Annotated in this window: 112 protein-coding genes and 2 tRNA genes; 46 read left to right on the top strand and 68 right to left on the bottom strand. The window is 58.8% G+C overall.

The genetic code is table 11. The features are described 5' to 3' along the window. The first annotated feature begins 696 nt into the window (after positions 1-696). On the top strand, positions 697-2181 hold the full coding sequence (locus VC35_RS16620) for a site-specific integrase (RefSeq protein WP_046041570.1): 1485 nt from the start codon (positions 697-699) through the stop codon (positions 2179-2181). A gap of 35 nt (positions 2182-2216) precedes the next feature. Here VC35_RS16620 and VC35_RS16615 read toward each other — a convergent pair whose 3' ends face one another. Then, positions 2217-2930 (bottom strand): hypothetical protein, encoded by a 714-nt coding sequence (locus tag VC35_RS16615; RefSeq protein ID WP_046041569.1) that lies wholly within the window; start codon positions 2928-2930, stop codon positions 2217-2219. A 734-nt stretch (positions 2931-3664) separates the two neighbouring features. Between VC35_RS16615 and VC35_RS16610 the strand changes: the two genes are divergently transcribed. Continuing rightward, entirely contained in the window at positions 3665-4228 is a 564-nt protein-coding gene (locus VC35_RS16610; RefSeq protein ID WP_046041568.1) for a hypothetical protein, read from the top strand. 729 nt (positions 4229-4957) lie between these two features. Here the strand turns inward: VC35_RS16610 and VC35_RS28410 are convergent. Next, entirely contained in the window at positions 4958-5260 is a 303-nt protein-coding gene (locus VC35_RS28410; RefSeq protein ID WP_185754802.1) for a hypothetical protein, read from the bottom strand. Positions 5261-5304: 44 nt separating this feature from the next. Continuing rightward, a complete protein-coding gene (locus VC35_RS29555) occupies positions 5305-6297 on the bottom strand; it encodes an HNH endonuclease (protein WP_185754801.1) in 993 nt (330 codons plus the stop codon). Between the two features lie 180 nt (positions 6298-6477). On the opposite strand from VC35_RS29555, the gene VC35_RS16595 reads away from it, so the two are divergent. After that, a complete protein-coding gene (locus VC35_RS16595) occupies positions 6478-7050 on the top strand; it encodes a recombinase family protein (protein WP_046041566.1) in 573 nt (190 codons plus the stop codon). Between the two features lie 225 nt (positions 7051-7275). Here VC35_RS16595 and VC35_RS16590 read toward each other — a convergent pair whose 3' ends face one another. The 3 genes from VC35_RS16590 to VC35_RS16580 form a co-directional block, all read right to left on the bottom strand. Further along, complete coding sequence (locus tag VC35_RS16590) at positions 7276-7476, bottom strand: hypothetical protein (protein ID WP_046041565.1); 201 nt, start codon at positions 7474-7476, stop codon at positions 7276-7278. Positions 7477-7613: 137 nt separating this feature from the next. Beyond that, positions 7614-7910 carry a Rap1a/Tai family immunity protein gene (locus tag VC35_RS30340; RefSeq protein WP_404942360.1) on the bottom strand — a complete coding sequence of 99 codons (297 nt, stop codon included), beginning with the start codon at positions 7908-7910 and terminating at the stop codon, positions 7614-7616. A 147-nt stretch (positions 7911-8057) separates the two neighbouring features. Continuing rightward, positions 8058-8429: a Rap1a/Tai family immunity protein gene (locus VC35_RS16580; RefSeq protein WP_046041563.1), complete on the bottom strand. Its 372-nt coding sequence runs from the start codon at positions 8427-8429 to the stop codon at positions 8058-8060. A gap of 132 nt (positions 8430-8561) precedes the next feature. Between VC35_RS16580 and VC35_RS16575 the strand changes: the two genes are divergently transcribed. From VC35_RS16575 to VC35_RS16565, 3 genes are all read left to right on the top strand, one after another. Continuing rightward, complete coding sequence (locus tag VC35_RS16575; RefSeq protein WP_046041562.1) at positions 8562-9254, top strand: hypothetical protein; 693 nt, start codon at positions 8562-8564, stop codon at positions 9252-9254. Positions 9255-9281: 27 nt separating this feature from the next. Further along, positions 9282-9953: a hypothetical protein gene (locus tag VC35_RS16570; RefSeq protein WP_046041561.1), complete on the top strand. Its 672-nt coding sequence runs from the start codon at positions 9282-9284 to the stop codon at positions 9951-9953. Between the two features lie 68 nt (positions 9954-10021). Further along, positions 10022-10732 carry a hypothetical protein gene (locus tag VC35_RS16565; protein ID WP_046041560.1) on the top strand — a complete coding sequence of 237 codons (711 nt, stop codon included), beginning with the start codon at positions 10022-10024 and terminating at the stop codon, positions 10730-10732. Between the two features lie 147 nt (positions 10733-10879). Here the strand turns inward: VC35_RS16565 and VC35_RS16560 are convergent. From VC35_RS16560 to dapA, 5 genes are all read right to left on the bottom strand, one after another. Then, a tRNA-Ser gene (locus tag VC35_RS16560) sits at positions 10880-10969 on the bottom strand. 83 nt (positions 10970-11052) lie between these two features. Beyond that, positions 11053-11766: a phosphoribosylaminoimidazolesuccinocarboxamide synthase gene (gene purC, locus VC35_RS16555; protein ID WP_007944067.1), complete on the bottom strand. Its 714-nt coding sequence runs from the start codon at positions 11764-11766 to the stop codon at positions 11053-11055. A 28-nt stretch (positions 11767-11794) separates the two neighbouring features. Continuing rightward, positions 11795-12553 (bottom strand): MBL fold metallo-hydrolase, encoded by a 759-nt coding sequence (locus tag VC35_RS16550; protein ID WP_046041559.1) that lies wholly within the window; start codon positions 12551-12553, stop codon positions 11795-11797. 4 nt (positions 12554-12557) lie between these two features. Next, positions 12558-13673 carry an outer membrane protein assembly factor BamC gene (gene bamC, locus VC35_RS16545; RefSeq protein WP_046041558.1) on the bottom strand — a complete coding sequence of 372 codons (1116 nt, stop codon included), beginning with the start codon at positions 13671-13673 and terminating at the stop codon, positions 12558-12560. 17 nt (positions 13674-13690) lie between these two features. Then, positions 13691-14569 carry a 4-hydroxy-tetrahydrodipicolinate synthase gene (gene dapA, locus VC35_RS16540; RefSeq protein WP_046041557.1) on the bottom strand — a complete coding sequence of 293 codons (879 nt, stop codon included), beginning with the start codon at positions 14567-14569 and terminating at the stop codon, positions 13691-13693. 329 nt (positions 14570-14898) lie between these two features. On the opposite strand from dapA, the gene VC35_RS16535 reads away from it, so the two are divergent. Together VC35_RS16535 and VC35_RS16530 are read left to right on the top strand one after the other, a co-directional pair. Beyond that, positions 14899-15459: a glycine cleavage system transcriptional repressor gene (locus VC35_RS16535; protein WP_007979776.1), complete on the top strand. Its 561-nt coding sequence runs from the start codon at positions 14899-14901 to the stop codon at positions 15457-15459. A 10-nt stretch (positions 15460-15469) separates the two neighbouring features. Continuing rightward, a complete protein-coding gene (locus tag VC35_RS16530) occupies positions 15470-15943 on the top strand; it encodes a peroxiredoxin (RefSeq protein ID WP_046041556.1) in 474 nt (157 codons plus the stop codon). A gap of 52 nt (positions 15944-15995) precedes the next feature. Here VC35_RS16530 and VC35_RS16525 read toward each other — a convergent pair whose 3' ends face one another. Beyond that, positions 15996-17066, bottom strand: coding sequence for an AI-2E family transporter (locus VC35_RS16525; RefSeq protein ID WP_046041555.1), 1071 nt, complete (start codon positions 17064-17066; stop codon positions 15996-15998). A gap of 31 nt (positions 17067-17097) precedes the next feature. Then, positions 17098-17337, bottom strand: a complete 240-nt coding sequence (locus VC35_RS16520; RefSeq protein ID WP_046041554.1) for a sulfurtransferase TusA family protein — start codon at positions 17335-17337, stop codon at positions 17098-17100. A 98-nt stretch (positions 17338-17435) separates the two neighbouring features. On the opposite strand from VC35_RS16520, the gene VC35_RS16515 reads away from it, so the two are divergent. Beyond that, positions 17436-18869 carry a M48 family metalloprotease gene (locus VC35_RS16515; protein WP_046041553.1) on the top strand — a complete coding sequence of 478 codons (1434 nt, stop codon included), beginning with the start codon at positions 17436-17438 and terminating at the stop codon, positions 18867-18869. A 76-nt stretch (positions 18870-18945) separates the two neighbouring features. On the opposite strand, the gene VC35_RS16510 is transcribed toward VC35_RS16515, so the two are convergent. From VC35_RS16510 to rpoE, 4 genes are all read right to left on the bottom strand, one after another. Then, complete coding sequence (locus tag VC35_RS16510; protein ID WP_046041552.1) at positions 18946-20370, bottom strand: DegQ family serine endoprotease; 1425 nt, start codon at positions 20368-20370, stop codon at positions 18946-18948. 178 nt (positions 20371-20548) lie between these two features. After that, entirely contained in the window at positions 20549-21508 is a 960-nt protein-coding gene (locus VC35_RS16505; RefSeq protein ID WP_046041551.1) for a MucB/RseB C-terminal domain-containing protein, read from the bottom strand. An 8-nt stretch (positions 21509-21516) separates the two neighbouring features. Continuing rightward, positions 21517-22104 carry a sigma-E factor negative regulatory protein gene (locus tag VC35_RS16500; RefSeq protein WP_046041550.1) on the bottom strand — a complete coding sequence of 196 codons (588 nt, stop codon included), beginning with the start codon at positions 22102-22104 and terminating at the stop codon, positions 21517-21519. Positions 22105-22135: 31 nt separating this feature from the next. Further along, positions 22136-22717, bottom strand: a complete 582-nt coding sequence (gene rpoE, locus VC35_RS16495; protein ID WP_003172477.1) for an RNA polymerase sigma factor RpoE/AlgU — start codon at positions 22715-22717, stop codon at positions 22136-22138. A 552-nt stretch (positions 22718-23269) separates the two neighbouring features. Between rpoE and nadB the strand changes: the two genes are divergently transcribed. Further along, a complete protein-coding gene (gene nadB, locus VC35_RS16490; protein ID WP_046041549.1) occupies positions 23270-24886 on the top strand; it encodes an L-aspartate oxidase in 1617 nt (538 codons plus the stop codon). Here the strand turns inward: nadB and VC35_RS16485 are convergent. Together VC35_RS16485 and VC35_RS16480 are read right to left on the bottom strand one after the other, a co-directional pair. Beyond that, positions 24855-25307: a protein YgfX gene (locus VC35_RS16485; RefSeq protein WP_046041548.1), complete on the bottom strand. Its 453-nt coding sequence runs from the start codon at positions 25305-25307 to the stop codon at positions 24855-24857. The genes nadB and VC35_RS16485 overlap by 32 nt on opposite strands. Further along, complete coding sequence (locus VC35_RS16480) at positions 25291-25545, bottom strand: FAD assembly factor SdhE (RefSeq protein WP_046041547.1); 255 nt, start codon at positions 25543-25545, stop codon at positions 25291-25293. Before VC35_RS16480 ends, VC35_RS16485 begins: the two co-directional genes overlap by 17 nt. Positions 25546-25693: 148 nt before the next feature. Between VC35_RS16480 and ygfZ the strand changes: the two genes are divergently transcribed. Both ygfZ and VC35_RS16470 read left to right on the top strand, forming a co-directional pair. After that, positions 25694-26635 (top strand): CAF17-like 4Fe-4S cluster assembly/insertion protein YgfZ, encoded by a 942-nt coding sequence (ygfZ, locus tag VC35_RS16475; RefSeq protein ID WP_046041546.1) that lies wholly within the window; start codon positions 25694-25696, stop codon positions 26633-26635. A 34-nt stretch (positions 26636-26669) separates the two neighbouring features. Next, complete coding sequence (locus VC35_RS16470; RefSeq protein ID WP_046041545.1) at positions 26670-27491, top strand: HDOD domain-containing protein; 822 nt, start codon at positions 26670-26672, stop codon at positions 27489-27491. Between the two features lie 146 nt (positions 27492-27637). On the opposite strand, the gene VC35_RS16465 is transcribed toward VC35_RS16470, so the two are convergent. Both VC35_RS16465 and VC35_RS16460 read right to left on the bottom strand, forming a co-directional pair. Next, positions 27638-29026 (bottom strand): sensor histidine kinase, encoded by a 1389-nt coding sequence (locus tag VC35_RS16465; RefSeq protein WP_046041544.1) that lies wholly within the window; start codon positions 29024-29026, stop codon positions 27638-27640. Continuing rightward, on the bottom strand, positions 29019-29690 hold the full coding sequence (locus VC35_RS16460) for a response regulator (RefSeq protein WP_007979804.1): 672 nt from the start codon (positions 29688-29690) through the stop codon (positions 29019-29021). The genes VC35_RS16465 and VC35_RS16460 overlap by 8 nt, the downstream gene beginning before the upstream one ends. A 237-nt stretch (positions 29691-29927) precedes the next feature. On the opposite strand from VC35_RS16460, the gene VC35_RS16455 reads away from it, so the two are divergent. The 5 genes from VC35_RS16455 to VC35_RS16435 are packed head-to-tail and all read left to right on the top strand — an operon-like array spanning position 29928 to position 35300. Further along, positions 29928-31217 carry an OprD family porin gene (locus VC35_RS16455; protein WP_046041543.1) on the top strand — a complete coding sequence of 430 codons (1290 nt, stop codon included), beginning with the start codon at positions 29928-29930 and terminating at the stop codon, positions 31215-31217. A 39-nt stretch (positions 31218-31256) separates the two neighbouring features. Next, positions 31257-32234 carry a Bug family tripartite tricarboxylate transporter substrate binding protein gene (locus VC35_RS16450; protein ID WP_046041542.1) on the top strand — a complete coding sequence of 326 codons (978 nt, stop codon included), beginning with the start codon at positions 31257-31259 and terminating at the stop codon, positions 32232-32234. Positions 32235-32292: 58 nt separating this feature from the next. After that, positions 32293-32751: a tripartite tricarboxylate transporter TctB family protein gene (locus VC35_RS16445; RefSeq protein WP_046041541.1), complete on the top strand. Its 459-nt coding sequence runs from the start codon at positions 32293-32295 to the stop codon at positions 32749-32751. A gap of 1 nt (position 32752) precedes the next feature. Beyond that, a complete protein-coding gene (locus VC35_RS16440) occupies positions 32753-34267 on the top strand; it encodes a tripartite tricarboxylate transporter permease (protein WP_046041540.1) in 1515 nt (504 codons plus the stop codon). Then, on the top strand, positions 34260-35300 hold the full coding sequence (locus VC35_RS16435; RefSeq protein WP_046041539.1) for an AbrB family transcriptional regulator: 1041 nt from the start codon (positions 34260-34262) through the stop codon (positions 35298-35300). The genes VC35_RS16440 and VC35_RS16435 overlap by 8 nt, the downstream gene beginning before the upstream one ends. A 158-nt stretch (positions 35301-35458) precedes the next feature. Here VC35_RS16435 and ung read toward each other — a convergent pair whose 3' ends face one another. Further along, positions 35459-36151 carry a uracil-DNA glycosylase gene (gene ung, locus VC35_RS16430; RefSeq protein ID WP_046041538.1) on the bottom strand — a complete coding sequence of 231 codons (693 nt, stop codon included), beginning with the start codon at positions 36149-36151 and terminating at the stop codon, positions 35459-35461. 132 nt (positions 36152-36283) lie between these two features. Here ung and VC35_RS16425 point away from each other — a divergent pair, with 132 nt between their 5' ends. Continuing rightward, entirely contained in the window at positions 36284-37396 is a 1113-nt protein-coding gene (locus VC35_RS16425; protein ID WP_046041537.1) for an enoyl-CoA hydratase/isomerase family protein, read from the top strand. Between the two features lie 144 nt (positions 37397-37540). Here the strand turns inward: VC35_RS16425 and VC35_RS16420 are convergent, their stop codons facing one another. Continuing rightward, positions 37541-37960: a hypothetical protein gene (locus VC35_RS16420; protein WP_046041536.1), complete on the bottom strand. Its 420-nt coding sequence runs from the start codon at positions 37958-37960 to the stop codon at positions 37541-37543. Positions 37961-38127: 167 nt separating this feature from the next. After that, positions 38128-38382 carry a hypothetical protein gene (locus tag VC35_RS16415; protein WP_080925326.1) on the bottom strand — a complete coding sequence of 85 codons (255 nt, stop codon included), beginning with the start codon at positions 38380-38382 and terminating at the stop codon, positions 38128-38130. A 273-nt stretch (positions 38383-38655) separates the two neighbouring features. On the opposite strand from VC35_RS16415, the gene VC35_RS16410 reads away from it, so the two are divergent. From VC35_RS16410 to VC35_RS16380, 6 genes are all read left to right on the top strand, one after another. Further along, positions 38656-40149 carry a sensor domain-containing diguanylate cyclase gene (locus tag VC35_RS16410; RefSeq protein ID WP_046041534.1) on the top strand — a complete coding sequence of 498 codons (1494 nt, stop codon included), beginning with the start codon at positions 38656-38658 and terminating at the stop codon, positions 40147-40149. Next, positions 40136-40354, top strand: a complete 219-nt coding sequence (locus VC35_RS16405) for a cysteine-rich CWC family protein (RefSeq protein WP_046041533.1) — start codon at positions 40136-40138, stop codon at positions 40352-40354. The genes VC35_RS16410 and VC35_RS16405 overlap by 14 nt, the downstream gene beginning before the upstream one ends. A gap of 34 nt (positions 40355-40388) precedes the next feature. Further along, the gene (locus VC35_RS16400; protein WP_046041532.1) at positions 40389-41081 is read left to right on the top strand and encodes a pseudouridine synthase; all 693 of its coding nucleotides are present in this window, start codon (positions 40389-40391) and stop codon (positions 41079-41081) included. 312 nt (positions 41082-41393) lie between these two features. Further along, the gene (locus VC35_RS16395; RefSeq protein ID WP_046041531.1) at positions 41394-42278 is read left to right on the top strand and encodes an alpha/beta fold hydrolase; all 885 of its coding nucleotides are present in this window, start codon (positions 41394-41396) and stop codon (positions 42276-42278) included. A gap of 181 nt (positions 42279-42459) precedes the next feature. Continuing rightward, a tRNA-Gly gene (locus tag VC35_RS16390) sits at positions 42460-42533 on the top strand. Between the two features lie 330 nt (positions 42534-42863). Next, complete coding sequence (locus VC35_RS16380; RefSeq protein WP_046041529.1) at positions 42864-44408, top strand: Fic family protein; 1545 nt, start codon at positions 42864-42866, stop codon at positions 44406-44408. 422 nt (positions 44409-44830) lie between these two features. Here the strand turns inward: VC35_RS16380 and tam are convergent, their stop codons facing one another. The 7 genes from tam to fos all read right to left on the bottom strand — a co-directional run bounded on the left by tam (position 44831) and on the right by fos (position 50781). Continuing rightward, positions 44831-45601, bottom strand: coding sequence for a trans-aconitate 2-methyltransferase (gene tam, locus VC35_RS16370; RefSeq protein WP_046041527.1), 771 nt, complete (start codon positions 45599-45601; stop codon positions 44831-44833). A gap of 261 nt (positions 45602-45862) precedes the next feature. Then, positions 45863-46948: a type I restriction endonuclease gene (locus VC35_RS16365; protein WP_046041526.1), complete on the bottom strand. Its 1086-nt coding sequence runs from the start codon at positions 46946-46948 to the stop codon at positions 45863-45865. Positions 46949-47382: 434 nt separating this feature from the next. Further along, a complete protein-coding gene (locus VC35_RS16355) occupies positions 47383-47886 on the bottom strand; it encodes a DUF4142 domain-containing protein (RefSeq protein ID WP_046041524.1) in 504 nt (167 codons plus the stop codon). A 72-nt stretch (positions 47887-47958) separates the two neighbouring features. Next, on the bottom strand, positions 47959-48117 hold the full coding sequence (locus VC35_RS28985) for a KGG domain-containing protein (RefSeq protein ID WP_007982976.1): 159 nt from the start codon (positions 48115-48117) through the stop codon (positions 47959-47961). 118 nt (positions 48118-48235) lie between these two features. Next, entirely contained in the window at positions 48236-49582 is a 1347-nt protein-coding gene (locus tag VC35_RS16350; protein WP_046041523.1) for a sensor domain-containing protein, read from the bottom strand. Between the two features lie 79 nt (positions 49583-49661). Then, complete coding sequence (locus VC35_RS16345; protein ID WP_046041522.1) at positions 49662-50300, bottom strand: LysE family translocator; 639 nt, start codon at positions 50298-50300, stop codon at positions 49662-49664. A 64-nt stretch (positions 50301-50364) separates the two neighbouring features. Beyond that, positions 50365-50781 carry a fosfomycin resistance glutathione transferase gene (gene fos, locus VC35_RS16340; protein WP_046041520.1) on the bottom strand — a complete coding sequence of 139 codons (417 nt, stop codon included), beginning with the start codon at positions 50779-50781 and terminating at the stop codon, positions 50365-50367. Between the two features lie 205 nt (positions 50782-50986). Between fos and VC35_RS16335 the strand changes: the two genes are divergently transcribed. Further along, the gene (locus VC35_RS16335) at positions 50987-51226 is read left to right on the top strand and encodes a CopG family ribbon-helix-helix protein (protein ID WP_046041519.1); all 240 of its coding nucleotides are present in this window, start codon (positions 50987-50989) and stop codon (positions 51224-51226) included. Continuing rightward, complete coding sequence (locus VC35_RS28980; protein ID WP_080925325.1) at positions 51216-51500, top strand: type II toxin-antitoxin system RelE/ParE family toxin; 285 nt, start codon at positions 51216-51218, stop codon at positions 51498-51500. Before VC35_RS16335 ends, VC35_RS28980 begins: the two co-directional genes overlap by 11 nt. Positions 51501-51520: 20 nt before the next feature. On the opposite strand, the gene VC35_RS16330 is transcribed toward VC35_RS28980, so the two are convergent. After that, the gene (locus VC35_RS16330) at positions 51521-52429 is read right to left on the bottom strand and encodes a LysR family transcriptional regulator (RefSeq protein ID WP_080925324.1); all 909 of its coding nucleotides are present in this window, start codon (positions 52427-52429) and stop codon (positions 51521-51523) included. 77 nt (positions 52430-52506) lie between these two features. Here VC35_RS16330 and VC35_RS16325 point away from each other — a divergent pair, with 77 nt between their 5' ends. After that, entirely contained in the window at positions 52507-52995 is a 489-nt protein-coding gene (locus tag VC35_RS16325) for a DMT family transporter (RefSeq protein ID WP_046041517.1), read from the top strand. Between the two features lie 78 nt (positions 52996-53073). On the opposite strand, the gene VC35_RS16320 is transcribed toward VC35_RS16325, so the two are convergent. The 4 genes from VC35_RS16320 to VC35_RS16305 all read right to left on the bottom strand — a co-directional run bounded on the left by VC35_RS16320 (position 53074) and on the right by VC35_RS16305 (position 57743). Then, complete coding sequence (locus tag VC35_RS16320) at positions 53074-54405, bottom strand: MFS transporter (protein WP_046041516.1); 1332 nt, start codon at positions 54403-54405, stop codon at positions 53074-53076. A gap of 87 nt (positions 54406-54492) precedes the next feature. Beyond that, the gene (locus VC35_RS16315) at positions 54493-55419 is read right to left on the bottom strand and encodes a hydroxymethylglutaryl-CoA lyase (RefSeq protein ID WP_046041514.1); all 927 of its coding nucleotides are present in this window, start codon (positions 55417-55419) and stop codon (positions 54493-54495) included. Next, positions 55416-56609, bottom strand: coding sequence for a CaiB/BaiF CoA transferase family protein (locus tag VC35_RS16310; RefSeq protein WP_046041512.1), 1194 nt, complete (start codon positions 56607-56609; stop codon positions 55416-55418). Before VC35_RS16310 ends, VC35_RS16315 begins: the two co-directional genes overlap by 4 nt. Before the next feature lie 225 nt (positions 56610-56834). Continuing rightward, on the bottom strand, positions 56835-57743 hold the full coding sequence (locus VC35_RS16305) for a LysR family transcriptional regulator (protein ID WP_046041510.1): 909 nt from the start codon (positions 57741-57743) through the stop codon (positions 56835-56837). Positions 57744-57874: 131 nt separating this feature from the next. On the opposite strand from VC35_RS16305, the gene VC35_RS16300 reads away from it, so the two are divergent. Then, positions 57875-58894 (top strand): DUF4917 family protein, encoded by a 1020-nt coding sequence (locus tag VC35_RS16300; RefSeq protein WP_046041508.1) that lies wholly within the window; start codon positions 57875-57877, stop codon positions 58892-58894. Between the two features lie 167 nt (positions 58895-59061). On the opposite strand, the gene VC35_RS16295 is transcribed toward VC35_RS16300, so the two are convergent. After that, positions 59062-59604: a helix-turn-helix domain-containing protein gene (locus VC35_RS16295; RefSeq protein WP_046041506.1), complete on the bottom strand. Its 543-nt coding sequence runs from the start codon at positions 59602-59604 to the stop codon at positions 59062-59064. 159 nt (positions 59605-59763) lie between these two features. On the opposite strand from VC35_RS16295, the gene VC35_RS16290 reads away from it, so the two are divergent. Both VC35_RS16290 and VC35_RS16285 read left to right on the top strand, forming a co-directional pair. Continuing rightward, positions 59764-60546 carry an aldolase gene (locus VC35_RS16290; protein ID WP_046041505.1) on the top strand — a complete coding sequence of 261 codons (783 nt, stop codon included), beginning with the start codon at positions 59764-59766 and terminating at the stop codon, positions 60544-60546. A 26-nt stretch (positions 60547-60572) separates the two neighbouring features. After that, positions 60573-61460: a dihydrodipicolinate synthase family protein gene (locus VC35_RS16285; protein WP_046041503.1), complete on the top strand. Its 888-nt coding sequence runs from the start codon at positions 60573-60575 to the stop codon at positions 61458-61460. A gap of 155 nt (positions 61461-61615) precedes the next feature. Here the strand turns inward: VC35_RS16285 and VC35_RS16280 are convergent, their stop codons facing one another. From VC35_RS16280 to VC35_RS16270, 3 genes are all read right to left on the bottom strand, one after another. Continuing rightward, the gene (locus tag VC35_RS16280; protein WP_046041501.1) at positions 61616-61960 is read right to left on the bottom strand and encodes a YegP family protein; all 345 of its coding nucleotides are present in this window, start codon (positions 61958-61960) and stop codon (positions 61616-61618) included. 164 nt (positions 61961-62124) lie between these two features. Continuing rightward, the gene (locus VC35_RS16275) at positions 62125-62430 is read right to left on the bottom strand and encodes a ribbon-helix-helix domain-containing protein (protein WP_008051823.1); all 306 of its coding nucleotides are present in this window, start codon (positions 62428-62430) and stop codon (positions 62125-62127) included. A 14-nt stretch (positions 62431-62444) separates the two neighbouring features. Continuing rightward, positions 62445-63026: a DJ-1/PfpI family protein gene (locus VC35_RS16270; RefSeq protein WP_046041499.1), complete on the bottom strand. Its 582-nt coding sequence runs from the start codon at positions 63024-63026 to the stop codon at positions 62445-62447. Between the two features lie 193 nt (positions 63027-63219). Here VC35_RS16270 and VC35_RS16265 point away from each other — a divergent pair, with 193 nt between their 5' ends. Further along, positions 63220-64134, top strand: coding sequence for a DMT family transporter (locus VC35_RS16265; RefSeq protein ID WP_046041497.1), 915 nt, complete (start codon positions 63220-63222; stop codon positions 64132-64134). Here VC35_RS16265 and VC35_RS16260 read toward each other — a convergent pair. The 3 genes from VC35_RS16260 to VC35_RS16250 all read right to left on the bottom strand — a co-directional run bounded on the left by VC35_RS16260 (position 64124) and on the right by VC35_RS16250 (position 66126). Beyond that, positions 64124-65350: a class I SAM-dependent methyltransferase gene (locus VC35_RS16260; protein ID WP_046041495.1), complete on the bottom strand. Its 1227-nt coding sequence runs from the start codon at positions 65348-65350 to the stop codon at positions 64124-64126. The two genes, VC35_RS16265 and VC35_RS16260, sit on opposite strands and share 11 nt — an antisense overlap. Positions 65351-65482: 132 nt before the next feature. Next, positions 65483-65845 carry a hypothetical protein gene (locus VC35_RS16255; RefSeq protein ID WP_046041493.1) on the bottom strand — a complete coding sequence of 121 codons (363 nt, stop codon included), beginning with the start codon at positions 65843-65845 and terminating at the stop codon, positions 65483-65485. A gap of 2 nt (positions 65846-65847) precedes the next feature. Then, positions 65848-66126, bottom strand: coding sequence for an Ogr/Delta-like zinc finger protein (locus VC35_RS16250; protein WP_046041491.1), 279 nt, complete (start codon positions 66124-66126; stop codon positions 65848-65850). 300 nt (positions 66127-66426) lie between these two features. On the opposite strand from VC35_RS16250, the gene VC35_RS16245 reads away from it, so the two are divergent. Further along, positions 66427-66855 (top strand): helix-turn-helix domain-containing protein, encoded by a 429-nt coding sequence (locus tag VC35_RS16245; protein ID WP_052960565.1) that lies wholly within the window; start codon positions 66427-66429, stop codon positions 66853-66855. A 16-nt stretch (positions 66856-66871) separates the two neighbouring features. Here the strand turns inward: VC35_RS16245 and VC35_RS16240 are convergent, their stop codons facing one another. From VC35_RS16240 to VC35_RS16215, 6 genes are all read right to left on the bottom strand, one after another. Beyond that, positions 66872-67153: a phage holin family protein gene (locus VC35_RS16240; RefSeq protein WP_046041490.1), complete on the bottom strand. Its 282-nt coding sequence runs from the start codon at positions 67151-67153 to the stop codon at positions 66872-66874. Beyond that, positions 67150-67509 (bottom strand): putative holin, encoded by a 360-nt coding sequence (locus VC35_RS16235; RefSeq protein ID WP_046041489.1) that lies wholly within the window; start codon positions 67507-67509, stop codon positions 67150-67152. The genes VC35_RS16240 and VC35_RS16235 overlap by 4 nt, the downstream gene beginning before the upstream one ends. Further along, positions 67496-67798: a helix-turn-helix transcriptional regulator gene (locus VC35_RS16230; protein ID WP_052960567.1), complete on the bottom strand. Its 303-nt coding sequence runs from the start codon at positions 67796-67798 to the stop codon at positions 67496-67498. The genes VC35_RS16235 and VC35_RS16230 overlap by 14 nt, the downstream gene beginning before the upstream one ends. A gap of 131 nt (positions 67799-67929) precedes the next feature. Further along, positions 67930-68547, bottom strand: coding sequence for a TPM domain-containing protein (locus tag VC35_RS16225; protein ID WP_046041488.1), 618 nt, complete (start codon positions 68545-68547; stop codon positions 67930-67932). 28 nt (positions 68548-68575) lie between these two features. Then, entirely contained in the window at positions 68576-69331 is a 756-nt protein-coding gene (locus tag VC35_RS16220) for a TPM domain-containing protein (RefSeq protein ID WP_046041487.1), read from the bottom strand. Positions 69332-69368: 37 nt separating this feature from the next. Continuing rightward, positions 69369-69974, bottom strand: a complete 606-nt coding sequence (locus VC35_RS16215) for a LemA family protein (protein ID WP_046041485.1) — start codon at positions 69972-69974, stop codon at positions 69369-69371. Between the two features lie 263 nt (positions 69975-70237). Here VC35_RS16215 and bglX point away from each other — a divergent pair, with 263 nt between their 5' ends. Beyond that, positions 70238-72529: a beta-glucosidase BglX gene (bglX, locus tag VC35_RS16210; RefSeq protein ID WP_046041484.1), complete on the top strand. Its 2292-nt coding sequence runs from the start codon at positions 70238-70240 to the stop codon at positions 72527-72529. Between the two features lie 140 nt (positions 72530-72669). Here bglX and VC35_RS16205 read toward each other — a convergent pair whose 3' ends face one another. The 5 genes from VC35_RS16205 to VC35_RS16185 all read right to left on the bottom strand — a co-directional run bounded on the left by VC35_RS16205 (position 72670) and on the right by VC35_RS16185 (position 77142). Then, the gene (locus VC35_RS16205; protein ID WP_046041482.1) at positions 72670-73827 is read right to left on the bottom strand and encodes a phospholipase D-like domain-containing protein; all 1158 of its coding nucleotides are present in this window, start codon (positions 73825-73827) and stop codon (positions 72670-72672) included. Position 73828: 1 nt separating this feature from the next. Continuing rightward, on the bottom strand, positions 73829-74419 hold the full coding sequence (locus VC35_RS16200) for a YceI family protein (protein ID WP_046041480.1): 591 nt from the start codon (positions 74417-74419) through the stop codon (positions 73829-73831). A gap of 255 nt (positions 74420-74674) precedes the next feature. Further along, a complete protein-coding gene (locus VC35_RS16195) occupies positions 74675-74998 on the bottom strand; it encodes a hypothetical protein (protein ID WP_046041478.1) in 324 nt (107 codons plus the stop codon). Continuing rightward, positions 74995-76089, bottom strand: coding sequence for a serine hydrolase domain-containing protein (locus VC35_RS16190; protein ID WP_046041477.1), 1095 nt, complete (start codon positions 76087-76089; stop codon positions 74995-74997). Before VC35_RS16190 ends, VC35_RS16195 begins: the two co-directional genes overlap by 4 nt. Before the next feature lie 165 nt (positions 76090-76254). Beyond that, positions 76255-77142, bottom strand: a complete 888-nt coding sequence (locus tag VC35_RS16185) for an acyl-CoA dehydrogenase middle domain-containing protein (RefSeq protein ID WP_046041476.1) — start codon at positions 77140-77142, stop codon at positions 76255-76257. A 155-nt stretch (positions 77143-77297) separates the two neighbouring features. On the opposite strand from VC35_RS16185, the gene olsB reads away from it, so the two are divergent. Continuing rightward, complete coding sequence (gene olsB, locus VC35_RS16180) at positions 77298-78053, top strand: L-ornithine N(alpha)-acyltransferase (protein WP_046041475.1); 756 nt, start codon at positions 77298-77300, stop codon at positions 78051-78053. Beyond that, on the top strand, positions 78053-78844 hold the full coding sequence (locus tag VC35_RS16175) for a lysophospholipid acyltransferase family protein (RefSeq protein WP_046041474.1): 792 nt from the start codon (positions 78053-78055) through the stop codon (positions 78842-78844). Before olsB ends, VC35_RS16175 begins: the two co-directional genes overlap by 1 nt. 59 nt (positions 78845-78903) lie before the next feature. Here the strand turns inward: VC35_RS16175 and VC35_RS16170 are convergent, their stop codons facing one another. Continuing rightward, positions 78904-79482, bottom strand: a complete 579-nt coding sequence (locus VC35_RS16170; RefSeq protein ID WP_046041472.1) for an acyl carrier protein phosphodiesterase — start codon at positions 79480-79482, stop codon at positions 78904-78906. A 170-nt stretch (positions 79483-79652) separates the two neighbouring features. Between VC35_RS16170 and VC35_RS16165 the strand changes: the two genes are divergently transcribed. From VC35_RS16165 to VC35_RS29550, 5 genes are all read left to right on the top strand, one after another. Continuing rightward, entirely contained in the window at positions 79653-79955 is a 303-nt protein-coding gene (locus VC35_RS16165; protein ID WP_007983055.1) for an ArsR/SmtB family transcription factor, read from the top strand. A 94-nt stretch (positions 79956-80049) separates the two neighbouring features. Then, entirely contained in the window at positions 80050-81216 is a 1167-nt protein-coding gene (locus VC35_RS16160) for an MFS transporter (protein ID WP_046041469.1), read from the top strand. Between the two features lie 30 nt (positions 81217-81246). Continuing rightward, positions 81247-82296 (top strand): alkene reductase, encoded by a 1050-nt coding sequence (locus VC35_RS16155; protein ID WP_046041467.1) that lies wholly within the window; start codon positions 81247-81249, stop codon positions 82294-82296. Positions 82297-82543: 247 nt separating this feature from the next. Further along, complete coding sequence (locus VC35_RS16150) at positions 82544-83080, top strand: hypothetical protein (RefSeq protein ID WP_046041465.1); 537 nt, start codon at positions 82544-82546, stop codon at positions 83078-83080. Positions 83081-83175: 95 nt separating this feature from the next. Next, the gene (locus tag VC35_RS29550) at positions 83176-83613 is read left to right on the top strand and encodes a hypothetical protein (RefSeq protein WP_221174490.1); all 438 of its coding nucleotides are present in this window, start codon (positions 83176-83178) and stop codon (positions 83611-83613) included. Between the two features lie 287 nt (positions 83614-83900). On the opposite strand, the gene emhR is transcribed toward VC35_RS29550, so the two are convergent. After that, positions 83901-84533 carry an efflux system transcriptional repressor EmhR gene (gene emhR, locus VC35_RS16145; protein WP_046041463.1) on the bottom strand — a complete coding sequence of 211 codons (633 nt, stop codon included), beginning with the start codon at positions 84531-84533 and terminating at the stop codon, positions 83901-83903. Between the two features lie 265 nt (positions 84534-84798). Here emhR and VC35_RS16140 point away from each other — a divergent pair, with 265 nt between their 5' ends. The 3 genes from VC35_RS16140 to emhC are packed head-to-tail and all read left to right on the top strand — an operon-like array spanning position 84799 to position 90581. Further along, positions 84799-85956 carry an efflux RND transporter periplasmic adaptor subunit gene (locus VC35_RS16140; protein WP_046041461.1) on the top strand — a complete coding sequence of 386 codons (1158 nt, stop codon included), beginning with the start codon at positions 84799-84801 and terminating at the stop codon, positions 85954-85956. A 3-nt stretch (positions 85957-85959) separates the two neighbouring features. Continuing rightward, the gene (emhB, locus tag VC35_RS16135) at positions 85960-89121 is read left to right on the top strand and encodes an efflux RND transporter permease subunit EmhB (protein WP_046041460.1); all 3162 of its coding nucleotides are present in this window, start codon (positions 85960-85962) and stop codon (positions 89119-89121) included. Beyond that, positions 89121-90581 carry an efflux RND transporter outer membrane subunit EmhC gene (gene emhC / locus VC35_RS16130; RefSeq protein ID WP_046041458.1) on the top strand — a complete coding sequence of 487 codons (1461 nt, stop codon included), beginning with the start codon at positions 89121-89123 and terminating at the stop codon, positions 90579-90581. Before emhB ends, emhC begins: the two co-directional genes overlap by 1 nt. Before the next feature lie 94 nt (positions 90582-90675). Here emhC and VC35_RS16125 read toward each other — a convergent pair whose 3' ends face one another. Continuing rightward, the gene (locus VC35_RS16125) at positions 90676-91182 is read right to left on the bottom strand and encodes a hypothetical protein (protein WP_046041456.1); all 507 of its coding nucleotides are present in this window, start codon (positions 91180-91182) and stop codon (positions 90676-90678) included. Between the two features lie 492 nt (positions 91183-91674). Between VC35_RS16125 and VC35_RS16115 the strand changes: the two genes are divergently transcribed. Then, entirely contained in the window at positions 91675-92934 is a 1260-nt protein-coding gene (locus VC35_RS16115; protein ID WP_046041453.1) for an OprD family porin, read from the top strand. Between the two features lie 123 nt (positions 92935-93057). Here VC35_RS16115 and pcaC read toward each other — a convergent pair whose 3' ends face one another. The 11 genes from pcaC to pcaR all read right to left on the bottom strand — a co-directional run bounded on the left by pcaC (position 93058) and on the right by pcaR (position 103945). Next, complete coding sequence (gene pcaC, locus VC35_RS16110) at positions 93058-93450, bottom strand: 4-carboxymuconolactone decarboxylase (protein WP_046041451.1); 393 nt, start codon at positions 93448-93450, stop codon at positions 93058-93060. A gap of 10 nt (positions 93451-93460) precedes the next feature. After that, a complete protein-coding gene (gene pcaD, locus VC35_RS16105) occupies positions 93461-94252 on the bottom strand; it encodes a 3-oxoadipate enol-lactonase (protein ID WP_046041449.1) in 792 nt (263 codons plus the stop codon). Between the two features lie 12 nt (positions 94253-94264). Next, complete coding sequence (locus VC35_RS16100) at positions 94265-95629, bottom strand: 3-carboxy-cis,cis-muconate cycloisomerase (protein WP_046041447.1); 1365 nt, start codon at positions 95627-95629, stop codon at positions 94265-94267. Positions 95630-95674: 45 nt separating this feature from the next. Then, entirely contained in the window at positions 95675-96979 is a 1305-nt protein-coding gene (locus VC35_RS16095; RefSeq protein ID WP_046041446.1) for an MFS family transporter, read from the bottom strand. Positions 96980-97219: 240 nt separating this feature from the next. Continuing rightward, positions 97220-97786 (bottom strand): protocatechuate 3,4-dioxygenase subunit alpha, encoded by a 567-nt coding sequence (pcaG, locus tag VC35_RS16090; protein ID WP_046041444.1) that lies wholly within the window; start codon positions 97784-97786, stop codon positions 97220-97222. Position 97787: 1 nt separating this feature from the next. Then, positions 97788-98492 (bottom strand): protocatechuate 3,4-dioxygenase subunit beta, encoded by a 705-nt coding sequence (gene pcaH / locus VC35_RS16085; protein WP_046041442.1) that lies wholly within the window; start codon positions 98490-98492, stop codon positions 97788-97790. Between the two features lie 37 nt (positions 98493-98529). Further along, entirely contained in the window at positions 98530-99735 is a 1206-nt protein-coding gene (gene pcaF / locus VC35_RS16080) for a 3-oxoadipyl-CoA thiolase (protein ID WP_185754799.1), read from the bottom strand. After that, positions 99732-100511: a CoA-transferase subunit beta gene (locus tag VC35_RS16075; RefSeq protein WP_008054172.1), complete on the bottom strand. Its 780-nt coding sequence runs from the start codon at positions 100509-100511 to the stop codon at positions 99732-99734. The genes pcaF and VC35_RS16075 overlap by 4 nt, the downstream gene beginning before the upstream one ends. Next, positions 100511-101368: a CoA transferase subunit A gene (locus VC35_RS16070; protein ID WP_008054173.1), complete on the bottom strand. Its 858-nt coding sequence runs from the start codon at positions 101366-101368 to the stop codon at positions 100511-100513. The genes VC35_RS16075 and VC35_RS16070 overlap by 1 nt, the downstream gene beginning before the upstream one ends. Before the next feature lie 264 nt (positions 101369-101632). Beyond that, positions 101633-102979, bottom strand: a complete 1347-nt coding sequence (gene pcaK, locus VC35_RS16065; RefSeq protein WP_046041439.1) for a 4-hydroxybenzoate transporter PcaK — start codon at positions 102977-102979, stop codon at positions 101633-101635. A 123-nt stretch (positions 102980-103102) separates the two neighbouring features. Continuing rightward, the gene (pcaR, locus tag VC35_RS16060; protein ID WP_008054175.1) at positions 103103-103945 is read right to left on the bottom strand and encodes a pca regulon transcriptional regulator PcaR; all 843 of its coding nucleotides are present in this window, start codon (positions 103943-103945) and stop codon (positions 103103-103105) included. A gap of 692 nt (positions 103946-104637) precedes the next feature. Here pcaR and VC35_RS16055 point away from each other — a divergent pair. Then, the gene (locus VC35_RS16055; protein ID WP_008054177.1) at positions 104638-104838 is read left to right on the top strand and encodes a hypothetical protein; all 201 of its coding nucleotides are present in this window, start codon (positions 104638-104640) and stop codon (positions 104836-104838) included. Between the two features lie 376 nt (positions 104839-105214). After that, positions 105215-106690 (top strand): inorganic phosphate transporter, encoded by a 1476-nt coding sequence (locus VC35_RS16050; protein ID WP_046041436.1) that lies wholly within the window; start codon positions 105215-105217, stop codon positions 106688-106690. The last annotated feature ends 62 nt before the right edge of the window (positions 106691-106752 follow it).

The following is a 106752-nucleotide window of genomic DNA, read 5'->3' as shown; positions in this document are numbered from 1 at the left end:
TCTGTTGACTAGCAGTCTGACCCCACAAGTACCCACACGAATTGCTTGATTCAGTTGTTAAAGAGCGGTTGGTTAAGATCTTTCGTCTCAACCGAGGTGCGCATCTTACAGCGCATCTTTTCAATTTGCAACCTTAAAAGTTTCTGATTTTTCAACAAAATCAACTACTTAAACCAAGAGCAACTTCAAACTGCTCGTTAGCGGGAGGCGAATAGTACAGTATTAAAATACGTGGTCAACCCCCCCACCTGAAAATTCTTCTTCCTTACCAAAGCGCCCGGGTTGCCACCATGAAAACCTCCAGCACCTATATAAAGCATCGGGACAGCGCAGAACCCAAATCACACCGCCTGGACATGCAGGCACAACGACGGCGAGAAAACACTACGGCATATGGATACCCAGGAATCCCGAGAGCATGACGGGTATCTCGCGGAAAACGCCGGAGAACTGGAACGGACTAGCGCGGCATGCAGGACACCAAATGCCCCGATCGATACGACAGAAACGAAAAAGCCCCTGAAATGTTTAACCATTTCAGGGGCTTAGTCTTATTCAATAATGGCGGAGAGATATGGACTCACCATAAAGAATATTTTCGACCAACAAGCCCAGCAATAATGGGCTATCAGCGTGTATAGTAGTACAAATGAGTAGTACAATCCGCTGTACCCCTACCCTCCACACGGCGCTCCAATGGCACACAACCTCATTCAGAAGAAAGGTGAATCCACATGGTATGTGAAGCTGGCAATCCCTTCTGACGTCCGACAAGCCTTCGGCGGAAAGGCCGCGTTTATCCAGTCTCTGAAAACCGGTCTTCGATCCGAAGCAATGGACCGACGACTCTCTGTTCTTGCTGGATGGAAAACCCAAATCAAGGCTGCACGTGACAAGCGAAGCAACCGTGGTGATGGATGGAAGGAACGTATTGCGGGGGATGCTCACGACTTCAGTCAGATCATCCGCCAACTCAAGATCGACACAGCCCTTGGCGAATCAAAACCTTCGTTGCTCGACATTGATCCAGCAGACCTAGAAGAGTTTCGGCAAGCCGTTTTCGGCGATACCGAAAGTGGACAACGTCGCCAAGCAGAAGCAGAAGCCGTGTACGCCATGCAGGGGAAGGATGGTGAACTCGCTGCCCACGACTTCGTCCATAAAATGGTGCTCGAAATGTGGGGCGGGTTGATTGCCCAACAAAACGACTTTTCGGCAACAGAAGCCGAAGAGATGCAAGTCATCCTGAAGGACCCTTCTGCCTATAAGGTCAAGTCACCGATCACCAAGCAGCGTATCGCTACGTTCCGCCAGTATCGTGAAACGCGGAATGTCGCCACCAAAACGATAGATCAGCAGCAGTCGAAGCTAGAGAAGCTTTCCGCGTACCTGACTAAAGAAGGTAAGCCGCTCGACTTCGATGCTGTTTCAGCGTGGCTCGACTCCCTCAAGCTAGCAAGCAAGACCCTCACCCAATACCTGTTAGCAGGTAATGTCTTCTGGAAATGGGCGATAAAGCACGACACTCGCTGGCGTGAAGATTTCAAGGACAAGGCCAACCCGTTTGAGAACCATGAGCTACCGCAAACCCGTGGTAAGGAACGTGCAGACCGTCAGCGAAAGGACTTCCAGCCGAGAGAAATTACGGAGCTTCATGCTGCTGCCCTAGCTGCTGACCACACGACACTGGCTGATTTGATCCTCTTGGGAGCTTATTCAGGCGCTCGCATCGAAGAGCTTTGCCAATTGAGAGTCGAGCACGTGATTAAGCCGGACGGCATTGAAAGCTTCGATATTGTTGATTCGAAAACCGCAGCGGGTATCCGGGTCGTGCCTGTACACCCCGCCCTCACCCGAATTGTCGAGCGCCTGAAGAACGACTCCAAGGATGGCTACCTGATCCCATCTGACAGCAAGAACAAGTACGGCATACGGTCTGACGCGCTCTCAAAGGCATTTGGCAGACTCAAAGAAGCGCATGGTTACGGCGCCCAACACGTGTTCCATTCGATCCGCAAGACGGTTATCACTCTACTTCACAGGGCTGGCGTGCAAGGGCCACTGATTGCTGAACTGGTAGGTCATGAAACTGGAACCGTGACCTTCGATGTTTACTCACAAGGTGCGAGTACGGCACAGAAGCTGGCAGCAATCTCCAAGCTCCCTTCCCTCACCGCTTGAACAACTGAATCAGCACTACCAGTAGGACACAGCTGTTATGGCAAAAACGACATGTCGAATTCAGGATGTAGAACGTATTCACGACCGTTTGGAGACAAAGAAACACCCCTGCCACCATTGGTATAGAACTCGTCGACAAGCTTACGTTTCACCAATACATCAACTGCACCCTCAGTCTGAACCATCGTGAACTTGATCCGTTGGCTGAGTTTTTTCAAATAGCACTCCTCGTCGGAATTGTCGTAATACGCGATAGCAGCAAGGACTCTACGTTGATGCTCGTTTAGCGGTTGTATCTTGGGAGTCTCTAGGTCAGCAATTTTCGTGTGGGCAGTCTTCAACTCCGACTTAACGGCTTCTAGCGCCAGCTTCGCAGTTTTCAGTTCCTTCGTGGTCGCGTTTAGCGTGGCATCTACAGCATTCAACTTCGCCATAGCCTCTCTCGCTTTCGCAAATGCCTTCTCCAGCTCGGCCTTCGCAAAACCCTCTCCGAGACGCTTTTCCGAAAGCGCCCATACCCCGAACACGATCGCCAGTATTGAACCGATCCCCGCAACCCAAAACAACCACAGGTGAATCGGAATCGTCTGGCCCAGCCATGCCACCGCCGCCGCGAACATTGAGGTAAAAAACGAAACGTCGAAGTAGCTCTCGACCATCTTTGTCACAGGCACAGCCGCGATAGTTGCGACCGTCCACCCTACAATTTTCTTCAATCCTGAGCCCTGCTTTGCATTGTCCGTATCCATCTCTTCACCTGTACCTGTACCTGTACCTGCCCAATGTCGCGGATGTTAACTGAGTCGTTCGTCTGAAAGCCAACCAGAGCGGCGCATCCAGGGAACACAACTATTTGAGCGTGACGAGTGCCCATATCCCCCCCCCGGAGACAAAAACCTCACCTAAGCAAGGTCTATCGTTCGTCGGGCACTATAACTTTTGATGTCTACGGTTCAGGAGTGCCCGTTGAGACCATCGCGGAGATGCTTCGGGAATTGTTCGTTTGCGGGGGCAGTGACTGTGTTGTTGGGGCTATTGGCGACACCGAAAACTCGTTAGAAACCATTGATAAACCCAAGCATAACCTGCACTGAATTCGTCATGTTCTGAGGAACAACAGTCGTTCAGCCCAGTGTTTAGGGGCTTACATGGCTGTCTGGACTAAGCGGGGCGCTTTCCCTCCCACCGGAAACCAGTTTTAACAGCGTTGCTCTCACATAAAAGGTGGAATGCACAGAAGTACTCAAACAACAATTTATAGATCAATAGTTTCGCACCACGTCAACAGCCGACTTGACAGAAACAGTATAAAAGTGCATTATGCTCGCCTGTCTCGACTGACAGACCGACAACTCGAATAGCCTCACACGAACACTGTTACGACAGGGTTTTAGATGAGGCTTTTTTGTGGGCGTCGAATAACTAAATGGCCAACCCGAGGGCTTGCCTACTGAAATGAACTAACCACACAGGAGAATTCCCCATGAAGACGCTCGTCTCGCAATTAACCCCCGATACATCCGATACCCTCGCACTACTTGCCACTCAGGCCAAGGCCAAGCGTGGCCCCAAGCCAAAGGTGACGTGCAATTCCCTTGCTCCTTTGATCCGTATGGCAGTTGCCGACAATATGTCCTTCGTCGATGACGCGGTGATGGCCGGCCTTTACATCGCGGTAGGTGACAGCAACGGGAAGTTGAACGTACGTCCACGCCATCTTCGAGAGGTGATTTGTCTGGACATCATTTCTACGGCTGAAATTCTGCCTCGATTCTTGAGCAGTAATGCTGAGCCCATCTCAGAGCGTACAGCCCAATATTTGGCAGCGGGAGCGCGGGTTGCCCTTGGTGGTATCGAACGTTACTTTCACCAACACCCACTCTTGAAAACTCGTCTACAGGCTCAGTGGGACACGCAACAACGTGACCATGGCGAATGTGACCATAGAGACTGGGATTTCGCCTTGGATAGCAGCTTCGTTAGCAGCTTACTAACTGACTGGGACGATTCGTACTGGGAGGAAGGAGAGGAAGGGGACGCTGCTTGAATTACCGCAGGATATAGATTAGGAGCTGGCTCACGCCACCTCCTGAATTACCGCAGGATATTAGGTAGGGTGATCGCACTCTCAAAGGTCACTCTCAGACCGACAGGTCTAAGCTTGATACGCCTCGACCGTAGGTCAAAGCCACTGACCTCCAAGGGTTACTGGGGAATATAATTGATGAAAATCAATCCCCAGAAAATGAAAGGAATCACCCTGTGTCGATGCGACACGGAGCCATCCCTTCAACTCCGTTGATTCTCTCTGCACCGAACCAACAAGAGCGGCAAGCTCATCTGGATTGGTTCTATTAGTTTCTGTTGATCTGGGTATCAATCTGTACTGCCGTACAGCATGCGCAACTTACAGCTTTTGACCTTGATGATGCGGAGCATGGCTGGTACTTCGTGTAAGCGTCGCTTACAGATTGACTCCACTGAAACGAAAGGGGATGAATGATATACAATATCATCCCAAAATTCTCAAGGCTGGCCACCTTTTTGTGGTGCAATCAGAGCCAAGCGACGCTTGCACGGAACACCACGTTAGCTGTCGCTAACCTCTTTGCACCAATAGTCAAGATCAAAGGCAAAAGCTGGATTTGTGATGATTTGTTATTGGTGCTCTGTTCGACCGTCAGGTCAGCGGTGATGCGCCCTTACACCATGAACTACTGAAAGCTTACCGCTTTCGATGCGAACGACCCATTGGAGCTCGGATGGTATTGGGTCTTTATGGCTTGTTACCAGAAATCACATCCAGCCACCCCGGAGTCTTTTCTTCTGGTGCGAGATTTGGTGCTTTTCGAACAGAAGAGTGATGACCACTGGCTGCGTCTGCAATGATCGTGAGCTTGTCGTGCATAGACACCAGTAGGAACCAAATGCCCGAACCGAAGCAGCCAACGAGAAAACCCAGTATTGCACCGATGACTTGGTGGCCTGTTCCAGAGCCTACGATGGCACCTCCAATGACACTGAAGAGAATACCTATCCAAGCAAAAAAGCTTACAACCTTAATGATCAAATGCTTCATCCCTACCCCTTGCCTCCCAGCTTCCAATGTCATATTGCCATATTCTACAGCAGCTTGTGAGTGCTAGTCGCAGGGCTTCGAGCGGCAACGATCTCTAAGCAGCGCACTCGTAGCTCGACCCAACCAACACCGAAATGGGCTTGACGATGAGCATCCGCAGTTAGAGCGATGACATTCTCAACCGTATCAAGGCCACCCTCTGAAAGAGGAATGATGTGATGCGTTTCAAGATAGATTCCGCCGTTGCTCATAGAGAAGCCGGGAACCCCTGTTAGCTCGCAGACACCTCCTGAACGCTCCAACACCCGACGACGAACGCTTGGATCGCGATACCGTTGCACACCATTATAGGTATACGTAGCAGGCCGCTCATCAGTAGTGAATTGATCTACTACCGAAGCATCTTTCACCACTACATCTTCCAACTGCATGGGAGCTTCATCAACTCCAGCCGTTTCAGCAACAACACCCAGTGGAGCAGAATTACCACGAACCAGCGAGAACGCCCCTGTCTCCTCTTCGAACGACTCTACGAACCACGGCTGATCATCCAGTTGGCGCCCAGTCGCTCGATCATGCTTTGCTCGTTCATCTTCCGTCTCACGCTCACGAACAGGTCCTGTCACGATTACTACCCGAACAGGAGTGGTGTTCATGTAGGCTAGCTGGACTGTCGTGCTGAAATGCTGCGCACGATTGATCCGTGGGTCTTTGATCGTTCGATTTCGATTCTTGGGGTCTTTTTCAAGCTGCTGGATCAAGGTATCGGCATATGCTCTCAGATTTTCTGAAAAGCAAATACGCCCTTCACTGTCGACATGCAATCCTTCCCACCAAACACACAACAGCAGGATGTTTCTGTCGGCGCTTCGAAAAGACCATTCATAACAGTAGCCACCATTTGATTGAGGCAGGGTTACTGGTCGGCCATCCGTCTTCCTGAAGCTCCATTCATTAACGTCTATCCCTGCACTCTGAACACAGTCAATGATCATCCACTTGCCAGTTGGTCGAAGCGTTTCAAGACCAATGCCCATTCCCTACTCCCTGTACGCCAATGCCTTTTCATGACGATGATAACAGCGAGTCATCAAACGGTCGTTAAACGATACGCTCCAGACAGGCGGTATCAGGCATCATAAAATTAGCCTTGTCTAATTATTGATACGCCAATACACTGATACCACGTTAAATGATACGCTTTGGAGCCACCCGCCATGTCTCGCACCTTCCTTTATGCACGAGTATCCACCTGCAACCAGTTCACAGAGAACCAGTTGCAGGAAGTGAAATCTGCCGGATTCGATGTACAGGCGGGCCGCGTAGTGGAGGAAACCATTTCAGGCAGCATTGCAGCCAAGGAACGCCCCGGCTTTCAAAAACTGCTTGATCGTATGGAGTCTGGAGACGTGTTGATCGTTACCAAGCTTGACCGGCTGGGACGTAACGCCATGGATGTACGCGCTACAGTTGAGCATCTGGACTCAAGCGGTATCCGTGTTCACTGCCTGGCCCTTGGTGGCGTAGACCTCACCAGTGCAGCAGGTAAGATGACAATGCAAGTATTGGGCGCTGTAGCAGAGTTTGAACGAGATTTGCTGATCGAGCGTACCCAAGCTGGGCTGGCACGTGCCAAGTCAGAGGGTAAGAAGCTGGGGCGTCCTGAAGCTCTCGACACAACAGCCGATGTGCAACGCCTCAAGGCAAAGGACATGACACAAGCCGAAGTAGCAGCAGACCTCAAGATCGGTATTGCTACAGTCAAACGTCATTGGAACAAGGTTGTCTGAGCCTCTAGGGGCTCTCAAGGGGGCTCAGGGTTACTTTGAAAAAGCCCAGCTTTCTGATTCGCATGGTCGCACAGCGTCAAGCACCTCCCACACAAAACCTGCTTTTCCAATTCCCTCTCCAACTTATATTTCCCAGCCAGAAATCAAGACAACATCAAAGTTGGTCACTTCTGGCGGCGGGCGGGCTGGTTTTCGTGGAGAAAAAGGGTCTTCTCCACTGCCACCTTAACTCCAGCGACGAGAAAGGATGTAAATGATGCCAATGGGAAAGAAGATGATCAGCCAGAGCAATGCCCCAATCGCACTACCACGTGGTTTAAGCTTCTTACGGCCACGATCAAGCGCCTCTCCGCAGTGCATACACTTGATAGCAGCAGCTTTGATTGTCTCTGCACAGAACGGACAAACCTTCGACACAGCACCCATCGCTACCCTCCTTGATTGCCCCGGCGAAATGCCGTGAAGCAAAACGCCATCATCATTACAGAACGATCAGACGTTGAAAAGGGTGGAGCCTTGGGGGGCCAAGCGGGGGATGGGTTTTCGTGCAGAAACGGCCTTGATCACTTACAAGGGTAGGCGTGCTGCATTGCCATTAAGGTGAGTGTTACGCCACTCCGATGTAACACTTCTGGATTCTCCTGCATGTACTTGACAGTAATCTTCGCAGCTTGCCCGTTTGTTACCTGTGTTGGTACGCAGAGCCTCACCCCCGCAGGGAGTACGTCATTCAGCCCCAGCATCAGCTCGCGAACAGTTTGCATGGTGCCTAAACAAAACCCATTTGTGAACGAGCCTTGATAGCTGGGATTGTCGACATTCTTGCACCACTCAAGAAGCTCGTTCCCGCTTGCTGCCATCGTCCCGCTACTTACCAGCAACCCAGCCAGCCCAACCGCTGCCACTATCCCTGATACCTTCATGATGATTCTCTTGGTGTGTGGTGTCACTACGTTGAATGAGCCCGTCTAGAGTGGGATTTGGAACTCTGTGGGAAACGGTCTTGATCACTTACAGGGGTACGCTTGCTTGAACGCCACGATTGTCAAAAATGTCTCGTTCTGATCCAGCATAGCCGGGTTGTCGTGCAGGAATTTTTCGAGAATCCGTGTTGCTTGCCCATTGTCTATGCCTTGTTTCGGGAAGCACACTTTCATATTGTCTGGAAGTGCGCTTTTGTAGATCACCATTGTGTTTCTCACCCCCTCGACTATCCCCAAGCACCGTCCAACACCGAGCAAGTCAATAGACGAACTTGGAATGTTATCCATTGCCCTGACAGCTTGCTGACACTGCTCCAGAAGCTTGTTCCCATCTGCCAAAGCTGTGCCACTTGCCATCATTCCAACCAATGCAACCGCTACTATAGATGCCTTCATGACCGCCATCCTTGTGTGATGAGCTGAGGGTATCTGGCGCCATTGCAGAAAGCCATCACGTACGCCGATATCATTACAGGACTGAAGACCGGCATTCCCGGTCACGATACTACGACAGTCAAAGGAGCAACCATGTCAAGGAAATGGGATTTAGCGAAGCTGAAGGAACACATTCGCACTATCCAGCCGAGTAAGGAATGGCTGCTGAGCACGGTGGATTCCGTGAGCCATTCACTGCTTATCTATCAGTATCACAAGAGTCTGGCTCGTGATGCATTTGCCGCCTATCACGTTGAGCACGACCCTGAAGGTATAAAAATGTTTGTTGGGGCAATGATGCTGGGAACCGAAGATGAGTTTGAGGATGCGAAGCTCGCCAGCGAAGCGAACCTAATCGCTGCAATTAATATCACCCGTAATACATTTGATATCTTTGCTCAAATTGTGAATGCCCTCGCCCTCCCCAATCCCTTAGGCATTGAACATTGCACCATTAGTAAGGTGAGGGATGGGCTTCCTAAGGGAGTTCTGAAAATGGAGATAACACGAATCACCAAGCTACCTTGGTTTCGGTATCTCTCAGGTTTCAGCAACACCATCAAACACCGCCAACTCGTGTCTCACAAACCATCACAGAAGCACAAAAAGGAAACCGGCGAGTACCTAGGGGGCGGAGCTGAGGTCGCGGCCTTCGAGCACCAAGGAAGAAAGTTCAAGGGCTACTGGGTACAGGAGGTGTTAGAAGGTACGGTCGAAATGCACAACGAAATCGTCGGGCTAGGCATAGCTCTCAATGAATGGTGCCTGTGCCCGAATCACCACTGATAGCCCAAAGGATAGGTGACAGGCTGAATGAACAGAAAATTTTTACTAATTGTTGTTGCCGGAGCTATTGCCGTAATCGTCGCTATCGTCGGCATGTATATCAATATGTTTGGAGGGATTCGCTCTGATCAAGCTGTCTGGGGTACCTTCGGGGACTACTTCGGCGGCATCCTGAACCCGGTTTTCGCACTCCTTGCATTCCTCGGCGTACTCTGGTCACTCGATCTGCAAATGAGGCAGATTAGGCAGCTTGAGCTGGATAAAAAGGCAGACGAAATTCTTCAGGTAGTAAAAGACATTGATGCTCGTCTTACTGAACTACTGCAAACACTTGTTGGAGCAGATTCCGGACATGACGTCCTTGTTATACACATGGTTGCGGAGGCAAATCGGCTATGTAAACAGGAAGGGGGCTCCCACACGAAGTTCTTGGCTGCCGTGGACATTTACATGGACTTTTTGAAAGCATCGAAAAGTTCGGACAGCCTAATCGGTATGGCAGTAAGAGAAATGGCTGATCAGGTTACAACCATGTGCGAGTTCCTTAAACGCTATCCGCAGCAGCAAGGTGGCGGATACGCCCCCATAATCGAATATTACACCGACAAAACCTCTCGCCTGATACCGATGTTGGTAGACGCGGAAAGCTTGTCCGGGTCCACGCAAGCATTTTTTAAGGCAGAAATCAGGAGTTCATAACCAGCCGACTCAAGAATAGAGCGAAGCAATCTGTGTCGCGACCCACAAGTCCATAAAGGAAACCAGTCATGCTTTACATGATGCTACCGCTCGATAGACATTTTGATTCAGGATTTGGCGCAGTCGCAGACTCGTTCAGGGATGCCGCTGACGCACTTGAAGACTCTCGAGAGAACACCCCAACCCTAAATGCCCACCTGCCGGTAAGCTTTCTATACCGGCACGCTGTGGAGCTTTACCTGAAGTCAGCGATCATCATTTTTCACCGGAAGCTCAACATCCCATACGGCGGTATTCCAGCAAGCGGCGAACCTCAAATCCTCGACGGGGCAAAGTGGAAGCCTATGTATAACGTCCACGGTCTGCTGCCGCTCTATCGACACTTTTGCTCACTTTTTGAAGACCACGCCGAATACCTCTCCAATCATACAAACACAGATTGGAGCTTCCCCGCCGATCTAGGTCAATGGATCAGTGAGATCGAGGCAACGGACTCATCAAGTACGTTCTTCCGCTATCCAGTTACGAAGGACAAGGCAAAAGACAAAGAGAAATCCGTCATCCGGGAAGACAGTTACGATGCTCTGCTTTCAAGGATGGGGCAGCACCAAAAGCCAACCAAAACGCTACTTATGCTTGATCAAGATGACAACGTGGTTGAAACCTTCTCACACGACGACACACGAGCCAAAGAGATCATCGGTACGCTGAAGCAGGTTGCAGAGCTGTTTTCCAATTGCCACGCGGCATTAGTAGGCGAACTAACTGCTGGAGCTTGAAGCCGTGTCGGTTATCAGCTGATTGGAAATCGAGTGCGTAGCGAAGGATTTAGTGTGCGGCAAGGGGATTTGAGTAGTACAACCGAGTAGTACAATCCAGAAACGAGAAAGCCCCACAGACCTTGATCTGTGGGGCTCTACGAATAATGGCGGAGAGATAGGGATTCGAACCCTAGGTACCGGTGAAGGTACAACGGATTTCGAATCCGTCCCATTCGGCCACTCTGGCATCTCTCCAACGGCGCGCATCATAACAACACTTTCGCAGGAAGCGAACCCCCTAAGCGAAATATTTCTGTGCTTTCAGATGCTTGCGTCGGTTAAAGCGGTACACCCAGACGATTGGCGACTTCTTCATAGGCTTCGATGACGTCACCGAGGCCCTGACGGAAGCGGTCCTTGTCCATTTTCTTGCCGGTGGCCTTGTCCCACAGACGGCAGCCGTCCGGGCTGAATTCGTCGCCCAGCACGATGGAGCCATCGTGGAACACGCCGAATTCCAGCTTGAAGTCGACCAGCAGCAGGCCGGCGTCGTCGAACAGCTTGCTCAGGACTTCATTGACCTTGAGCGACAGCTCTTTCATGCGAACCAGTTGCTCGGCGGTGCCCCAACCAAAGGCAACGACGTGGGATTCGTTGATGAACGGGTCGCCCTTGGCGTCGTCCTTCAGGAACAGCTCGAAGGTGTAAGGGTTGAGCTTCATACCCTCTTCGACACCCAGACGCTTGACCAGGCTGCCGGCGGCGTAGTTACGCACGACGCACTCGACCGGGATCATGTCGAGCTTCTTCACCAGGCATTCATTGTCGCCCAGCAATTTATCGAATTGGGTCGGCACGCCAGCAGCTTCGAGCTTCTGCATGATGAAGGCATTGAACTTGTTGTTCACCATGCCTTTGCGGTCGAGCTGTTCGATACGCTTGCCATCGAACGCCGAGGTGTCGTTGCGAAACAGCAGGATCAAACGGTTAGCGTCGTCGGTCTTGTAAACCGACTTCGCTTTGCCGCGGTAGAGTTCTTCACGTTTTTCCATGATGGGCTCCGCTTGCTAAGTAGATGGGCTAGGCGATGTGACGCCAGTCGAGCCCTGAATCTTGATCGGCCAGTTGCAGCCAGTCCGGGTCGCACCCGAGGGTGTCGACAAAACATTGCCGGGCCAGCCGCGGCAGGTTGTTCTTGCTGCTCAGATGGGCCAGGACCAGGTGTTGCAGGTCTTTCCAGCCCAGCTCAGCCACCAGGAATGCCGCCTGGTGGTTATTCAAATGCCCCAGCTCACCGCCCACCCGCTGCTTGAGAAAGTACGGGTAATGACCGCGAGCCAGCATGTCACGACAGTGATTGGACTCGATCATCAACGCATCGAGGTCCCGATAGCCGTCCAGCACCTTGTCACAATACGACCCCAGGTCGGTCAACAGGCCGAAGCGCCGTATACCGTCACTGAAAACATATTGCGTCGGCTCTTGTGCATCGTGGGCCACGGCAATGACACCGATGCTCAAGTCGCCGATTTGCAGCTGCTCGCCGCCGGCCAGAAAGCCTGCGGGTTCCATCGGTTTGCGCATCCCGCGCAAGGTCCCGCGACTGAGGTAGACAGGCAGATTGTAGCGCCGAGACAGCAAACCCACGCCATGCACGTGGTCGGCATGTTCGTGGGTCACGAGTATCGCGCTCAGCTGCGCAGGGTTCACACCCAGGCGCAGCAGGCGTTTTTCGGTTTCCCGCAGGGAAAAACCACAATCCACCAATACGTACGTATCAGCACTGGCTATCAGCGTGCCGTTCCCTTGACTACCGCTGCCGAGAACGGCAAAACGCATAGGATCAGCCCAGGTTGTCCTGAATCTTGCTCAACACTTTACGCGCCACATCTGCCGGCGCCACGGTGTTGATGTTTTTCTCGACGGTGACCTGGACGTTCTCGCCAACCTTGCTCAGGCGAACCTGATAACGCTCGGCGCGAGCCTCAAGCTCTTCCTTGCTCGGCGCACTGCCGAACAGGCTGCTGAAGAAGCCTGGCTTGTCGTCTTTGCTCTCGGCTTTTTCGGCCAGGTTGATGTAGTACAGGCCCAGGCTGCGGTTGATGTCTTCAACACGCCATTCGCCTTGCTCCAGCGCACGACCGACGCTCGACCAGGCGCGATCCAGGTCGGTGCCGACGTTCAGCACAGGGTTGCCGCTGCCGTCCTCACTCAGACTGACACGACTTGGCGCGTCGAAATCACGCGAAGCCAGCATGGAAACCGAACCGCCCTTCTCGGAGATACGGCTCATGCTCGCGAGCATGTCGTCGACCAGTGCCGCGTCCAGGCCAGTATTGACCGAACGGTTGGTGAAGGCCACGTCGGCGGTGCTGCCGGCAGGACGCTCGGCGCTGACCACGTAGACTTCACTGGTGTTGCGCTGCACGCCCGGCTCAATGCGCACCCGCACGCGGGTTTCGCTGTCCGTGCTGACACCGGCCGCGCTCAGGCGCTTGGCCATGGCCGCGGACAGTTCATCGGAATGCTGCCAGGTCGTGGTGAATTCGCCGGTTTGCGGACGCTGTTCATCCAGACGGAAACCGTTGTCCTGGAAGAACTGAACGGCCACGGGCCAGACTTCAGCCGGCGGATTCTGCGCCAGGATGGAGCTGGAGCCGCCGCTCTTCTGCAGGGAGTAGGCACTGGCGTCGGCACCCGCGGTCAGCGGCTGCGGCCGAGGAACGATGTATTCGCCCTTGGCGGTGTCATCGGCCACGTTGCGCGGGATCGGCAACAGCGGATCCAGACGCTTGGCGGTACGGACATCCTGCGGTATTTGCATCGGTGCAGTCTGTTGCGCTTCCAGGTAATCGCTACCACGGTCACGGAAATAACCTTCCGGGCCCCAGACCCATCCACAGCCACTGGTGCTGGAGATAATCAAGGCAAGTGCGGAAAGTCCGGCCATTCGCTTCATGCGTTGTACTTCCTCAATTAAACCAGGACGCCGCACTGGCGCAGGGCCGTGCGCAGCGTTTCGTGACAAGGTGTGCTCAGCCAGGTCAACGGCAGGCGAATGCCTTCGTGCATCAGTCCCATTTCAACCAAAGCCCACTTCACCGGAATCGGGTTGGCTTCGATGAACAGGTCCTTGTGCAGCGGCATCAGTTTTTCGTTGATTGCCCGTGCAGTCTCGGCATCCCCCTTGAGGGCAGCCTCGCACAGATCGGCCATTTCACGCGGCGCGACGTTGGCGGTCACGGAGATGTTGCCCTTGCCGCCCATCAGGATCAGCTCGACCGCGGTCGGATCATCGCCGGAAAGGACGATGAAGTCCTTGCTTACACCGTCGAGGATGGCCTTGGCGCGCTTGAGGTCGCCGGTCGCTTCCTTGATACCGATGATGTTCGGCACGGTGGACAGGCGGATCACGGTTTCGGCCTGCATGTCGCAGGAGGTGCGGCCGGGAACGTTATAGAGAATCTGCGGGATGTCGACCGATTCGGCGATGTGCTTGAAGTGCAGGTACAGGCCTTCCTGGGTCGGCTTGTTGTAGTACGGCACGACCAGCAGGCAGGCATCGGCGCCGGCTTCCTTGGCATTTCGGGTCAATTCGACGGCTTCGCGGGTCGAATTGGCGCCGGTACCGGCGATCACCGGAATACGACCGTTGACCTGCTTGACCACGGCACGGATGACTTCGATATGCTCGTTGACGTCGAGGGTTGCCGATTCGCCGGTGGTACCGACGGCGACAATGGCATGGGTGCCGTTTTCAAGGTGGAAGTCCACGAGTTTGCTGAGGCTGTCCCAGTCAAGACGCCCCTGTGCATCCATGGGTGTGACCAGTGCCACCATACTGCCCGCAATCATGAAACCGCTCCTGCCGGAAAAAGAGAGCCGTAATGGTACTGGCGCCAAGATGCTTGCACAAGCGAAGTACTGTGCTGCCGCCATTCCCCTTGGCGCCGGTTTTCGCTACCCTTCAGACTTTGATCGGTACAGACAAGCTCGTGCGTCGGGTTTCAGCCTCCATTTTCGGCATCACAAGCCCTGATCCAGCGTTGCCGCCTCTCGCTCCCGCCCTGCCGGAGCACCGTCGCAACCTGTCGTTTGGGGTTTTCTGAATTCGCATCCGCAGGCTCGCTCCCGACAAAACGCCCTCTGGACGTACCGACCGCTCATCGCTTTAGGAATGCTGCATGTCCACCCCCACAGTTCGCGAACAATTCCTTGTTATCAGTGCCCTCGGCGCCAACCCCATGGAGCTGACCAACGTCCTGTGCCGCGCCAGCCATGAAAACCGCTGCGCCGTTGTCACCTCTCGCCTGACCCGCCACGGCGAATGCAGTGCCCTGGTGCTGGAAATCTCCGGTAGCTGGGATGCCTTGGCACGCCTGGAAGGCAGCCTGCCTGTATTGGCCAAGCGGCATGCGTTCACGGTCAACGTGGTGCGCAGCGCGGCCCTGGAAAACCGCCCCCAGGCCCTGCCGTACGTCGCTTATGTCAGCTCGGCCTACCGCTCGGACATCATCAACGAACTGTGCCAGTTCTTCATGGACCACAATGTCGAGCTGGAAAACCTGACCTGCGACACCTATCAGGCTCCGCAGACCGGCGGCACCATGCTCAACGCCACGTTTACCGTGACCTTGCCGGCCGGCGTGCAAATTAGCTGGCTGCGCGATCAGTTCCTGGATTTTGCCGACGCGCTGAACCTCGATGCCCTGATCGAACCCTGGCGCCCACAGAACCCAATGTAAGGAAGCTTTCATGGCCGTTGCCATCGACCAACCGGTTGCCGATTTCGAAGCCCCCGCCACCAGCGGGCAGACCGTCAACCTCGCGGGCCTGAAGGGCAAGCAAGTGGTGATCTACTTCTACCCCAAGGACAGCACCCCTGGCTGCACGACCGAAGGACAGGGTTTTCGTGATCAGTACGCTGCGTTCAAGGCCGCCAACACCGAAGTGTTCGGTGTGTCTCGCGACAGCCTGAAATCCCACGAGAACTTCAAGTGCAAACAGGAATTCCCCTTTGAGCTGATCAGCGACAAGGATGAAGCCATCTGCCAGCTGTTCGACGTGATCAAGCTGAAAAAGCTCTACGGCAAGGAATACATGGGCGTGGATCGCAGCACGTTCCTGATCGACGCCAACGGCGTACTGCGCCAGGAATGGCGCGGCGTGAAGGTGCCGGGGCATGTTGATGCCGTTTTGGCGGCTGCTCAGGCACTGAACAAGGCCTGAATACCTCAAAAAAAATCGCAGCCATGAGCTGCGATTTTTTATCTCCACCGACTTATAGCAGCGGTGATACCTCCGGCTCTTTGCGCGGCCAAGCGTCCAGCACGGCCTTGAACAGCGTCGCCAGGGGAATCGCGAAGAACACCCCCCAGAATCCCCACAACCCACCAAACAACAGCACTGCGCAGATGATCGCCACCGGGTGCAGGTTGACCGCCTCCGAGAACAGCAATGGCACCAGCACGTTGCCATCCAGCGTCTGAATGACCCCGTAGACTGCCATCAAGTAAATGAATTGATCGCTCCAGCCCCACTGGAACAGCGCAATCAGAAACACGGGCACGGTTACCACCACGGCGCCGACATAAGGCACAACCACCGAAATCCCCACCAGCAATGCCAGCAGCGCAGCGTAGTTGAGTTCAAGAACAACGAAGGCGATATAGGTCACGCCACCGCAAATGAAGATTTCGATAACTTTGCCGCGAATGTAGTTGGCGATCTGCCGGTTCATTTCATGGGCGACCCGGGTGATCAACGCCCGCTCACGGGGCAGGTAACCGCGCACCCACTGGCCGATCATGGCCCGGTCCTTGAGAAAGAAGAACACCAGGATCGGTACCAGCACCAGGTAGATCATGATGTTCACCAGCAACGGCAGGCTCGACAGCGAGAACGTCAGTGCCCACTGACCAAACTTGCCGATTTCGCCCCGCGCCACTTCGATGGCCCGCAGCACCTGCTCGTCGGATACCAGGTGCGGATAGCGCTCGGGCAGCAGCAGCAACAGTGACTGCCACTTGGCGAGCATGCCGGGCAACTCGTTGAACAATGTGATCAGTTGATGCCACAACAACGGCACGACCACCACGATAAACACCAGCAACAGCCCCATGAACAACGCAAAGACCAGCCCCACCGCGACCCCACCTGGCACCCGCAGGCGCTCGAGGGTCACCACCAGCCCCTGCATCAGGTACGCCAGCACCATGCCGGCGAGCACCGGCGCCAGCATACCGCCCAGGGTCAGCACGGCGGTGAACGCAAGAATCAGCAGGACAGCCAGCACCACCGCTTCTTCATCGGAAAAATAGCGCTGGATCCAGTCGCGTAACACTTTGAACATCAATAATCCTTAGGAGCAAACACAGCCGATTTCAGGCTTTTTTCAACCAGTAGCGGTAAACACCCGCGTCATCTTCTTCACGAAGCAGGGTATGACCGGCCAATCGGGCAAAGGTGCGAAAGTCGCGCTGCGAACCCGCATCGGTGGCGATGACCTTGAGTACCGCACCACTGGCCAGCCGGTTGAGCTCCATCTTGGCCTTGAGCAACGGCAACGGGCAATTCAGGCCACTGGCGTCCAGTTCAACGTCATGCTCTAAAGCGTCGGTCATTGCATCACTCCGGGTCAGGTGGTTGAGTTGCCTAGAATATCTGGTCGCAACGTCGGTGTCCGGCTACAGTAAGGTCTTTGTCGACTAAGGCTTTGTGCATGACATTTTTGCGCCCTACCCTGCTGACGCTCGCTTGCCTGCTCGCCTCACCGGGCTTCGCCGACGACCTGCCGTCACTCGGCGACGCCAGTTCTGCCATTGTCTCACCGCAACAGGAATACCAGCTCGGCCGCGCCTGGCTGGCCATGTTGCGCAGTCAGGTTTCGCAGCTCAACGATCCGCAGCTCAAGGATTATGTGGAATCCAGCGTTTACCGACTGGTCGAGACCAGCCAGGTCACTGACCGGCGCCTGGAATTCATCCTGATCAACAGCCCGCAGCTCAACGCCTTTGCGGCGCCGGGCGGGATCGTCGGGGTGAACGGAGGTTTGTTCCTCAACGCCCAGACCGAAGGCGAATACGCTTCGGTACTGGCGCACGAATTGGCTCACTTGTCGCAGCGCCACTTTGCCCGGGGCATCGAAGCGCAACAACGCATGCAAGTACCCATGATGGCCGCATTGCTGGCCGGCATCGTGATCGCAGCCGCGGGCGCCGGTGACGCCGGGATCGCTGCCATTGCCGGTACACAGGCAGCGGCCATTCAGGAACAACGGCGGTTCTCCCGCCAGAACGAACAGGAAGCCGACCGCATCGGCATTCTCAATCTGGAAAAGGCCGGTTATGACCCCCGGTCGATGCCCACCATGTTCGAGCGCCTGGGGCGGCAGTACCGCTACGATGCCAAGCCACCGGAATTCCTGCTGACGCACCCGGTGACCGAATCGCGTATCGCCGACACCCGCAACCGCGCCGAACTGGCACCACAGGGCGGTATCGAAGACAGCATGCGTTATCAACTGATCCGCGCGCGCGTCCAGTTGATCTATGAAGAAACCCCGGGGCTCGGTGCCAAGCGCTTCCGTGCCCTGCTCGACGAAAACCCGAAAAACGACGTGGCGCGCTACGGCCTGGCAATTGCCCAGATCAAGGGCGGTCAACTGAACGAAGCACGGGAAAACCTCAAGCTGTTGCTGGCCAAGTCACCCAACGAAATCATCTACAACCTGGCTCAGGTTGACCTGGACATCACCAACAATCGCCTGGCGGACGCCCAGTCCCGGGTTGACCGGTTGATGGCCCAGTATCCTGGCAACTATCCGCTGAACCAGGTGCGCGTCGACCTGCTGCTGAAGCAGAACCGTACTGCGGATGCGGAGAAAGCCCTCGAAGGCCTGCTCAAGTCGCGCCCGGATGATCCGGACGTGTGGTATCAGGTTGCCGAGACGCGCGGCCTGTCGGGCAATATCATCGGCCTGCATCAGGCTCGCGCCGAATACTTTGCGCTGGTCGGGGACTACAAACAGGCCATTCAGCAACTGGACTTCGCCAAACGCAAGGCTGGCAGCAACTTCCCGCTGTCTTCGCGGATCGATGCACGGCAACGCGAGCTGATGGAACAGGAGCGCATGATCAAGGACATGATGGGCTGACGCCCTGGAGGCAAGAAGTCCGGACACAAAAAAACCGCCTCTTTCGAGGCGGTTTTTTATTCAACCAACAACCGGGTTATTCAGCCAGCTTGAAGGTGATGAAGCTCGCACGACCCTGACGCAGTACCCGCATCGACACCGAGCGGTTCTTTGGCAGCGCCTTGGCGATGTCCGCGAACTCCTTGGTGGAACCGATGGCCTGGTTGTTCAGGTGGGTGATCACATCACCCGGCTGCAAGCCGATCAGAGCGGCAGGACCGTCCTGCACTTCCTTGATCACCACACCACCCTTGAGGTCGTAGGTTTTCTTCTGGTCGTCAGTCAGCTCGACCACGGAAACACCGAGACGATTGCTGCTGCGCTCGATGCTGGATTTTGGCTCGGCACCCATCTCCTTGCCTTCTTCCGGAATTGCACCGACGGTCAGTTCGACATTCTTGCGCTTGCCGTCACGGATCACTTCCAGATTGGCTTTTGCACCAGCCTTCAACGCGCCAACGAGGTGCGGCAAGTCGGCCGACATAACGATTGGCTGACCGTTCATGCTCAGGATCACGTCGCCCACTTGCAAGCCACCCTTGGCAGCCGGACCATCATCCTGGATTTGGGCAACCAGCGCACCGGCCGGCTTCTCCAGACCGAACGACTCGGCCAGGTCCTTGCTCACTTCCTGAATCACGACACCCAGCCAGCCACGGCTGACCTTGCCACCGGATTTCAGCTGATTGGAAACATCCATGGCCACGTCGATCGGGATTGCAAACGACACGCCCATGAAGCCACCGGAGCGGGTATAGATCTGCGAGTTGATCCCGACCACCTCACCGTTCAGGTTGAACAGCGGGCCACCGGAGTTACCCGGGTTGATCGGCACGTCGGTCTGGATGAACGGCACATAGTTTTCGTTCGGCAGGCTGCGACCGACGGCGCTGACGATGCCTTGGGTCACTGTGTGGTCAAAGCCGAATGGCGAGCCGATCGCGACAACCCATTGGCCGGCTTTCAGGTCCTGGGATTTACCGAGCTTGAGCACCGGCAGATCCTTGCCTTCGATTTTCAGCAGCGCCACGTCGGAACGAGGATCGGTACCGATCAGCTTGGCTTTCATTTCGCTGCGATCAGCCAGGCGGACGAGGATCTCGTCAGCATCGGCGATCACGTGGTTGTTGGTCAGGATATAGCCATCGGTAGAGATGATGAAACCTGAGCCCAGGGAGGTTGCCTCGCGCTGACGGTCACGCGGTGAGCGCGATTGTGGCGGCATGCCCCGCTCGAAGAATTCGCGCAGCATTGGCGGCAAGCCTTCGAGGTCGGGCATTTGCTGGCTGACTTTGCGATCCGGCAGCTTTTGCGTGGTACTGATGTTCACGACCGCAGGCGAGGCCTGTTCGACCAGTTGCGTAAAGTCAGGCAGTTCGACCGCTTGGGCGGTGACCGCCTGACCGAGCACCAGCACGGTGGCAAAAATGGAAAAGTAGGACTTCAAGCGAGGTATCGACATACGGCTCCCGTTACGACGAGCATGGTTAAGCGATATGGAGCAAGGAACACCGGGAACAATACGCCGGTATTTTTGTTCCGGGAACAACAAACAAGGCCAGAGCCGAGGGGCTCTGACCTATAAGAAATTTACGGGATTTTTGCAAATTGAAATGCTCACGAAACATTTCGAATTCAGCTCACTGCTTGGTTGCAGCGGCATCAGTGCGCATCGAAAGCGCTATCCGCTCAGCAGTACCGACCGGTATCTCGCCGACGACGGTCACCATCATGTCGCCCTGTGTCGTGGCCAGGCGCCTGGAAACCGCAACAGTCGGGCCCAACTGAGTACGGGTGTCGGTGACTGTTGCACCATTCAACGGTTCGAGGAATACCGAAAAGCGCGTCAGGCCATCGTCATACATCAGGCTGTTGACCTGGGTCTTGGTCTCCGGATCCTTGCGAGCGGTGCTGCTGGTCAGCTCGAAGCCGGGCGGCAACCAGTCGGAACGCCAGACCTGAGCAGACTTGACGGCAGAAGCCTTGTCACTCTCGAGGTTGACCGGCTTGCAATCATTACTGGCCTGCAGGTCTTTTTCGGAAGGAACGTCGGCGGTATCCAGTTGCGTGAACTGGAAGCGCTCCAACAACCGCCCCTTGTCGTCCAGTAGCAAGGACTTCAGAGGCAGGCCGGTCTCTTTGTCCAGATGCAGTTCAAAACCGTAGCGATGCTGATCGCGGGGTGTCAGCGATACGATCACCGCCGGACGCCCGGCGACACGCGACTTGCCGATGACGGCGAGGTCATACCAATTCTTGAGCTTTTGAGGATCGAGTGCACGGGCAGCGGAGTTCGGGGAGTCCCCAAGCCCTGCTATCAGTGTGCCGCTGACGCATTGGGTTTGCCCATCAATGCGAACGACTTCCTGAGCGGAACCGTCGAGCTGGATCAATCGCTCGCGGACCTTTCCATCCTGGACGCGGTGCCAGATGTTATGGGTAGAAAAACTACCGTTACGCTCGTAGACGAAAGTACCCTGAAAGCTTTGCTGTTGCTCTGCCTGGCCCAGGCGGGTCAACCAGTCCTGGGCTTCATCGGCTTGGGCTGGAACAATGAACCAGCCGCAGAGCAGAAGCGAAAGTAGAGGTATGGCGCGCATGATCCTCCTTAACGGTTTTCCAGGCTTGCGGCACGAGCGTACGGCAGAGCGCTCTCAGTGCCTTTCAGTGCAGCCTGTTGTGCGTGTTGGCGCAAGTAACCTGGCAAACGCTGATCGTGCCAGCCTGGCTGACCTTGCAATACGCCGTTGGCCATTGGGCCAGTAGCATCCGAACTCTCATTGTAGCCTGCCAGAACGGCTGGGCCTTTTACTTGAGGAACGGCCAGTCCGGGCTGAGTGGATTGCTGGGCCAATTCGACGCCGGCGATCTCATCCTGGTTGTACAGACGTACACCGGCCAGCACCGCCAGGGTCACGGAAGCTGCGACCGCCAGACGACCCAGGCTGCGCCATGGACCACGGGAGGCTTTTGCCGGTACGGCTTCGTCAGCCAGGGCAGCAGAAACAGCTGCGGCGATGTCCAGGCGTGGAAGCAGCAGATCCTTGTGCATCACTGCCCGAGCGATCTGATAACGAGCCCAGGTATCACGGGTTTCAACATCGTCACAGGCATTCAATACCCGACGCAATTCCAATTCGTCCGCTTCGTTATCCATCACTGCGGACAGCGATTCCTGCAGGGCTTCACGACTCATGGCGTTCCTCTCTTGGCTGTCGCCGCTGTCTTTAGTTTTCCTGCAACAATGGCTGCAGGGCTTTGTCGATGGCCTCCCGGGCGCGGAAGATCCGGGAGCGCACGGTGCCTACCGGACATTGCATGACGCTCGCAATGTCCTCGTAACTCAGACCATCAAACTCACGTAAAGTTAAAGCCGTACGCAAATCTTCCGGCAGTTGCTGAATGGTTCGATGGACGGTGCCTTCGATCTCATCCCGCAGCAAGGCCCGCTCTGGCGACTCGAGATCCTTGAGGCCATGATCGCCATCGTAGAACTCTGCATCCTCGGAACTGACATCGCTATCCGGCGGCCGACGGCCGCGTGAAACCAGATAGTTTTTCGCCGTGTTGATGGCGATGCGGTAAAGCCACGTATAAAACGCGCTGTCTCCGCGAAAATTTCCAAGTGCACGGTATGCCTTGATAAAGGCTTCTTGTGCCACATCCTGGGCTTCATGGGTGTCGTGCACAAAACGCACGATCAACCCGAGAATTTTGTGCTGGTATTTCAGCACTAGCAGATCGAAAGCACGCTTGTCGCCGCGCTGAACGCGTTCGACCAGTTGCTGATCCTCTTCCTGGGTTAGCATGAACACTCCTCGATGAGCTCGGAGGAGGCTTGCAGAAGTAAACCACCAGACTTGCAAACATAGACTCGTGCTTTTCGCAAAAGTTCTCCCCCTCCAGGCAAGTTTCCTGCGGGCTCTGATTTGGCACGCACGAAAAGCGCAGCACGAGTTGACCCGGCTGCGCGGATAATCTTGTCATCGGATTCTTCAGCAAGGATCGAACTGCAATCCCGCACTGAAACCGACACTGTCCCTTGTTTCAGGCAACCTTCTATTGATCTTGGCCCTTTGGCAAAAGTTCCAAATATTTATAGCCGTGCCAACCCGACATTGTGCAACCGTGAAGGGAAAAAGACTGTTAAATCGGCGATACAGTCATTCTCGCGCCCAACGGGCAGAAAAACATCCGACGAAGTGACCGATGTTTTGGGTCACGGTAGTTTCACAATGCCATGCTAGCTCGGGTATTGTGCCGCTCCCCCCCTCTATATACTAGTGGGCTGTGCGGCTGCATCGACTCGACAGTCCAGCTGCGCCAACCCCGACCCGGGTCGCTTTGAGCGGAATCCTGAAATGAGCCAACAGTTTCAACACGATGTTCTGGTAATTGGCAGCGGTGCTGCCGGCTTGAGCCTTGCGCTGACCTTGCCCGGTCATTTGCGCATTGCCGTTCTGAGCAAGGGCAACCTCGCCAATGGCTCGACTTTCTGGGCCCAAGGCGGCGTTGCGGCCGTACTGGACGACACCGATACCGTTGAATCCCATGTCGATGACACCCTCAATGCCGGCGGCGGCCTGTGCCATGAGGACGCCGTGCGTTTTACCGTCGAGCACAGCAGGGAAGCGATTCAATGGCTGATCGACCAGGGCGTGCCCTTTACCCGCGATGAACAGTCGAGTAACGAAGACGGCGGGTTCGAGTTCCACCTCACCCGCGAGGGCGGTCACAGCCATCGGCGCATCATCCATGCCGCCGATGCCACTGGCGCTGCCATTTTCACCACCCTGCTCGACCAGGCCCGGAAACGACCGAACATCGAACTGCTGGAGCAGCGGGTTGCGGTTGACCTGATTACCGAAAAACGCCTGGGACTCGAAGGCGATCGCTGCCTCGGCGCTTATGTGCTCAATCGCGGCACCGGCGAAGTCGACACCTATGGCGCCCGTTTTGTGATCCTCGCCTCCGGTGGGGCAGCCAAGGTTTACCTCTACACCAGCAACCCTGACGGCGCCTGCGGCGATGGCATCGCCATGGCCTGGCGCTCGGGCTGCCGGGTGGCGAACCTGGAATTCAACCAGTTCCACCCTACTTGCCTGTATCACCCACAAGCCAAGAGCTTCCTGGTCACCGAAGCCCTGCGAGGCGAAGGTGCCCACCTGAAGCTGCCCAACGGCGAGCGCTTCATGCCGCGCTTCGACCCACGGGCCGAGCTGGCGCCACGGGACATCGTCGCCCGGGCGATCGACCATGAAATGAAGCGACTGGGTGTCGATTGCGTCTATCTGGACATCAGCCACAAGCCCGAAGCCTTCATCAAGACGCACTTCCCGACGGTGTACGAACGCTGCCTGGAATTTTCCATCGACATCACCAAACAACCGATTCCGGTGGTCCCGGCGGCGCACTATACCTGCGGCGGCGTGATGGTCGATCAACAGGGTCGTACCGATGTGCCGGGGTTGTATGCCATCGGCGAAACCAGCTTCACCGGCCTGCACGGCGCCAACCGCATGGCCAGCAACTCGCTGCTGGAATGTTTCGTCTATGCACGCTCGGCGGCGGCAGACATCCTTGAACAGTTGCCCCGAGTGCCGATGCCGGCCCCCCTTCCCGTCTGGGATGCGAGCCAGGTCACCGATTCCGATGAAGACGTGATCATTGCGCACAACTGGGATGAACTGCGGCGATTCATGTGGGACTACGTTGGCATCGTGCGGACCAACAAGCGTCTGCAACGGGCACAACACCGCGTGCAACTGTTGCTGGATGAAATCGACGAGTTCTACAGCAACTACAAGGTCAGCCGGGATTTGATCGAGCTGCGCAACCTGGCCCAAGTGGCCGAGCTGATGATCCTGTCAGCCATGGAGCGCAAGGAAAGCCGCGGCCTGCATTACACCCTCGATTACCCGGACATGTTACCGGTCGCGCTGGACACTATTCTGGTGCCGCCCACCTACGTCGGCTGAATTTGAGCCGGACCCGCAGGCGTCGGTGCACATCCGCCGCCTGCGCATCCCGGGGCACGCAAATGGCCCTGACCCGGCGCTCGCCACGCAGTCGGAAACGCAGTACCACCACCAACGGCAGCGCCAGGCTGTCCGGCCTCAGTTGCACGGGCTGCCAACCCCTGGCCCGACTCCACAACTGCCAGCCATCGGCATCACGCCGCAAACCGCAAAATGCCTGAGGGTGGGTCAGCAGGATTTGCCGGGGCAACAGCCAGACTCCATGAACCACGCACAGCAGGACGCCGAGCGCGCTGGCCCAGACCGGAATCGACAGTAAAAACAAAGAACCCAACGCGAACAGCTGGGCCAGAAGATACGCCGCCAGCAACTGCCGTGAGGCATGCCAGCGGCATTCGAAGCCGTTACTTGGGCTGGACACGATCCAGGATCATGCGAACCATGCGTTGCAGCTCGGGATCTTCCGATTCGCTGCGTTCCATGAACCAGCCGAACATGTCCTGGTCCTCACTCGTCAGCAGTCGGACGTACAACGCGCGATCCACTTCGTTGAGCGTTGCGTAAACCTCTTTCGTGAACGGTACCAGCAACACGTCAAGCTCAAGCATGCCACGGCGGCTGTGCCAAAAGAGGCGGTTCAGTTCAACATCTTCGACCATGGAGCGCTCCTCAAATAGGCCGCAAGTATACAGGCCCGCGCCCGGTCGAACAGTCGGCTTTGGTCGGGCATTGCGAGCCTTTGTTAACTACCCATTTCGCAGGCGGCCCCTTATGATGTCCACCAGACTTTTTACCCTGCGATGACCCATGGCCGATTCTGCTTTTTTCTGCACCCTTTCTCATGAGGGTGTTCTCGCGGTCCGCGGCGCGGACGCCAGCAAATTCCTGCAAGGCCAATTGACCTGCAACCTCAACTACCTGAGCGATTCCCGGGCCAGCCTCGGTGCGCGTTGCACGCAAAAAGGCCGGATGCAATCGAGTTTCCGCATCCTGCTCGAGGGTGACGGCGTGGTCCTGGCCATGGCCACCGAATTGCTCGAACCGCAACTGGCGGACCTGAAAAAATACGCGGTGTTTTCCAAGTCGAAACTGACCGACGAAAGTGCCGCCTGGATCCGCTTCGGCGTTGACCATGGCGACGCCGCACTGGTCAGCCTCGGCCTGGACCTGTCGGCAGAAACCGACAGCGTCGTGCGCAACGACGGGCTGATCGCCATCCGTGTCTCGCCTGAACGCGCAGAACTGTGGGTCGCCGCCGGTCAAGCCGATGCGGTCAAAGGCAAGCTATCGGCTGTGCTGAGCGAGGGCGATCTGAATCAATGGCTGCTGGGCCAGGTCCGCGCAGGGATCGGCCAGGTCTTGCCCGGCACCCGCGAGCTGTTCATCCCGCAGATGCTCAACCTGCAAGCGGTCGGCGGCGTGAGCTTCAAGAAAGGTTGCTACACCGGGCAGGAAATCGTTGCGCGGATGCAGTACCTGGGCAAACTCAAGCGCCGCCTGTATCGCCTGCAGCTGGCTGCTGGCGAATTGCCTGAACCGGGTACCCCGCTGTTTTCCCCGACCCACGGCAGCTCCATCGGTGAAGTGGTGCTGGCTGCCCGCGCCGGACAGAACATTGAACTCCTGGCTGTGTTGCAAGCCGAAGCAGCAGAAGGTGGAGACATCCACCTGGGCGCCCTCGAAGGGCCGTCCTTGCAGCTGCTCGACCTGCCTTATGAACTGGACCGCGACCGCGAAATCCAGCAATAACGGCAGCACTTGGCGCGACACCTAGAGAGACTAAATGAGCAAGCTGGCGGAAAAGGTCCAACAGGATTTGGTTGAGGCCATCAATAACGATGACCTGGTTCTGCCAACGTTACCGGAAGTGGCCCTGCAGATTCGCAAAGCCGCGGAAAACCCGGAAGTCAGCGTCAGTACCCTGAGCAAAGTGATCGGCCGTGATACCGCGCTGTCAGCACGTCTGATCAAAGTGGTCAACAGCCCACTGTTGCGCGCGGCCCAGGAAGTGACCGACCTGCATACCGCGATCACCCGCCTGGGTATCAACTACAGCTGTAACCTGGCGATCGGCCTGGTCATGGAGCAGATTTTCCATGCCCGCTCTGACGTGGTGGAGCAGAAGATGCGCGATGTCTGGCGTAAAAGCCTGGAAATCGCCGGCGTCAGCTACGCCTTGTGCCGCCGCTACACCCGACTCAAGCCCGATCAGGCGGCACTTGGCGGGCTGGTGCACCAGATCGGCGTGCTGCCGATCCTGACGTACGCCGAAGATCACTATGAGCTGCTGTCCGACCCGGTCAGCCTCAACCATGTGATCGACCGGATTCATCCGCTGATCGGCGAAAAACTGCTCAAGGTCTGGGATTTTCCCGACATGCTGGTGCAAGTGCCGCGGTTATACCTGAACTTCAAGCGCCAGTCCGCGCAGGTCGACTATGTGGATCTGGTGCAGGTGGCCAGCCTGTATTGCCTGCAGGAAACCGATCACCCGCTCGCCCGTGCCGACGCGTTGATTGTACCGGCCTACAAGGCACTCGGAATCGACTTTGACGACAAGGCGATGTGCGCCGATCTGGAAGAAACGCGCACGATGTTTTACTGATCAATGTGGCGAGGGGGCTTGCCCCCGTTGGGCTGCGAAGCTGCCCCAAAACCTGCGACCGTGTAAGCCAGGCACACCGCATAGTCAGGATTTACGACTGCTGCGCAGCCGAACGGGGGCAAGCCCCCTCGCCACAGTGGGAATATTCATTCTCCCGCAACAAAACTCACCCGCACCTTCAACCCTGCGCGCTCACCGTCATGCAGGCTGATCTGCGCCAGATGTGCGCGGCAGATCTCACCGACAATCGCCAAACCCAATCCGGAACCGGCCACTTGCTGATTGCGTCGGTAAAAACGCTCGAACACCCGATCGCGCTCCTCAAGAGGAATACCAGGGCCATCATCTTCGACTTCCAGCACGGCGGGCGCCGAGACCCGCAGAATCACGTTGCCCCCCGGCGGCGTGTGGGCCAGTGCGTTATCCACCAGATTGCTCAGCAGTTCGTTCAACAACGTCGGCTCGCCCCGCAGCCAGACCGATTCATCCGCCTCCAGCGCCAGCGCGATACCACGCTTGTGGGCCAACGGCGCCATGGCCATGCCCAGCTCCCGGGCCAATTGACTCAGGTCGAGTAACTGCGCGCCGCCCTCGGCAATCGCCCGGGCGCCATTTTCGACCCGTGCCAGGGAAAGCAACTGATTGGCCAGGTGGGTCAAGCGATCAGTGCCTTGGGCGGCGGTTTCCAGCGTGCTGCGCCAGGTTTCGGGCTCGGCCGAGCGCATGCCCAACTCCAGGCGCGCCTTGAGCGCCGCCAGCGGCGTGCGCAGTTCGTGGGCGGCATCGGCGATGAATTGCGCCTGCTTCTCGAACTGCCCGCGCAAGCGCTCGGTAAAGTGATTGAGCGCGCGCACCAGTGGCCACAATTCGCGCTGCACTTCCACCAGCGGCAAGGGGCGCAGATCGTCCGGCTGGCGCTCTTCCACTGCCGTGCGCAAGCGCTCCAGCGGGCGCAACGCGGCACTCACTGCGAACCACACCAACATCAAGGCCCCACCCGCCAGCATGCCCAGGCGCAGCAAAGTATCTGTCGCCAGGCTACGGGCCATGCTCACCCGCGCTTCATCGGTTTCCGCCACGCGAATTTCCGCCATGCCGTTCATGTTCGGCTCGCTCACGGGTTTGAGCAGGCTCACCACGCGCACGTTCTGCCCGCGGTATTGGGCGTTGTAGAAACGTGCCAGCGCCGGATAGTCATCGGTGCGCGGCGTTCCCGGCGGTGGCGCCGGCAGGTTTTCGTACCCGGAAATCAGCTTCTGATTGATGTCGTTGACCAGGTAGAAAATCCGCCCGGCACTGTCGTAGGCAAACGTATCGAGGGCCACGTAGGGCACGTCGGCACTCAGGGTGCCGTCGCGCTGGGACACGCCGGCGGCGATGGTTCGCGCCGAGGCCAGCAGGGTCCGGTCATAGGCCGTGTCGGCAGCTTCGCGCCCGTTCCAGTAGGCGCTCAACCCACTGGCCAGCATCAACACCACCAGCAGCAGCGCCAGGTTCCACAGCAACCGCCAGCGCAGGCTGCTGGGCTTATGCATCGCGGCTTTCCAGCAAATAACCGAGGCCGCGGAAGGTCACGATGGCGACCGGCTGGCCGTCGAGTTTCTTGCGCAGGCGGTGCACGTAGATTTCGATGGCATCGGGGCTGGCCTCTTCATCGAGACCGAACACTTGCGATGCCAGTTGCTCCTTGCTCATGACCCGACCGGGGCGCGCGATCAGGGCTTCGAGTACGGCCTGCTCACGGGAGGTCAGGGTCAGCAATTCTTCGCCGAGGGTGAAACGCCGGGTTTCCAGGTCATAAGCCAGCACACCGCAACGCTGAATGCGCTCACCGCCCAGCACACTGCGGCGCAACAAGGCTTTGACCCGGGCTTCGAGTTCGGTCAGTTCGAACGGCTTGGCCAGGTAGTCGTCGGCGCCGAGGTTCAGGCCGTGGACCCGATCCTTGACGTCGCTGCGGGCGGTCAACATCAACACCGGCAGGTTCTTGCCCCGCGCCCGCAAACGCGCCAGCACTTCGAAACCATCCATGCGCGGCAATCCGACATCGAGGATCGCCATGGCGTATTCCTCGCTGCCCAGCGCCAGGTCGGCTGCTACGCCATCGTGCAGAACGTCCACGGTCAGCCCGGTGCTCTTGAGCGCCTGGGCAACACTTTCGGCGAGCTGCAAATGGTCTTCGACGAGCAGGACACGCATGGATCTTTACCTCATTGCGGGATGGTCGACGCCATTCTCTGGCGCGAAGTTTACAGCCGCAACCGCCGCTGTGAAGCCCGAAAACCGTGAAAGTCAGCTGAAAGGTTAGCGAAAGGTTAGCCCGTTACAGTCCAGCCACGGACAGTTTCGACTGCCGTCGCTGCAGCCACACAGCGATACGAAAAACGCCTCGAAGCGTTTTCGACAAATAAGAACAATAAACGGAGTAAGTCATCCATGCAGTCCCTGCAGACCCAGGCTATCGCGCCTGCCCGCCTCTCCCGTTTCAGCCACACTGCGCTTGCCAGCGCTGCCGCCCTTGCCGGTTTTTCACCGTTAAGCCAGGCCGCATTCTTCGAAGACAGCTCGGCCACTTTCGAAACCCGCAACATGTACTTCAATCGCGATTTTCGTGACGGTACCAGTGCCCAACAGTCCAAGCGTGACGAGTGGGCCCAAGGCTTTATGCTCAACCTGAAATCAGGCTACACCGACGGTACCGTGGGGTTCGGTGTCGATGCGCTGGGCATGTTGGGGGTCAAGCTCGACTCGAGCCCGGACCGTACCGGTACCGGCCTGCTGCCGACCGACGATGGACGAGCCGTCGACGAATACTCCAAGCTCGGCCTGACCGGCAAAGTGAAGATCTCCGCCAGCGAGCTGAAGATCGGCACCCTGATTCCGGAACTGCCGATCCTCAAGCCCAACGACGGGCGCATCCTGCCGCAGACCTTTGAAGGCGGCATGCTGACCTCCAAAGAGATCAAGAACCTGACCTTCACCGGCGGGCGTCTGGATAAAGCCAAGGACCGCGACAGCACCGACTTCGAGGACATTGCCCTCAACAACAAGAACAGCCGCTTCGCCGGCACCGTGGCGGGTGACCACTTTGACTTTGGCGGCCTGGACTACAAGTTCACCGACAAGATCACTGGCAGCTATCACTTCGCGCAACTCGGTGAAGTCTACAACCAGCACTTTCTCGGGTTGATCGCCTCACAGCCCTTCGGCCCCGGCACCTTTGGCACCGACCTGCGGTTTGCCATCAGTGACGACCAGGGCGAGGCCCGTGGCGGCAAGATCGACAACAAATCCCTCAACGGCCTGGTGAGTTACGCCTTGAGCGGGCACAAGCTCAGCGCGGGCTACCAGCACATGTCCGGCGACAGCGCGTTTCCGTATGTGGATGGCGCCGACCCGTACCTGGTGAACTTCGTGCAGATCAACGACTTTGCCGGGGCCGAAGAACGCTCCTGGCAAGCGCGTTATGACTTCGACTTCGTCACCCTCGGCGTCCCTGGCCTGACCTTCATGAGCCGTTACGTGAGCGGTGACAACATCAAGCTCAAGAACGGTGACGAAGGCAAAGAATGGGAACGCAACTCCGAGATTAAATATGTTGTACAAAGCGGCGCGCTCAAGGATGTCGCCGTGCGCCTGCGTAATGCCACTTACCGTTCCAACTACTCCGCTCGCGATGCCGATGAAGTGCGTCTGCTGGTGAGCTACAGCGTTGCCCTTTGGTAATTCAGTACGTCGATAACAACAACTCCCAAGGAGACTTGAATGAACCTGTCAATGCGTAAACTAGCCCTCGCCGCCAGCGTCCTGCTGTTCACCGGCCAAGCGCTTGCCGAACCCAAACGCCCGGAATGCATCGCCCCGGCCTCGCCCGGCGGTGGTTTCGACCTGACCTGCAAACTGGCGCAAAGCGCGCTGGTCAACGAAAAACTGCTGACCAAACCGATGCGCGTGACCTACATGCCTGGCGGTGTCGGCGCGGTGGCGTACAACGCGGTAGTCGCCCAGCGTCCGGCCGATGCCGGCACCCTGGTGGCCTGGTCCAGTGGTTCTTTGCTGAACCTGGCCCAAGGCAAGTTCGGTCGGTTCGATGAAACCAACGTGCGCTGGCTGGCCGCCGTTGGCACCAGCTATGGCGCCATCGCGGTGAAAAGCGATTCGCCCTACAAGACCCTCGACGACCTCGTTCAGGCACTGAAGAAAGATCCGAGCAAAGTGGTGATCGGTTCCGGCGGCACCGTCGGTAGCCAGGACTGGATGCAAACCGCGCTGATCGCGAAGGCTGCCGGGATCAACCCCCGTGACCTGCGTTACGTTGCCCTCGAAGGTGGCGGCGAGATTGCCACCGCCCTGCTCGGCGGCCACATCCAGGTCGGCAGCACCGACATTTCCGACTCCATGCCGCACATCCAGAGCGGCGACATGCGCCTGCTGGCGGTGTTCGCCGACAAGCGCCTGGACGAGCCGGAAATGAAGGACATTCCGACAGCCCGCGAGCAAGGCTATGACATCGTCTGGCCGGTAGTGCGCGGCTTCTACCTCGGGCCAAAAGTCAGCGACGAAGACTATGCCTGGTGGAAAGCGGCCTTCGACAAACTGCTGGCTTCCGAAGACTTCGCCAAGTTACGCGATCAGCGCGAGCTCTTCCCGTTCGCCATGACCGGCCCGGAACTGGACACCTACGTTAAGAAGCAGGTTGCGGACTACAAAGTGCTGGCCAAAGAGTTCGGCCTGATCCAGTGATCGTCTCTGTCTAGCGGCTGCGGCTCCGTTTGGCGGAGCCGCAGCACAGGAGTTCCCCATGCTCTTACAACGCATTTTTGCTTCGGTGCTGTTGCTGGTCTGTCTCGGCCTGGCACTGATGGCGTGGCCGTACCAAGCGGCTTTTTCCTACGAACCGGTGGGGCCTCGGGCCTTTCCATTGCTGATGCTCGGCCTGATGGGCTCGGCGCTGTTGTACATGGTGTTCCGTCCGGCACCGATCAAGCACAGCGCTGACGAGCCGCCACTGGATCGCGAAACCCTGACCAAGATCGGCATCTGTGTGGTGCTGTTGCTGGTGTTCGCCGGCACCTTCGAACCCCTGGGTTTCATCGTCGCCAGCATCCTGATCGGCGTGCCCATGGCCCGCCTGTATGGCGGTCGCTGGGTGCCAAGCATCGTGATCATCAGCCTGATGGCCGTCGGCCTCTACCTGCTGTTCGACAAGTTGATGGACGTGCCGCTGCCGCTTGGCGTGCTCGACGTTCTGGAGAACTGATATGGATACTCTTGGCTATTTGGGTCAGGGTTTCGGCGTCGCGCTGAGCCCGTACAACCTGGTGACCGCACTCTGCGGCACCCTGATCGGCACCGTAGTCGGCCTGTTGCCGGGCCTGGGGCCGATCAACGGCGTGGCACTGTTGATCCCGATCGCATTCGCCCTCGGCCTGCCACCGGAGTCGGCACTGATCCTGCTGGCGGCGGTGTACCTGGGATGCGAATACGGCGGCCGGATCAGCTCGATCCTGCTGAACATCCCGGGCGAAGCGTCCACCGTGATGACCACCCTCGACGGTTACCCGATGGCCCGCAAAGGCCTGGCCGGTGTAGCACTGTCGCTGTCGGCATGGAGCTCGTTCATCGGTGCCTTCATCGCGACCTGCGGCATGGTGCTGTTCGCCCCGCTGCTGGCGAAATGGGCAATTGCCTTCGGCCCGGCGGAATATTTCGTGCTGATGGTGTTTGCGATTGTCTGCCTCGGCGGCATGGCCGGTGACCGTCCACTGAAGACGTTCATCGCGGCGCTGATCGGTCTGTTCCTGTCGACCGTCGGCATCGACGCCAACAGCGGTGTGTATCGCTTCACCGGGGACAACATCCACCTGACTGACGGCATCCAGTTCGTCGTGCTGGTGCTGGGCCTGTTCTCCATCAGCGAAATCCTCCTGCTGCTGGAAAAAACCCACCACGGCCAGGAAGCGGTGAAAGCCACGGGCCGCATGATGTTCAACTTCAAGGAAGCGGCGTCGGTGTTCGTGGTGAACATCCGTTGCGGCGTATTGGGTTTCATCATGGGCGTGTTACCGGGTGCCGGTGCGACCCTGGCCAGTGCCGTGGCCTACATGACCGAAAAACGCATCGCCGGTGCAAAGGGTACATTCGGCCAGGGTGACATGCGCGGCCTCGCGGCGCCGGAAACCGCCATCGGTGGCGCAGCTTGCGGTGCGCTGGTGCCGATGCTGACCCTCGGCGTTCCAGGTTCGGGCACCACGGCGGTGATGATCGGCGCCCTGTCGCTGTACAACATCACTCCGGGTCCGCTGCTGTTCCAACAGCAACCGGACATCGTCTGGGGCCTGATCGCTTCGTTGTTCATCGCCAACGTGATGCTGGTGATCCTCAACATCCCGATGATCCGCATCTTTACCCGCATCCTCGCCGTGCCGAACTGGGCGCTGGTGCCGGTGATCGCGATCATTACCGGGATTGGTGTCTACGCGGTGCACGCGACAACGTTCGACCTGTTCCTGATGATCGGCATCGGCATCTTCGGTTATATCCTGCGCAAGCTGGACTTCCCGCTGTCGCCGGTATTGCTGGGTTTCATCCTCGGCGGCTTGATGGAACAGAACCTGCGCCGCGCCCTGTCGATTTCCAACGGTGCGCTGGAAATCCTCTGGTCGAGCCCGATCACCTTCGGTTGCTGGGTGCTGACGGCGATCATGCTGCTGATGCCGCTCATCCGCATCTGGCGCAAACGTTCGGCCGCGCAACGCGTTATCGCCGATGTCTGATCGGTCCCCCCTCAAACTCTGGTGGGGAACCCCGCTGGTCGGCCTGCTTGGCGGTTTCCTCGCCAGCCAGGTCGGCTGGCCTTTGCCGTGGATGGTCGGCTCGTTGCTGGCGATCATCCTCGTGCGTTGTCTGACACCCTGGCAATTGGCCGAAATCCCTGGCGGTCGCAAGTGCGGCCAGTGGATCGTCGGTATCGGTATCGGCCTGCATTTCACTCCAGTGGTGATGGAGCAGGTACTCAGTCATTTCGGTCTGATCTTCTTCGGTGCGTTGGTCACCAGCCTGTCGGCGGTTGTCGGCGTGTGGCTGATGCGCCGCACCGGTGAAGATCGCGCCACGGCGTTCTTTTCCAGCATGCCCGGCGGTTCCGGGGAGATGGTCAACCTCGGCGCCCGCAATGGCGCGGTGCTCAGCCGTGTGGCGGCGGGGCAGAGTTTGCGGGTGTTGGTGGTCGTGCTGTGCGTACCGGCAGCCTTCAAGTATTTGTTGGGCGACGGTGCGCCGATTTCCCACGTCGGCAGCATCGATTGGCGCTGGCTGGCGGTGTTGTTCCCCGCTGGTGCTTTGGCTGCCTGGATCTGGGAACGCCTGCGTCAACCCAACCCCTGGCTGTTCGGGCCGTTGCTGGTCAGCGCGGCAGTCAGCATCGGCTGGGATCTGCACATCGGTTTGCCCAATGGCGGTAGCCAGATTGGCCAATGGTTGATCGGTAGCGGTCTGGGCTGTCACTTCAACCGGCAGTTTTTCCGGCGTGCGCCATCGTTCATGGGGCGTACCTTGATCGGCACAGTGTTGACCATGTTGATCGCCACGGTGGCGGCATTGGGTTTGAGTGCGCTGACCCATCTGGATCTGCGTTCACTGACATTGGGCATGATGCCGGGCGGTATTGCCGAGATGAGCCTGACGGCGGAAACCCTGCAACTGTCGGTGCCGCTGGTGACGGCGATGCAGGTGATGCGCTTGTTGTTTGTGCTGTTTCTGGCGGAGCCGTTGTTCAAGTATTGGAACCGGCAGCCGGATTCAGTCTGAAAAATCTGTGGCGAGGGAGCTTGCTCCCGCAGGGCTGCGAAGCAGCCCCTCTTTCCACATCCAGTTTCTTCAGGCGCACCGCATATGCAAGCTTTACGGCTGCTACGCAGCCGAGCGGGAGCAAGCTCCCTCGCCACAAAGACCCGTCCGGTCAATCATCAAACCGGCGGCAACCGCCACTCGATCGGCGTCTCGCCATTCTGCTCCAGAAACTTGTTGGTGCGGCTGAAGTGCCCGCAACCGAGGAAGCCGCGATAGGCCGACAGCGGTGACGGGTGCACCGAGGTCAGCACCAGATGCTTGGTGGCATCGATCAGCTTCTGCTTACTCTGGGCATGGGCGCCCCACAGCATGAACACCAGGTGCGATTGCTGTTGGCTGACAACTTCAATGACTCGATCAGTGAAAAACTGCCAGCCCTTGTCCTTGTGCGCATTGGCGTTGGCGCGTTCGACGGTCATGGTGGTGTTGAGCATCAACACGCCCTGATCGGCCCAGCTCTGCAGGTAGCCATGGTTGGGGATGTCGATGTTCAGGTCGCGCTTGAGTTCTTTGTAAATGTTCACCAGCGACGGCGGCGCCGGCACGCCCGGTTGCACCGAGAAGCACAAGCCATGGGCCTGGCCCGGGCCGTGATAAGGGTCCTGACCGAGGATCACCACCTTGACCTTGTCCAGCGGCGTTGAATTCAGCGCATTGAAGATCATCGGCCCCGGCGGATAGATCTCCTTGCCGGCCGCCCGCTCCTGTTGCAGGAAGTTTCGCAACTCTGCCATGTAGGGCTGGTCGAACTCGGCACGCAGTGCCTCCTTCCAGCCCGGTTCGAGTTTGATACGGTCGTCAGCAGTCATGGTTACATCCGGCAAAAACAATGGGGCGAACCCTAGGAAAGCGCATCACGCTTGTCAATTGATCTGATGCAGATCCGGCACTTTCCCACACAGCGATCATACTTAACCCTCAAATTCCCGATCGAGGTCACGATGAATCTGCACTTCGAAGAACTCACCGGCACCGACGGCGCACGCATCGGCATCGCCAGCCTGGATGCCGAAAAATCCCTGAACGCCCTGTCCCTGCCGATGATCAACGCCCTGCGCGACCGCCTGGAGGCCTGGGCCAAGGACCCGCAGATCGTCTGCGTCCTGTTGCGCGGCAATGGCGCCAAGGCCTTTTGCGCCGGCGGCGAAGTGCGCAGCCTGGTGGAAGCCTGTCGCGTCCATCCGGGCGAGGTACCGCCACTGGCTGCGCAGTTTTTTGCCGCGGAATATCGCCTGGACTTCAAACTTCATACCTACCCGAAACCGCTGATCTGCTGGGGCCACGGCTATGTGCTCGGCGGCGGCATGGGTCTATTGCAAGGGGCAAGCACCCGCATCGTCACGCCGAGCAGCCGCCTGGCCATGCCCGAGATCAGCATCGGCCTGTACCCGGACGTTGGCGCCAGTTGGTTTCTGTCGCGCCTGCCCGGCAAGCTCGGGTTGTTCCTGGGCCTGACCGGGGCGCACATGAACGGCCGCGATGCCATCGACCTGGACCTGGCCGATCGTTTCCTGCTCGATGAGCAGCAGCCGGAATTGATCGAAGGCCTGTTGCAATTGAACTGGCAGGAACAGACACCGATGCAGCTCAACAGCCTGCTCAAGGCCTTGCAGCAGGAAGCCGTGGCACAGATGCCCGAAGCCCAGTGGCTGCCGCGCCGCCAGCAGATCGACGAGCTGCTGGATGTCAGCGACGTGCGTTGCGCCTGGAAGGCCATCAGCGCCTTGCGCGATCACACCGACCTGTTGCTGAGCCGCGCAGCCAGGACCCTGAGCGAAGGCGCGCCGCTGACCGCTCATCTGGTGTGGGAGCAGATCATCCGTGCCCGGCACCTGTCGCTGGCCGAAGTCTTCCAGATGGAATACACCCTGAGCCTCAACTGCTGTCGGCATCCGGAATTCAGCGAAGGCGTACGTGCCCGGTTGATCGACAAGGACCAGAAGCCGCACTGGCACTGGCCGGACATCAACAACGTGCCGGACGCGGTGGTAGAGGCGCATTTTCACAAGGCGTGGGAAGGTCGGCATCCGCTGGCGGATTTGTCCGAATACTGAAGTCCGGGCATAAAAAATGTGGGAGCGAGCATGCTCGCGAAGGCGTCGTCTCAGAAACATTGATGTTGACTGAGACTCCGCCTTCGCGAGCAAGTCGAATCGTCGCACCGCCGCTCCCACATTAGTGCTGTGTTCTATGTAAAACTAGCGGTGGTTACCCCGCCAGTTGTGATCGCCGCGCTGGTCGCGCCAGTCATGGCCTCGATTGTCATTGTTCCAGCCCCCGCGGTTACGGCCGTCCCAGCCATGGTCCTGATGCATCCGGTAGTCGCCCCGATATGGCTGGTAATAGCGTGGGGACGGTTGATACATCCGCGGCTGCGAGTAATAACGCGGTGTCGGCTGGTAATACCGCGCTGGTGGCATGTAATACCGAGGCTGCGGCGTGTAGTAACCATTGGAATAGTAGGAACTCCCCCCGCTGTAATAGGTTGGCGATGGCGAGGTATAGACCTCGGAACTGTAGTAACTGCCTCCTTCGTCGTAGTAAGGCACGCACCCACCAAGGGACAATCCCAACATCGCTAGCAAAAGAATTCGGCGCAGCTTTTTTTGACAGAGCATGGCGGCCTCCTGGACCGCGGGCAAGCCACACCAGCGACGCTGGCAGGCGACAGTCAAATGTTCGGTGACTGTCGAAATATCAGACACCGAATTCGGAATCTGGTGCGCCCTTGAAACAAGTAGAAACATCTGACCGATGAAAGGTTTTTCATCCATTCATGCCCTGATTAACGGTGACCACCGCGATATCCACCGCCATGATATCCACCGCCGTGATACCCCCCACCGTGATAGCCGTGCCCACCGTAGTAATAGGAGCGATAACCACCGTAATAACGCGGACCGTAGTAACCGTAGTAATAGGGCGAGTAGTAGCCGGGGTAGTAATAAGATCCCCCGTAGGGGTCAGCAGGACCGTCGTAGTAGTAGCAACCAGACAATCCGAGACCGAGCACTGCACCAAACAACAATCGACGTAACATGGCGGCCTCCGTAAAGACCTGTGACAGCAGTCGGCACACACCGACTGATACCTGTTTTGACTGGCAATCCCCTGCCAAGTGCGACGTTGCACCTGCCTTCTGATCAGCGGCGGACAGCGTACGAGCACCATCAAAAGACCGTCTCGCTCCCACAAGGACCACGCGCAACCTCCGTGGAACATAGGAACGACCATTCGCGGCGCACATGGAGCAGTTATTTCCCGGCTGTACCCTTAGAATGCATGCCATCGGATGACTGCCAATGGAACTGCCATGCCGCTTCGCTCGCCGCTGTACTCTCAACGTTCGTTGGTGCTCACGCTGGTCGCGTTGCTGGGCGCAGGTTTCCTCGCCACCTCCTTTCTCAGTTACTTCGCCTCTCGGGCATCGATCCGCGACAACATCGTCAACACCGAACTGCCGCTGACGTCAGACACGGTCTACTCGGAAATCCAGAAAGACCTCGTCAGGCCGATCCTGATTTCCTCGATGATGGCCCGCGACACCTTCATGCGCGACTGGGTGGTCAACGGTGAAAAAGACTCCGACCAGATGACCCGTTACCTCAACGAGGTCATGACCCACTACGGCGCCTACACCGCGTTCTTCGTCTCCAACACCAGCCTGACCTACTACCACGCCAAGGGTGTGCTCAAGCAGGTCAAGACCACCGAACCCCGCGACGCCTGGTACTTCCGCGTGCGGGACATGAAGGATCCGTACGAGATCAACGTCGACCCGGACCTCGCCAACAAAGACAACCTGACCTTCTTCATCAACTACAAGGTCTACGACTACAACAGCCGATTCATCGGCGCGGCCGGGGTTGGCCTGACCGTCGACGCAGTGATCAAGCTGATCGACAAGTACCAGCAGCGCTATCAACGCAGTGTGTTTTTCGTCGACAACTTCGGACGCCTGGTGCTCACCGGCGCCGAAGGGGGTCCGCAGGGTGCGCACATCGGGCAGAAACTCAGCGAACTCGACAGCATGAAAGACCTGCTCAGCCGGCTGCCAAAACCCCACAGCGGCAGCTATGAATACTCCGTGCAGGGCCAGGGGCATTTCCTCAACGTGCGGTTTATCCCGGAGCTGAACTGGTACCTGTTCGTCGACAAACGCGAAGACAGCGCCCTCGGTGAAATCCGCCAGTCGCTGTACCTCAACCTGCTGATCTGCCTGCTGGTCACCTTGATCGTGCTGGCCCTGCTCAACCGGGTGATCAAACGCTATCAGGACAAGATCCAGGCCCAGGCCATCCTCGACAGCCTGACCGAACTGCCCAACCGTCGCGGCTTCGACCTGCTGGCCGCACAGGCCATGCAAGAAGCCCGGCGCGAGCCCAAGCCGCTGACCGCCTTGCTGCTGGACCTCGACCACTTCAAGGCACTGAACGACACCTACGGCCACCTGGCCGGCGACCAGGTACTGATCGGTTTCGCCAGGGATCTGGAAAGTTGCCTGCGGCACTCCGACATCGTCTGCCGCTGGGGCGGTGAGGAGTTCATCGTGCTGCTCAAGGACACCGACGGTAAGACCGGTCTGATGATTGCCGAGAAAATTCGTCAGCACGTGGAACAACAGCGCTATGCCTACAACGGCAAAGCCTTGCAACTGACGGTGAGCATCGGCCTCACCACCCTACAGCCCGATGACACCTTGCACAGCCTGCTGTCGCGGGCGGATCATGCGATGTACCGGGCCAAGCAAAGTGGCCGTAACCGAACCTGCGTGGAAATGTCTCACTCCGTTCATGAACCAGCCTGACCTCTGCCCCGCCTGCGGCGCCCCCAACGACTGCACCCTGGCCGATCCGCGAACCGCTGACCGCGCCTGCTGGTGCTACGGCGTCAGCATCGACCCTGCCGTGCTCCAGGCGCTGCCGGAGGAACTGCGCGACGCCTCATGCCTGTGCCCGCGCTGTGCCGAGGTCGAGGCGCAGTTGCAAGCAGCGTCCGGGTCGATCAAGTAAGATGCGCGCCCCTTTCCTTACCGATCCTTAAGTCATGCGTGTCGACCGTTTCCTCAGCAACCTGCCGTGCTTCAACCGCAAGCAGGTGCGCCTGTTGCTGGTGGAAAAACGCGTCAGGGTTGACGGAAAAATCGTCAGCGACCCGCACACTGAAGTCCGCGAATTCAGCCGCGTCGAAGTCGACAACGAGGTGCTGCAAGTCGGCAAACCCCTGCGCCACTTCATGCTGCACAAGCCCGCCGGCTGCGTCAGCGCCACCCGGGATCCGCAGCACCCGACCGTGCTCGATTTGATCCATGAACCGGATAAGGACGAATTGCACATCGCCGGACGCCTGGATTTCAATACCACCGGCCTGATGCTGATCACCAACGACGGCAGCTGGTCGCGGCGCCTGACCCAACCGCAGACCAAACTGCCCAAGGTCTATTACGTCGAAACCGAGCAGGACATCGGCCCCGAATACGCGATCACCTTCAGCCAAGGGCTGTACTTCGCCTTCGAAGACCTCACCACGCAACCGGCCGGGCTAGAGCTGCTCGGGCCAAAATGCGCACGCCTGAGCATCGTCGAAGGCCGCTATCACCAGGTCAAGCGCATGTTCGGCCACTTCAACAACAAGGTGATGCGCCTGCATCGCGAACGCATGGGGCCGCTGGAGCTCGACGACGCGTTGAAACCGGGCGAATACCGCCTACTGAGCACTGAAGAGATCGGATCGATCTAAGCCAGCGACCGCTCAGCAGAAGTTGTCGAACAATTTACCAATGGCACTTGCGCGATGACGTGACCCCTGCTTGAATCAGGACGTCGGCCGAAATGTGACCGACGAGTCACCACATACTTCTAAGAAACTTTTTGCCGGTAGGAACCCATGGGTTCCGGCCTCATCCGGCAGACTGCCCGCCAATAACAATACCCGTCGACCGGACTGCAATGGATCGACATGGGCCTCTCAAATTCCAGGCGTATGCCTACCTGTCACAAAGCTCGTGCAATCTCTATTGCGCGCATACCCGCTTGCCAGGAGTCTTATGACATGAGGCCAGAAATCGCTGTGCTGGATATACAGGGTCAGTATCGGGTTTACACGGAGTTCTATCGCGCAGACGCCGCAGAGAAGACCATTATCTTGGTCAACGGCTCGATGGCCACGACTGCGTCGTTTGCACAAACCGTGAAAAACCTCCATCCGCAGTTCAACGTCGTCTGCTACGACCAGCCCTACGCGGGCCGGTCAAAAGCCCACAACCTGCATGAAAAGATGCTCACCAAGGAAATCGAAGGGCAGATCCTTCTTGAGCTGATCGACCACTTCGCCGCCGAACACGTGCTGTCGTTTTCCTGGGGCGGTGCGGCGACCATGATGGCGTTGTCGCAACGGCCACGGCGCATCGAAAAAGCCGTGATCAGCTCGTTCTCCCCGGTGATCAACGCGCACATGCTCGACTACCTCGAGCGCGGCGTCGAACACCTGGGCAACCTGGACCGCGACCGGGTCGGGCACCTGGTGAACGACACCATCGGCAAACACCTGCCGTCGTTGTTCAAGCGCTTCAACTATCGCCACGTCAGCTCCCTGGCCGAACATGAGTACGGGCAGATGCACTTCCACATCAGCGACGTGCTGCACAGCGACCGCCAGTGCTACCTGCACGCGGCGAAGAAAATCGACGTGCCGGTGCTGTTCCTCAACGGCGAATGGGACGAATACACCGCCGCCGACGACGCCCGGTTGTTCGCCGGCCACGTGCAACACAGCACGTTCAGCACCCTTCAGGCCACCGGCCACTTTCTCGACATGGAGCACAAAGCCGCCTGCCGAGACAGCCGCAACGCACTGATGGGCTTCCTGAAACCAGCGCAACTCGAAAGCCGACCGCGTTACCACAACGTCCAGGAACACCATGCATTGGCAAGCTGAAGTAGCGTCATCGCGAGCAAGCCCCGCCCTGCTGCGTTAAACGTATTCTGCAGGCGCGAGGCTTGCCCGCGATCGACCGTCATGCGCTCCAGGCTTTTTTGTCACATCTGCGTTAAACCCGCTCCACGTAAAGAAAAACTTCAAATCCGCGGCCGTATCTGGTACAAAGTCACCGCTCTGAGCGGGTGTCGTATAATGGCATTACTCCAGCTTCCCAAGCTGATAACGAGGGTTCGATTCCCTTCACCCGCTCCAATCGAATTTTGATCTCACGTCAGGGTGGTTTTGACGGGGGATGCAGAGACAGAAAAAACCGGCCTTGATGGCCGGTTTTTTGTGGGCGGGATTTGATGGCGTTGGATTTGTGGATAGCTTGGTCGGTCACTTTCCGGTGATCGATGAGTACATTCTTTCTTTCGCGGCTGTGGCGACTACTCTGAAAGCTATTAGCGTTTTTCTCCAAAAATACGAATTCAGTATCAAATTTCATCCAGCATTAGTATTTTTCCACCTACGAAATTATCGTTTCGCCACAATATTGAAGTTCTGTTAACGTTTTTCCTGTCCCCGTAAAGGATTTCGTCAATGCAAGTCGGTTTCCAGACCCTCGCGAACCGTTACAACATCGCATTGGCGCAGCCTCTGCGCGTACAGTCGATGATTGGCACCGTACGTGTCAGCCGTGAAAGCGCCGGGAACGTGGAGAACAGGTATCCGCCACGCTACCGCCCTGCAGACGATTTCGCAGGGCATTTCGAGTTCGGTCTCAAATACGAAGAGATTCATCTCGAGTTCTTTGCTCGCCTGTTTGCGGCCATAGGCCCGCAGCCTGTTGAGGACTGGTGTCGACGGGAGCCTTTTGGCCAGTATGCCCGTCGCACAGGATTCCTCTACGAATGGCTGACAGGGGAACGTCTGGAGGTGCCTGATGTGACCAATGGCGCCTATGTTGATGTACTTTCACCACAAAATTACCTGACTCGTCGTGAGTCGTTGCGAACGCGGCGCTGGCGAATCAATAACAATCTGCCGGGGACACCCGAATTCTGCCCCTTGGTTCGTCGTACCGAGCCAGTGCGGGAGGCCTTGCAATTCGATCTGCGTGCGGCATTGGATGAGTTGGATCAAGCCTTTGGTTCCGACATCCTGATGCGAACGGCCAGTTGGCTGACGTTCAAGGAATCGCGCGCGAGCTTTCTCATCGAAAAGGAAGCCGACCAGGCCGATCGCATCCAGCGGTTTGCGCATGTCATTGCCCAGCACTGCGGCCATATAGATGCCCCATTGAGCAACGACACCCTTCGATCCCTGCAAGCCGGCATCCTGGGCCACGATGCCATCGGACTAGGCTTGCGACGCTCCCCTGTCTTCGTGGGACAAGCCACAATGCGCGAAGACATCGTGCATTACATTGCCCCGCACTTTGAGGAACTTACCCCGCTACTGGAAGGCCTCAACGAGTTCGAGGTCGCAACGCGTGGTGCCGAGTCAGTGGCACGTGCCGCGGTGCTTGCATTCGGCTTCGTGTACATCCATCCCATGCGTGACGGCAACGGCCGGATTCATCGTTTCCTGATCAACGACACCTTGATCCGGGACAAGGCAGTGCCCGACGGAGTGATTCTGCCCGTGTCAGCCACGATCACCAGCTCTATCGATTTCAGGGCCGGCTACGATCGTACGCTTGAAGTATTCTCACGACCGTTCATGCGCCGTTACGCTGCAGCCTATCGGTTTGGCGAACTTGTGACCTACGAGGACGGAACGCTTAGCAATTTCAACTTCGATGAATACGTAGACGCAAGCTTTGCCTGGCGGTACCCAGACCTGACCGAGCACGTTCTCTACACCGCACGCGTTGTCGAACATACGATTCGTACGGAGATGGCAGATGAGGCCAGAGTACTGGTGATCTTTCAGCGAGCGCAGGAACAACTCAAAGAAGTGCTTGAGATGCCGGATCAGGATGCCAATCGCATCATCCGCTCCATTAAGGAAAACGGCTGGATGGTTTCCGGAAAGCTGAAGAAAGGATACCCGCAGCTTGAAGATGAAGGCATGGCGGAGCGCGTTGTAGATGCCGTACGTTCGGCGTTTGAGGATAGAGAAATAGAAGTCGGTGAAGAGTGATTGCTAGCGGAGCAAAAGTGTTGGCTGAACCTGCGAAAAAAGAAGCTACATGCTTGGTCAGTTGATAAATAACACCGGATGCAATTGCTACGTTCGTTGACAGCCACGCCCAGTACGATCAGATCTACGCGGAGACCGTGTAATGGGGCATTTAACGCAATGAAGGTCGGATCAGGGCTCTTGGACTATCAGTTGAGCCCGGCAACAGTTCCCTTATTCTCCCGGCTCATCCTTCGCCTCGAGATCAACATGCACAATTCAGAGTTGGGAATCATGATCATTTCATTGATCGGGTTGTTCGGCTTTGCCTCGCTTGCCTTTGAGTACTTGAGTGCCCGGCGCTCAAAAAAGAACAAGCCACAGTGATTTTTCCAAACCGTAAAAAGGGGCAGATGACGCGCATCAACTGTCCCTGTTTTGCATCAGCGGGTCGCGACGATAAACAGTCGCGGAAATGGCAACAGCACCGAACCATCGGCCAAGGCCGGATACGCCCGCTCGATAGCAGTCTGATATTGCTTCAGATACTGCGCCCGTTCCGACTCGTCCAGCGGATCGAGAAACGGCCGCAAGCCACTGCCCTTGAACCACTCCACCACGCCAGACGCACCGCCCGCGAGCGGATGATGGTAAGTGGTGCGCCACACATCGACGCGGGTGCAACAGGCTTTCAATATCGAATAGTAACCACTGGCATCGGCCATTTCGGTCCTCTGCCCGGCGGCACCTGCCAGTTTGCTGACCCATGGACCATCAGCGGCGACTTCACGCATCAAGCGGTGCGAGTGTTCATTCAGGTTGTCAGGCATCTGGACAGCCAGGCTGCCACCCGGCGCCAGTTTGCTCACCAGCGAAGGTAGCAACGTGGCGTGATCCGGCACCCACTGCAACACCGCGTTGGCGAAAATCACATCGAACGGGCCACTGTCATTCCAGGTGTCGATGTCGGCGATGTCGAACTGCACCTGCGGCAAGCGCTTGCGAGCGGCGTCGATCATGTCGCTGGAACTGTCGAGCCCACGCACCGTGGCGCCGGCAAAGCGCTCCACCAGTAACTCGGTGGAGTTGCCGGGCCCACAACCGATATCGATGGCCGAGCGCACATCCCCGGCGGGGACGGCCGCCAGCAGGTCACGGGCGGGACGGGTGCGTTCATCTTCAAAAGCGACGTACTGTTTGGCGGACCAACTCATTGCGTTCTCCTGTCGGTACGTTGTCGTGATCTGGGCAGACCACCAGCTCGCTACGATACATCGGCCAATAGGTTCTGCTCTATTCCACCTTTGGTGCGAAAACTTCTGTGGGAGCGAGCTTGCTCGCGATGGCGATTGCACAGTCAACATCGTCGTCGACTGACATGGCGCTATCGCGAGCAAGCTCGCTCCCACAGTTTTTGACCTTAACTGATCGGCCTAGGCTCTATTAACCAGTTTTTTCGTCGTTTGACAGTAATCTTAATCGTAGTACCCGACGGTCTTCTTCAAATGATCCGAGTATTCGTAAATGTCATCAACGGAGTTGATTGCATGCCGAGTTTCATTCTTCTCTTCGTCAAATATGCCGATGTATTTCTGTGATCGGTTGAAGTGCAATCGGCAGATTGGTTTGCGGTTGTTGTCGTCGAGCAGGATGCCGAAGTAACTCTGTGTATCGCGCTGAACAATCCGCTTGGCATCAACAACCGACCGAACCACGGCCCGGACGATGTGATAGCCCTCAAGCTCTTCCAATGTCGTCAGAACCTTGTCCTCTGACTCATCTCGAACATCGGGTTGCTCAGTGTCACCGGTAGCGACCGGTAAAGAGGCGAGCGCAGGCTGGATGGCGCCACTCATTGCCGACTTGAGCCTGTCATTGATTTGCTCGTTGAGAAACTGCACCACGGCCTTTCTCGTGAGCTCATGGAACTGCTCGCGGACCTTTTGAGTAATCACCCCGTCGTAAACACGTGAAGCGAAGACTTTCACAAAATCGTCGTCCGGCTTGCTGACCTGAGAAGCAATCACCTTTTTGATTTGGCTGACGTACTTCAACTCACCTGCGGCGCTGATGATCGAATCCACATCGAATGCAGATTTGGTGAGTTTCACCAACTCTGGGACGGAATATTCGTCGATATCCAGCAGATCGAGTTCAAGGAATGGCTTCTCGTCCATCTTGTTCGGCGCATCCAGATCAGTGAAAAACTTATAGACCTGGCCATTGGTGAGAATGGAGATTCGAGCGCTGGTGACATGGAAATAGCGAAACAGTTGGGAGGCATGATTGATGTGCAGTGGCTCGCCTATTTTCTTGCACTCGATGAGGATCTGAACCTCGCCTGCCTTCATGATTGCGTAGTCAATTTTCTCCCCTTTCTTCGTTCCAATATCGCAAACGAATTCAGGTGTCACTTCCGTCGGATCAAAAACATCGTAGCCCAGTACCGTGCTGATAAAGGGCATGACAAAAGCATTCTTGGTCGCTTCTTCCGTTTGAATGGCAGCGCTCTGCAAACGAACTTTGGCAGCGAGACTTGCTAACTTTTCGAAGAATTCCATGAGTAGCCTCTTTTCCGGTTTCGATCCGTGTGAACACATGCTGGCAAATTGACTGCCATTGATACTAGACACAAACCGACACAAAGGAAGAATCCCACCAAGAATTAAGATCTTGCCCACCGTCGTGCTTCAATGGGTTGCAAACCCAGCCGAACTTTCATCTCGCCACCGATGCCTGAACTTCAGGTTCATCCCCTACAAAGAACACGGTCATGAAATTCGCAAAAAACGCGCAGAAACTCGCCCTCTGGGCCGGTAACCCCGGACGTTCCTGGAGACGCTGCGCAGGCATTACCGCGCCGTGGGTGAAAACGAAGTGTTCGACCTCAATGGCCTGAGCCCAACGCACAACCCCAAGCCGCGCCTGAGTCAGTGCTGAAAAGAAAAACGGCGCGTGAGTGAAGTCCCGCGCCGTTTGTGTTCAATCCTTCCGTTCAACTTTTGGCCTGCAACGCCTTGGCCATTTGCAGATGATTTTGCAATTTGGGCAGGGTTTCTTCGGCGAACGCCTTGATTTGCGGCACGTCGGTGGTCTGCGCTTCCTGCTGCAGCTGATCGATGGCTTCCTGCGTGGTCTTCACCTGACTGGCTGTATAGGCCTCGTCATAGGTCGCCCCATCCATGACTTGTGGCATCAGGGCTTTGGCCTTTTCGACAATTTCTTCGCGCGGGGCAACAGGCAAATCCAGTTGCCTGGCGATTTTCGCCAGATGCTGGTTCGCCGTGGTGCGGTCGTTGATGACGATAATGGTGTAGTCCTTGACCTCTTTGGACTCGGCTTTCTGGTGCGCCAGGCGACTTGCTTCAATATCGGCAATACCTTTTGCCGAGGCCTCGTCGATGAATTCGGCAGTCGACTGGGCAAAGACGCTGCTGGCAAACAGGCCCAGTAACGTGGCAAGACTGGTATTACATAATCGGGTGGCCATCCGGTTCATGGTCGCGCCCTCCTCTTCAAATTCAAACGGGAGCTTTCGCCCCCGCCTCTCAATCAAAACCACCTGCATCCTTTAGCGGGATTTCTGACCGCCCTTGCGACCCATGTCGGGTTTCGCCGGGTCTTTATCGACGGTCGTAGTGGTGGTTTTCCCACCCTTGCGACCGGCTTCAGAGGCCTTCGTTCGATCGTTGGCAAAGTTCCCCGAGTTCGAGTTTCTTGAATTAGGCATGATTCTCTTCCTCTTGGTGGTAGTCGCGGCGAGCTGTGGCCCGCATAGAATCTGAATTTGCGCGTCCCAAAAGGTTTAGAAAATTACGTGGATGCCACGACGAACGGTGCCCTGGATTTCAGACCAGTCGCAGGTGATGCTCGCGTTTGGCGCAGTACATCGCCTCGTCGGCATGCCGGAACAATTGCTTCTCTTCGGTGCCGTGATCGGGGTATCGGGCGACGCCGATACTTGGCTGGATGTTCACGCTGTGCCCGTCCAGGCGCAGGGGCTGGACCAGGACCTGGCGGATTTTCTCGACCACGATGTCGGTATCGTCCGCGGCGCGAATGCTGTGCAGCAACACCACGAACTCATCGCCGCCGATGCGGGCCACGGTGTCGGTTTCCCGTACGCAGCCCTTGAGCCGGTTGGCCACCGCCTGCAGCAGCATGTCGCCGACCGCGTGGCCATGGGTGTCGTTGACGTGCTTGAAACGGTCGAGGTCGACGTACAACAGCGCCATGCGCCCGCGGTCCTCCCGGGCCACTTGCAGTGATGCCTTGAGCCGGTCGCGCAGCAGTTCACGGTTGGGTAACTGGGTCAGTTGGTCGTACTGGGCCATGTATTGCAGGCGGGCATGCAGTTGCTTGCGCTCGATGGCGGTCGCGACCTGGGCGCAGACGTATTGCAGCAGTTCCTTGTCTTGCTCGGTGTAGCGCTCGCCGCCCGGTATGCTTTTGACGATCAACGCGCCGATGGTGCCGTTTTGCGAGTTCAGCGGCACACCCAGCCAACACGGAGCGTTCTGCTCGGTCAACAGCGCTTCGAAGCCGGCAGGAGGTGTGCACTGGTCCGGGGTCAACAGGATCGGCTGCCCCGTACGGATCACCTCGGTGCACAAGCGCCCGGTCATGGTTCCGGGCTGTTCGGGCCGTGGCTCGTGGTCATCGACGTGATAAGGGAAATTCAGCTGCGCGCAGTGCTCGTCGTACAGCGCCACGGAAAAATTCAGTGCCGGCAGCCATTCGCCGATGATCATGTGGATGCGCTTGAACAACGCCAGCAGATCCTCTGCCGCATGGGCCGCTTCGGAAATCGCATACAACGCTGCCTGCCGCGATTCGGCCTGCTTGCGTTCGGTGATGTCGCGGGCCACCGCGATGCGCAACTGATCGTCCTCGGACCAACGCGCCGACCAGAGGATGTGCACCACGCGGCCATCCTTGCGCAGGTAGCGGTTTTCGAAGTTGAGCTTGGGTTCGCCGCCCATGATTTCCCGGGCGGCGTCAAGGGTGCGCTGGCGGTCGCCCGGATGCACCATGTCGATCATCGTCTCGCCGATCATCTCATCGGCGCTGTAGCCGAAAATGCGCTCGCACGCCGCGCTGACAAAAACGAAGCGCCCCTGCTTATCCACCGCACAGACGGCGTCCAGCAACAGATCGATATAGCTCGCCAGCGGCGCGGAATTCCGGTTTTCCATGGTTCAGCGTGGGTGTCCCGATAATGCAGCGCTCATCAACCATCCCTGCCCTGTCAGTCTTGCATCCTTGTTATCACGTTCAAGCCTTGTTCGGCATCAGCCCCGGCAACGCATGTACCAGTGCGTTGATGGCGAAACCGATGAACATCACCCCGCACAACCGGGTGATGGCCAGTTCATGACGCTGGTACAAGCTGCGCACCCGCCGCGCACCGACAATGCCAATGAGAATAGCGTAGGCGAGCAAACCGCCAACGAAACTCAGGGCGATCAGCGCCGGCAGCATCGACCAGTTGAGCAGTTCCGCACGGCTCGACAGCAACGCCGTGAACGTCGCCACCGCCACCGGATAGGCCTTGGGATTGGTCAAGCCAAACAGAATGCCGTGCCAGAACGGCTGCCGCGCCGGGCCCTGCGGCGCATCAACGCTGCTGCGTCGGGCGCGCACCGCACGCCAGCCAAGCCAGAACAGGTACAGGCCGCTGAGCACACCGAGCACGTCGAACGCGGTACTGCCGATCTCCCGCGCACCGACAATCGCGATCAGCGCCGTGCTGCACCACACCACATCGCCGAGCAAATGCCCGCACAGAAACCCCGCCCCGGCCCGTCGCCCATGGGCCGCGCCAATGCCGAACACCGCCAGCACACCCGGCCCCGGGGTGATGCCGTAGATAAAACCCGAGGCAAGCACGGCCATTAGCAACGATGGGGTCATGGGAAGTCCTTATGAACGGCATGGTGAATGGCCACCAGTCTATATCAGGCTCCGCAACATCGACTTACAGATTGTCGAAGAACTTCATCCCCGCATACGGCCGCTGCCGGCAGGCCGAAAGGCGCGACGCCAGGTCACCAACATGGGCTTCCAGCTTGTGGCCATCCGGGTCGAGGAAGTAGAACGATGCGCCCTCGCTGCAGTTGTCGCGCCATTCGTGAACCTGGACGGATCGCAGGCGCTCGACGAAACGCGGAAAATCCGCCGCATCGAGACTGAAAGCGTAATGGGTGTAGTCGGCGGCGGGCTCGGGATGGCGTAGCGGGTCGAGGGAGAGGCACAACCACAACCTCGGCAGCGACAGGTAGGCGCCGGTATCCCAAGTGGCTTCGAGGCGCATTTGCAGGAGACTCTGGTAGAACGCCACGCTGCGGTTCAGGTCGGTGACGGCGAAGGTCATGTGGTTGAGGCCTGTGAGCATGGGGTTAAGACCTTTGAGGTTTTCAGGTGCAACGCAGGTTTCACCTATGAGATTGGCAACGAAAAACGTCCAAATCCGCACACGGCAGACGGAAGGATTCAGCACTACCGCAAGAACATTTGTTACGACTGACAAACGGGGCTGGCCTCCCCCCCTGCATGACACTGTAGTATGTTGTATTACAAACCACTACATCGAGATCACCATGTCAGTTATGTCCCTGCGCATACCAGACGAAATAGCCGATACTCTCGCGAGTCTTTCCAAAGCAACGGGCCGCAGCAAATCATTTCTGGCGGTGGATGCGCTGCGTGAATACCTGGCCCGTGAAGCGTGGCAAATCGAGGAAATTCAGAAAGCCTTGAAAGAAGCCGATGAAGGTGACTTCGCGACACAAGACGAAGTGAACGCAATGGCCGACAAGTGGACGGCGAATGCGCGTTGAGTGGTTGCGTACGGCGTTAAAGAATCTGGATGACGAAGCCGCGTACATCGCCATCGAAAATCCAAAAGCTGCAGCAGATTTTGTCCAGGCGATTCTCGCCAGTGTTGATCACCTTGCCCGATTTCCAGCGACGGGTCGTGAGGGACGCTTACCCGGCACCCGGGAATGGGTCATGCCTGATCGCCCCTATTTGATTCCCTACCGGGTTCGCCAAGGTCGGCTTCAGGTACTACGAATTTTTCATACACGTCGCCTGCCACCTTCCAGTTGGTAAAGGCCATTTTAGAAAAGCTTCTAGCGTTCGATCCCCTCCTCAATCCTGCGATTCAACCAGTTCAACGCCTGATCCCCACCGCGCCGCTTATGCCACGCCAGCACAAAGGTGAACGACGGAATATGAAACGGCGGCGGCACGACGACCAACGAGGACTCATCGGTATCGCGTAAGCCGCGCGACGCGACGGTGAGGATCAGGTCGGTGCCGCTCATGAGCTGCGGGGCGACGCTCCAGTGCGGCAGGCTGATGGCGACACGCCGGCGTTCGCGCAAGGCGGTCAGTGCACGCTCGATCTCCGGGGTGCCGCTGCCGCGCATTTCCAACAGGACGTGGGGGCGTGCCAGATAGGTGGGCAGGTCGAGGACACCCTCGGCAGGCAGGCTGTTGCGGTCCACCAGGCAGGCGTAGTGCTCTTCGAACAGCGGGGTGCTGCGCAATTCGTTGGGCATTTCCGGGAATACACCGGCGGCGACGTCAATGTCACCGTTGAGCACGCCTTCGAGCATGCTTTCGCGGCTGCCATGGCTGATTTGCAGGTCGATGCCCGGCGCTTCGCGGCGCAAGGTTCGGATCAGTCCCGGCAAGACAATGGCAGCGCCGTAGTCGGACATCGCCAGGCGGAAGGTACGCCGGGTGGTCGCGGGATCGAAGGCGTTCGGCGCCAGCAGCGCTTGCACCTGGGCCAGGGCTTCGGCCAGCGGTGCCACCAGTTCCAATGCTCGCGCAGTCGATACAAGGCCGGCACCGGCGCGCACCAGCAGCGGATCGCCGAGCAGGTCACGCAATCGCGCCAGCGCATGGCTGACCGCCGGCTGGCTCAAGTGCAGACGCTCGGCCGCCCGGGTCACGTGTTGCTCGCTGAGCAAGGCGTCGAGGATCACCAGCAAGTTGAGGTCGATGCGTCGTAGATCATTCATCTGCTGCATGTTCTGGATTACAAAACGGAATTTAAATCTGCGCGACGAATACCCTAGAGTCCAGCAAAACCTGTTGGAGATCGATCATGAGTACGTTGCATTGGGCCGGTCTGATAGGGCTGGCGATGATCGCCGGGGCAGTGGTGCCGTTTCAGAGTGCGATCAACGTCAACCTCGGGCGCGGGTTGGGCCATCCGTTGTGGGCGACGCTCGCCTCGTTGCTGGTGAGCGTTATCGTGCTGTTGCCAATCATCGTTGCGATGCGCTTGCCGTTGCCGTCACTGGCATTCATCAGCAAGGCGCCGCTTTGGATGTGGGCCGGTGGCGCTTTTGGGGTGATCTTCATTTCCCTGGCATTGGTGCTGCTGCCCAAGCTGGGTGCCGCGGGGTTCATGGCATTGGCGCTGGCGGGGCAAGTGGTGGCGTCGTTGTTGCTGGATCACTACGGCTGGTTTGGATTGGTGGAGCGTCAGGTCACCTTGCCCAAGGTGGTTGGGGTGGTGCTGTTGATGGCCGGGGTGGTGTTGATTCAGTTCAGTGACACTGCGCAAAAAGCGATGACAGCGACTTCTTGAAGATCAAAAGATCGCAGCCGCCGGCAGCTCCTACGGGGATGCGTGGTCCGAGCAGGCGCTGCCGAAGGCTGCGATCTTTTAAAACTTATCGAGTGTGCGCAACTTCTGCGGCAACCCCCACAGCAACAGCGCCACCGCAATCAGCGCACAGACACCAATGACATACAGCGCCGGTGTGGTGCTGCCGGTCAGGTCCTTGATCCGGCCGACCATCACCGGACTGACGATGCCACCGAACTGGCCCAGGGTGTTGATCACCGCAATCCCGCCGGCAGCACCCGCGCCGGCACCGGCCAGCAGTTTCGGCGGCAGGGTCCAGAAGCTCGGGATGGAGGCGATGATCCCGGCACCGAGCAGGCCCAACGCGACAATCAGGAAGGTCGTGTGGTTGGCGAAGATCCCGGCGCAGAAGAACCCGACCGCGCCGACTGCCACCAGACCGGCGACAAACTTGCGTCGCTCGCCAGTAGCATCGGACAGGCGTCCGATCACCACCATGCTGATGGCACCACAGATATATGGGATGGCCGTCAGCAAGCCGATCATCACCGGACTTTCGGTGCCAGCGCTGCGGATCAGTTGCGGCGCCCAGAAATTCAGGCCGTAGGACGCCACCTGAATCAGGAAATAGATCAGGCCCAAGGTCAGGAAACCCGGAATCTTGAGTGCGGCGAGCAGCGAACCGCCACTCTTGTGCGGCTCATGCTGAGCGATGCGGCTGGCCAGCAGGGTCTTCTCCGATGACGTCAGCCAATGGGCATCTTCGATGCGATCCTTGAGCAGGGTCAGCACCAGCAAACCGAGGCCGATACAGGGCACGCCACCGAGCAGGAACAGCCAGTGCCAGCCACGCATTTGCAGCACGCCATCGAGGTGTTGCAACACCAGGCCGGAGAACGGCGCGCCCACCAGGCCGGCGAACGCCGACGACAGGAACAGCATCGAGGTAATGCGCCCGCGATAGTGCTGCGGAAACCACAGGGTCAGGTAATACAGCACGCCCGGGGCAAACCCCGCCTCCATCGCGCCGATCACGAAGCGCAGCACATAGAACTGCCATTCGCTGTTGACGAACACCATGGCCGCCGTGGCCAAGCCCCAGGACATCATGATCCGGGCGATCCAGCGCCGGGCGCCGACCTTGTACAGCATCATGTTGCTGGGCACTTCGAAAATCACATAACCGACCACGAACAACCCGGCACCCAGGCCGTAAGCGGTGTCGCTCAGGCTCAGGTCGGTCTGCAGCTGAAACTTGGCGAAGCTGATGTTGATGCGGTCGAAAAACGCGAACAGGTAGCAGACCATGATCAGCGGCATCAGGCGCCAGGCGACTTTGCTGACCAGGGCTTTTTCTTCGTCGTGGCTAACGGCCGGGCTCGCGCCGGCCTCCAGTGCATTTAGGGTCATTGCGTTTCTCCAGGCGGACTTCCCTTGGGTGTCCGATTGTTTTTGTTGTCTGGTTGAGGTGCTTTTTTATTGTGGGAGCGGGCTTGGTCAGGAGGGTGTCGGGTGCAAATCACAATTGCGCCCGGCCTTGGCCAGTTGTCCGGGCACTTCATGACCGAGCAGCGCCGGCAGTCCTCGGGACAGTTTCAACAGCAGCGGCAGATCGATACCGGTATGAATGCCGACTTCGTCGCACAGGTTCACCAGATCCTCGGTGCAGATGTTTCCCGACGCCCCCGGCGCAAACGGGCAGCCGCCGAGGCCGCCGAGAGCCGCGTCGAAGCGTCGGGCGCCGGCCTCGTAGGCGGCCAGCACGTTGCAAAGGCCAAGGCCGCGGGTGTTGTGAAAATGCAGGGTCAGGTCCGTCGGGGACACCCGCTGCAGCACCCGGCGCACCAGCCGGTCGACCTGACGCGGATTGGCCATGCCCGTGGTATCGGCCAGGGTGACGCCCTGAATGCCGAGTTCCTGATAGGCATCGACGATGTGCAGTACCCGGTCCTCATCGATCTTGCCTTCGAACGGACAGCCGAAGGTGGTGGCGATGCTGCCGTTGAGTCGCACAGGACTGTCGCCAACGAACTGCACAATCTCGCCGAACGCAGCCAATGAATCTTCACAGCGCATGCGCATGTTCGCCAGGTTGTGGGTCTGGCTGGCGGACATCACCAGGTTCAGCTCATCGGCACGGCACGCCAGCGCCCGTTGCGCGCCTTTGAGGTTGGGGATCAGCGCGACGTAGATCACCCCCGGTTGCCGGGCGATGCCCTTGAACACCAGTTCGCCATCGCGCAGCGCCGGAATGGCCTTGGGCGACACGAACGAACCGGCTTCGATGCGGCTGAATCCGGCCTGCGACAGTTGATCGATCAGGGCAATCTTGTCGTCGGTTTCAACCCAGGTCGGCTCGATTTGCAGACCGTCGCGCGGGGACACTTCCTGCACGATCAGGCTGTCGGAATAATCGGTGATCATTGCACCACTCCTTCGACTTTCAGGCGTTCGATGTCCATTGGGGTCAGGCCCAATTGCGCGAGGATGCCGTCGGTGTGCTGGCCCAAACCAGGGCCGGACCAGTTCACGCCGCCGGGCGTCTCGGAGAGTTTCGGCACGATGCCCGGCATCTTCACCGTGGCGCCACCGGGCAGCTCGGCATTGAGCAGCATGTCCCGCGCCTGATAGTGCGGATCGGCGACGATGTCGGCCACCGAGTAGATGCGCCCGGCCGGGACTTCGGCGGCTTCCAGGGCGGCCAGTACCTCATCGATCGGCAGGCTGCTGGTCCAGTGGGTGATGGCGGCGTCGAGCAGATTGCTCTTGGCTGCACGCCCGTCGTTGTGGGCGAATTCCGCCGCCTCGGCCAGATCGGCGCGGCCGATGGTTTGCATCAGGCGCTTGTAGATCGGATCGCTGTTGCCGGCGATCACCACGTAGGCGCCGTCGGCCGTCAGATAGGTATTGGACGGCGCAATCCCCGGCAAGGCACCGCCGCTGCGTTCGCGCACATGGCCCAGCATGTCGTATTCCGGCACCAGGCTTTCCATGACATTGAACACGCTTTCGGCCAGGGACACATCGACGATCTGCCCGCCACCCTGCCCGGTCTTGACCCGCAACAATGACATCAGCGCACCGATCACCGCGTGCAGCGATGCCAGGGAATCGCCAAGGCTGACGCCGACCCGCGCCGGCGGCGAACCGGGGGTGCCGGTGGTGTAGCGAATCCCGCCCATGGCCTCGCCAATAGCACCGAACCCCGGACGATCGCGGTACGGACCGGTCTGGCCGTAACCGGAAATCCGCACCAGCGTCAGGTTGGGATTGAGCGCGTGCAACACGTCCCAACCGAGGCCGAGTTTCTCCAGGGCGCCGGGGCGCAGGTTTTCGATCAGCACGTCGGCGCTGGTCGCCAGTTGCTTGACCAGTTCGATGCCTTCGGGGGATTTGAGGTTCAGCGCCAGGGACTTCTTGTTGCGCGATTGCAGGTACCACCACAACGAAGTGCCTTCGTGCAGCTTGCGCCATTTGCGCAGGGGATCGCCTTGGCCCAAGGCTTCGATCTTGATCACTTCGGCGCCGAACTCGGCCAGCATGCGCGCCGCAAACGGCGCGGCGATCAGCGTGCCGATCTCGATCACTTTGATCGCACTCAAGGGGGCAGTCATCGCGGGGTACCTCTTGTTCTTGGAATATGAGCCAAGGCTAGAGGACAGGGGGCTCGGGAATCCAACCTTCAGTTGGCAACGAGCGTTCGCGAAATGCGAACGCTCTGGAAGATTGTCGTGGCCTCGGGGCCGCCTTCGCGAGCAGGCTCGCTCCCACAGGGGAACGCATTCCAATGTGGGAGCGAGCTTGCTCGCGATGAGGCCCGCCCATTCAGCCGAGAACTATCAGGCTGGCCCCCGCAAATGCTCAAACAACATCCGGCTTACCGGCGACAGCAACGCCTCATCACGCACCACCAGAATCAGCGCCCGATCAGACCATTCGTCCGTCAACGGCACCGCGTGCAACCCCAGCGCCCGGCCAAACAATTCAAAGGCGCGCTGCGGAAGGATGCCGATGCCCATGTTGGCCTGGATCATCCGACACATCGCATCGAACCCCGGCACATGAATACGAACCCGCAGCACCTTGCCGGCCTGGCGCGCCGCCGCGTGGGTGCGCATGTTGATCGAACTGGCGGCATGCAATCCAACGTAATCACTGTCGAGCGTATCGGCGAACGCCACGCTCGACCGGCTCGCCAATGGATGATGCGGCGGCATCAGCACCACCAGTTTGTCCTGGCGATACAGCACGCTGTGCAGGCCCTTGATGTCACTGTCAATGGAACAGATCCCGAGGTCGGCCACCCCGTCGAGCACGCCCTGAATCACCCCGGCGCTGGGGCGTTCTTCGAGGTCGGTCTTGACCTGTGGGTGACGCTCGGAAAAATCCCGCAGGTCCTCGGGCAAAAACTGAATGATCGCCGACAGATTGGCGAGCATCCGCACATAACCGCGCACACCGTGGCTGTGCTCCCCCAGTTCAAGCCCCATTTTCTCGACGTTGAACAACATCTGCCGCGCATGGTGCAGCAGGGTCTCACCGGCCGGCGTCAGGGACATGCCCTTGGCCTGGCGCACGAACAGGCTGATGCCCAGCGCCTCCTCCAGCTCCATCAAGCGCTTGCTCGCCGCCGAAACTGCAATCGCTTCGCGCGAGGCGGCTCGGGTCAGCGTGCCCTCTTCATGGACGGCGACGAACAGTTGCAGGGTGATCAGGTCGAGACGGCGGATCAGGCTTTTTTGCAGCATCGGGTACTCGGCGAAGTCGGCTCAGGCGAAGTCGCAGCATAGCGTTCTTCGCCCGCGTCGTGCCGTGGTCCGGGCACCGGTCGTGATAAAGTCGCCGCCCACAGACCTTTTGCCGTGAGACGAAGACCGCAATGACCGATTTCCAGGATGTCGATGCTCAACTTGAAGACTGGAACGCCTTGCGCAGCACCACTTCGTTCAGTGGTTTGCTGGTAGGCAACGGGGCCAGTCGCGCGGTATGGGACGATTTCGGCTACGAGTCACTGTTCGAAAACGCCCGCACCGTTGAAGAAAAACCCCTGAGCCAATCCGAGCTGAGCGTGTTCGATGCGATGCAGACCCGTAGTTTCGAGCAGGTACTGAGCGCCTTGAAAACCACCAGCCGGGTCAACAAGGCCCTGGCTGTCAGCTCCGCCGCCCCGCGCAATCGCTACTACGCGATCAAGGAAGCGCTGATCAACACCGTGCATGCGGTGCATATCCCGTGGCGGCTAGTGGTGCCTTCGACGCTGGCAGCCATCAATCAGGAACTGGCCAGTTACCGCACGGTGTTCACCACCAACTACGACTTGCTCAACTACTGGGCGGTGCAACACCAGCCTGAGGCAATCACCGATCTGTTCCAGGGCGCCGAGCCCGGTTTCGACCTGAGCGACACGGCCACCGATAAAACCCGTTTGCTGTACCTGCACGGCGGTCTGCATCTGGTGCGCAACCAGGACGGTACGGCGCGCAAGCTGATGTCGACCGAGGGCACCTTGCTGGGCAATTTCGCCATCAACAACACGATCAAGACCCTCGACGACGTGCCGCTGTTCGTCAACGAAGGGCCGAGCGCGGACAAGCTCAAGACCATCCGCAGTTCGGACTATCTGTCGTTCTGCTACGAGCAATTACTTGGTCACGGCCAGGCGCTGTGCATCTTCGGCCAGGCGCTGGGGGAACAGGACAGCCACATCATCCATGCCCTGCGCCTGGCGAAACCGCAGGTACTGGCGATCTCGATTTACCCGCGCAGCAAGGCATTCATCCAGCACCAGAAACGGCATTACGCGAATGTGTTTGAGGGGACGGGTGTGGAGTTGCGGTTTTTTGATTCGAAGAGCCATGCGCTGGGTGGCACGAAGCTCACGGTTCCGGTCGAGGTTTGAGGCAAACGAAGAGCCCAGTGGCGAGGGAGCTTGCTCCCGCTGGGCTGCGAAGCGGCCCCCTGCATTTTTTCCATGAAAAATGCTTGGCAGGTTTTACGTCTGCTGCGCAGCCGAACGGGACGGTGCGGCGATCCGACAAGCTCCCTCGCCACAAAGACCAGGCAAGCTCATTCTTCGGTGCTATGCACCACCACCAGCAACTGCGCCTGCACCTCGCCCACCGAACGAATCCGGTGCGGCTTTTGCGCATTGAAATGCAACGCATCGCCACGATCGAGCAGCACGCGTTCGTTCATGAAGTCCACTTCCACCCGCCCTTCGTGGACGAATAAAAACTCCTCGCCCAGATGCTCCTTGAAGGTCTTGTCGGTGAATTCTGCCGGCGGGTAAATGATGAACGGCAGCAGGCTGCGTGAACTGACCTGATGGGCCAGCACTGCGTAACCGGGATTGTTATCACTGGCCCCCAAAGGTTGCCGCTCGTGGCTGCGCACCAGGCTGTAGCTGTCGAGGCTGACGTTGTCTTCAGAGAACAACTCTTCGACCTTCACATTCAGCGCCTTGGCCAGTTTCAACGCCGCCGCAATCGATGGCGTGTTCAACCCGCGTTCGACTTTCGACAGGTAACTCTTGGTCATGCCGGATTTTTCGGCCAAGGCTTCCAAGGTCACGCCAAGTTTTTTTCTTAGTAATTTCAAACGGATAGACATGCAGAGCGATTAATCCATCAAGGAGGCAACGATTTGTCCTTGCCAATGACACAAGGTGTCATATAGCCTCTTTAGTGTCATTTACGCTCACCGACGACTTTGCGAGGAACCGGTGAGCGGCAAACCCGACGTCCATTGAATCACCCAAAGGACACCGATATGGCCAAGACATTAGCACTGCCCAAAGAGCAACTGGTCAAGCACGCGCTGAGCCAAATGCAAAATACCCTGGCGGATAATACGTGGACCGCCCGACAAAAGCTGGCCCTGACCTGCCGCGTCCTGTTCGAGCACGGCCACGATTCCGGCCTTGCCGGGCAAATCACCGCCCGTGGTCCGCAACCCGGCACTTACTACACTCAGCAACTGGGCCTGGGTTTCGACGAAATCACCGCGGGCAACCTGCTGCTGGTCAACGAAGACCTGGAGGTGCTCGAAGGCCACGGCATGCCCAACCCGGCCAATCGTTTTCACAGTTGGGTGTACCGCGCCCGAGCGGATGTGAACTGCATCATTCACACCCATCCGACCCACGTTGCTGCCTTGTCGATGCTGGAGGTGCCGCTGCAGATTTCCCACATGGACCTCTGCCCGCTCTATGACGACTGTGCGTTTCTCGAAGGCTGGCCGGGTGTGCCGGTGGGTAACGAAGAAGGCGAGTTGATTGCCGGGGCACTGGGCGACAAACGGGCGATCCTGCTTTCGCATCATGGCCAATTGTCCACCGGCAGCAGCATCGAGGAAGCCTGTGTCATCGCGCAACTGATCGAACGCGCCGCGAAGCTGCAACTGCTGGCAATGAGCGCCGGGACCATCAAGCCGATCATCCCCGAGCTGGGGCGCGAAGCCCATGACTGGATTGCCCGGCCGAAACGCCACGCCGCCGCTTTCAACTACTACACCCGACAGGTCCTGCGGCAACACGCCGATTGCCTGAACTGAACCCATTGATTGAACGGAGGGACACCATGTCCAGCGCAAACATTCACGGCATCATCGGCTACACCATCACGCCTTTTACCGCCAATGGCGAAGGCATCGACCTGGACGCCCTCGGGCGCTCCATCGATCGTCTGATCGAGGGCGGCGTGCACGCCATCGCACCGCTGGGCAGCACCGGTGAAGGTGCCTACCTGAGCGACGCGGAGTGGGATCAGGTCAGCGAATTCAGCATCAGGCACGTGGCCAAACGCGTGCCGACCGTCGTCAGCGTGTCCGACCTGACCACCGCTAAAGCGGTGCGTCGCGCGCGTTTCGCCGAAGCCCACGGCGCCGACGTGGTGATGGTGCTGCCAGCGTCCTACTGGAAACTCAGCGAAGCGGAAATCCTTGCCCATTACCGCGCCATCGGCGACAGCATCGGCGTGCCGATCATGCTCTACAACAACCCGGCCACCAGCGGCACCGACATGTCGGTGGACCTGATCCTGCGCATCGTAAAGGCCGTGGAAAACGTGACCATGGTCAAGGAGAGCACCGGCGACATCCAGCGCATGCACCAACTGCAACGCCTCGGCGAAGGCCAGGTGCCGTTCTACAATGGCTGCAACCCACTGGCCCTGGAAGCCTTTGCCGCCGGTGCAAAAGGCTGGTGCACCGCCGCGCCGAACCTGATCCCGCAGCTCAACCTGGATTTGTACGAAGCAGTGCTGGCCAACGATTTGCGCAAGGCACGCGAGTTGTTCTATCGCCAGTTGCCGCTGCTGGATTTCATCCTCAAGGGTGGCTTGCCGGCGACGATCAAGGCGGGCTTGCGGGCGACGGGGCTGGATGTGGGGGATCCGCGGCTGCCGGTGTTCCCGTTGGGTGAGGCCGGTTGTGCTCAGTTGCAAGATCTGTTGAAGGCCCTGCGCTGACCTCCAGCCGTACATAAAACCACTGTGGGAGCGAGCTTGCTCGCGATGGCGGTCTATCAGACAACATGGATGTTAATGTTATGGCCTCATCGTCGGAACGCAGCCCGGAGCAAGCTCGCTCCCACAGGGATTTGTGCTGGATTTGAAAGCTGTACTCAAAGCACCGGCAACGTCTTGTCCTTGACCACCTTGGACGAGCCATTGGCCTTCACACTGGCAATGCCTTTTTCCATGGCCGCCGGCGAGGAATAAGCCTCGCTGCTGCCGATGATCTCGTGGTTGCCCGCCTTGAGGTTGAAATACGGATGGCCATCCTTGGTGGTTTTCGTTTCGTAACGCTCATCCAGCTGGCTGTTGGCCTGGACCGAGGCGATGCCTTTGTCGGCGGCGGCGTGGGTGGTGTACAGCTCGCTGGTCAGAATGGTCTCGGCGTTGGCTGCCTTGAGGACAAACCTGAACTGGCCATTGCTGCTTTTGCTCACTTCATACCATCCGGACATGCTGTTTCTCCTTGGCGATTGAGAGGTTGCGCGCTTCACAGTAAAGACCAGCCTGGTGTTTCTGTCGCCTGTACCGGCCCCTTCGCGGGCAAGCCCGCTCCCACAGGTTCAATGTGATCCCTGTGGGAGCGGGCTTGCTCGTGAAAGAGGCAATGCGGTCGCAGCTATTTCACCACCGCCCGCACCACCGACAACTCCGGCGCCGACGTCCGTCGCTGGCTCAGATAGCGCGTACAACTCACCCGCAGGAACGAAGCGAAATTGACCACCTCGCCGCGATAGTCCATCACCTCTTCATACAGCTTGGCGATCAACTGATTGGTGGTCATGCCATCGACCTCGGCGATTTCGCTGAGGATGTCCCAGAACTGATTCTCCAGCCGCAGGGTGGTGACCACCCCGCAGATGCGCAGCGAGCGAGAGCGCGATTCGTAGAGTATCGGGTCGGCTTTGACGTACAGCTCGCACATGGACTTGTCCCTCGTCACAGCGTGATTTTGGTACCCAGCAACCGCAGGAAACCGGCCAGCCAGTTCGGGTGCGCAGGCCAGGCCGGAGCCGTGGCCAGATTGCCCTGGACATGACCGTCCGTCACCGGAATATCGATATACGTACCGCCCGCCAGCCGCACTTCCGGAGCGCAAGCCGGATAAGCGCTGCATTCGCGACCTTCAAGAACACCCGCTGCCGCCAGCAACTGCGCACCATGGCACACGGCAGCGATCGGCTTGCCGGCCTTGTCGAATGCGCGCACCAACTCCAGGACTTTTTCGTTCAGGCGCAGGTACTCCGGCGCACGTCCGCCCGGAATCAACACCGCGTCATAATCGGCGGCGTTGACCTTGGCGAAATCGAAGTTCAGGGCAAACAGGTGACCGGGTTTTTCACTGTAGGTCTGGTCGCCTTCAAAGTCATGGATCGCCGTGCGCACGGTCTGGCCGGCAGCCTTGTCCGGGCAAACGGCGTGCACCGTGTGGCCGACCATCAACAGCGCCTGGAACGGCACCATCACTTCATAGTCTTCGACGTAATCACCGACCAACATCAGAATTTTTTTCGCAGCCATGGGGAAGACTCCTCTGGAAGTGGGCTTGCAGGAGTATTCAAGGTAGTCCCATTCCGCAGGTGTGGGTAATAACCAGCTACTACCGTGTGGCGAAAACTGTACGGATACTTCTGTAGCCAGCTGTAAGCGCCAAAGCCCCGGGTTTATGGCTAGATAAAGACATCTCCCATCACCCACGATTCTGGTTGCCATCATGTCCTCGCGCGAAAACACCGGCATGGCCCTGGGCCTGCTCGGCGTTGTGATCTTCAGCCTAACCCTGCCCTTCACGCGGATCGTCGTGCAGGAACTGCACCCGCTGCTCAACGGCTTGGGCCGGGCACTGTTTGCGGCGGTTCCAGCGGCGTTGCTGTTGCTGTGGCACCGGGAAAAATGGCCGACCTGGAAACAGGTCAAAGGCCTGACGCTGGTGATGGCCGGGGTGATCCTCGGTTTCCCGGTGTTGTCGGCCTGGGCCATGCAAACCTTGCCGGCGTCCCACGGTGCGCTGGTCAATGGCTTGCAGCCGCTGTGCGTAGCGCTGTACGCCGCATGGTTGTCCCATGAGCGACCTTCGAAAGCCTTCTGGGCCTGCGCCGCATTGGGCAGCGCGTTGGTGCTCGGTTATGCGCTGATCAGCGGTGCCGGCAGCATTCAGGCCGGCGACTTGCTGATGCTTGGCGCCATTGCAGTGGGCGGATTGGGTTACGCCGAAGGAGGCCGACTGGCCAGGGAAATGGGCGGCTGGCAGGTGATCTGCTGGGCGCTGGTGCTGTCGACGCCGCTGCTGATCGGGCCGGTGGTGTATCTGGCACTGCAGCATCAGGGCGAGATTTCCGCCAAGACCTGGTGGGCCTTCGGTTATGTCTCGCTGTTTTCGCAGTTCATCGGCTTCTTCGCCTGGTACGCCGGGCTGGCCATGGGCGGGATTGCCCGGGTCAGTCAGATCCAGTTGCTGCAGATCTTCTTCACCATCGCCTTCTCCGCGCTGTTCTTCGGTGAACATGTGGAGCCGATTACCTGGCTGTTTGCTGGCGGGGTGATCGTGACGGTGATGCTGGGACGCAAGACAGCAGTGCGCCCGGCACAACCGGGCACGTTACCGACAGGGGTTCAGCTCAAGCCTTAGCACCGAGGAAACCGTCAGCGCGCAGCAAGGTTTCCAGGCAATGCTCGCTGATGTGATAGAAATCCTTCAGCTCCTGAATCTTCGCCAGCAACCGGGCCGGGTCCACCGGCTCGGCGCGTTTGACCGCCAGGATCATCTTGTTCTTGTTGGTATGGTCCAGTGAGATGAACTCGAACACTTTGGTCTCGTAGCCGCAAGCCTCAAGGAACAACGCGCGCAAACTGTCGGTGACCATCTCGGCCTGCTGGCCCAGGTGCAAGCCGTATTGCAGCATCGGCTTGAGCAGCGCCGGGCTCTGGATTTGCAGGCGGATCTGTTTGTGGCAGCACGGCGAGCACATGATGATCGAAGCACCGGAACGGATGCCGGTGTGGATCGCATAGTCGGTGGCGATATCGCAGGCATGCAGGGCGATCATCACGTCCAGCTCGCTCGGCGCCACGCTGCGCACGTCACCGCACTTGAACACCAGGCCAGGGTGTTCAAGCCTGGCGGCGGCGGTGTTGCACAGGGTGACCATGTCTTCACGCAGCTCGACACCGGTCACCTCGCCTTCGGCCTTCAAGGTGTTGCGCAGGTAATCGTGGATGGCGAAGGTCAGGTAGCCCTTGCCCGATCCGAAGTCCGCCACTCGCACCGGCTTGTCCAGCGCCAGGGGTGACGACGTCAGCGCATGGCTGAACACTTCGATGAACTTGTTGATCTGCTTCCACTTGCGCGACATCGCCGGGATCAGTTCATGTTGTTTGTTGGTCACACCCAGGTCGGCGAGAAACGGCCGGCTCAGGTCAAGAAAACGGTTTTTCTCACGGTTGTGCTCGGCCGATGGCACTTCGCGCAATTGCTGAGGTTGGCTCTTGAACAGCGATGACTTGCCCTTTTTGCTGTATTCGAGCTGGGCTTCGTCGGTCAGCGACAACAAATGCGCATTTTTGAACGACGCCGGCAGCAGCCCGGCAATGTTCGCCACACCGTCGACCAACGGCAGGTTCTTGGTGATATCGCGGGTCTTGTAGCGGTAGACAAAAGACAGGCAAGGCTGCGCCTTGACCGTCACCGGCTTGATGATGATCCGCTGCAGGTCCGTTTCATCGCCCACGTACTTGGCCAGCACCAGTTTGATGAACGCGTTGTGCTCGAGGCTGGATTGCAGCAAATCGATGAACTGGGCGTGATGATCCGGCGCGAGGCTGGCGGGAGTGGCGGTGACGGACATGGAAAAACGGCCTCGGCAATACGAATCTGGGGATGCCGGGTATTTTAGGGGGGACGAGGGTTTTGGGCACGGAGTAATTTTACACCAGGTCCCGTTCCCGCCGATCGGGACCTGAATCCAACCTTCGCTACCTCATGGCTCCACCAGTCGAAGTTTGCGATTGGTCGGCGAGTTGATGACGAACTTGACGATCAACCCTACCGGCACTGCCCACGTCAGACCGTTGGCCGGATCAGTGACCACGGCGACAGTTTCGGAACTTGCAGACAGATCCAGACGTCGGCGATCGTTGCTGGACTTGAGTAATCCGTACGCGTGGCTGACCAGCCGCTCCGCCTGGTGCATCGGCATATCCAGACTCTGCAAATGCCTCACCGCACGGCAGAACAGCACTTGATCATCAATCACACCCTCGCCTTCATGACGGGCCAGAAACGCCTGCGCTATGGTCAACAGCTCCTCATTCAAATGGGCCTGTTCATCAACCTCCTTCATGCTCAAGACTCCTGTTGCGCTTGCGCCGCCGGAGCAATCTCGGCGACAGGCCGCGCGGCGCGACGCAAGTCAGGTCCGGCGCACGGCAGGTGCACGGCCGGATTGGGCATGCCACTGGGGGAAAGCTCATGGGTCATTTCGAACTCGGCCCGCACCGACCAGCCACAGGCCTCCGACGTACATTGCAGGTACGCCACCCGCAGGAAAATATGCCGTCCTTCGCTGGTACGTATGCGCATCCGGCTCAAGCAGTGTGGGCACACCATCTTGTAAGTACTCATACATGCTTCCTTTGGGCCATCCGGTGGTAATCGAATTGATCAAACGCAATACTGTTTGAAACACAATTCGTGAATGACAGGTGCTGCAAATAACGCCCTCCGGACAAAAGGAAGTGCAACGGGTGGACACGTAATAGATACGAGCCAAGCTCGTAGGAAATCACCCTGATACCATTAGGAAGTTTCGACATCGTATTCTTCTGATTCATAGTTGATGATTGATTACTTACAAGAAAAAAAGTACTCATTACGCATACGTTAAGCACTCAAAAAGCATATGTCAAAAGGAAGAGGCTCAAATTGCGTAGCAAAAAATCACAAGCTGTCCTGGCCCGTCTGAAGCAAATTACGGGCACAAAAACTGACGCTTCCCTGTCTTCTGAGCTACAGATCAGCCCGCAGACACTCAGTAGCTGGAAAGGCCGCGACAGCACGCCATACTCATTATGCGTAGATATTGCACAGACTCGCGGCATCTCCCTTGACTGGTTGCTGCTGGGCGAGGGGCCGATGCTGCGGCAAACGCATCTCAACGCCCCTGCAAATGTTGCGGAAACTGCAACAACGCAGGAAAGCACCATCCTTTCGCTGTGGCGATTGCTTGATGAGGATGACCGCTGCGCAATACAAAGCGCATTGGAGGAAAAGCGACGCCTGCGAGATCTTGAAACACAACTTTCGGAGATGGCCGCCATACTTGCAACACTTGGACACTCGAACAAAACCTGACTTGAAGTCCGACGTTTCAATGCTTGAAGGCATGCCACAAAACAATAATGTTGCCACTACTGCGAACAATCATTACGCATGAAAAAACACTCACCACTGCATGCCAAGGGCTCACCGGCAGGAATGCCAGCAATACATCGACGCCGGCAAGGTAAAACACTGCGCCACACAAGCTGATCAATATCCTGTCGCACCAGTTGTAACGTTGTTCGTCGCGCCGGTAACACGCCAGCCTGAACGCACTGATCAGGTGAGCCACCCCCGTCACCCACACCAGAACTGCCATCTCAAAGGTCATTGCCCTCGCCCTCGGAGATGACGAAGGATGTCACCGAGGCCGGCGCCATCGATCCACTGCATGAGCTTGATGCTGATGGGAATGACCAGCAACGCGCACAGAAAAGCCGTCACACCTGCGGTCAGAAAAGGCGCCAGTGGCTGGGCGACCGGAGCAAACAGGTAACCGACACCCGCCGACAACAACCAGGAACCGATGCGCTGCCAAGCCTTGAAGTTGGCGCGAGTGGTCGTGACCAGCCACGCACCAAGCGTCGCGCCGAACAGGGCTTCTCCATCGATAACCGGCAACGTCGCAATACCCAACCCCACCATGAGCCCGCTGATACTGTTGTAGGTCGAATCAGTCAGGCTCATGGGTATCTCGCGACTGCGATGGATCAACAGTGATGACCCCCGACTCCAGCGCCTTGAACACGGCAGCGTTGCGAGATCTGACGGCGAACTTGCGGCGGATATTGGAGAAGTGGAAGTTGATGGTGGATTCCGAGCAACTCTGAATCCTGGCGATCTCCCAGGACGTTTTGCCTTTGAGGCACCACTCCAGGGCTTGTGTCTCTTTCGTTGTCAGTTGCACCGGCTGAGCGAACATTGCGCTACCGGGGGCATCCTCCACCAAGGTATCCAGCGATTGTTGCGTATTCATAAGAGCTCCCTCTACATAGAACGCCCATCGCAGGGCGTGCATCATGTGAGAGATGTTGAAGACAAGCTCCGCGGCGAACAACGTTCCGGAACTGTGTCGCGGCGCATTACAAAAGCAGATGAAGCCCTGGCTTAACCCAGCACCACCAGACGATTCGGCAGTTCATTGCGCACATGGGTCACCGGCACATGCACCTTGAGCAACTCTCCACAGGCCTCGACACAACTGACAAAGCCCTGCAGCGTCTGCCCCTGTTTAACCTGCTGGGTGAACGCCGCGACGATCGCGTCCCAGCTCTTGTTATCCAGCCGGCTGGAAATCCCTTCATCCACCAGGATCTCCACATAACGCTCAGCCTCGGAAACGAAAATCAGCACGCCGGTGCTGCCCTCGGTGTGGTGCAGGTTCTGCTCCAGGAACTGCCGGCGCGCCAGGTTCGAGGCGCGCCAGTGGCGCACCGAGCGCGGGATCAGATGGGTGGTGACTTTCGGCAGGCGGAACACCAGACACAGCACGATGAAGATGGCCCATTGCACCAGCAGCAGGCTGTGCAGGGTCAGCCAACCGGTGAAGTAATGCACGATGCCCGGTACCAGCAGCGCCAGCAGGCTGGCCCACAGCAACGGGATATATGCATAGTCGTCGGCGCGGGCCGCGAGTACGGTCACCAGTTCCGCGTCGGTCTCGCGCTCGACTCGGGCAATGGCCTCGGCCACCTTGCGTTGTTCGTGTTCAGTCAGTAATGCCATGTCGTGAAGTGCCTGCTCGTTTTTATTATCACCAGCCGCCGGACGAACCGCCCCCGCCGAAACTGCCCCCGCCGCCGCTGAAGCCTCCCCCTCCACCGCCGCCGCCAAACCCACCACCGCCAAAGCCGCCCCCGGGTCCACCGGAGCCGCCCCGGCCAGCGGGAAGGATACCGAGCATCTGGCACACAAAAACAGTCAGGATGAACAACATCACCAAAAACACGAACAAACCGGGATGTCGCGCGATGAAATCGTCCCCCGGATCACCTCTGGATTCATACGCAGTGGAGGGTTCGTCCAGGGGGTTTCCGCCCAGCACCACCAGCATCGCCGCCACGCCGTCACTGATGCCTTTACTGAAATTGCCGGTCTTGAATGACGGGGTGATGACCTGGTTGATGATCACCGAACTCTGGGCGTCGGTCAGGCGATCCTCCAGACCGTAACCGACTTCGATACGCAGCCGGCGCTCGTCCCGGGCGATGATCAGCAAGGCACCATTGTTCTTGTCCTTCTGCCCGATGCCCCAATGGCGGCCGAGTTGGTAACCGAAGTCGGCGATGTCGGTGCCTTGCAAATCCGGCAAAGTCACGACCACAAGCTGCTCGCCCGTGGCTTGTTCATGGGCCTGAAGTTGTTGGCTGAGCTGCTGGCGCACCGATGGCTCGATCATCTGCGCATTGTCGACCACCCGCCCGGTCAGCGCCGGGAAGCTCAGCTCGGCCCGGGCAGCGATCGCCACCACCCACAACAACAGCAACAGGCCTGTTTTCAGGACGCGCATGGGCAACCTCTTGCGTGGTGACACCGATTACCGCTGTTCAGAATTTGACCTCGGGAGCCTTTTCCGAACCCGGCGTGGCTTCGAAGGTCTCGCGCATCGGAAGGTCGCTGTACATCACGGTGTGCCACAGGCGACCGGGGAACGTGCGGATCTCGGTATTGTACTTCTGCACCGCGAGGATGAAATCGCGCCGGGCCACGCTGATGCGGTTCTCGGTGCCTTCAAGCTGCGACTGCAAGGCGAGGAAGTTCTGGTTGGCCTTGAGGTCCGGATAACGCTCGGAGACCACCATCAAACGGCTCAAGGCGCCGCTGAGCTGGTCCTGGGCTTGTTGGTACTGTTTGAGCTTTTCCGGGTTGTCGAGGGTCGAGGCATCCACCTGGATCGAAGTGGCCTTGGCCCGGGCCTCGATGACCGCCGTCAGTGTCTCTTCTTCATGTTTGGCATAGCCCTTGACGGTTTCCACCAGGTTGGGAATCAGGTCGGCGCGCCGCTGATACTGGTTCTGCACCTGGCCCCAGGCGGCCTTGGCCTGTTCGTCGAGGGTGGGGATGTTGTTGATGCCGCAGGCGGTCAGCAACGTGGCCAGCATCAGCAGCGTGACGACCTGCAAACGCGAGCGGTAGGTTGGACTTACATTCATCAGGATAACGCTCCCTTGTACATTTCATGAAAAAACCGACCGTGAAACCTTCTGGGCCGGCTCTTGGGGCATAATCGCCCGCGCCTCTGGATTGCAACGGGCCGATGGGCTAAAAAGAGGCCCTGCGCGAAAACGCATCCGCCATCTGGCTGTGGTTTTTTGGCTCTGGTCTTTTGAGCCGGCACCCGAACAACAATAGACGCTCCCTAAATTTTGGCTGGCCGGCGTGTACATCGCCGTTTGGGCCCTTGAGAAAACTATTCATGAAGAAGCTGTGTTTGCTGGGCCTGTTCGTCAGCCTGGCCAGTCATAACGTATTGGCCGCCACGACACCCGCACCCCTGGAGAACAAGGAAGCCTTCGTCAGCAACCTGATGAAGCAAATGACCCTCGATGAAAAAATCGGCCAGTTGCGCCTGATCAGCATCGGCCCGGAAATGCCACGCGAAATGATCCGCAAGGAAATCGCGGCCGGCAACATCGGCGGTACGTTCAACTCGATCACCCGCCCGGAAAACCGGCCGATGCAGGACGCGGCGATGCGCAGCCGCCTGAAGATCCCGATGTTCTTCGCCTACGACGTGATCCACGGCCACCGCACCATTTTCCCGATCCCGCTGGCCCTGGCCTCGAGCTGGGACATGGACGCCATCGGCCTGTCCGGGCGCATTGCCGCCAAGGAAGCCGCGGCTGACAGCCTCGACATCACCTTCGCGCCGATGGTCGACATCTCCCGCGATCCGCGCTGGGGCCGTACTTCCGAAGGCTTCGGCGAAGACACCTACCTGGTGTCGCGCATTGCCGGCGTGATGGTCAAGGCGTTCCAGGGCACGGGCGCGAACGCGGCCGACAGCATCATGGCCAGCGTCAAGCACTTTGCCCTGTACGGCGCGGTCGAGGGTGGCCGCGACTACAACGTGGTCGACATGAGCCCCGTCAAGATGTACCAGGACTACCTGCCGCCGTACCGGGCCGCCATCGATGCCGGCGCGGGCGGGGTCATGGTCGCGCTGAACTCGATCAACGGCGTGCCGGCCACCGCCAACACCTGGCTGATGAACGACCTGTTGCGCAAGGAATGGGGCTTCAAGGGCCTGGCGGTCAGCGACCACGGGGCGATTTTCGAACTGATCAAGCACGGTGTTGCCGCCGACGGTCGCGAAGCGGCGAAGCTGGCGATCAAGGCCGGCATCCACATGAGCATGAACGACACCCTGTACGGCAAAGAACTGCCAGGGCTGCTGAAGTCCGGCGAGATCCAGCAGAGCGACATCGACAACGCCGTGCGTGCGGTGCTGGGCGCCAAGTACGACATGGGCCTGTTCAAGGACCCGTACCTGCGCATCGGCAAGGCCGAGGATGATCCGGTCGACACCTACGCCGACAGCCGCCTGCACCGCGCCGAGGCCCGTGATGTGGCACGCCGCGGCCAGGTGCTGCTGAAAAACCGCAACGAAACCCTTCCCCTGAAGAAAACCGCGAAAATCGCCCTGGTCGGTCCGCTGGCCAAGGCACCCATCGACATGATGGGCAGCTGGGCCGCCGCCGGTAAGCCAGCGCAATCGGTGACCCTGTTCGAAGGCATGACCAACGCCCTGGGCGACAAATCGACACTGATCTACGCCCGTGGCGCCAACATCACCAGCGACCCGAAAATCCTCGGCTACCTGAACTTCCTCAACTTCGACGCCCCGGAAGTGGTGGATGACCCGCGCCCGGCGAACGTGCTGATCGACGAAGCGGTGAAAGCAGCCAAGGATGCTGATGTGGTGGTTGCCGCCGTCGGCGAATCCCGTGGCATGTCCCACGAATCGTCGAGCCGCACCGATCTGAACATCCCGGAAAACCAGCGCGAGCTGATCCGTGCCCTGAAAGCCACCGGCAAACCGCTGGTACTGGTGTTGATGAACGGCCGTCCACTGACGATCCTCGAAGAGAAGGAACAGGCCGACGCGATCCTGGAAACCTGGTTCACCGGCACCGAGGGCGGCAACGCTATCGCCGACGTGCTGTTCGGCGACTACAACCCGTCGGGCAAACTGCCGATCAGCATCCCGCGTTCGGTAGGCCAGATTCCGACCTACTACAACCACCTGACCATTGGCCGGCCGTTCACCCCGGGCAAACCGGGCAACTACACCTCGCAGTACTTCGATGACACCACCGGTCCCTTGTACCCGTTCGGTTACGGCCTGAGCTACACCGACTTCAGCCTGAGCGACATGGCCCTGTCGTCGACCACGCTGAACAAGACCGGCAAGCTCGACGCCAGCGTCACGGTGAAAAACACCGGCAAGCGCGACGGCGAAACCGTGGTGCAGATGTACATCCAGGACGTGGCCGGCTCGATGATCCGCCCGATCAAGGAACTGAAGAACTTCCAGAAAGTAATGGTCAAGGCTGGCGAGCAGAAAGTCGTGCACTTCACCATCACCGAGGACGACCTGAAGTTCTACAACACCCAGCTCAAGTACGCGGCGGAACCGGGCAAGTTCAACGTGCAGATTGGCCTGGATTCAGAGGACGTGACGCAGCAGAGTTTTGAGTTGCTGTAATCCCGTTACACCGCAATAACCTGTAGGAGCGAGCCTGCTCGCGATGAGGGCATAACATTCAACATCATTGTTGACTGTCAGGCCGCCATCGCGAGCAGGCTCGCTCCTACAGTGGTTTCAGGGTGTTTGAAAGCTTGGGCTCAACCCCGTCGATCCAGCAGATTCACCACCACCCGATCCACCCATCCCCACACCCGTTGCTTGACCCGTTTCCACAGCGGTCGACGCTGCCATTCCTCCAGACTGACTTGCTCACTCAACCCGAAGTCCCGTTCGAAACTCGCCGCCACCGACCGGGTCAATCCGGGGTCCAGGGCTTCCAGGTTGGCTTCCAGGTTGAAGCGCAGGTTCCAGTGATCGAAATTGCACGAGCCGATGCTCACCCAGTCATCGACCAGGACCATTTTCAGGTGCAGGAAACACGGCTGGTACTCGAAAATTTTCACCCCGGCTTTGAGCAGTCGAGGGTAATAGCGATGCCCGGCATAGCGCACGGATGGGTGATCGGTACGGGGCCCGGTCAACAGCAACCGCACATCGACGCCCCGGGCAGCCGCCCGACGCAGGGAACGGCGGACTTTCCAGGTCGGCAGAAAGTACGGCGTGGCCAGCCAGATCCGTCGCTGACCGCTGTTCAGGGCACGCACCAGCGATTGCAGAATGTCCCGGTGTTGACGGGCGTCGGCATACGCCACCCGGCCCATGCCCTCGCCTATCGACGGCACCCGTGGCAGGCGCGGCAGACCGAAATGCGAGGCCGGTCGCCAGGCCCGTCGATGGCGGTTGGCAATCCACTGACGATCGAACAGCAGTTGCCAGTCGAGCACCAGCGGACCGGTGATTTCCACCATCACTTCGTGCCATTCGCTGACGTCTTCCCCCGGGGTCCAGAATTCATCAGTGACACCGGTGCCGCCGACCACGGCCAGGCTCTGGTCCACCAGTAACAGCTTGCGGTGATCGCGGTAGAAGTTGCCGACCCAACGGCGCCAGCTCAGGCGATTGTAAAAACGCAGTTCCACGCCGGCGGACATCAGCCGCTGACGCAAGGTCAGGGTGAAAGCGAGGCTGCCGTAATCATCGAACAGGCAGCGCACTCGCACACCGCGCTCGGCGGCCTGCACCAAGGCCTGGACCATGGCTTCGGCGCAGGCACCCGCCTCCACCAGATACAGCTCCAGTTCGACCTGTTCTTCAGCCCGGGCAATCGCCACCAGCATGCGCGGGAAAAACTGCGGACCGTCGACCAGCAGTTCGTAATGGTTGCCTTCACGCCAGGGAAAAATCGCTCCGGCCATGTCAGCGCGCCGTGAATATCAGTACCGCACTCACCGGTACTGAAAGACTGATCGCCGACAGACCGGCCATTTTGCGCAACGCCTCCAACCCTGGAGCCAAATCGAAATCCTCGGCATTGATCACCAGCGGTTCGAGGGTCACCACCTGAAAGCGCCGGTCATCGAGCCGGGTCGCCAGCAGTTCGGCCTGGTACTGGTGTTGTTTGCCGTGCAAGTCGACCGTCAGCGGCAGGCGCAACTCCAGCTGTGCGCCGGGAGCGAGATCGTTGATCGGGCGCAGATCGATTTTCGTGGTGATCAAGGCGTCGGAAAACCGGTCGATCTGGAACAGTTCCTTGCGCATGCGCTCATCGCGCAACGGTATTCCGCTGTTGATCGACTCCAGCTCGATTTCCACCTGCGCCAGCCCCTCGGGGTCGACCTTGCCGTGCAGAACCAGGAAGCGTTGCACTTCGCAGACATTGGCATTCTTGGAGCTGACAAACGACAGGCGCGAAGACTCGCCGTCGAGGTACCAGTCGGCGCGGGCCGACAATGCGGCACCCGTCAGCAGCAGAAAAACGAGGAATCGGAGGGCGGAGCGCTTGAACATAGAGACTCGTAAGGCAGAGAAACCTGTGCTGAACCTTAACTGGCCTTCAGCGCATTGCAAGCCGTCTATTACTCCAAACCTGCCTTTGTGGCGAGGGGGCTTGCCCCCGTTCGACTGCGTAGCAGTCGCAAAACCTGTCATTGCGGTTTGCCTGATGGAACCTGTTGCATGGTTTTGGGGGGCCGCTTCGCGACCCAACGGGGGCAAGCCCCCTCGCCACAAAAGCCTTGTCCTCACCCACGAATCTATTCGTGTTCAAGGCTGCAAGCGACAGCCCTGGCGCTCGCCGATCCACACCGCGCTGTTGCTGCGGCCCATGCCGCTGACCGTGACACGTTTGCCGGCCGGGTCATCGGCAAAGCCGCTGGCGGGCAGCCACTGTTTCACATAACCGTGGCAGTACTCGGCGTCGTTGTTCATCACGTAGCGGCACGAACAGTATTCCTTGGCGGTGTAGGCGCTGATGATGTCGGGGAACGCCCACAGCGCCACCCGCTCGTGCCAGATCCAGCCAAGCAAGGCAATCAGCAGGATCAGCAACAGGGAACTGACCGCTCGACGGCGTATGAAACCGCTCATGGCTGCACCTTCCCGGCAAAGGCCTTGAGCGCGAACTGGAGCAATTGGTTGTGCCGGTAACTGCCGTCACGGTCATCGCCGTAACGGACGATCACCAGCTGCTCACTGGGGATCACGTACATTGCCTGGCCCCAATGGCCCAACGCGGCGAAGGTGTCGGCGGGGGCATCGGGCCAGGGTCGTGCCGCGCCCTCAACGGCTCGATTGAGCCACCACTGGCCGCCGGGGACGGCATCGTCTTGATGGGCGTGATAGTGAGCGAACGGCTCGCGGTTGAACGCCACCCAGTCCTTGGGTAGCAGTTGCTTGTCTGCCCAGCGCCCCTCGCGGGCCATCAACAGACCAACTCGCGCCAGGTCCCGTGCCGTGAGGTAGGCATAGGACGAAGCAACGAAAGTGCCTGTGCCATCGGTTTCCCACACGGCATGACGAATGCCCAGCGGTTCGAACAGTGCAGTCCACGGATAGTCCGGATAGCGGCCGAGGCCGACGATGGTTTTCAATGCGGCGGACAACAGGTTGCTGTCACCGCTGGAGTAGCGAAACGCCTGACCCGGCGCCGCGTATGAATCATGGGATGCGGTGAACGCGGCCATGTCGTGGTGACCTCGGGTGTAGAGCATGGCCACCACCGAAGACTTCAGCGGTGCGTATTCGTAGTCTTCCTGCCAGTCCAGGCCCGAGGCCCAGTGCAGCAGGTCAGCCATGGTCATGTCGGGGTATTTTTGCAGGGGCGGATAAAGCTTTGCCACAGGCTCGCCGAGCTTGAACAAGCCTTCACCGTAAGCCACACCGAGGACCGTGGCCATCAGGCTCTTGCTGATCGACCAGGTCAGGTGCGGCGTCTCGGCCGTCGTCGGGCCGGCGTAACGTTCGTAGATCAACTGGCCGTCGCGGATCACCAGCAAGGCGTCGGTGCGAATGCCCTGGCGAGTAGTGTCATCGCGGGATGGGAAGGCGTAGGCCTCCAGGGCTTGAAGCGCCGGGCCGGTTGGCGTCGGGGCGGTTGGCCATTGCTCGGCGGGCCAGTTTTCAGCCTGGGCCGTGAGGCTGAGCAACAACAGGAAAATCAGGGACAAGCCTTTGGGCATGACGGGGGCTCGGAGATTGAACCTGCTGAGCCTAGTCGAGGTTGATGACAATTCAGAAGTTCATGTTGCCAAACAGGCCGCCATCGCGAGCAAGCTCGCTCCCACAATGGATCTTTGGTGTGAGCGAGATCCCTGTGGGAGCGAGCCTGCTCGCGAAGAGGCCAGTCAGTGCAGCGAAGATTCCGCCATTGCCTTGGCCAACCGCTTGCCCCGAGCCCCAGCCGCCAAATCCATCACCACCTGATCCCGCTGCCACATCGCCGCCCACTCCGATGGCCCCTCGGCGAGTGCTTCATTCACCTCAGCCTTGAGCCCTTCGAACTGCGCAAACAACCCGCCAAGCAACACATGCCCGGCCGGATGGGTCGGTGGCTGGCGGCTGGTTTCCGCGCACCCCGCCAGTAACCCCAGCAACCGCAATTGCAAGCCTTGTGGCCAATCGCATTCCTGGCCGACGCCATACAACCACGCCGTCATCGCACTCAGCACATAGATGTCTTCCAGCGTGCGGAACGGTTTGACGTACGCATCCCAACCATCCCCTGCGAGCAACTCGCACAGCGCGTTATCCAGAAACAAGCTGCCATGGCTGATGTCCGGCATCAACGGGATCGGCGCCAGCTTTTCCACCTGCACACCCGGTTCATCGCGATAGATCACCGCCAGGCTCAAGCGTGGATCGACGCCGGGCTCCTCGCTGCGCGCAGCCACCAGCAGCCAGTCGGCGGCATTACCGGCGGTGACGAAATCCTTGCGTCCGCTCAAGCGCAAACCGCTCAGTCGGGTTTGCATGTCGGCCGGGCGCAGGCTGCGCTGTTCGGTGGCGCACAGCGCGCCCAGACTCAGGGGCGCGCTCGGCCAGAGCATGCGCAAGGCCGCCTGATACCCCACCAGAAACGCCAGCCCCGGCGTCGCCATCAACCGCCCGCCAAGCACCGCCAATTCAAACGGCGTGACCGTGCCCAACTGCTGCAACAAGGTCGCGAAACCTTCGGCCAGATCCGGATTGGCGGGCAAGCGATCACGGCGGTTCAACAGGGTTTGCCAGGGCATAAGAGGCTCCTCGAGGGCTGTCATATAAGCATCACCAAAGCTTAATGGCGATGACACCGGGGCTACATAGCCTGACTTTGCACAACACGGCTAGACAAAGAAAGTCGATTCGCTGTAGCCCAAAGACGGGTGAGCAGCCCGCACGGAGATTCACCATGACTCAGATCGCCCGCATCAGCGATACCGGCAACGAACGCCGCCTGCAAGCCGAACGCCTGGTGGGCGCCGAGGCATTGCAGGAGGCCCAGGCCTTGCGCTTCAACGTGTTCAGCGGTGAGTTCAACGCCAAGCTGAAAGGCGCGGAACTGGGTCTGGACATGGATGACTACGACGTTCACTGCGCCCACATCGGCGTGCGTGACTTGAATACCGGCCGTCTGGTGGCGACCACCCGTTTGCTCGACCACACGGCTGCCAGCAGCCTGGGCAAATTCTACAGCGAAGAAGAATTCAGCCTCCACGGCCTTGTGCACCTGCAAGGCCCGATCCTGGAAATCGGTCGCACCTGCGTCGACCCGGCCTACCGCAATGGCGGCACCATCGCCGTGCTCTGGGGCGAATTGGCCGAAGTCCTGAACCAGGGTGGCTACAGCTACCTGATGGGTTGCGCGAGCATTCCGATGCAGGATGGCGGCGTGCAGGCCCACGCGATCATGCAGCGTCTGCGCGAACGCTACCTGTGCACCGAACACCTGCGCGCCGAGCCGAAAAACCCGCTGCCGAGCCTGGCCATCCCGTCGAACGTGATCGCCGAAATGCCACCGCTGCTCAAGGCCTACATGCGTCTGGGCGCGAAGATCTGCGGCGAACCATGCTGGGACGAAGACTTCCAGGTTGCCGACGTGTTCATCCTGCTCAAGCGCGACGAACTCTGCCCGCGCTACGCCAAACACTTCAAGGCGGCTGTGTAATGAGCCGGTTGCGGGTGTACGCGCGAATCGCGCGAGTGCTGTTGGTAGTGACGCTGGGCTTGGGCATGGCCAGCGTGTTCGGGGTGTTCGAGCGCCTGGGCATGGCCCATTCGATGGCGCGTCGTCAGCGCTGGTCGCGGTTTTTCATGGCCCGCCTGAGCAACGCCCTGCCCTTCGACGTGACCGTCCACGGTGAGCTGCCGAAGACCCCGATGCTCTGGGTCAGCAACCACGTGTCCTGGACCGACATCCCGCTGCTGGGGATGCTCACGCCGCTGTCGTTTTTGTCCAAGGCCGAAGTGCGCACCTGGCCGGTGGCCGGCTGGTTGGCGGCCAAGGCCGGCAGCCTGTTTATCCGCCGTGGCTCGGGTGACAGCCAGTTGATCCGCAAGCAGATGACCCGTCACCTGGAACAGGCACACCCTCTGCTGATGTTCCCGGAAGGCACCACCACCGATGGCCGCTCGCTGCGCACCTTCCACGGCCGCCTGCTGTCCGCCGCCATCGATTCCGAAGTGGCAATGCAGCCGGTGGCGATTCGTTATCTGCGTGACGGCCAGCCTTGTGCGCTGGCGCCGTTCATTGGCGACGATGATCTGCTCTCGCACTTGATGCGTCTGTTCGCCAATGACCGTGGCGGCGTGGAGATTCACCTGCTCAAGCCAATCGAGTGCGAAGGTCGGGAACGTGCGGCGCTGGCGTTCGAGGCACAGCAGGCGGTGCAGAAGGTGTTGTTCGGGACTGTTGTTGAACCTCAGCGCGCACCGATGCGCCCTGCCATTGCGGCTTGATTCAATTTCAGACTGAAGACGAACCTGTGGGAGCGGGCTTGCTCGCTCCCACAGAGGTTTTATGGTGTTGGATAGTTCCGGGCAAAATCCTGCAGCTGCGGATAGAACAACCGAAAGTCCTCGCTCAACGGTTCATACAAGCGCCGCAACTCCTGCATCGCCGCCGCCAGCTCTTCCGGCCTGCTCAGGCGCCGCGAGATCCCGCGCAACACTTGCTCCAACACCTCGAATTCCTGATACGACCCCAACCAGTCATTGGCCACCATGTGCGGCGCAATCTTCGCCAGCCGCTCCGGCAGTTGTCGCTCGCTGGACAGCACGCGGTACACGTCTGAAGTGAACAACTCCAGCGGCCGGTCGGCGTACAGCGTCCAGTCACGAGCCAGGCAATGGTCGAAAAACACGTCGAGCACGATCCCCGCGTAGCGACGACGGGTCAGGGAGAAACGTGACAGCGCGACGTCCACCAGCGGATGGCGATCGGTGAACACGTCGATGCTGCGGTGCAACTGGATAGCCCTCTCGATTTCCGGAGCGAACTGCCCTTGCAGCCGTCCCTTGACGAAATCGCCGTACAGACTGCCGAGCAACTGGCCGGGACGCTGGCCACCGAGGTGAAGATGTGCGAGATAGTTCATGGGCGCAGCTTAGCACTGCCCCCTTGTTTTGTTACACTCACCATATCGTTATAACTCGATATACCGAAATATGAGCTGGTCAGAGCCAAATCATATTTGTATATCGCGAAATACCGATTTAAAGTTCGCCTCATCGCGATATAGCGTTTTAAACATCACGAGCCCACATCATGACCATCAATCTCGACGAAATAATAAAAGCCCTGGCACACCCAGTACGACGAGAAATCCTGCACTGGCTCAAGGACCCGACCGTCGAATTTCCCGACCAGTCCCACAGTAACGAGCACGGCGTTTGCGCCGGGCAGATCGATCAACGCTGCGGCCTGTCGCAGTCCACGGTGTCCGCACACCTGGCGACCCTGCAACGCGCCGGCCTGATCAGCAGCCGCAAAGTCGGCCAGTGGCATTTTTTCAAACGCAACGAGGAAACCATTCAGGAGTTCCTCAAAACCTTCAGTAAAGAGCTCTGACCCTGTGGGGGCGTTCTCAATTGGTTTTCACACAGCGCCGGGAAAACCAAATGAGAACGCCCCCCACGTCAGCCAGCCGACAAGGAATTAAACAATGCCCCTCTCGCTACTCATCCTGGCCTTGAGCGCCTTCGCCATCGGCACCACCGAGTTCGTCATCATGGGCCTGCTGCCCAACGTGGCAGCTGACCTCGGTGTATCGATTCCCGGTGCCGGCTGGCTGGTGACCGGTTACGCCCTGGGCGTGGCCATCGGCGCGCCGTTCATGGCGCTGGCCACCGCCAAACTGCCGCGCAAGGCAGCCCTGGTGGCGTTGATGGGCATTTTCATTGTCGGCAACCTGCTTTGCGCAGTGGCCGGCGACTACAACGTGCTGATGTTCGCCCGTGTGGTCACCGCCCTGTGCCATGGCGCCTTCTTCGGTATCGGTTCAGTGGTAGCCGCCGGCCTGGTGCCTGCGAACAAACGCGCTTCGGCCGTGGCCCTGATGTTCACCGGCCTGACCCTGGCCAACGTCCTCGGCGTACCGCTGGGCACCGCCCTCGGCCAGGAGGCCGGCTGGCGTTCGACATTCTGGGCCGTGACCGTGATCGGTGTGATCGCACTGATCGGTCTGATCCGCTTCCTGCCGGCCAAGCGCGATGAAGAAAAACTCGACATGCGCGCCGAACTGGCCGCACTCAAGGGCGGCGGCATCTGGCTGTCCCTGAGCATGACCGCGCTGTTCGCCGCCTCGGTGTTCACCCTGTTCACCTACGTCGCGCCGCTGCTCGGCGAAGTCACCGGCGTCTCGCCCCGTGGCGTGACCTGGACATTGATGCTCATCGGCCTGGGCCTGACCGTCGGCAACATCATCGGCGGCAAGCTGGCCGACAAAGGCATGGCAGCGACGCTGATCGGCGTGTTCATCACCATGGCCGTGGTGTCCACCGTGCTGACCTGGACCAGCGTCGCGCTGATCCCGACCGAAATCACCCTGTTCCTCTGGGCCACCGCGTGCTTCGCCGCCGTGCCTGCGTTGCAAGTGAACGTGGTGACCTTCGGCAAGGCCGCACCGAACCTGGTGTCGACCCTGAACATCGGCGCTTTCAACATCGGCAACGCCTTGGGTGCCTGGGTCGGCGGCAGTGTGATCGCCCACGGCTTCGGCCTGACCAGCGTGCCGCTCGCGGCAGCCGTACTGGCGGTACTCGCCCTGCTGGTGACCCTGATTACTTTCCGTCAGAGCGGCAATCCCGATCTGGCCCCTGCTACCAACTGATCAACCATTACCTCACGAGGGTTGCATTAAATGACGACTATTTTCGATCCGATCAAACTGGGCGACCTCGAGTTGGCCAACCGCATCATCATGGCGCCGCTGACCCGCTGCCGCGCCGATGAAGGTCGCGTGCCCAACGCGCTGATGGCCGAGTACTACGTGCAACGCGCCTCCGCCGGGCTGATCCTCAGCGAGGCCACTTCGGTCACGCCGATGGGTGTTGGCTACCCGGACACCCCGGGTATCTGGTCCAACGATCAAGTGCGTGGCTGGTCCAATGTGACCAAGGCGATCCATGGCGCTGGCGGCAAGATCTTCCTGCAACTGTGGCATGTGGGTCGCATTTCCCACGGTTTGTACCTGAACGATGAAGCCCCGGTCGCCCCAAGCGCCATCCAGCCCAAGGGCCACGTCAGCCTGGTGCGTCCGTTGGCCGACTTCCCGGTGCCGCGCGCCCTGGAAACCGCTGAAATCGCCGACATCGTTGACGCTTACCGCGTCGGTGCCGAGAACGCGAAGGCTGCCGGTTTCAACGGCGTGGAAATCCATGCCGCCAACGGTTACCTGCTCGACCAGTTCCTGCAAAGCAGCACCAACCAGCGCACCGACAACTACGGCGGCTCCCTGGAAAACCGTGCCCGCCTGCTGCTGGAAGTGACTGACGCGGCCATCGAAATCTGGGGTGCCGGCCTTGTGGGCGTGCACCTGTCGCCACGCGCCGACTTGCATGACATGGGTGACGACAACCTGACCGAAACCTTCACCTACGTCGCTCGCGAACTGGGCAAGCGTGGCATCGCCTTCATCTGCTCGCGCGAGAAAGAAGGTGCCGACAGCCTCGGTCCACAACTCAAGGAAGCCTTCGGCGGCCCCTACATTGCCAACGAGCGCTTCACCAAGGACAGCGCCAACGCGTTGCTCGCCAGTGGCAAGGCCGATGCAGTCGCCTTCGGCGTACCTTTCATTGCCAACCCTGACCTGCCGGCACGTTTGCAGGCTGACGCGCCGCTGAACGAAGCGCGTCCGGAACTGTTCTACGCCAAGGGCCCGGTCGGTTACATCGACTACCCGACGCTGTAATTAACACCTGCTTGTTTCAAAGGCCTCCGCGCTCTTGCGCCGAGGCCTTTTTTTTCCGTAAAAATCAAACAATACAATTTCTACTAAAAAACCCACCCCACCGCGCCCCTCCATCAAGCACTCTGCCCACATCAAGCAAGATAAGTTAACAACTCACTTCAGTCCGCTTATTGAATAACCGCCCCTCACGAACAACAATGACTTAAACCCATTGACACCCAAGCACTACTTAAATGGAATTAAGCCAATGCCTTCACTCGCAAAACACATAAAGCCTACTCTAACCGGGCTAACACTCGCCCTCATAACAAGCAGCTCCAGCTTTGCTTCAAATGAAAAGCAAAAGCCACTCATTCAATCCAAAGACCCGGACACAACGACTATTCACTACCACTTTAAAAACCTCACAAACAGCACAATGAAGCTTTCAAAGCCTACAAAAAAACAAAGCAACTCCTCCTACCCCATCAGTGAGTTCGATGTCCCCGCCAAGGGCCGATATGAGTATGCAGCTGACTTTCCGAATTTCTTCAGTTCTATTGCTTTCGGCAAAGCGACCGAGCTGACAGAAACATTTGCCTACGTTTCGGGAAACAAGGAATGCCTATACACGGCGTCCATTGAAGTCAGACTGGAAAAACAAGGAGACGACGCCGAACGAGTGCCCCACTGGTCGGGCAATGGCAAATCAACGGGAACTGAAGCGGCTGACTGTTCAACTGAAATTCTCGAAGTGCAAAACAGTTACCCAAATAGTATGAGCATTGAGTTCACCATGGAATAACCCCCCGCACCTCCCATCTACGAGCAACCAAAATGCACACTTACAAGCTGTCAATACTTGCAATGCTTTTATTTTACTCAATCAATGCAAACAGCATGACCGACACCGTCATCACCCTCAAACTGTCGAACAACACTTTCGGCACGTTAAAACTGAAGAGCATTTCGGGCTTGGAAGTTCCGCTGAATGGTCCCTTGATAACGTTTAATGTCGGGCCAGGCACCAAAGAAATCCTCGACATACCCTATTCCAGACCTTTTACACTCGACAAAACAGGCTGGCAACCTCGCAGGCAAAAAGTTGAACCTGTCAGTCTCGACCTGGTATATGAAGTGCACGGTTATCGATGCCGACTGAAAACCCGGATGGCGGCTCCAGTTGGTTACGGCGTTTTAGAGCCTGACTACAAACCTGACTGGAAGGCAACAGTCGAACCATCAGGAAATGGCCAGTACAAATGCAACGCGACAATCTCAAAAAAGATGACAAGGCCACCCTTCAGCTACACGGTTAACTTTAGTATCAGTAAATAGACATCGTAATAAATCGGAGGGGAACGTCCCGGCCTCTGCGCCACGCCCTCCGACCGCCCTCCACCCCGGTATCAGTTCACAAACTGATGTCCGCACGGTGAAAAAAACGGGCGACTACCATTCGCTCACAGTCTCGACACAAATTCCCTACAAATTACTGAGCTTGCTACCTGTCAACGTGCCGAGTGTAAGTATATAAAAGCACCCCATTGTCGAAGGGCGCGTGAAGAACTGTTCATCTTCGGCTTCAACGGTTGACACAGAAGACGTCGATTACGCATTTTGCTTTATTTGCGCAGGCTGGGGCTGAAGCGCAACAGATCCAGCCCGGTATCGACCCAACGCTCGGCTTCGGTGTGCAATTCAAAACTGGCGGGGGCCAGCAACCACTGATACAGGATGCCATCAATATAAGCATGCAGGCTGATCGCGGCGCGGGCAGTGTCGAGATTTTCCGGCAACTGGCCACGATTCACGGCATTACTCAGGGCCAGGCCGATCCGCACATTGCATTCGAGGCTGGCTGATACCCGTTGTTGGCGCAGGTCGCACATTTCATCGGTGAATTCGCACTTATGAAAAAGAATCTCATTGATGCGTCGGGTTTTCGGGTCCAGCGCAATTTGATGAAACAAATGAATCAACAGCTTGCGCATGCAGCCCAGGGGATCGAGTTCGTCTTCGCTCTCGCTGGCCTTGGCCATTTCTTCCAGGGGCTCATGCAGGGTGTCGAGCATGGCCTGCACCAGATCCGCCTTGTTGCTGAAATGCCAGTAGATGGCCCCTCGAGTGACGCCGGCCAGGGTCGCGATGTCCGCCAGGGTCGTGCGCGCCACGCCTCGCTCGAAAAAGGCCTTTTCGGCCGCCACGAGAATTTGCGCGCGGGTTTCCTGAGCTTCCTCTTTGGTACGACGGACCATGGCAGTACAACCTCAATCAGGGTGCTTCAGCGATGCCTGAACATCGGCTGAATAAAAGTGGGGCGAACGTTCTGGGGGTTCGTCCCCGGCCTACAATTCCAATCTTTCAACGGCTTGTGTAACGGCGTGAGTACACAGCCTGGGTATTTACAAACAGCCATGTACGTAAGTATATTCCTTAGTAAGCTACTTATCTACTCGGCAAACATTTTTCAACCTTCCACCTTTCTAGTGCGCACCTTGCGCGCCTGACCCGAGGATTTTCATGCAATTCAAGCCAGCTGTTACCGCTCTGGTCGCCGCCGTCGCCCTGGCATCGCTACTCAGCGGATGCAAAAAGGAAGAGGCAGCACCGGCCGCCCCACCGCCTCAGGTCGGCGTCGTGACTCTGCAACCGCAAGCTTTCACCCTGACATCCGATCTGCCCGGCCGTACCAGTGCGTTCCGCATTGCCGAAGTCCGCCCGCAGGTCAACGGCATCATTCTCAAGCGCCTGTTCAAGGAAGGCAGCGACGTCAAGGCCGGCCAACAGCTCTATCAGATCGACCCGTCGATCTATGAAGCAACGCTCGCCAGCGCCGAAGCCAACCTGCGTTCGACCAAGTCGATTTCCGACCGCTACAAGCAACTGGTCGATGAGCAGGCTGTGAGCCGTCAGGAATACGACACCGCCGTGGCCAACCGCCTGCAATCGGAAGCCTCGCTGCAAACCGCACAGATCAACGTGCGCTACACCAAGGTCTATGCCCCGCTGACCGGCCGCATCGGCCGCTCCTCGGTGACCGAAGGCGCGCTGGTGAGCAATGCTCAGGTCGACGCGATGGCGGTAATCCAGCAAATCGACCCGATCTACGTCGACGTGACGCAGTCCTCGGTCGAGCTGTTGCAACTGCGCCGTGAGCTGGAAAGCGGTCGCCTGCAAAAGGCTGGCGATAACGCCGCCTCGGTCAAGCTGACCCTCGAAGACGGCAGCGAATACAAGCTGGACGGCAAGCTGGAATTCTCCGAAATCTCGGTTGACCAGACCACCGGTTCCGTCACCCTGCGTGCCATTTTCCCGAACCCTGACCACACCCTTCTGCCAGGCATGTTCGTGCACGCCAAGTTGCTGGCCGGTGTGAACAGCGCGGCGATCCTGGCCCCGCAACAAGGCGTGACCCGCGACCTCAAGGGGACGCCAACCGCACTGGTTGTCGGCCCGGACAACAAGGTCGAACTGCGTCAACTCAAGGCCAACCGCACCGTCGGCAATCAATGGCTGATCGAAGACGGCCTGAAGGCTGGCGATCGCCTGATCACCGAAGGTCTGCAATTCGTCAAACCTGGCGTCGAAGTCAAGGCCAGTGAAGCGACCAACGTAGCCGTAACGAACCCGGCCCCCGCCCAGGCAGCTGATAAAGCCTCTGGCGGCAAAGGGGAGTAAACCATGTCGAAATTTTTTATCGACCGTCCGATTTTCGCTTGGGTAATTGCCCTGGTGATCATGTTGGTCGGGGCACTATCGATCCTCCGGTTGCCGATCAACCAGTACCCGAGCATTGCGCCTCCAGCGATCGCCATCTCCGTGGCCTACCCGGGTGCTTCGGCACAAACGGTCCAGGACACTGTGGTTCAGGTGATCGAGCAACAGCTCAACGGTATCGACAACCTGCGTTATGTCTCGTCGGAAAGTAACTCCGACGGCACCATGACCATTACAGCGACCTTTGAGCAAGGCACCAACTCCGACACCGCGCAGGTTCAGGTCCAGAACAAGCTGAACCTGGCCACCCCGCTGCTGCCGCAAGAAGTGCAGCAACAGGGTATCCGCGTCACCAAGGCGGTGAAGAACTTCCTGTTGGTGATCGGCGTGGTGTCGCGTGACGGCAGCATGACCAAGGACGACCTGTCCAACTACATCGTGTCGAACATGCAGGACCCGATCTCGCGGACCGCCGGTGTCGGTGACTTCCAGGTGTTCGGTTCCCAGTACGCCATGCGTATCTGGCTCGACCCGGCCAAGTTGAACAACTTCAGCCTGACCCCGATCGACGTCAAGACCGCTATCGCCGCGCAAAACGTCCAGATATCGTCCGGCCAGCTCGGCGGCCTGCCTGCCCTGCCCGGCACCCAGCTGAACGCGACCATCATCGGCAAGACCCGCCTGCAGACCGCGGAGCAATTCGACAAGATCCTGCTCAAGGTCAACAAGGACGGTTCCCAGGTTCGCCTGAAAGATGTTGCCGAAGTCGGTCTGGGTGGCGAGAACTACAGCATCAACGCCCAGTTCAACGGCGCCCCGGCTTCCGGCCTGGCGGTGAAACTGGCCACCGGTGCCAACGCGCTCGATACCGCCAAGGCCCTGCGCACCACCATCGACAGCCTCAAACCCTTCTTCCCGCAAGGTATGGAAGTGGTGTTCCCGTACGACACCACGCCGGTAGTAACGGAGTCGATCAGGGGCGTGGTTCACACCCTGGTCGAAGCGGTCGCGCTGGTGTTCCTGGTGATGTTCCTGTTCCTGCAGAACTTCCGTGCCACCATCATCACCACGATGACCGTGCCAGTGGTATTGCTCGGTACGTTCGGCATCCTCGCGGCCGCCGGTTTCAGCATCAACACCCTGACCATGTTCGGCATGGTGCTGGCCATCGGTTTGCTGGTGGACGATGCCATCGTCGTGGTGGAAAACGTCGAACGGGTGATGAGCGAAGAAGGCCTGTCACCCAAGGAAGCCACCAAGAAATCCATGGGCCAGATCCAGGGCGCACTGGTGGGTATCGCCTTGGTGTTGTCGGCGGTGCTGCTGCCCATGGCGTTCTTCAGCGGTTCCACCGGTGTGATCTACAAGCAGTTCTCGATCACCATCGTCTCGGCCATGGCCCTGTCGGTACTGGTTGCACTGATCTTCACCCCGGCGCTCTGCGCCACCATGCTCAAGCCGATCCGGAAAGGCGAGCACGGCACCCCGAAACGCGGTTTCTTTGGCTGGTTCAACCGCAATTTCGACCGCGGCGTACGCAGCTACGAGCGCGGCGTGGGCAACATGCTCGCGCACAAGGCCCCGTACCTGCTGGCCTACCTGATCATCGTCGTCGGTATGATCTGGCTATTCACCCGCATTCCAACGGCGTTCCTGCCGGAAGAAGACCAAGGTGTACTGTTCGCCCAGGTGCAGACGCCTGCCGGCTCCACGGCCCAGCGCACCCAGGTGGTCGTCGACGAAATGCGTGAATTCCTGCTGCGCCCTGGCAAGGATGGCGGCGAAGGCGATGCGGTGAACTCGGTGTTTACCGTGACCGGCTTCAACTTCGCCGGCCGTGGCCAGAGCTCGGGTATGGCGTTCATCATGCTGCGTCCGTGGGACGAACGTAACGCCGACAACAACGTGTTCAAGGTGGCGGCCCGTGCCCAGCAGCACTTCTTCACCTTCCGCGATGCCATGGTGTTCGCTTTCGCACCACCGGCGGTACTGGAACTGGGTAACGCCACCGGTTTCGACGTGTTCCTGCAGGACCGCGCCGGTATCGGCCACGAAAAACTGATGCAAGCGCGCAACCAGTTCCTCGGCATGGCCGCACAAAGCAAGATTCTGACCCAGGTGCGTCCGAACGGCCTGAACGACGAACCGCAATACCAGCTGGAAATCGATGACGAGAAGGCCAGTGCCCTGGGCATTACCATCGCCGACATCAACAACACCCTGTCGATTGCCCTGGGCAGTAGCTACGTCAACGACTTCATCGACCGTGGTCGGGTGAAGAAGGTATACGTGCAAGGCCAGCCAGGCGCTCGCATGGGCCCTGAAGACCTGCAGAAGTGGTACGTGCGCAACGCCACCGGCACCATGGTTCCGTTCTCGGCGTTCGCCAAGGGCGAGTGGATTTACGGTTCACCGAAACTGGCCCGTTACAACGGCGTGGAAGCGATGGAAATCCTCGGTGCCCCGGCGCCAGGCTATTCCACCGGTGAAGCCATGCTCGAAGTCGAAGCCATCGCCAAGAAACTGCCGGCGGGTGTCGGTATTTCCTGGACCGGCCTGTCGTATGAGGAACGTCTGTCCGGTTCGCAAGCGCCGGCGCTGTACGCCCTGTCGCTGCTGATGGTGTTCCTGTGTCTGGCGGCGTTGTATGAAAGCTGGTCGATTCCGATCGCGGTGATGTTGGTGGTGCCGCTGGGGATCATCGGTGCACTGATGGCCACCAGCCTTCGCGGTTTGTCCAACGACGTGTACTTCCAGGTAGGTTTGTTGACGACTATCGGTCTGGCGGCGAAAAACGCCATTCTGATTGTCGAATTTGCCAAGGAACTACACGAACAAGGGCGTAGCCTGCGCGATGCGGCAATTGAAGCCTGCCGCATGCGTCTGCGACCGATCATCATGACCTCGCTCGCCTTCGTCCTCGGTGTGGTACCACTGGCGATATCCACGGGCGCAGGTTCCGGTAGCCAGCATGCAATCGGTACCGGCGTGATCGGCGGTATGATCACGGCGACTGTGCTGGCGATCTTCTGGGTCCCGCTGTTCTTCGTTACCGTGTCGTCCATAGGCCAACGCAAAATCGCCGACCAGGATGACGCTACTGAAACTCCTAAAGAGGCTGGCTAATGAGCAAGTCGCTACTCTCCCTGGCAGTCGCCGCCTTCGTGCTCGGTGGCTGCTCGCTGATACCTGATTATCAGCAGCCCGAAGCGCCGGTGGCGGGCCAGTACCCGCAGGGCCTGGCGTACTCGCCGGCCCAGGCTCCGGCGCAAGCGGCTGCCGAGCAGGGCTGGAAGCAGTTTTTCCATGACCCGGCGCTGCAACAGCTGATCCAGGTGGCCCTGGAAAACAACCGTGACCTGCGTGTCGCGGCCCTGAACATCGACGCATTTGCGGCTCAATACCGCATCTCCCGTGCCGATCTGTTCCCGGCCGTCTCGGCCAACGGCACAGGCAGCCGTCAGCGCGTTCCGACTGACGCTTCGCAGACCGGTCAAGCCGGCATCACCAGTTCCTACTCGGCAACGGTGGGTGTCAGCGCCTATGAACTCGACCTGTTTGGTCGGGTTCGCAGCCTGAACGAAGAGGCGCTGCAGAAGTACTTCGCCACCGAAGAAGGCCGCCGCAGCACGCAGATCAGCCTGGTGGCCAGTGTGGCGAATGCCTACCTGACCTGGCAGGCCGACAAGGAACTGTACAAGCTGACCCAGGACACCCTGGCCGCCTTCGAGGAGAGCTACAAGCTCACCGCCCGCAGCAACGAAGTCGGCGTCGCCTCGGCCCTGGACCTGGCACAGTCGCGCACCTCGGTGGAAAACGCCCGTGCGCAACTGGCCAAGTACACCCGTCAGGTCGCCCAGGACGAGAACATCCTGGTGCTGCTGCTCGGCACCGGCGTCCCGGCCAACCTGCAAGCGGCCAAACCGCTTGACGACGACCTGCTGAGCGACGTTCCGCCCGGCCTGCCGTCGGACCTGCTGCATCGTCGTCCGGACATCCTTCAGGCCGAGTACAACCTGAAGGCCGCCAACGCCAACATCGGCGCGGCGCGGGCCGCGTTCTTCCCGAGCATCAGCCTCACGGCCAATGCCGGGACCTTGAGCCCGGACCTGTCCGGTCTGTTCAAGGGTGGTTCGGGCACGTGGCTGTTCCAGCCGCAGATCAACCTGCCGATCTTCAACGCCGGCGCCTTGAGCGCCAGCCTGGATTACTCGAAAATCCAGAAAGACATCGGCGTGGCGAACTACGAGAAGTCCATTCAAACGGCCTTCCAGGAAGTCGCCGACGGCCTGGCCGCCCGCCAGACCTATGTCCAGCAGTTGCAGGCACAGAAAGATTTCGTCAGTGCCAACCAGGAGTACTACCGTCTGGCCGAGCGTCGTTACCGTATTGGTGTCGACAGCAACCTGACCTTCCTCGATGCCCAGCGTCAGCTGTTCAGTGCGCAGCAAGTGCTGATCACCGACCGCCTGGCGCAACTGGTCAGCCAGGTCAACCTGTACAAGGCCCTGGGTGGTGGTTGGAACGAACAGACCGCGAAGAACGAGCCGTTGAAAGAAGAAGCGCCGAAGATGAAGTACTTCTGATAGCGCTGTGAAAACACGAAGCCCACCGATTGGTGGGCTTTTTTTATACTACAAAACATTCTTAAACTCATTCACCACAAACTCAAATGCAGCATCAACTACCATATTCAGCCGAAAACTCCTTCGCCTCAACCTTTACCATTACCTTATTGCGATCAAGAAAAGAAAACTCAAATTTACCTTTAATATATTTTCTCGCTGACTCATCGACAACATCCAACACTATCAACTTGCCTTGCCCAAAATTATCACCTTGCAGATTTTCATCTGGCCTTCCTTTGCCAAACAAAGCAGCCACCTTATATGGTTTGTCTCCAAATGGATCTCTGATTTCATAACTTCCCTTCGCAACTTTAATGATGGTCATCAAGCCAACCGTTTCCACCAGATGGCCGGTATCCTCGCCAAAATAAGCTTCGAGTGAGAAACTCGTTTCTCCCATACCGAAACCAATCCAATTAGTTTCCATCGATACTGGGGCGCCATCACCTCTTGTAACTTCAAGCTTGACAAAGCCCTGAGCAATCCTTGGTTTCTCATACAGTGATTGCGCAGCACCAGTAGTAGTGAATGAACGTTTTTCCGCACCTTGACCAGCCATGTCATTTTCTCCAAAAAATATGAATTATTACTGGACACTCACCAAACCATCCGAGACGAAACACTACTCCCTGAAAAAGGCGCACTCAACTGTCAGAAATACCAGTTACAAATGGAAAAGCGTTACTTTAAAGTGGAGTATTTTTACGAATTAAATTTATATATCAACTCAAACTATTATTCCTGAATTTTTCCTCGATAACGTTCGTGAACGAGCCTATCCGTGAAGAGGCCCGCATAGCCACTCCTGAACGCCGCCCAATCTTGCGTTCGATAATCGCCCAAAACCCGCTTTTTACGATTGAACCATCCAGTACATTCCCCGCACCATCCGAACCACAAAACCAATAACAACAGGTTCGACACCATGCCCCCGCGCCCCGCCCTCTCCGGCTGACCCGCTTCGTTTTGTGCTGATTTCGAATACTCGTCTGCAACCCCGGGTTGCGGCATCACCTCGCTTCATCCCCAAGAATTAGAGAGACCCGAGCTCATGACGTCTTCCACCGCGCAGTACTTCGTTCCCAGCCTGATCGCCTTGGCCCTGGCCAGCGCGGCCCTGCCCGCCTACGCCGAGGAGTCGGGTTTTGTCGAAGGGGCCAAGGTCAACCTGAACCTGCGCAACTTCTACATCAACCGCAACTTCACCAACCCGACCAAGGCCCAGGGCAAGGCAGAAGAATGGACGCAGAGTTTCATCCTCGACGCCAAGTCCGGTTTCACCCAAGGCACCGTCGGGTTCGGCATGGATGTGCTCGGTTTGTATTCGGTGAAGCTCGACGGCGGCAAAGGCACAGGCGGTACGCAACTGCTGCCGCTGGATCATGACGGTCGCCCGGCAGACAACTTTGGCCGCACCAACGTGGCGTTCAAGGCCAAGCTGTCGCAGACCGAAGTCAAAGTCGGCGAGTGGATGCCGGTGCTGCCAATCCTGCGTTCGGACGACGGTCGTTCGCTGCCGCAAACCTTCCGGGGCGGCCAGATCACGTCGAAGGAAATCAATGGCCTGACGCTCTACGGCGGCCAGTTCCGCCAGAACAGCCCACGGGACGACAGCAGCATGAACGACATGTCGATGACCGGCAAAGCCGCGTTCACCTCCGACCGTTTCAACTTCCAGGGCGGCGAGTACGTGTTCAACGACAAGCGCACCCAGGTCGGCCTGTGGAATGCCGAGCTCAAGGACATCTACAGCCAGCAATTCATCAATCTGATCCACAGCCAACCGCTTGGCGACTGGACCCTGGGCGCCAACCTGGGCTTCTTCTACGGCAAGGATGACGGCAGCGCCCGGGCCGGCGAGCTGGACAACAAGACAATGTATGGCCTGTTTTCGGCCAAGTACGGCGGCAACACGTTCTACGTCGGCCTGCAAAAACTAACTGGCGACAACGCCTGGATGCGGGTCAACGGCACCAGCGGCGGGACACTGGCCAACGACAGCTACAACTCCAGCTACGACAATGCCCGGGAGAAATCCTGGCAAGTACGTCACGACTACAACTTCGCCGCCGTGGGCGTACCGGGCCTGACCCTGATGAACCGCTACATCAGCGGTGACAATGTGCACACCGGCACCATCACCGACGGCAAGGAATGGGGACGCGAAAGTGAACTGGGCTACACCGTGCAAAGCGGTGCGCTGAAGGACCTGAACGTGAAATGGCGCAACTCGACCATCCGCCGCGACTACAGCAACAACGAGTTCGATGAGAACCGCGTGATCATCAGCTATCCGATCAGCCTGCTGTAAACACAAAACAAATGTGGGAGCGCGCTTGCTCGCGATGAGGTCGTAACATTCAACATCTACATTGACTGTTACACCGCCATCGCGAGCAAGCTCGCTCCCACAGGTTGTTCACCGCTATATAGCTTACTCCCGCGACTCAACCCCCAACTCATCCCACACCGACTCGGCCAGGTGGAACGTCGCATTGGCCGCCGGAATCCCGCAGTAGATTGCGCTCTGCATGATCACTTCCTTGATCTCGCCACGGCTGACGCCGTTGTTGGCGGCGGCGCGCAGGTGCAGTTTGAGTTCGCCCTCGCGGTTCATGCCGATCAGCATGGCGATGGTGATCAGGCTGCGGGTGTGGCGCGGCAGGCCCGGGCGAGTCCAGATGTCACCCCAGGCGTGGCGGGTGATCATCTCCTGGAACTCCGAGTTGAACTCGGTCAGGGTGGTCAGGCTGCGGTCGACGTGGGCGTCGCCGAGGACCGCGCGACGGACTTCCATCCCCGCGTCGTAACGTTGTTTCTCATCCACAGCAATACCCTCAATCAGCCGACAGAAACGCCAGTACCCGCTCGCTGAACGCGCTGCCGGCCTGGACGTTGGACAAATGCGCGGCATAGAACTCGGCGTACTCGGCGCCCGGCACATGTTCCTGAATGAAGTGTCCGCCGGACGGTGGCGTCACCGCGTCTTCGGTGCCAGCGATGACCAGCAGCGGCGCCTTGATCGACGACAATTGATCGCGGAAATCGGCATCGCGCACGGCTGCACAGTTGGCTGCATAGCCCTGTGGGGAAGTGGCCGCGAGCATGTCGGTAATCTGCTTGGCCGCCGCCGGGTTGGCTTCGGAGAAGTCCGGGGTGAACCAGCGGGCAATCGATGCATCGCGCAGGGCAACCATGGCCGCCTGACCATCACGCAGCACCGTTTCGATGCGCGGGTTCCACACTGACGGATCGCCGATTTTCGCTGCGGTATTGCACACGATCAGTTTGTTCAGGCGCTCACCGGCGTTGATACCTAGCCACTGGCCGATCAGCCCGCCCATAGACAATCCGCAGAAATGCGCGCGTTCAATGTGCAACGCGTCCAGGAGCGCCAGCACGTCGTGGCCCAGCTGCTCGATGCTGTACGGGCCCGGCGTCACCAGCGATTGGCCGTGACCACGAGTGTCGAAACGCAGCACGCGAAAATGCTCGGTGAACGCCGGGATCTGCGCGTCCCACATGTGCAGGTCCGTGCCCAGGGAGTTGGACAGCACCAGCACCGGCGCATCGACCGGTCCATCGAGTTGGTAATGCAGTTCGCCCTCGGCGAGTTGTACAAAAGCCACAGCAAGTCTCCTTCAGGCAGTCAATGCAGAATGTTCAGCCACCGCCCGCTCGACCCAGGTTTTGGCCTGACCGAGATAATGGGCGGGGTCCAGCAGATGATCGAGTTCAGCCGCCGACAGTTCGGCGGTCACTTGCGGTTCGTCGCCGAGGACCGCGCGCAGGTGACGTTGTTCGGCCACGGCGCGTTTGCAGCATTGTTCCAGCAGATGATGCGCGGTATCGCGCCCAACCCGCTGCGCGAGGACGATGCTCACCGCTTCGGCGAGCACCAGGCCCCGGGTCAAATCGAGGTTGCGCGCCATGCGCTCGGCATCCACTTCCAGCCCTTGGGCGATCAACAGCGCTTGCTGCAGGCTGCCCGACACCAGGCAGCAAATCTCCGGCAAGGTTTCCCACTCGGCATGCCACAGGCCGAGGCTGCGTTCGTGTTCCTGGGGCATGGCGCTGAACAGCGTCGACAGCAGACCTGGCACACGCGTCGCCGCGCCGATCAACACCGCCGCGCCCACAGGATTGCGTTTGTGCGGCATGGTCGAGGAACCGCCCTTGCCCGGCGCCGAGGGTTCGAACACTTCGGCGGCCTCGGTTTGCATCAACAGGCTGATGTCGCGACCGAGTTTGCCGAGGCTGCCGGCGATCAGGCCGAGCACGGCGCCGAACTCCACCACGCGGTCGCGCTGGGTGTGCCACGGCTGATCGGGCAAGGTCAGTTGCAGCTCTTCGGCCAGCGACCGGGCTATCGGCATGGCCTGGTCGCCTAGGGCCGCAAGGGTTCCGGACGCACCGCCGAATTGCAGCACCAGCAGGCGCGGCTTGAGTTCGGCCAAGCGTTGGCGACTGCGGGTCACCGCCCCCAGCCAGCCGGCGATCTTCATACCGAGGGTGACCGGCGTCGCATGCTGCAGCCAGGTGCGTCCGGCCAATGGCGTGGTCGCGTAGCGCTGGGCCTGGGACGCTAGGGTCTGCCCCAGTTGTGCCAAGTCTCCTTCGATCAGTTCCAGCGCCCGGCGTAGTTGCAGCACCAGGCCGCTGTCCATCACGTCCTGGCTGGTCGCGCCCAGATGCACATAGCGTTCGGCTTCGACATCGGTGGCCGCAATTTGTTTACCCAGCGCCTTGACCAACGGAATCGCCGAATTACCGGCCGTGGCAATCGCCTCGCCCAACGCCGCAAAGTCGTAAAGCCCGGCACGACAAGCCGCTTCAATCGGCGCGACAGCACTCGACGGAATCATCCCGACCCGCGCTTCGGCCCGGGCAAGTGCCGCTTCGAAATCGAGCATGGCCTGGACACGGCCCTGATCGCAGAACACCTCACGCATATCGCGGGCAGTGAAATAGGCATCGAACAATTGATTGCCCGGTCGCTGGTTCATAAACAGTTCCTGAAGGCGCGGGCCTTTACGACCCGCGCGTGAAGATCAAAGGTCTTGCTGCAGATACTTCGGCTGTTTCGGCAGGCGCAGGCTGAACAGGAATGCCACCGCCATCATCACCGTGACGTACCAGTAGAAGGAGTTTTCCATGCCCACGGCCTTGAGGCTCAAGGCCACATATTCCGCCGAACCACCGAAGATCGCATTCGCCACCGCATACGCCAGGCCGACACCTAGCGCACGCACTTCCGGCGGGAACATTTCAGCTTTTACCAAACCGCTGATCGAGGTGTAGAAACTGACGATCACCAGCGCCAGGGTAATCAACACAAAGGCCAGGAACGGACTGCTGACACTTTTCAGGCTCAACAGGATCGGTACGGTGAACAACGTGCCGAGGGCGCCGAACCAGAGCATCGAGTTACGCCGGCCGATCCTGTCGGCGAGCATGCCGAAAATCGGCTGCATGCACATATAGAGGAACAGCGCGCCGGTCATGATGTAGCTGGCGGTCTTGGCCGGCATGCCGGCGGTGTTCACCAGGTACTTCTGCATGTACGTGGTGAAGGTGTAGAAAATCAGCGAGCCACCAGCGGTGTAACCAAGCACGGTGATGAACGCGGCTTTATGGTCGCGAAACAACGCGCTGATGCTGCCGGCGTCCTTGTTTTCGCGCATTTCCTTGCTGGTGGTTTCTTTCAGCGAACGACGCAGATACAGCGAAACCAGCGCCGCCATGGCACCCACCACGAAGGGTATCCGCCAGCCGTAGGCACGCAGGTCATCTTCGGTGAGGAACTGTTGCAGGATCACCACCAGCGACACCGCGAGCAACTGACCGCCGATCAGGGTCACGTACTGGAACGAGGCGAAGAACCCGCGTTGGCCCTTGAGCGCCACTTCACTCATGTAGGTCGCGGTCGTGCCGTACTCACCGCCCACCGACAAGCCTTGCAGCAAACGGGCGAACAGCAGCAGGATAGGTGCCCAGACCCCGATGCTGTTGTAGGTCGGCAGGCAAGCGATCAGCAGCGAGCCGAAGCACATCATCAGAATCGAGATCAACATCGAATTCTTGCGCCCGTGCTTGTCCGCCAAGCGCCCGAAAATCCAGCCACCAATCGGTCGCATCAGGAACCCGGCGGCAAACACGCCAGCGGTGTTGACCAACTGCACCGTAGGGTTATCGGACGGGAAAAAGGCAGGTGCGAAATAGATCGCACAGAAGGCGTAGACGTAGAAGTCGAACCATTCGACCAGGTTGCCGGACGAGGCACCGACAATAGCGAAGATCCGCTTGTTGCGTTCTTCGCCCGTATAAAGAGCTATAGGAGCTGTGGGTGTTGTCATTGTTTTTTCACTCAATGGGGACAGTGAGAGTCTAGACACACTTTGCAACAATCCCGATCCGCAGATGCAACAGCTGAAGCCAACACAACCTCTTGTGGCGAGGGAGCTTGCTCCCGCTCGGCTGCGAAGCAGTCGTAAAATCGGCCAATGTGGTCTGCCTGATTTACCGTGATAGCCGGGTTTGGGCTCGCTTCGCAAGCCAGCGGGAGCAAGCTCCCTCGCCACAAGTTATGTGTTCACTCAATAATCGAAGAACACCGTCTCGGCATCGGTGCCCTGCAGAATCACGTTCCACTGGTACACGCCCGACGCATCCTGCTTGGCCAGCAGCGTATTGCGACGCTCAGCCGGCACGCATTCCAGCAACGGATCGTTGACGTTCGCCGCCTCGCCATCAAAGTAAATCCGCGTCAGCAGGTGCTTGACCAGGCCACGGGCAAACACCAGCACCACCAGGTGCGGTGCCTGGGTCGTGCCTTTGAGCCCCTCGACCATACCCGGCTTGATGGTGGTGAAACGGAAACGCCCTTCGGCATCCACCGGCACCCGGCCAAAGCCCTCGAAGTTCGGGTCCAGGGGTTTGTCCTGGTCGTCTTCCGGATGGTCGTACTTGCCGGCGGCGTTGGCCTGCCAGACTTCCAGCATCGCGTCGTTGACGATGTCGCCATTGCCGTCGACCACTTGCCCGGTGATCGCCACGCGCTCGCCCAGGGTTTGTTCGACGGTCAGGTTTTCGCGGTTCAGCCAGGTCAGGCCGATGTGGTAATACGGCCCGACGGTGTGGGACGTGGTCGCAGTCAGCGTCATCTTATTTCTCCATCGGCGTGGCGTCGCGGCCGCGCAAAACGATGTCCCAGCGATAACCTAGGGCATAGGAAGGGATGGTTTTTTCCAGATCGAACGCGGCGATCAAGCGCTCTTTGGCGCTGGTATCGGGCACGCAGTTGTAGATCGGGTCGTACGCCAGCAACGGGTCGCCCGGGAAATACATCTGCGTCACCAGGCGCGTCAGGATGCTCGGCCCGAACAGCGAGAAATGGATGTGCGCCGGGCGCCAGGCGTTGTGGTGGTTGCCCCACGGATACGCACCAGGCTTGATGGTCTGGAACTGGTACCAGCCATCGGCGTCGGTCACGGTGCGGCCGGTGCCGGTGAAATTCGGGTCCAGCGGTGCGTCGTGCAGGTCGCGGACATGGGCGTAGCGACCGGCGGCGTTGGCCTGCCAGATCTCCACCAGAATCCCGGGTACTGGCAGACCGTTTTCGTCCAGAACGCGGCCGTGGATGATGATGCGTTCACCCTGAGGTTCCGCGTCATGCTGGGCAGTCAGGTCATTGTCCTTCTCATTGACGCGCTCGGCGCCAATGGTAGGACCGGTAATTTCCGACAACGAATGGGGCAGGAACACCAACGGTTTCGACGGCGAGCGCAGGTTGGTTGATTGGTAGGTCGGATGTAGGTACGGCGGTTGAGTGCCTTCCTGCGGACGACGGTAACCAGGCTTGTCAGTCATGAAACATTCCTCAGTTCTTATAAGTCTTCAGAGCGCGTCAGACGCGCTCGATCGCCAAAGCCAGACCTTGGCCGACACCGACGCACATGGTCGCCAGACCTTTCTTGCCACCGGTTTTTTCCAGCTGATGCAACGCGGTCAACACCAGTCGCGCGCCGCTCATGCCCAACGGGTGACCCAAGGCAATCGCGCCACCGTTCGGGTTGACCTGGGCCGCGTCGTCCGCGATCCCCAGTTCACGCAGCACCGCCAAGCCCTGGCTGGCGAAGGCTTCGTTGAGTTCGATCACGTCAAACTCACTGACCGCCACACCGAGGCGCTCGATCAGTTTACGCACCGCTGGCACCGGGCCGATGCCCATCACTCGCGGGGCAACACCGGCGCTGGCCATGCCCAGTACTTTGGCGCGGGCAGTCAGGCCGTGTTTCTTCACCGCTTCGGCCGAAGCCAGGATCAACGCGGCAGCACCGTCGTTCACACCCGAGGCATTGCCGGCGGTGACAGTCTTGTCGGGGCCGTTGACCGGTTTCAGTTTGGTCAGGGCTTCCAGCGTGGTGTCGGCGCGAGGATGCTCGTCCTGGCTGACCACGGTTTCACCTTTCTTGTGGGTGATGCGCACTTCAACGATTTCTTCGGCGAAGAACCCGGCGGCTTGCGCGGCGGCCGTGCGTTGTTGACTGCGCAGGGCGAACGCGTCCTGATCGGCGCGGGACACCTTGTAATCGTCGGCCACGTTGTCAGCGGTCTGCGGCATCGCGTTCACGCCGTACTGGGCCTTCATCAACGGGTTGATGAAGCGCCAGCCGATGGTGGTGTCTTCGAGCTTCATGTTGCGCGAAAACGCTGCATCGGCCTTGCCCATCACGAACGGTGCGCGGGACATCGACTCGACGCCACCGGCGATCGCCAGCTCCATCTCGCCGCTGGCGATGGCGCGGAACGCGGTGCCGATGGCATCCATGCCCGAAGCGCAGAGGCGGTTGAGGGTCACGCCGGGAATGGTTTCCGGCAGGCCGGCCAGCAACAGCGCCATACGCGCGACGTTGCGGTTGTCTTCACCGGCCTGGTTGGCGCAGCCGAGGAACACCTCGTCCACGGCGTTCCAGTCCACCGACGGGTTGCGCTCCATCAAGGCCTTGATTGGCACGGCAGCCAGGTCGTCGGCACGCACCGTCGACAGGCCACCGCCGAAACGGCCGATGGGGGTACGAATCGCGTCGCAGATATAAACGTCACGCATCACGCTTCTCCGGGGGCTTGGCCGTGTGCGGCGGCGGTACGAGCTTCGAGGTCGCGCAGCGCGGTCAGCTCGACTTCAGTCGGCTCGGCGGTTTGCTCGACATGGTCGGCAAAGCGAATCGCCCAACCGGTGGCCGCAACCACTTGCTCGCGGGTCACGCCCGGGTGCAGTGCGGTGACCACGAATTCGTGGGTGCCCTCTTCCGGCTCCATGATGCACAGGTCGGTGATGATCCCCACCGGACCGGCGCCTGGCAGGCCGAGACGCTTGCGCGAATCACCGCCCTCGCCGTGGCCGACCGAGGTAATGAAGTCGAGTTTGTCGACAAAGGAGCGCGACGACTGCTTGAGGATGATCAACACACTCTTGGCGGAACCGGCAATCTCCGGCGCGCCACCTGCACCCGGCAGACGGACTTTCGGCGCGTGGTAATCACCCACGACAGTGGTGTTGATGTTGCCGAAACGGTCGACCTGCGCCGCGCCGAGGAAGCCGACGTCAATGCGCCCGCCCTGCAGCCAGTAGCGGAAAATCTCGCCGGTAGGAACTACGGTGTCGGCGGTTTCCGCCAGTTCACCGTCACCGATCGACAGTGGCAGTACGCTTGGCTTGGCACCGATCGGACCCGATTCGTAGATCAGGACGACATCAGGCGAGGAAGTCAGGCGCGCCAGGTTGGCTGCTTTCGACGGCAGGCCGATACCGACGAAGCACACCGAACCGTTCTTCAGACGGCGAGCGGCGGCGACGGTCATCATTTCATTGGTGGTGTAAGTCATTACTTCGCCTCCGAAGCGGCGGCCAGTTTGGCCTGGAACTCGCTGAAGTCAGCGCTGCCGTGGATGTATTCGTTGATCCACGCGGTGAAGGTTTCACGGTCGCGGGCAATCGGGTCCCAGGCCTGGTAGAAGCGGTTGTCGCGCTCGTTGTAACCATGGGCGTAGGACGGATGCGCACCGCCAGGTACATGGCAAACCGCGCTCAAGGCCCAGGTTGGCAATACACAGGAGTTCATCGGTGCATTGAGGTCGTCGACGATTTCCTCAACGGTGACGATGCAGCGCTTGGCGGCCAGGGCGGCTTCTTTCTGCACGCCAAGGATGCCCCAGAGCAGCACGTTGCCCTTGCGGTCGGCTTTCTGCGCGTGAATCACGGTAATGTCCGGGCGCACCGAAGGCACGGCGGCCAACACTTCGCCGGTGAACGGGCAAGTGACGGATTTGATCAGCGGATTGACCTTCGGCAGGTCGGAACCGGCGTAGGCACGCAGTACCGCGAACGGCAGGCCGGAAGCGCCGGCGACGTAGGCATTGGCCAGGTCGGCGTGGCTGTGTTCTTCGATTTCCAGCGCGTGGGGCCACTGCTTCTCTACGGCGTCACGCAGACGGTGCAGCGAACCTACGCCAGGGTTACCACCCCAGGAGAAAATCAGCTTGCGGGCACAACCGGCACCGATCAACTGGTCGTAGATCAAGTCAGGGGTCATTCGCACCAGGGTCAGGTCTTTCTTGCCCTGGCGAATGATTTCGTGACCCGCCGCCGTCGGGATCAGGTGGGTAAAGCCTTCGAGCGCGACCGTATCGCCGTCGTTTACGAATTGCTTCACCGCGTCGTGCAGCGAAAGGATTTCAGCCATTGGGGCAGGCTCCCGTTTATTGTTAACCGACAGTGGAAGAAGGCGCCGATGCGCAGCGCCGGAATGACTGAAGATTAAGCCCGTGCAAAACGCCAAACAATCCGATAATCGACTAAGCGTTCGATTATCGAACATATTGTTGCTTGGCTACCGATCCCCAAAAGCTTCGCGAGCAGGCTCGCTCCCACAGAGGAATGCGATCACCTGTGGGAGCGAGCCTGCTCGCGAAGAGGTCTGCACACTCAATGAAGAATCGGACAGGCCTCAGGTCGCATCCGCATGACTGACCATGCCCTTGATCACCACCGCCGTCGTTGCCAGCGCCGCCGGAATCACCAGCGCCGTCAGCACTTGCTCGAAGTTCCAGCCCAGCCCCAGCAGCGTTGCGCCCATCCACGCACCGAGGATGGCACCGAAGCGGCCGATGCCGAGCATCCACGACACGCCGGTGGCCCGCCCTTGAGTCGGATAGAACCGCGCCGCCAGTGACGGCATTGCCGATTGCGCACCGTTGACACACATCCCGGCCACCAGCACCAGGGTCGCCAGGATTGTGATGTTGCCCAGGCTCTGCCCTACCGCGTAGGCAAACACCCCGGCCAACAGGTAGAAAGTGCCGATGACCTTGTGCGGATTGAACCGGTCCATTGCCCAGCCCACGCCCACCGCACTCAGCACGCCACCAAACTGGAACAGCGCGCCGATGAAGGCAGCCTGCTCCATGCTCGCGCCACTGTCACGCATCAGGGTCGGCAGCCAGCTGGTCAGCAGGTAAACGATCACCAGGCCCATGAAGTAGGTCAGCCACAACAGCAAGGTGCCGGTGCTGTAGGTGCCAGAGAAGATCACTGCAAACACATTGCGCGCCTTCACGGTTTTCTGTTCCGGCACGCTGAAACTGGACGCCTGGGCCACCACCGTCGGGTCGATCGGCGCCAGTGCCTTGCGCACTTTGTCCGTACCGCGGTTGCGCACCACCAGGTAACGCGCCGACTCCGGCAGCCAGAGCAGCAAAACGACGGCGAGGATCAGCGGCAGAACCCCGCCGATCAGCAGCAGGCTGTGCCAGCCAAAGGCCGGAATGAGTTTGGCCGAGATGAATCCACCGCCGGCCATGCCGAGGTTGAAACCGCAGAACATGCTGGTCACCAGCAGGGATTTCTTGCGCTCCGGTGTGTACTCCGACAGCAGGGTCGTGGCGTTCGGCATGCCGGCACCCAGACCCAGGCCGGTCAGGAAGCGCAACACCAGCAATTGATCGACATTGCTGCTGTAGGCCGAGGCCAGGCTGAAGGCGCCGAACAACAGCACCGCACCGACCAGCACGACTTTTCGCCCGAAGCGGTCAGCCAACGGGCCCGATCCCAGAGCGCCGAAGACCATGCCGATCAACGCCGCACTCATCACCGGGCCGAGACTGGCGCGGTCGATACCCCAGTCCTGGGACAGGGCCGGAGCGATGAATCCCATGGCCGCGGTGTCGAGGCCATCGAGGAAGACAATCAGGAAACACAGGATCACCACGCGCCACTGGTAGCGCGAAATGGGTTGGGCATTGATGAAGGACTGCACGTCGAGGCAGTTTCCTACAGCAGACTGAGGCTGGTTCATTATTTTTATTCCACGGATCGCAGTCGAACGGTGTCAGCAGATGCTGACGAAGCCGCGACAGTAATGATCCGGAGGAAACAGCGTCAATTCGATAAACACATCTCTGTGCGTTTATCGAACAGCTTAGGCAAACAACTGCGCGCTGAGGTCGCGGCTGGCGCTCAACAAACCGGGCAGGAAACGCTGTTCCAGTTCATTGCGGCTGACCCGCCCCGCATGGGTGCTGACATTGAGGGCCGCAACCACCTGCCCGGAAGCGTCGTACACCGGGACGGCAATCGAACGCAGCCCTTGCTCGAGTTCCTGGTCGACGATGCACCAGCCTTGCAGTCGTACTTCTTGCAGGCATTCGAGCAACGCCTCGGGGGTGTGGATCGTGCGGCTGGTCTTGGCTTGCAATTCGGCGTGGTCGAGGTATTCGCCAAGCGAGGTGTCGTCCAGCGCGGCCAGCAGGATCCGCCCCATCGACGTGCAGTAGGCCGGCAAGCGCCCGCCCACCGACAGGTCCACCGAAATCAGGCGCTGGGTGGTCGCGGAGCGGGCGATGTACAGAATGTCATCACCCTCCAGCGTGGCCATGTTGCAGGCCTCGTGCAGTTGCTCGCTCATGCGGTCCAGGTACGGCTGGGCGGAAACCGCCAGCGGCGTCGATGACACATAGGCATGGCCGAGGGTCAGCACTTTGGGCAGCAGCGAATAGGTGCGGCCGTCGGTGGTGGCGTAGCCGAGTTTGATCAGGGTGTGCAGGCAACGGCGCACGGCGGCGCGGGGAATTTCCGTGCGGTGGCTGATCTGGGCGATGGTCAGGTGCCGTTTGCGCTCCTGGAACGCTTGCACCACGGCCAGGCCACGGGCCAGGGACGTCATGAAATCCGGGTCGCCGGTCAGTGCCTGGATCCGTTTGGCTGGTGAGGCAACGATGGGAGGAGCCACTGAAGCGAAGGAATTACGCATTTGATCGTTCATACAAGGTCCTTTTACCCATTCGGATCAGCGACTATTACAAAGGGCTGGCGCCTGGCGCTCAAGCCCGACCCGTCAACTCCGTGCGATTATCGAACGCTCGACCGATAATCGCAATCCACCATATGAATAACCGGATCCGCCGACGCCCGTTTTTTTCGCCGACTCACGACCCCATGTTTACGCCGACTCGACACAGGACTTAATGGGGCAATCCAATTACCGCAACTTGCCTGACTTAATGGCATCAGAAAGACATCGCAGCGATCTGCTATCAGTCGACGCTCCACTTAATCGTAAAGTTGCGAGCAACAAAACGGTCACACACCAAGAACAACTTTTAACTCTTTGGAGATAGTGTTCTTCGAATCGGCCGCTATAATACAATTCAGTAGCGCTTCGGTTTTTTACTTGCCGAACCCGTTGCCCGGCAATGTGATGTTCCATCGCCGTTGCCCGTTGCAAGCGCCAGATCCGCATTGCACAGCCTTGTCGATGCGCTTGCCGAAACAGGAAACTGAAGCTACGTCAGCTGTTTATCTCTGGTGCCGTGGCCGCCTGTGACATGGAAGTATTGATCACGTTGTTGCCAAAAACGATGCCTTGACGGGCATTGCCCATTCGACAAACGTGATCAAACGATTTGATGCAGCGCGTTTTCACCAGAATTTATCCCAACTCAATCAGGTAGCACTGTGACGAAAGACGAACTGCGCGCGGAACTAGAGCGCCAGGAACAACGTTACAAGGAAGTTTACGGCGGAGAAGTCACCACTTACGCCGCTCAACCCGAACCGGAACGCAAACCCTGGCGTAAACGCGCCACCGTTCAGGATCAGGTTTTCCAGCAGGAAATTCAAAAAATGGAAAAGGAACTCAAAGCCGAAGAGCCATGACTGCTTCGGCCTGATCCTTATAAGGGCCTGCCTCTGCACCCGTTAAAAGCGGGATGTATTGATGCTGCCTTTCGCGCCCGCTACGAGCGGGCAGCGGCCATCACCGTCGTCGAATCCGGTAGATTTCCGGTATCTGACCTATTTCTCAGATTTTTCTCACAACTGTTCAAGCCCCTCTTACCGGGCCGTGAAGGTTTTGTGACAGTATATTTTTTCAATTAAATCAATGACTTAAAAAACGCAGCAAAACCGTGGGTTTTCAGGTGCGGCGGCAAAAAAATTCGTTGAAGAATGTTACCGATGAGCAGCTAGTGCATTGATTAGCAGTCTTTTCTGGCATAATCGCGCCCCCTTATGACCGGGTCAGAAAACCTTCATGATCGATTTATTCAGCGGACTGAATGCTTGGGTGCTTGTAAGCCTCTTGCTCGCCCTGGCCTTTGTCCTCGCCTTCGAGTTCATCAATGGCTTTCATGACACCGCTAACGCGGTGGCGACCGTTATCTACACCAAAGCCATGCCGCCTCATCTGGCGGTGTTCTTCTCCGGTGTGTTCAACTTCCTCGGCGTGCTGCTGGGCGGGGTCGGCGTGGCGTATGCCATCGTCCACCTGCTGCCGGTAGAACTGCTGATCAATGTGAACACCGGTCACGGACTGGCCATGGTGTTCTCGTTGCTCGCCGCCGCCATTACCTGGAACCTGGGCACCTGGTACTTCGGTATTCCCGCGTCCAGTTCCCACACGTTGATCGGTTCGATCCTCGGTGTCGGCCTGGCCAACGCCCTGATCAACGATATTCCGCTGGCTGACGGTGTGAACTGGCAGAAAGCGATCGATATCGGCGCCTCGCTGGTGTTCTCGCCAATGGCCGGTTTCCTGATCGCAGCGCTGATCCTGATCGGTCTTAAATGGTGGCGTCCGCTGTCGAAGATGCACAAGACGCCGGAACAGCGCCGCAAGATCGACGACAAGAAACACCCGCCGTTCTGGAATCGCCTGGTACTGGTGATCTCGGCCATGGCCGTGAGTTTCGTGCACGGTTCCAACGATGGCCAGAAAGGTATCGGCCTGATCATGCTGGTCCTGATCGGTATCGTGCCAGCGCAGTTCGTCCTCGACCTGAACAGCACGACCTATCAGATCGAGCGGACTCGCGACGCCACGCTGCACCTGAGCCAGTTCTACCAGCGTAATGCTGAAACCCTGGGCGAGTTCCTGGCCCTGGGCAAGAGCGTGGAAGGCGATCTGCCGGAGAAGTTCCGTTGCAACCCGCAACAGACCGAACCGACCATCACCGCCCTGCTCGGCACCCTCAAGGGTGTAGCCGACTACCACTCGCTGCCGTCGGAAAGCCGCATCGAAGTACGTCGTTACCTGCTCTGCCTGGACGACACGGCGAAGAAAGTCAGCAAGTTGCCGACTCTCGGGGCCCGTGAAAAGGCTGACCTGGACAAGCTGCGCAAGGACCTGACCACCACCACCGAATACGCTCCGTTCTGGGTGATCCTGGCGGTTGCACTGGCCCTGGGCCTGGGCACCATGGTCGGCTGGAAACGCGTGGTACTGACCATTGGCGAGAAGATCGGCAAGCAAGGCATGACCTACTCCCAAGGCATGTCCGCGCAGATCACCACCGCCAGCCTGATCGGCATGGCGAACATCTTCAGCCTGCCGGTTTCCACCACCCACGTGCTGTCCTCGGGTGTGGCGGGCACCATGGTCGCCAACAAGAGCGGCCTGCAAAGCGGCACCGTCAGAACCATCCTGCTGGCCTGGGTATTGACCCTGCCAGCCACCGTGGCCCTGTCGGCCGGGTTGTTCTGGCTGGCCTCGAAGGCCCTTGGCAGCTGATACACCGCCAAACAAGAAAAGGCGCGCTCCGCAAGGAACGCGCCTTTTTTATTGGTGCGCCA

Source organism: Pseudomonas fluorescens, assembly GCF_000967965.1.
In the GTDB taxonomy this organism is placed as follows: Bacteria; Pseudomonadota; Gammaproteobacteria; order Pseudomonadales; family Pseudomonadaceae; genus Aquipseudomonas; species Aquipseudomonas grandcourensis.
The sequence above is the reverse complement of the archived record's forward strand: the minus strand, read 5'-3'. Positions and strand labels throughout refer to the sequence as shown.

What these genes read in the sequence shown, in the direction of transcription:
- VC35_RS16220 (WP_046041487.1), bottom strand. Translation starts at nt 69,331, where the DNA reads ATGCGCGTCCTGAAAACAGGCCTGTTGCTGTTGTTGTGGGTGGTGGCG.
- VC35_RS28985 (WP_007982976.1), bottom strand. Translation starts at nt 48,117, where the DNA reads ATGCCTAATTCAAGAAACTCGAACTCGGGGAACTTTGCCAACGATCGA.
- VC35_RS16250 (WP_046041491.1), bottom strand. Translation starts at nt 66,126, where the DNA reads ATGAGTACTTACAAGATGGTGTGCCCACACTGCTTGAGCCGGATGCGC.
- VC35_RS16235 (WP_046041489.1), bottom strand. Translation starts at nt 67,509, where the DNA reads ATGAGCCTGACTGATTCGACCTACAACAGTATCAGCGGGCTCATGGTG.
- VC35_RS16160 (WP_046041469.1), top strand. Translation starts at nt 80,050, where the DNA reads ATGCCCCTCTCGCTACTCATCCTGGCCTTGAGCGCCTTCGCCATCGGC.
- VC35_RS16100 (WP_046041447.1), bottom strand. Translation starts at nt 95,629, where the DNA reads ATGAACCAGCGACCGGGCAATCAATTGTTCGATGCCTATTTCACTGCC.
- ung (WP_046041538.1), bottom strand. Translation starts at nt 36,151, where the DNA reads ATGACTGCTGACGACCGTATCAAACTCGAACCGGGCTGGAAGGAGGCA.
- VC35_RS16480 (WP_046041547.1), bottom strand. Translation starts at nt 25,545, where the DNA reads ATGGTCGAAGATGTTGAACTGAACCGCCTCTTTTGGCACAGCCGCCGT.
- VC35_RS16190 (WP_046041477.1), bottom strand. Translation starts at nt 76,089, where the DNA reads ATGCCCAAAGGCTTGTCCCTGATTTTCCTGTTGTTGCTCAGCCTCACG.
- VC35_RS16325 (WP_046041517.1), top strand. Translation starts at nt 52,507, where the DNA reads ATGAGTACGTTGCATTGGGCCGGTCTGATAGGGCTGGCGATGATCGCC.
- VC35_RS16170 (WP_046041472.1), bottom strand. Translation starts at nt 79,482, where the DNA reads ATGAACTATCTCGCACATCTTCACCTCGGTGGCCAGCGTCCCGGCCAG.
- VC35_RS16270 (WP_046041499.1), bottom strand. Translation starts at nt 63,026, where the DNA reads ATGGCTGCGAAAAAAATTCTGATGTTGGTCGGTGATTACGTCGAAGAC.
- VC35_RS16465 (WP_046041544.1), bottom strand. Translation starts at nt 29,026, where the DNA reads ATGCATAAGCCCAGCAGCCTGCGCTGGCGGTTGCTGTGGAACCTGGCG.
- emhC (WP_046041458.1), top strand. Translation starts at nt 89,121, where the DNA reads ATGAGCAAGTCGCTACTCTCCCTGGCAGTCGCCGCCTTCGTGCTCGGT.
- VC35_RS16215 (WP_046041485.1), bottom strand. Translation starts at nt 69,974, where the DNA reads ATGAATGTAAGTCCAACCTACCGCTCGCGTTTGCAGGTCGTCACGCTG.
- VC35_RS16075 (WP_008054172.1), bottom strand. Translation starts at nt 100,511, where the DNA reads ATGACTTACACCACCAATGAAATGATGACCGTCGCCGCCGCTCGCCGT.
- olsB (WP_046041475.1), top strand. Translation starts at nt 77,298, where the DNA reads ATGACTCAGATCGCCCGCATCAGCGATACCGGCAACGAACGCCGCCTG.
- pcaK (WP_046041439.1), bottom strand. Translation starts at nt 102,979, where the DNA reads ATGAACCAGCCTCAGTCTGCTGTAGGAAACTGCCTCGACGTGCAGTCC.
- VC35_RS16380 (WP_046041529.1), top strand. Translation starts at nt 42,864, where the DNA reads ATGCAAGTCGGTTTCCAGACCCTCGCGAACCGTTACAACATCGCATTG.
- VC35_RS16295 (WP_046041506.1), bottom strand. Translation starts at nt 59,604, where the DNA reads ATGTCTATCCGTTTGAAATTACTAAGAAAAAAACTTGGCGTGACCTTG.
- VC35_RS16305 (WP_046041510.1), bottom strand. Translation starts at nt 57,743, where the DNA reads ATGCTGCAAAAAAGCCTGATCCGCCGTCTCGACCTGATCACCCTGCAA.
- VC35_RS28980 (WP_080925325.1), top strand. Translation starts at nt 51,216, where the DNA reads ATGCGCGTTGAGTGGTTGCGTACGGCGTTAAAGAATCTGGATGACGAA.
- VC35_RS16150 (WP_046041465.1), top strand. Translation starts at nt 82,544, where the DNA reads ATGCCTTCACTCGCAAAACACATAAAGCCTACTCTAACCGGGCTAACA.
- VC35_RS16050 (WP_046041436.1), top strand. Translation starts at nt 105,215, where the DNA reads ATGATCGATTTATTCAGCGGACTGAATGCTTGGGTGCTTGTAAGCCTC.
- VC35_RS16530 (WP_046041556.1), top strand. Translation starts at nt 15,470, where the DNA reads ATGGCCGTTGCCATCGACCAACCGGTTGCCGATTTCGAAGCCCCCGCC.
- VC35_RS29555 (WP_185754801.1), bottom strand. Translation starts at nt 6,297, where the DNA reads ATGGGCATTGGTCTTGAAACGCTTCGACCAACTGGCAAGTGGATGATC.
- VC35_RS16125 (WP_046041456.1), bottom strand. Translation starts at nt 91,182, where the DNA reads ATGGCTGGTCAAGGTGCGGAAAAACGTTCATTCACTACTACTGGTGCT.
- VC35_RS16165 (WP_007983055.1), top strand. Translation starts at nt 79,653, where the DNA reads ATGACCATCAATCTCGACGAAATAATAAAAGCCCTGGCACACCCAGTA.
- VC35_RS16440 (WP_046041540.1), top strand. Translation starts at nt 32,753, where the DNA reads ATGGATACTCTTGGCTATTTGGGTCAGGGTTTCGGCGTCGCGCTGAGC.
- VC35_RS16620 (WP_046041570.1), top strand. Translation starts at nt 697, where the DNA reads ATGGCACACAACCTCATTCAGAAGAAAGGTGAATCCACATGGTATGTG.
- emhR (WP_046041463.1), bottom strand. Translation starts at nt 84,533, where the DNA reads ATGGTCCGTCGTACCAAAGAGGAAGCTCAGGAAACCCGCGCGCAAATT.
- VC35_RS16395 (WP_046041531.1), top strand. Translation starts at nt 41,394, where the DNA reads ATGAGGCCAGAAATCGCTGTGCTGGATATACAGGGTCAGTATCGGGTT.
- VC35_RS16445 (WP_046041541.1), top strand. Translation starts at nt 32,293, where the DNA reads ATGCTCTTACAACGCATTTTTGCTTCGGTGCTGTTGCTGGTCTGTCTC.
- VC35_RS16275 (WP_008051823.1), bottom strand. Translation starts at nt 62,430, where the DNA reads ATGTGCGAGCTGTACGTCAAAGCCGACCCGATACTCTACGAATCGCGC.
- VC35_RS16195 (WP_046041478.1), bottom strand. Translation starts at nt 74,998, where the DNA reads ATGAGCGGTTTCATACGCCGTCGAGCGGTCAGTTCCCTGTTGCTGATC.
- VC35_RS16315 (WP_046041514.1), bottom strand. Translation starts at nt 55,419, where the DNA reads ATGATCACCGATTATTCCGACAGCCTGATCGTGCAGGAAGTGTCCCCG.
- VC35_RS16505 (WP_046041551.1), bottom strand. Translation starts at nt 21,508, where the DNA reads ATGCGCGCCATACCTCTACTTTCGCTTCTGCTCTGCGGCTGGTTCATT.
- VC35_RS16420 (WP_046041536.1), bottom strand. Translation starts at nt 37,960, where the DNA reads ATGCTCTGTCAAAAAAAGCTGCGCCGAATTCTTTTGCTAGCGATGTTG.
- VC35_RS16615 (WP_046041569.1), bottom strand. Translation starts at nt 2,930, where the DNA reads ATGGATACGGACAATGCAAAGCAGGGCTCAGGATTGAAGAAAATTGTA.
- bamC (WP_046041558.1), bottom strand. Translation starts at nt 13,673, where the DNA reads ATGAAGCGAATGGCCGGACTTTCCGCACTTGCCTTGATTATCTCCAGC.
- VC35_RS16365 (WP_046041526.1), bottom strand. Translation starts at nt 46,948, where the DNA reads ATGGAATTCTTCGAAAAGTTAGCAAGTCTCGCTGCCAAAGTTCGTTTG.
- bglX (WP_046041484.1), top strand. Translation starts at nt 70,238, where the DNA reads ATGAAGAAGCTGTGTTTGCTGGGCCTGTTCGTCAGCCTGGCCAGTCAT.
- VC35_RS16525 (WP_046041555.1), bottom strand. Translation starts at nt 17,066, where the DNA reads ATGTTCAAAGTGTTACGCGACTGGATCCAGCGCTATTTTTCCGATGAA.
- VC35_RS16455 (WP_046041543.1), top strand. Translation starts at nt 29,928, where the DNA reads ATGCAGTCCCTGCAGACCCAGGCTATCGCGCCTGCCCGCCTCTCCCGT.
- VC35_RS16410 (WP_046041534.1), top strand. Translation starts at nt 38,656, where the DNA reads ATGCCGCTTCGCTCGCCGCTGTACTCTCAACGTTCGTTGGTGCTCACG.
- VC35_RS16095 (WP_046041446.1), bottom strand. Translation starts at nt 96,979, where the DNA reads ATGACAACACCCACAGCTCCTATAGCTCTTTATACGGGCGAAGAACGC.
- VC35_RS16140 (WP_046041461.1), top strand. Translation starts at nt 84,799, where the DNA reads ATGCAATTCAAGCCAGCTGTTACCGCTCTGGTCGCCGCCGTCGCCCTG.
- VC35_RS16230 (WP_052960567.1), bottom strand. Translation starts at nt 67,798, where the DNA reads ATGAATACGCAACAATCGCTGGATACCTTGGTGGAGGATGCCCCCGGT.
- VC35_RS16415 (WP_080925326.1), bottom strand. Translation starts at nt 38,382, where the DNA reads ATGTTACGTCGATTGTTGTTTGGTGCAGTGCTCGGTCTCGGATTGTCT.
- VC35_RS16435 (WP_046041539.1), top strand. Translation starts at nt 34,260, where the DNA reads ATGTCTGATCGGTCCCCCCTCAAACTCTGGTGGGGAACCCCGCTGGTC.
- VC35_RS16260 (WP_046041495.1), bottom strand. Translation starts at nt 65,350, where the DNA reads ATGTCCGTCACCGCCACTCCCGCCAGCCTCGCGCCGGATCATCACGCC.
- VC35_RS16550 (WP_046041559.1), bottom strand. Translation starts at nt 12,553, where the DNA reads ATGCGTTTTGCCGTTCTCGGCAGCGGTAGTCAAGGGAACGGCACGCTG.
- VC35_RS16310 (WP_046041512.1), bottom strand. Translation starts at nt 56,609, where the DNA reads ATGACTGCCCCCTTGAGTGCGATCAAAGTGATCGAGATCGGCACGCTG.
- VC35_RS16155 (WP_046041467.1), top strand. Translation starts at nt 81,247, where the DNA reads ATGACGACTATTTTCGATCCGATCAAACTGGGCGACCTCGAGTTGGCC.
- VC35_RS16595 (WP_046041566.1), top strand. Translation starts at nt 6,478, where the DNA reads ATGTCTCGCACCTTCCTTTATGCACGAGTATCCACCTGCAACCAGTTC.
- VC35_RS16460 (WP_007979804.1), bottom strand. Translation starts at nt 29,690, where the DNA reads ATGCGTGTCCTGCTCGTCGAAGACCATTTGCAGCTCGCCGAAAGTGTT.
- VC35_RS16590 (WP_046041565.1), bottom strand. Translation starts at nt 7,476, where the DNA reads ATGGGTGCTGTGTCGAAGGTTTGTCCGTTCTGTGCAGAGACAATCAAA.
- VC35_RS16355 (WP_046041524.1), bottom strand. Translation starts at nt 47,886, where the DNA reads ATGAACCGGATGGCCACCCGATTATGTAATACCAGTCTTGCCACGTTA.
- VC35_RS16265 (WP_046041497.1), top strand. Translation starts at nt 63,220, where the DNA reads ATGTCCTCGCGCGAAAACACCGGCATGGCCCTGGGCCTGCTCGGCGTT.
- VC35_RS16290 (WP_046041505.1), top strand. Translation starts at nt 59,764, where the DNA reads ATGGCCAAGACATTAGCACTGCCCAAAGAGCAACTGGTCAAGCACGCG.
- purC (WP_007944067.1), bottom strand. Translation starts at nt 11,766, where the DNA reads ATGGAAAAACGTGAAGAACTCTACCGCGGCAAAGCGAAGTCGGTTTAC.
- fos (WP_046041520.1), bottom strand. Translation starts at nt 50,781, where the DNA reads ATGCTCACAGGCCTCAACCACATGACCTTCGCCGTCACCGACCTGAAC.
- VC35_RS16300 (WP_046041508.1), top strand. Translation starts at nt 57,875, where the DNA reads ATGACCGATTTCCAGGATGTCGATGCTCAACTTGAAGACTGGAACGCC.
- dapA (WP_046041557.1), bottom strand. Translation starts at nt 14,569, where the DNA reads ATGATTGCGGGCAGTATGGTGGCACTGGTCACACCCATGGATGCACAG.
- rpoE (WP_003172477.1), bottom strand. Translation starts at nt 22,717, where the DNA reads ATGCTAACCCAGGAAGAGGATCAGCAACTGGTCGAACGCGTTCAGCGC.
- VC35_RS16470 (WP_046041545.1), top strand. Translation starts at nt 26,670, where the DNA reads ATGAGCAAGCTGGCGGAAAAGGTCCAACAGGATTTGGTTGAGGCCATC.
- tam (WP_046041527.1), bottom strand. Translation starts at nt 45,601, where the DNA reads ATGAGTTGGTCCGCCAAACAGTACGTCGCTTTTGAAGATGAACGCACC.
- VC35_RS16205 (WP_046041482.1), bottom strand. Translation starts at nt 73,827, where the DNA reads ATGGCCGGAGCGATTTTTCCCTGGCGTGAAGGCAACCATTACGAACTG.
- VC35_RS16240 (WP_046041490.1), bottom strand. Translation starts at nt 67,153, where the DNA reads ATGACCTTTGAGATGGCAGTTCTGGTGTGGGTGACGGGGGTGGCTCAC.
- VC35_RS16520 (WP_046041554.1), bottom strand. Translation starts at nt 17,337, where the DNA reads ATGACCGACGCTTTAGAGCATGACGTTGAACTGGACGCCAGTGGCCTG.
- emhB (WP_046041460.1), top strand. Translation starts at nt 85,960, where the DNA reads ATGTCGAAATTTTTTATCGACCGTCCGATTTTCGCTTGGGTAATTGCC.
- VC35_RS16425 (WP_046041537.1), top strand. Translation starts at nt 36,284, where the DNA reads ATGAATCTGCACTTCGAAGAACTCACCGGCACCGACGGCGCACGCATC.
- VC35_RS16225 (WP_046041488.1), bottom strand. Translation starts at nt 68,547, where the DNA reads ATGGCATTACTGACTGAACACGAACAACGCAAGGTGGCCGAGGCCATT.
- VC35_RS16330 (WP_080925324.1), bottom strand. Translation starts at nt 52,429, where the DNA reads ATGCAGCAGATGAATGATCTACGACGCATCGACCTCAACTTGCTGGTG.
- VC35_RS16610 (WP_046041568.1), top strand. Translation starts at nt 3,665, where the DNA reads ATGAAGACGCTCGTCTCGCAATTAACCCCCGATACATCCGATACCCTC.
- nadB (WP_046041549.1), top strand. Translation starts at nt 23,270, where the DNA reads ATGAGCCAACAGTTTCAACACGATGTTCTGGTAATTGGCAGCGGTGCT.
- VC35_RS16500 (WP_046041550.1), bottom strand. Translation starts at nt 22,104, where the DNA reads ATGAGTCGTGAAGCCCTGCAGGAATCGCTGTCCGCAGTGATGGATAAC.
- pcaR (WP_008054175.1), bottom strand. Translation starts at nt 103,945, where the DNA reads ATGAACGATCAAATGCGTAATTCCTTCGCTTCAGTGGCTCCTCCCATC.
- VC35_RS16570 (WP_046041561.1), top strand. Translation starts at nt 9,282, where the DNA reads ATGAACAGAAAATTTTTACTAATTGTTGTTGCCGGAGCTATTGCCGTA.
- VC35_RS16350 (WP_046041523.1), bottom strand. Translation starts at nt 49,582, where the DNA reads ATGGAAAACCGGAATTCCGCGCCGCTGGCGAGCTATATCGATCTGTTG.
- pcaH (WP_046041442.1), bottom strand. Translation starts at nt 98,492, where the DNA reads ATGACTGACAAGCCTGGTTACCGTCGTCCGCAGGAAGGCACTCAACCG.
- VC35_RS16175 (WP_046041474.1), top strand. Translation starts at nt 78,053, where the DNA reads ATGAGCCGGTTGCGGGTGTACGCGCGAATCGCGCGAGTGCTGTTGGTA.
- VC35_RS16185 (WP_046041476.1), bottom strand. Translation starts at nt 77,142, where the DNA reads ATGCCCTGGCAAACCCTGTTGAACCGCCGTGATCGCTTGCCCGCCAAT.
- VC35_RS16515 (WP_046041553.1), top strand. Translation starts at nt 17,436, where the DNA reads ATGACATTTTTGCGCCCTACCCTGCTGACGCTCGCTTGCCTGCTCGCC.
- ygfZ (WP_046041546.1), top strand. Translation starts at nt 25,694, where the DNA reads ATGGCCGATTCTGCTTTTTTCTGCACCCTTTCTCATGAGGGTGTTCTC.
- VC35_RS16320 (WP_046041516.1), bottom strand. Translation starts at nt 54,405, where the DNA reads ATGACCCTAAATGCACTGGAGGCCGGCGCGAGCCCGGCCGTTAGCCAC.
- VC35_RS16535 (WP_007979776.1), top strand. Translation starts at nt 14,899, where the DNA reads ATGTCCACCCCCACAGTTCGCGAACAATTCCTTGTTATCAGTGCCCTC.
- VC35_RS16280 (WP_046041501.1), bottom strand. Translation starts at nt 61,960, where the DNA reads ATGTCCGGATGGTATGAAGTGAGCAAAAGCAGCAATGGCCAGTTCAGG.
- VC35_RS16510 (WP_046041552.1), bottom strand. Translation starts at nt 20,370, where the DNA reads ATGTCGATACCTCGCTTGAAGTCCTACTTTTCCATTTTTGCCACCGTG.
- VC35_RS16285 (WP_046041503.1), top strand. Translation starts at nt 60,573, where the DNA reads ATGTCCAGCGCAAACATTCACGGCATCATCGGCTACACCATCACGCCT.
- VC35_RS16405 (WP_046041533.1), top strand. Translation starts at nt 40,136, where the DNA reads ATGAACCAGCCTGACCTCTGCCCCGCCTGCGGCGCCCCCAACGACTGC.
- VC35_RS16565 (WP_046041560.1), top strand. Translation starts at nt 10,022, where the DNA reads ATGCTTTACATGATGCTACCGCTCGATAGACATTTTGATTCAGGATTT.
- VC35_RS16335 (WP_046041519.1), top strand. Translation starts at nt 50,987, where the DNA reads ATGTCAGTTATGTCCCTGCGCATACCAGACGAAATAGCCGATACTCTC.
- VC35_RS16200 (WP_046041480.1), bottom strand. Translation starts at nt 74,419, where the DNA reads ATGTTCAAGCGCTCCGCCCTCCGATTCCTCGTTTTTCTGCTGCTGACG.
- VC35_RS16400 (WP_046041532.1), top strand. Translation starts at nt 40,389, where the DNA reads ATGCGTGTCGACCGTTTCCTCAGCAACCTGCCGTGCTTCAACCGCAAG.
- VC35_RS30340 (WP_404942360.1), bottom strand. Translation starts at nt 7,910, where the DNA reads ATGGCAGCAAGCGGGAACGAGCTTCTTGAGTGGTGCAAGAATGTCGAC.
- VC35_RS16575 (WP_046041562.1), top strand. Translation starts at nt 8,562, where the DNA reads ATGTCAAGGAAATGGGATTTAGCGAAGCTGAAGGAACACATTCGCACT.
- VC35_RS28410 (WP_185754802.1), bottom strand. Translation starts at nt 5,260, where the DNA reads ATGAAGCATTTGATCATTAAGGTTGTAAGCTTTTTTGCTTGGATAGGT.
- VC35_RS16345 (WP_046041522.1), bottom strand. Translation starts at nt 50,300, where the DNA reads ATGACCCCATCGTTGCTAATGGCCGTGCTTGCCTCGGGTTTTATCTAC.
- pcaG (WP_046041444.1), bottom strand. Translation starts at nt 97,786, where the DNA reads ATGACGCTGACTGCGACCACGTCCCACACCGTCGGGCCGTATTACCAC.
- VC35_RS16580 (WP_046041563.1), bottom strand. Translation starts at nt 8,429, where the DNA reads ATGAAGGCATCTATAGTAGCGGTTGCATTGGTTGGAATGATGGCAAGT.
- VC35_RS16450 (WP_046041542.1), top strand. Translation starts at nt 31,257, where the DNA reads ATGAACCTGTCAATGCGTAAACTAGCCCTCGCCGCCAGCGTCCTGCTG.
- VC35_RS16255 (WP_046041493.1), bottom strand. Translation starts at nt 65,845, where the DNA reads ATGAAGGAGGTTGATGAACAGGCCCATTTGAATGAGGAGCTGTTGACC.
- VC35_RS29550 (WP_221174490.1), top strand. Translation starts at nt 83,176, where the DNA reads ATGACCGACACCGTCATCACCCTCAAACTGTCGAACAACACTTTCGGC.
- VC35_RS16070 (WP_008054173.1), bottom strand. Translation starts at nt 101,368, where the DNA reads ATGGCTGAAATCCTTTCGCTGCACGACGCGGTGAAGCAATTCGTAAAC.
- VC35_RS16115 (WP_046041453.1), top strand. Translation starts at nt 91,675, where the DNA reads ATGACGTCTTCCACCGCGCAGTACTTCGTTCCCAGCCTGATCGCCTTG.